This window comes from Geminicoccaceae bacterium, from assembly GCA_020638465.1.
In the GTDB taxonomy this organism is placed as follows: domain Bacteria; phylum Pseudomonadota; class Alphaproteobacteria; order Geminicoccales; family Geminicoccaceae; genus JAGREO01.
In genome coordinates this window covers 1,667,776-1,783,118 of sequence record JACKIM010000002.1, presented here as the reverse complement: position 1 = coordinate 1,783,118, position 115,343 = coordinate 1,667,776, and the positions used below count along the sequence as shown (strand labels likewise).

Annotated in this window: 101 protein-coding genes (2 of these 101 only partly in view); 59 read left to right on the top strand and 42 right to left on the bottom strand. The window is 62.9% G+C overall.

The annotated features are described in order from the left end of the window. Nucleotides 1–161, top strand: partial view of a hypothetical protein gene (locus H6851_18620; GenBank protein ID MCB9945622.1) — the end only. Its footprint begins 370 nt before the window's first position; 161 of the gene's 531 nt are visible here — the last part of the coding sequence; its start codon lies off the left edge, out of view; it ends in the stop codon at nt 159–161. 108 nt (nt 162–269) lie between these two features. Beyond that, nucleotides 270–1,376, top strand: a complete 1,107-nt coding sequence (locus H6851_18615) for a PQQ-dependent sugar dehydrogenase (protein ID MCB9945621.1) — start codon at nt 270–272, stop codon at nt 1,374–1,376. Nucleotides 1,377–1,407: 31 nt separating this feature from the next. On the opposite strand, the gene H6851_18610 is transcribed toward H6851_18615, so the two are convergent. After that, on the bottom strand, nt 1,408–2,385 hold the full coding sequence (locus H6851_18610; GenBank protein MCB9945620.1) for an ABC transporter ATP-binding protein: 978 nt from the start codon (nt 2,383–2,385) through the stop codon (nt 1,408–1,410). 71 nt (nt 2,386–2,456) lie between these two features. Here H6851_18610 and H6851_18605 point away from each other — a divergent pair, with 71 nt between their 5' ends. Then, entirely contained in the window at nt 2,457–2,678 is a 222-nt protein-coding gene (locus H6851_18605) for a zinc-finger domain-containing protein (protein MCB9945619.1), read from the top strand. A 35-nt stretch (nt 2,679–2,713) separates the two neighbouring features. On the opposite strand, the gene H6851_18600 is transcribed toward H6851_18605, so the two are convergent. From H6851_18600 to H6851_18585, 4 genes are all read right to left on the bottom strand, one after another. Continuing rightward, nucleotides 2,714–4,093 carry an MATE family efflux transporter gene (locus tag H6851_18600; GenBank protein MCB9945618.1) on the bottom strand — a complete coding sequence of 460 codons (1,380 nt, stop codon included), beginning with the start codon at nt 4,091–4,093 and terminating at the stop codon, nt 2,714–2,716. 47 nt (nt 4,094–4,140) lie between these two features. Then, on the bottom strand, nt 4,141–4,818 hold the full coding sequence (locus tag H6851_18595; GenBank protein MCB9945617.1) for an ROK family protein: 678 nt from the start codon (nt 4,816–4,818) through the stop codon (nt 4,141–4,143). A gap of 81 nt (nt 4,819–4,899) precedes the next feature. Further along, on the bottom strand, nt 4,900–5,223 hold the full coding sequence (locus H6851_18590) for a chorismate mutase (protein MCB9945616.1): 324 nt from the start codon (nt 5,221–5,223) through the stop codon (nt 4,900–4,902). A 63-nt stretch (nt 5,224–5,286) separates the two neighbouring features. Continuing rightward, nucleotides 5,287–6,261, bottom strand: a complete 975-nt coding sequence (locus H6851_18585) for an SDR family oxidoreductase (protein MCB9945615.1) — start codon at nt 6,259–6,261, stop codon at nt 5,287–5,289. Nucleotides 6,262–6,521: 260 nt separating this feature from the next. Here H6851_18585 and H6851_18580 point away from each other — a divergent pair, with 260 nt between their 5' ends. Genes H6851_18580 through H6851_18570 form a run of 3 tightly spaced genes read left to right on the top strand, consistent with a single transcriptional unit; the run spans nt 6,522 to nt 9,080 of the window. Beyond that, on the top strand, nt 6,522–7,151 hold the full coding sequence (locus H6851_18580) for a class I SAM-dependent methyltransferase (GenBank protein ID MCB9945614.1): 630 nt from the start codon (nt 6,522–6,524) through the stop codon (nt 7,149–7,151). Next, on the top strand, nt 7,144–8,631 hold the full coding sequence (locus H6851_18575) for a sulfatase-like hydrolase/transferase (GenBank protein ID MCB9945613.1): 1,488 nt from the start codon (nt 7,144–7,146) through the stop codon (nt 8,629–8,631). Before H6851_18580 ends, H6851_18575 begins: the two co-directional genes overlap by 8 nt. Then, nucleotides 8,628–9,080, top strand: coding sequence for a GNAT family N-acetyltransferase (locus tag H6851_18570; protein MCB9945612.1), 453 nt, complete (start codon nt 8,628–8,630; stop codon nt 9,078–9,080). The genes H6851_18575 and H6851_18570 overlap by 4 nt, the downstream gene beginning before the upstream one ends. A gap of 177 nt (nt 9,081–9,257) precedes the next feature. Here the strand turns inward: H6851_18570 and H6851_18565 are convergent, their stop codons facing one another. After that, nucleotides 9,258–9,725: a hypothetical protein gene (locus tag H6851_18565; protein ID MCB9945611.1), complete on the bottom strand. Its 468-nt coding sequence runs from the start codon at nt 9,723–9,725 to the stop codon at nt 9,258–9,260. A 319-nt stretch (nt 9,726–10,044) separates the two neighbouring features. Continuing rightward, complete coding sequence (gene recG / locus H6851_18560; protein MCB9945610.1) at nt 10,045–12,132, bottom strand: ATP-dependent DNA helicase RecG; 2,088 nt, start codon at nt 12,130–12,132, stop codon at nt 10,045–10,047. A 220-nt stretch (nt 12,133–12,352) separates the two neighbouring features. On the opposite strand from recG, the gene H6851_18555 reads away from it, so the two are divergent. The 8 genes from H6851_18555 (at nt 12,353) to H6851_18520 (ending at nt 21,932) form a co-directional block, all read left to right on the top strand. Further along, nucleotides 12,353–12,619 (top strand): succinate dehydrogenase assembly factor 2, encoded by a 267-nt coding sequence (locus H6851_18555; protein ID MCB9945609.1) that lies wholly within the window; start codon nt 12,353–12,355, stop codon nt 12,617–12,619. Continuing rightward, complete coding sequence (gene mfd, locus H6851_18550) at nt 12,616–16,098, top strand: transcription-repair coupling factor (GenBank protein MCB9945608.1); 3,483 nt, start codon at nt 12,616–12,618, stop codon at nt 16,096–16,098. Before H6851_18555 ends, mfd begins: the two co-directional genes overlap by 4 nt. A gap of 175 nt (nt 16,099–16,273) precedes the next feature. Further along, nucleotides 16,274–17,023, top strand: a complete 750-nt coding sequence (locus H6851_18545) for a FadR family transcriptional regulator (protein ID MCB9945607.1) — start codon at nt 16,274–16,276, stop codon at nt 17,021–17,023. Nucleotides 17,024–17,096: 73 nt separating this feature from the next. Further along, nucleotides 17,097–18,443, top strand: a complete 1,347-nt coding sequence (locus tag H6851_18540; GenBank protein ID MCB9945606.1) for an extracellular solute-binding protein — start codon at nt 17,097–17,099, stop codon at nt 18,441–18,443. Nucleotides 18,444–18,514: 71 nt separating this feature from the next. Continuing rightward, a complete protein-coding gene (locus H6851_18535; protein MCB9945605.1) occupies nt 18,515–19,405 on the top strand; it encodes a sugar ABC transporter permease in 891 nt (296 codons plus the stop codon). A gap of 23 nt (nt 19,406–19,428) precedes the next feature. Continuing rightward, a complete protein-coding gene (locus H6851_18530) occupies nt 19,429–20,232 on the top strand; it encodes a carbohydrate ABC transporter permease (GenBank protein MCB9945604.1) in 804 nt (267 codons plus the stop codon). Nucleotides 20,233–20,234: 2 nt separating this feature from the next. Then, on the top strand, nt 20,235–21,374 hold the full coding sequence (locus tag H6851_18525) for a cobalamin-independent methionine synthase II family protein (protein ID MCB9945603.1): 1,140 nt from the start codon (nt 20,235–20,237) through the stop codon (nt 21,372–21,374). A gap of 27 nt (nt 21,375–21,401) precedes the next feature. Continuing rightward, nucleotides 21,402–21,932, top strand: coding sequence for a cupin domain-containing protein (locus H6851_18520; GenBank protein ID MCB9945602.1), 531 nt, complete (start codon nt 21,402–21,404; stop codon nt 21,930–21,932). Between the two features lie 57 nt (nt 21,933–21,989). Here H6851_18520 and H6851_18515 read toward each other — a convergent pair whose 3' ends face one another. Next, on the bottom strand, nt 21,990–23,135 hold the full coding sequence (locus tag H6851_18515; GenBank protein MCB9945601.1) for a TauD/TfdA family dioxygenase: 1,146 nt from the start codon (nt 23,133–23,135) through the stop codon (nt 21,990–21,992). A gap of 131 nt (nt 23,136–23,266) precedes the next feature. Here H6851_18515 and H6851_18510 point away from each other — a divergent pair, with 131 nt between their 5' ends. Then, nucleotides 23,267–24,163 carry a LysR family transcriptional regulator gene (locus tag H6851_18510; GenBank protein MCB9945600.1) on the top strand — a complete coding sequence of 299 codons (897 nt, stop codon included), beginning with the start codon at nt 23,267–23,269 and terminating at the stop codon, nt 24,161–24,163. A gap of 81 nt (nt 24,164–24,244) precedes the next feature. Here H6851_18510 and H6851_18505 read toward each other — a convergent pair whose 3' ends face one another. Beyond that, the gene (locus tag H6851_18505) at nt 24,245–27,565 is read right to left on the bottom strand and encodes an autotransporter domain-containing protein (protein ID MCB9945599.1); all 3,321 of its coding nucleotides are present in this window, start codon (nt 27,563–27,565) and stop codon (nt 24,245–24,247) included. A gap of 157 nt (nt 27,566–27,722) precedes the next feature. Next, on the bottom strand, nt 27,723–28,661 hold the full coding sequence (locus H6851_18500; GenBank protein MCB9945598.1) for a LysR family transcriptional regulator: 939 nt from the start codon (nt 28,659–28,661) through the stop codon (nt 27,723–27,725). Between the two features lie 167 nt (nt 28,662–28,828). On the opposite strand from H6851_18500, the gene H6851_18495 reads away from it, so the two are divergent. From H6851_18495 to H6851_18450, 10 genes are all read left to right on the top strand, one after another. Continuing rightward, the gene (locus H6851_18495; GenBank protein MCB9945597.1) at nt 28,829–30,451 is read left to right on the top strand and encodes a twin-arginine translocation pathway signal protein; all 1,623 of its coding nucleotides are present in this window, start codon (nt 28,829–28,831) and stop codon (nt 30,449–30,451) included. A 198-nt stretch (nt 30,452–30,649) separates the two neighbouring features. Further along, nucleotides 30,650–31,624: an ABC transporter permease gene (locus H6851_18490; GenBank protein ID MCB9945596.1), complete on the top strand. Its 975-nt coding sequence runs from the start codon at nt 30,650–30,652 to the stop codon at nt 31,622–31,624. 1 nt (nt 31,625) lies between these two features. Beyond that, entirely contained in the window at nt 31,626–32,780 is a 1,155-nt protein-coding gene (locus tag H6851_18485; GenBank protein MCB9945595.1) for a mandelate racemase, read from the top strand. After that, nucleotides 32,777–33,658 carry an ABC transporter permease gene (locus tag H6851_18480; protein MCB9945594.1) on the top strand — a complete coding sequence of 294 codons (882 nt, stop codon included), beginning with the start codon at nt 32,777–32,779 and terminating at the stop codon, nt 33,656–33,658. The genes H6851_18485 and H6851_18480 overlap by 4 nt, the downstream gene beginning before the upstream one ends. An 8-nt stretch (nt 33,659–33,666) precedes the next feature. Next, the gene (locus H6851_18475) at nt 33,667–34,686 is read left to right on the top strand and encodes an ABC transporter ATP-binding protein (GenBank protein ID MCB9945593.1); all 1,020 of its coding nucleotides are present in this window, start codon (nt 33,667–33,669) and stop codon (nt 34,684–34,686) included. Beyond that, nucleotides 34,659–35,660: an ABC transporter ATP-binding protein gene (locus H6851_18470; GenBank protein MCB9945592.1), complete on the top strand. Its 1,002-nt coding sequence runs from the start codon at nt 34,659–34,661 to the stop codon at nt 35,658–35,660. The genes H6851_18475 and H6851_18470 overlap by 28 nt, the downstream gene beginning before the upstream one ends. Further along, the gene (locus H6851_18465; protein ID MCB9945591.1) at nt 35,647–36,762 is read left to right on the top strand and encodes an FAD-binding oxidoreductase; all 1,116 of its coding nucleotides are present in this window, start codon (nt 35,647–35,649) and stop codon (nt 36,760–36,762) included. Before H6851_18470 ends, H6851_18465 begins: the two co-directional genes overlap by 14 nt. Further along, the gene (locus H6851_18460) at nt 36,743–37,072 is read left to right on the top strand and encodes a (2Fe-2S)-binding protein (protein ID MCB9945590.1); all 330 of its coding nucleotides are present in this window, start codon (nt 36,743–36,745) and stop codon (nt 37,070–37,072) included. The genes H6851_18465 and H6851_18460 overlap by 20 nt, the downstream gene beginning before the upstream one ends. Then, nucleotides 37,069–38,559, top strand: a complete 1,491-nt coding sequence (locus H6851_18455) for an FAD-dependent oxidoreductase (protein ID MCB9945589.1) — start codon at nt 37,069–37,071, stop codon at nt 38,557–38,559. Before H6851_18460 ends, H6851_18455 begins: the two co-directional genes overlap by 4 nt. Nucleotides 38,560–38,569: 10 nt before the next feature. Then, the gene (locus tag H6851_18450; protein ID MCB9945588.1) at nt 38,570–39,688 is read left to right on the top strand and encodes an FAD-binding oxidoreductase; all 1,119 of its coding nucleotides are present in this window, start codon (nt 38,570–38,572) and stop codon (nt 39,686–39,688) included. A gap of 19 nt (nt 39,689–39,707) precedes the next feature. Here the strand turns inward: H6851_18450 and H6851_18445 are convergent, their stop codons facing one another. Next, nucleotides 39,708–41,666, bottom strand: coding sequence for an acyltransferase (locus tag H6851_18445; protein MCB9945587.1), 1,959 nt, complete (start codon nt 41,664–41,666; stop codon nt 39,708–39,710). A 419-nt stretch (nt 41,667–42,085) separates the two neighbouring features. Between H6851_18445 and H6851_18440 the strand changes: the two genes are divergently transcribed. Beyond that, nucleotides 42,086–42,862, top strand: a complete 777-nt coding sequence (locus H6851_18440) for a hypothetical protein (GenBank protein ID MCB9945586.1) — start codon at nt 42,086–42,088, stop codon at nt 42,860–42,862. 61 nt (nt 42,863–42,923) lie between these two features. Here H6851_18440 and H6851_18435 read toward each other — a convergent pair whose 3' ends face one another. Beyond that, on the bottom strand, nt 42,924–43,529 hold the full coding sequence (locus tag H6851_18435) for a YqgE/AlgH family protein (GenBank protein MCB9945585.1): 606 nt from the start codon (nt 43,527–43,529) through the stop codon (nt 42,924–42,926). 199 nt (nt 43,530–43,728) lie between these two features. On the opposite strand from H6851_18435, the gene H6851_18430 reads away from it, so the two are divergent. Beyond that, nucleotides 43,729–44,214, top strand: a complete 486-nt coding sequence (locus H6851_18430; protein MCB9945584.1) for a peroxiredoxin — start codon at nt 43,729–43,731, stop codon at nt 44,212–44,214. 207 nt (nt 44,215–44,421) lie between these two features. Continuing rightward, on the top strand, nt 44,422–45,960 hold the full coding sequence (locus H6851_18425; protein ID MCB9945583.1) for a hypothetical protein: 1,539 nt from the start codon (nt 44,422–44,424) through the stop codon (nt 45,958–45,960). Between the two features lie 45 nt (nt 45,961–46,005). Here the strand turns inward: H6851_18425 and H6851_18420 are convergent, their stop codons facing one another. The 6 genes from H6851_18420 to ccmI all read right to left on the bottom strand — a co-directional run bounded on the left by H6851_18420 (nt 46,006) and on the right by ccmI (nt 52,881). Continuing rightward, a complete protein-coding gene (locus H6851_18420) occupies nt 46,006–47,478 on the bottom strand; it encodes a 6-hydroxynicotinate reductase (protein ID MCB9945582.1) in 1,473 nt (490 codons plus the stop codon). 74 nt (nt 47,479–47,552) lie between these two features. Beyond that, nucleotides 47,553–48,188 carry a hypothetical protein gene (locus tag H6851_18415; protein ID MCB9945581.1) on the bottom strand — a complete coding sequence of 212 codons (636 nt, stop codon included), beginning with the start codon at nt 48,186–48,188 and terminating at the stop codon, nt 47,553–47,555. A 169-nt stretch (nt 48,189–48,357) separates the two neighbouring features. Then, entirely contained in the window at nt 48,358–49,791 is a 1,434-nt protein-coding gene (gene glnA / locus H6851_18410; GenBank protein ID MCB9945580.1) for a type I glutamate--ammonia ligase, read from the bottom strand. Between the two features lie 124 nt (nt 49,792–49,915). Next, nucleotides 49,916–50,254 carry a P-II family nitrogen regulator gene (locus H6851_18405; GenBank protein ID MCB9945579.1) on the bottom strand — a complete coding sequence of 113 codons (339 nt, stop codon included), beginning with the start codon at nt 50,252–50,254 and terminating at the stop codon, nt 49,916–49,918. A 175-nt stretch (nt 50,255–50,429) separates the two neighbouring features. Continuing rightward, nucleotides 50,430–51,194 carry an SDR family oxidoreductase gene (locus H6851_18400; protein MCB9945578.1) on the bottom strand — a complete coding sequence of 255 codons (765 nt, stop codon included), beginning with the start codon at nt 51,192–51,194 and terminating at the stop codon, nt 50,430–50,432. 262 nt (nt 51,195–51,456) lie between these two features. After that, on the bottom strand, nt 51,457–52,881 hold the full coding sequence (gene ccmI / locus H6851_18395; GenBank protein MCB9945577.1) for a c-type cytochrome biogenesis protein CcmI: 1,425 nt from the start codon (nt 52,879–52,881) through the stop codon (nt 51,457–51,459). A gap of 215 nt (nt 52,882–53,096) precedes the next feature. Here ccmI and H6851_18390 point away from each other — a divergent pair, with 215 nt between their 5' ends. Beyond that, the gene (locus H6851_18390; GenBank protein ID MCB9945576.1) at nt 53,097–53,747 is read left to right on the top strand and encodes a YjbE family putative metal transport protein; all 651 of its coding nucleotides are present in this window, start codon (nt 53,097–53,099) and stop codon (nt 53,745–53,747) included. A 125-nt stretch (nt 53,748–53,872) separates the two neighbouring features. On the opposite strand, the gene H6851_18385 is transcribed toward H6851_18390, so the two are convergent. Both H6851_18385 and H6851_18380 read right to left on the bottom strand, forming a co-directional pair. Further along, nucleotides 53,873–55,453: a phosphoenolpyruvate carboxykinase gene (locus tag H6851_18385; GenBank protein ID MCB9945575.1), complete on the bottom strand. Its 1,581-nt coding sequence runs from the start codon at nt 55,451–55,453 to the stop codon at nt 53,873–53,875. Nucleotides 55,454–55,516: 63 nt separating this feature from the next. Beyond that, a complete protein-coding gene (locus H6851_18380; GenBank protein MCB9945574.1) occupies nt 55,517–56,173 on the bottom strand; it encodes a pyridoxamine 5'-phosphate oxidase family protein in 657 nt (218 codons plus the stop codon). 265 nt (nt 56,174–56,438) lie between these two features. Here H6851_18380 and H6851_18375 point away from each other — a divergent pair, with 265 nt between their 5' ends. Next, on the top strand, nt 56,439–57,470 hold the full coding sequence (locus tag H6851_18375) for an MBL fold metallo-hydrolase (protein ID MCB9945573.1): 1,032 nt from the start codon (nt 56,439–56,441) through the stop codon (nt 57,468–57,470). A gap of 47 nt (nt 57,471–57,517) precedes the next feature. Here the strand turns inward: H6851_18375 and H6851_18370 are convergent, their stop codons facing one another. After that, nucleotides 57,518–58,225 carry an alanyl-tRNA editing protein gene (locus tag H6851_18370; protein ID MCB9945572.1) on the bottom strand — a complete coding sequence of 236 codons (708 nt, stop codon included), beginning with the start codon at nt 58,223–58,225 and terminating at the stop codon, nt 57,518–57,520. A gap of 14 nt (nt 58,226–58,239) precedes the next feature. Next, a complete protein-coding gene (gene ribA / locus H6851_18365) occupies nt 58,240–59,406 on the bottom strand; it encodes a GTP cyclohydrolase II (protein MCB9945571.1) in 1,167 nt (388 codons plus the stop codon). Nucleotides 59,407–59,655: 249 nt separating this feature from the next. Here ribA and H6851_18360 point away from each other — a divergent pair, with 249 nt between their 5' ends. The 13 genes from H6851_18360 (at nt 59,656) to H6851_18300 (ending at nt 74,456) form a co-directional block, all read left to right on the top strand. Then, a complete protein-coding gene (locus H6851_18360; GenBank protein ID MCB9945570.1) occupies nt 59,656–60,747 on the top strand; it encodes an ABC transporter ATP-binding protein in 1,092 nt (363 codons plus the stop codon). An 89-nt stretch (nt 60,748–60,836) separates the two neighbouring features. After that, the gene (locus H6851_18355) at nt 60,837–61,916 is read left to right on the top strand and encodes an extracellular solute-binding protein (GenBank protein ID MCB9945569.1); all 1,080 of its coding nucleotides are present in this window, start codon (nt 60,837–60,839) and stop codon (nt 61,914–61,916) included. 43 nt (nt 61,917–61,959) lie between these two features. Next, the gene (locus H6851_18350; GenBank protein ID MCB9945568.1) at nt 61,960–63,216 is read left to right on the top strand and encodes an ABC transporter permease; all 1,257 of its coding nucleotides are present in this window, start codon (nt 61,960–61,962) and stop codon (nt 63,214–63,216) included. 4 nt (nt 63,217–63,220) lie between these two features. Continuing rightward, on the top strand, nt 63,221–64,069 hold the full coding sequence (locus H6851_18345) for an ABC transporter permease (GenBank protein MCB9945567.1): 849 nt from the start codon (nt 63,221–63,223) through the stop codon (nt 64,067–64,069). Nucleotides 64,070–64,352: 283 nt separating this feature from the next. Then, nucleotides 64,353–64,718, top strand: coding sequence for a response regulator (locus H6851_18340; GenBank protein MCB9945566.1), 366 nt, complete (start codon nt 64,353–64,355; stop codon nt 64,716–64,718). A 19-nt stretch (nt 64,719–64,737) separates the two neighbouring features. Further along, a complete protein-coding gene (locus tag H6851_18335) occupies nt 64,738–66,714 on the top strand; it encodes a chemotaxis protein CheA (protein ID MCB9945565.1) in 1,977 nt (658 codons plus the stop codon). Continuing rightward, a complete protein-coding gene (locus H6851_18330) occupies nt 66,714–67,259 on the top strand; it encodes a purine-binding chemotaxis protein CheW (protein ID MCB9945564.1) in 546 nt (181 codons plus the stop codon). The genes H6851_18335 and H6851_18330 overlap by 1 nt, the downstream gene beginning before the upstream one ends. 60 nt (nt 67,260–67,319) lie before the next feature. Further along, complete coding sequence (locus H6851_18325) at nt 67,320–69,521, top strand: PAS domain-containing protein (protein MCB9945563.1); 2,202 nt, start codon at nt 67,320–67,322, stop codon at nt 69,519–69,521. 81 nt (nt 69,522–69,602) lie between these two features. Further along, nucleotides 69,603–70,448, top strand: a complete 846-nt coding sequence (locus H6851_18320) for a protein-glutamate O-methyltransferase CheR (protein ID MCB9945562.1) — start codon at nt 69,603–69,605, stop codon at nt 70,446–70,448. A gap of 113 nt (nt 70,449–70,561) precedes the next feature. After that, on the top strand, nt 70,562–71,104 hold the full coding sequence (locus tag H6851_18315) for a chemoreceptor glutamine deamidase CheD (protein MCB9945561.1): 543 nt from the start codon (nt 70,562–70,564) through the stop codon (nt 71,102–71,104). An 8-nt stretch (nt 71,105–71,112) separates the two neighbouring features. Beyond that, entirely contained in the window at nt 71,113–72,165 is a 1,053-nt protein-coding gene (locus tag H6851_18310) for a chemotaxis response regulator protein-glutamate methylesterase (GenBank protein MCB9945560.1), read from the top strand. 3 nt (nt 72,166–72,168) lie between these two features. Then, entirely contained in the window at nt 72,169–72,756 is a 588-nt protein-coding gene (locus H6851_18305; protein MCB9945559.1) for a hypothetical protein, read from the top strand. A 128-nt stretch (nt 72,757–72,884) separates the two neighbouring features. After that, nucleotides 72,885–74,456 (top strand): methyl-accepting chemotaxis protein, encoded by a 1,572-nt coding sequence (locus H6851_18300; GenBank protein ID MCB9945558.1) that lies wholly within the window; start codon nt 72,885–72,887, stop codon nt 74,454–74,456. 120 nt (nt 74,457–74,576) lie between these two features. On the opposite strand, the gene pcaF is transcribed toward H6851_18300, so the two are convergent. Then, entirely contained in the window at nt 74,577–75,782 is a 1,206-nt protein-coding gene (pcaF, locus tag H6851_18295; protein ID MCB9945557.1) for a 3-oxoadipyl-CoA thiolase, read from the bottom strand. A gap of 105 nt (nt 75,783–75,887) precedes the next feature. On the opposite strand from pcaF, the gene H6851_18290 reads away from it, so the two are divergent. Continuing rightward, a complete protein-coding gene (locus tag H6851_18290; GenBank protein MCB9945556.1) occupies nt 75,888–77,063 on the top strand; it encodes a Gfo/Idh/MocA family oxidoreductase in 1,176 nt (391 codons plus the stop codon). A gap of 96 nt (nt 77,064–77,159) precedes the next feature. Here H6851_18290 and H6851_18285 read toward each other — a convergent pair whose 3' ends face one another. The 4 genes from H6851_18285 to hflK form a co-directional block, all read right to left on the bottom strand. Next, complete coding sequence (locus H6851_18285) at nt 77,160–78,686, bottom strand: Do family serine endopeptidase (protein MCB9945555.1); 1,527 nt, start codon at nt 78,684–78,686, stop codon at nt 77,160–77,162. 125 nt (nt 78,687–78,811) lie between these two features. Next, entirely contained in the window at nt 78,812–78,997 is a 186-nt protein-coding gene (locus H6851_18280; protein MCB9945554.1) for a DUF2065 domain-containing protein, read from the bottom strand. A gap of 23 nt (nt 78,998–79,020) precedes the next feature. Continuing rightward, nucleotides 79,021–79,908: a protease modulator HflC gene (hflC, locus tag H6851_18275; protein MCB9945553.1), complete on the bottom strand. Its 888-nt coding sequence runs from the start codon at nt 79,906–79,908 to the stop codon at nt 79,021–79,023. Next, on the bottom strand, nt 79,905–81,077 hold the full coding sequence (gene hflK, locus H6851_18270; protein MCB9945552.1) for an FtsH protease activity modulator HflK: 1,173 nt from the start codon (nt 81,075–81,077) through the stop codon (nt 79,905–79,907). Before hflK ends, hflC begins: the two co-directional genes overlap by 4 nt. 113 nt (nt 81,078–81,190) lie before the next feature. Here hflK and apbC point away from each other — a divergent pair, with 113 nt between their 5' ends. Then, a complete protein-coding gene (gene apbC / locus H6851_18265) occupies nt 81,191–82,333 on the top strand; it encodes an iron-sulfur cluster carrier protein ApbC (GenBank protein ID MCB9945551.1) in 1,143 nt (380 codons plus the stop codon). 124 nt (nt 82,334–82,457) lie between these two features. Here apbC and H6851_18260 read toward each other — a convergent pair whose 3' ends face one another. Further along, nucleotides 82,458–83,150 carry a hypothetical protein gene (locus H6851_18260; GenBank protein MCB9945550.1) on the bottom strand — a complete coding sequence of 231 codons (693 nt, stop codon included), beginning with the start codon at nt 83,148–83,150 and terminating at the stop codon, nt 82,458–82,460. Next, a complete protein-coding gene (locus H6851_18255; protein ID MCB9945549.1) occupies nt 83,092–84,441 on the bottom strand; it encodes an adenylosuccinate lyase in 1,350 nt (449 codons plus the stop codon). Before H6851_18255 ends, H6851_18260 begins: the two co-directional genes overlap by 59 nt. 225 nt (nt 84,442–84,666) lie before the next feature. Between H6851_18255 and radC the strand changes: the two genes are divergently transcribed. Then, the gene (gene radC, locus H6851_18250; protein ID MCB9945548.1) at nt 84,667–85,557 is read left to right on the top strand and encodes a DNA repair protein RadC; all 891 of its coding nucleotides are present in this window, start codon (nt 84,667–84,669) and stop codon (nt 85,555–85,557) included. A 120-nt stretch (nt 85,558–85,677) separates the two neighbouring features. Next, nucleotides 85,678–86,250 carry a DUF924 domain-containing protein gene (locus H6851_18245; GenBank protein ID MCB9945547.1) on the top strand — a complete coding sequence of 191 codons (573 nt, stop codon included), beginning with the start codon at nt 85,678–85,680 and terminating at the stop codon, nt 86,248–86,250. Nucleotides 86,251–86,288: 38 nt separating this feature from the next. On the opposite strand, the gene H6851_18240 is transcribed toward H6851_18245, so the two are convergent. From H6851_18240 to H6851_18210, 7 genes are all read right to left on the bottom strand, one after another. Next, nucleotides 86,289–86,957, bottom strand: coding sequence for a hypothetical protein (locus H6851_18240; GenBank protein ID MCB9945546.1), 669 nt, complete (start codon nt 86,955–86,957; stop codon nt 86,289–86,291). A gap of 131 nt (nt 86,958–87,088) precedes the next feature. Further along, a complete protein-coding gene (gene glnA / locus H6851_18235; GenBank protein ID MCB9945545.1) occupies nt 87,089–88,498 on the bottom strand; it encodes a type I glutamate--ammonia ligase in 1,410 nt (469 codons plus the stop codon). A 56-nt stretch (nt 88,499–88,554) separates the two neighbouring features. Continuing rightward, nucleotides 88,555–89,682, bottom strand: a complete 1,128-nt coding sequence (locus H6851_18230) for an ATP-binding cassette domain-containing protein (protein ID MCB9945544.1) — start codon at nt 89,680–89,682, stop codon at nt 88,555–88,557. Next, on the bottom strand, nt 89,679–90,659 hold the full coding sequence (locus H6851_18225; GenBank protein ID MCB9945543.1) for an ABC transporter ATP-binding protein: 981 nt from the start codon (nt 90,657–90,659) through the stop codon (nt 89,679–89,681). Before H6851_18225 ends, H6851_18230 begins: the two co-directional genes overlap by 4 nt. Beyond that, nucleotides 90,656–91,507 (bottom strand): ABC transporter permease, encoded by an 852-nt coding sequence (locus H6851_18220; GenBank protein ID MCB9945542.1) that lies wholly within the window; start codon nt 91,505–91,507, stop codon nt 90,656–90,658. Before H6851_18220 ends, H6851_18225 begins: the two co-directional genes overlap by 4 nt. Nucleotides 91,508–91,599: 92 nt before the next feature. After that, complete coding sequence (locus tag H6851_18215) at nt 91,600–92,583, bottom strand: ABC transporter permease (protein ID MCB9945541.1); 984 nt, start codon at nt 92,581–92,583, stop codon at nt 91,600–91,602. 51 nt (nt 92,584–92,634) lie between these two features. Beyond that, entirely contained in the window at nt 92,635–94,218 is a 1,584-nt protein-coding gene (locus H6851_18210) for an ABC transporter substrate-binding protein (GenBank protein ID MCB9945540.1), read from the bottom strand. Nucleotides 94,219–94,676: 458 nt separating this feature from the next. On the opposite strand from H6851_18210, the gene H6851_18205 reads away from it, so the two are divergent. Then, complete coding sequence (locus H6851_18205) at nt 94,677–96,308, top strand: hypothetical protein (protein MCB9945539.1); 1,632 nt, start codon at nt 94,677–94,679, stop codon at nt 96,306–96,308. Between the two features lie 312 nt (nt 96,309–96,620). Beyond that, a complete protein-coding gene (locus tag H6851_18200) occupies nt 96,621–97,349 on the top strand; it encodes a TerC family protein (GenBank protein ID MCB9945538.1) in 729 nt (242 codons plus the stop codon). A gap of 48 nt (nt 97,350–97,397) precedes the next feature. Here H6851_18200 and H6851_18195 read toward each other — a convergent pair whose 3' ends face one another. Together H6851_18195 and H6851_18190 are read right to left on the bottom strand one after the other, a co-directional pair. Beyond that, complete coding sequence (locus H6851_18195) at nt 97,398–98,726, bottom strand: CZB domain-containing protein (protein ID MCB9945537.1); 1,329 nt, start codon at nt 98,724–98,726, stop codon at nt 97,398–97,400. 213 nt (nt 98,727–98,939) lie between these two features. Next, a complete protein-coding gene (locus H6851_18190; GenBank protein ID MCB9945536.1) occupies nt 98,940–99,941 on the bottom strand; it encodes a galactose mutarotase in 1,002 nt (333 codons plus the stop codon). A gap of 127 nt (nt 99,942–100,068) precedes the next feature. Here H6851_18190 and H6851_18185 point away from each other — a divergent pair, with 127 nt between their 5' ends. The 9 genes from H6851_18185 (at nt 100,069) to phoB (ending at nt 110,058) form a co-directional block, all read left to right on the top strand. Next, a complete protein-coding gene (locus tag H6851_18185) occupies nt 100,069–100,998 on the top strand; it encodes a sulfotransferase (GenBank protein MCB9945535.1) in 930 nt (309 codons plus the stop codon). 211 nt (nt 100,999–101,209) lie between these two features. Then, nucleotides 101,210–102,334 (top strand): nicotinate phosphoribosyltransferase, encoded by a 1,125-nt coding sequence (locus H6851_18180; protein MCB9945534.1) that lies wholly within the window; start codon nt 101,210–101,212, stop codon nt 102,332–102,334. Nucleotides 102,335–102,458: 124 nt separating this feature from the next. Continuing rightward, nucleotides 102,459–103,889 carry a two-component sensor histidine kinase gene (locus tag H6851_18175; protein ID MCB9945533.1) on the top strand — a complete coding sequence of 477 codons (1,431 nt, stop codon included), beginning with the start codon at nt 102,459–102,461 and terminating at the stop codon, nt 103,887–103,889. Nucleotides 103,890–104,020: 131 nt separating this feature from the next. Continuing rightward, on the top strand, nt 104,021–105,040 hold the full coding sequence (locus tag H6851_18170; GenBank protein MCB9945532.1) for a substrate-binding domain-containing protein: 1,020 nt from the start codon (nt 104,021–104,023) through the stop codon (nt 105,038–105,040). Nucleotides 105,041–105,113: 73 nt separating this feature from the next. After that, the gene (gene pstC, locus H6851_18165; protein MCB9945531.1) at nt 105,114–106,487 is read left to right on the top strand and encodes a phosphate ABC transporter permease subunit PstC; all 1,374 of its coding nucleotides are present in this window, start codon (nt 105,114–105,116) and stop codon (nt 106,485–106,487) included. Then, nucleotides 106,480–107,814 (top strand): phosphate ABC transporter permease PstA, encoded by a 1,335-nt coding sequence (pstA, locus tag H6851_18160; GenBank protein ID MCB9945530.1) that lies wholly within the window; start codon nt 106,480–106,482, stop codon nt 107,812–107,814. Before pstC ends, pstA begins: the two co-directional genes overlap by 8 nt. Continuing rightward, nucleotides 107,808–108,620 (top strand): phosphate ABC transporter ATP-binding protein, encoded by an 813-nt coding sequence (locus H6851_18155; protein MCB9945529.1) that lies wholly within the window; start codon nt 107,808–107,810, stop codon nt 108,618–108,620. Before pstA ends, H6851_18155 begins: the two co-directional genes overlap by 7 nt. Further along, entirely contained in the window at nt 108,620–109,360 is a 741-nt protein-coding gene (phoU, locus tag H6851_18150) for a phosphate signaling complex protein PhoU (protein ID MCB9945528.1), read from the top strand. Before H6851_18155 ends, phoU begins: the two co-directional genes overlap by 1 nt. Then, the gene (gene phoB, locus H6851_18145) at nt 109,357–110,058 is read left to right on the top strand and encodes a phosphate regulon transcriptional regulator PhoB (protein MCB9945527.1); all 702 of its coding nucleotides are present in this window, start codon (nt 109,357–109,359) and stop codon (nt 110,056–110,058) included. The genes phoU and phoB overlap by 4 nt, the downstream gene beginning before the upstream one ends. Nucleotides 110,059–110,122: 64 nt before the next feature. Here the strand turns inward: phoB and sppA are convergent, their stop codons facing one another. The 4 genes from sppA to H6851_18125 form a co-directional block, all read right to left on the bottom strand. Next, complete coding sequence (gene sppA, locus H6851_18140; GenBank protein MCB9945526.1) at nt 110,123–111,853, bottom strand: signal peptide peptidase SppA; 1,731 nt, start codon at nt 111,851–111,853, stop codon at nt 110,123–110,125. Between the two features lie 63 nt (nt 111,854–111,916). Next, nucleotides 111,917–113,065, bottom strand: coding sequence for a 23S rRNA (adenine(2503)-C(2))-methyltransferase RlmN (gene rlmN, locus H6851_18135; protein ID MCB9945525.1), 1,149 nt, complete (start codon nt 113,063–113,065; stop codon nt 111,917–111,919). After that, nucleotides 113,049–113,561 (bottom strand): hypothetical protein, encoded by a 513-nt coding sequence (locus tag H6851_18130; protein MCB9945524.1) that lies wholly within the window; start codon nt 113,559–113,561, stop codon nt 113,049–113,051. Before H6851_18130 ends, rlmN begins: the two co-directional genes overlap by 17 nt. 170 nt (nt 113,562–113,731) lie before the next feature. Beyond that, nucleotides 113,732–114,292: an RNA methyltransferase gene (locus tag H6851_18125; protein MCB9945523.1), complete on the bottom strand. Its 561-nt coding sequence runs from the start codon at nt 114,290–114,292 to the stop codon at nt 113,732–113,734. Between the two features lie 110 nt (nt 114,293–114,402). On the opposite strand from H6851_18125, the gene H6851_18120 reads away from it, so the two are divergent. Then, nucleotides 114,403–115,343: the 5' portion of an NADPH:quinone oxidoreductase family protein gene (locus H6851_18120; protein MCB9945522.1), read on the top strand. It continues 40 nt past the right edge of the window; 941 of the gene's 981 nt are visible here — the first part of the coding sequence; it begins with the start codon at nt 114,403–114,405; its stop codon lies beyond the right edge, outside the window.

The window sequence follows — 115,343 nt, the reverse complement described above, 5'->3', positions numbered from 1 at the left end:
AGCTCAGCGTCACGCACCACCAGTGGCTCTATTACCGCGACCGGATAAGGCTCGAACCGGCGCGCATCACCGCATCGTGGATCGTCGCCCAACTGATCACGATGGCCTTCATCGTCAAGCCGGTCATCGGTGCCTTTGCCGAATTCGAGAATGTCGCATGACGGTGCCGGGACGCTGGCGGGGAACGGCCCGTTCACGAGTCCGTGCTCGGGATTGGTTGTTGCGGCCCGGATGCTAAACTCCCTTCGGTGATATCGAGGGGATGTGGAATGAAATGCCTCGTTGCCTTTCTGGCGGCAATGTCTTCCTTCGCCAGCCTTGCCGTTGCGGAGGATTATGACACGTCGGCCGGGCCCGTCCGGGTCGAGCCGATGCTCGAAGGACTGGAGGAGCCATGGTCGCTGGCATTCCTGCCGGATGGCGACTGGCTGGTGACGGAACGCGACGGGCGGTTGCTGCTGGTCGGGGAAGGCCAGGCAAGGGAGGTGGCGGGCGTGCCGCAGGTGGTGGCCGTCGGCCAGGGCGGCCTGCTCGATGTTGTCGTCGCCCGCGATTTCGGCCAGTCGCGCCGGATCTTCCTCAGCTATGCCGAGCCTGCCGCCGATGGCGCGCGCACGGCCCTAGCCACGGGATTCCTCGATCCGGAGGAGCCGCGAATCGATCAACTTCAGGTGATCTTCCGCATGTCGGCGGCAAGTGCCAGCGGACACCATTTCGGCAGCCGCATCGTCGAGGCGCCGGATGGAACGCTGTTCCTGACGATCGGCGAGCGGGGACATGCGACACTGGCGCAGGATCTCGATGTCGACAATGGCAAGGTCGTGCGGATCAACCCGGATGGCTCCATTCCCGCCGACAATCCCTTTGCCGGCGGTGGCGGACGTCCGGAGATCTGGTCCTATGGCCATCGCAATCCACAAGGGGCGGCCCTCGACGAAGAGGGAAGGCTATGGACCGTGGAGCATGGCGCGCGGGGCGGCGACGAGATCAACCGGCCCGAGCCCGGCCGCAACTATGGCTGGCCGGTGATCAGCTATGGCCGGGACTATTCGGGAGCGAAGATCGGCATCGGGACCGAAGCGCCGGGCATGGAGCAGCCGCTGTTCTACTGGGACCCCTCCATCGCTCCATCCGGGATGATGATCTGCTCGTGTCGAATGTTCCCGCAATGGCAGGGCAACGTCTTTGTCGGCTCCCTCAAGTTCGACATGATCTCGCGGCTTGAGCGCGACGGCGACCGCATCCGGGAGGCGGAACGGCTGTTCGACGGCACCTTTGGCCGGATCCGTGACGTCCGCGAGGCGCCCGACGGTTCGATCTGGTTCCTGTCGGTGGTCGAGGGGGCGGCCTATCGCATCACCCCGGCCGGGGGGTGAAGGCAGGCACGCCGTGCGGGCGCGACAACGGTCAGTGCTTGCCGGTCAGGCGGACGAACAGCTCCTCAAGATCGGCCTCTTCCGTCTGCAGGTCGATGATCTGGAGGCCCTCGTTGCGCACCGCTTCGAGAAATTCCCCGACCTTGGCCCGGCTCGGGTGGTAGGATACCGCCATGCGCCCACCTTCCACCAGCCGCGCCCCCATGGCCTCCAGCGGCGCCGGCAGCGTTTCGAGGGGCTGCTGGAAGGTGAGCGTCATGCTTTTCTCGTCGAGACGGCGCAACAGCGTGGCGGTGGCGTCACAGGCGACCACGCTGCCCTTGTCGATGATGGCGATGGTGTCGCACATCGCCTCGGCCTCCTCCAGATAGTGCGTGGTGAGCACCACTGTCACCCCGCTCTCGTTGAGTGCGCGCATGTGCTTCCACAGCGAACGGCGCAATTCGACGTCCACTCCGGCGGTGGGCTCGTCGAGGACGATCACCGGTGGATTGTGCACCAGTGCCTTGGCGACCAGCAGTCTCCGGCGCATGCCGCCGGACAGGGACCGGGCATAGGCATCGGCCTTGTCTTCGAGACCGACGGCCTGGAGGATTTCCATTGTCCGCCGTTTGCGGGCCGGAACGCCGTAGAGGCCGGCCTGCAGTTCCAGCGCCTGGCGCGGCGTGAAGAAGGCATCGAGGTTGAGCTCCTGCGGCACGATGCCGATGGCACGCCGCGCGAGCCGGGGTCGTTTTTCGATATCGACGTCGAAGATCTTCACCATGCCCTCGGTCTTGTTGACCAGTCCGGCGAGAATGTTGATCGTTGTCGATTTTCCCGCACCGTTGGGGCCGAGAAGGCCGAAGATGGACCCGCGGGGGATCTTGAGGTCGATGCCCCCGAGAGCTTCCTTGCGCTCGCTGCCCTTGCCGCCATAGACCTTGCGCAATCCCTTGAGCTCGATCGCCAAAGCTGGCAATTGCTGGTCGGGAGAGCCGGCGGCGCGTATTCCGGTTTCGATGTTCATGGTCGGGCACAGCCCCTTGTATGGAGGTCTTGATGGCGAAGGTTCGCACGGGTGGCAGTATCGAGGTGTTCATGCTCGATGGCGAGGAGGTGGCGCTCACGGATGCCATGCATGTGAGTTGCACGGGCGCTCTCGGCACGCTTGGCCATCCGATCGAATACCTGACGCTCGAAAAGGGCGGGCAGGCCGTGTGCAATTACTGTGATCGCCGTTTTATCCATGTTTCCCATGCCGATGCCGCCCGTGTGCGCAAGGAGGGAGAGCGGGTCGCGGAACCGGGGCGTGTTGCCTGAACGGCAGCGCCTCCACCGCCGGGGCGGCCATGCCGTCACGTGCCGAGTTCGCGAAGCCGTCTGGTGACATAGACGAGCATGGCCGTCGCGCCAAGCCACGCCACGGCGGCAATTCCCCAATAGATGCCGGTGAGGCCATATCCCAATACCGGGTCGACCACGGCCAGGACACAGGCGGGACCGAGCACATGGCGGAAAATGCCGACCACCATGGCGAATACGGGCCGTTTCAGTCCCTGAAGGATCGACGCGCCGACAATGAGCAGGCAATAGGCGTTGAAATTCAGCACGGCGACGCCGAGATAGGCCGACCCGGTTGAAATGACGGCGGGATCATCGGTGAAGATCGACATCAGCGCGCTACGGCTGAAGAAGACGATGACGCCTCCCGCCGTCATCAGCGCGATGCCGGTGCCGAGCAGCCAGCGCGCCACCAGCCGCACCCGGTCAAAGCGCATGGCGCCATTGTTGTGCCCGACCAGCGTGATGGCGGCTGTCGTCAGTCCCACCATGGGCAGCATGGCCAGTTGTTCGATGCGCAGCGCCACGCCGTAGGCGGCGACGGCCTGCTGCCCGTGCCGGCCCATGAAATAGGTGATCGCGAAAAGCCCGATGCCGGTGGTGAGCATCTGCAATGTGGTCGGGGTCGCATGGGCCACCAGCGGTCGCATGGTCTCCATGTCGATACCCTCGGGCCACAGGCCGCAGGCCGTCGCCAGCGGGCTGTGCCGGACCTTGTGCATCAGGTAGGCGAGTTGCAGCGCCTGCACGAGGATGGTGGACAGGGCGATACCGAGGATGCCGAAGCCGGGCAGGGGACCGAGGCCGAACATGAACAGCGGGTTGAGGCCGACATTCAGCAGCGACCCGACGATCAGCGCGTTGCGGTTGGAACGGGCGTCGCCCTGGGCCGTGAGAAAGGCGTTGGCGACCGCGTTCATGAGGAACAGCGGTGCGGCGTAGAGGATCGGTTGCAGGTAGGCCAGTCCGAAACCGAGACTCTCGCCGGTCACGCCCATGAGGCGATAGAGGGCCGCTGTTCCGAAGTGACCGTAGGCGCCGACCGCCATTCCGCCGGCGATCGCGAGGATCACCGCCTGCCCGAAGAATCGCCCGGCCCGCTCCGGCTGGCCGGAGCCGGCGGCGTTGGCGATCTGCGAGGTGGTCGCCTGGCCGATCCCGACCATGAGCGCAATGACCAGGAAAAAGACGGGAAAGGAGGCGCCGAGCGCGGCGAGTGCGGTCGTCGAGATCAGCCCGGCAAAGAAGCTGTCCACCACATTGAACAGGGTCTGGAACATCATGCCGATCGCCGAGGGTACGGCAAGATGGACGATCAGTGCCAGGATGGGACCGTCGACCGGGTGGAGGCTGTCATCGCGCCGCGCCCCTCCACGTTGCTGGAGGTCAGGCACTTCGGTATATCTGGCAAGCTCCGGCGATCTTGCTCATGACAAGGTCGTCATGGCGAGCGGAAATGCTCGCGCCACATGCGGAAGCCGCCCTCGAACGCATTGAGATTGTCGCCAAGCCGCGACTCTTTCGGGAGAGTCTTCAATCGCTTGCCATTGCCGCCGCCGATCACGACATATTCGGCGACCAGTGCCAGGCGAAGGCGTTCCACGACATCGTGCACGGTTCCTTCCCATGCCTTGCGGCCCAGCCGGTCCAGCCCCCGGCGGCCGATGCAGTCCTCGTAGGTGTAGTCTCCGGCATAGGGCAGGTGGGCCACCTCGAGCGGCAGGGCCATGTCCTCGACCACGAGAGCCGCGCCCAGGCCGGTGCCGAGGCCGATGAACAGCATCTTGCCGCCGTCATAGGACCCGATGGCCTGCATGACGGCGTCGTTGACCAGCCGGACCTCGCAATCGAAGGCGGCGTCGAAATCGAAGTCCAGCCAGCCGGGACCGAGATTGAAGGGGTCGAGCAGCAGGCGATTGTGCTTGACCGGCCCGGGACAGCCGAGGCTGAGGCGGTCGTAGGACCAGTCGCCGGCGAGGTCGCGGATGGCCTTGACCGCCTCCTGCGGTGTGAACTTGGCCCCGCTGGCGGTCTTGCGCCTTTCGTCATGGTCGCTGTGGCGGATCTTGAGGTTCTTGCCGCCGATATCGGCGACCAGAATGCCGGTTTTTTTACTCATCGGATGTTCTCTGAATCGGGTTATTCAATGCTGGAATGAATAACCGGAAACCCGAACAAAGTCGGGCATGGTATTGCACCTTCAATCGCGATTCTTGATGGCGTTGTGATGGCAAATCACCTCATCAATGATGAAACGCAGCAGTTTTTCGGCGAAATCGGGGTCGAGGTTCGACTCCCTGGCGAGATTGCGCAACCGGGCGATCATCTTCTCCTCCCGGTTGGAATCACCCGGCGGCAGGTCGTGAGCGGCCTTGAGATGCCCCACGGCACGGGTGAGCTTGAAGCGCTCGGCCAGCAGGTGAATGAGGGCGGCATCGAGATTGTCGATGCTGTGACGCAGCTCGCCGAGCTGTTCGAGCGCTGAAGTGTTGCTCACATCCGTTCCTTTCAGCAGGGTCGCCATCGCCCGTCGTGAACGGGGGCCCGTCGTATCGGGCCGGGCACGACCGGAGCGCGCGACATGGGTTCAGGCGACATAGGTACCGCCAAGTTCGTCCTCGATATGCGCCTCGATGATGTCGCCGATATCGGCATCGGCCTCGAAGCCGAGACTTCGCGCATGCCGGGCGTTCACCCGCGGCGCCCATCCCTTGACGATGCGCTCGATCAGCTCGTCGCGCTCGTGGTGGATGCGTGCCGTCACGGCCGGGCCCGTGCGCTTTTCCAGCGCCTCGATCATCTGGCCGATCGACACGGTGATGCCGGGCAGCGCAAAGGCACGGGTCATGCCGACCCTGTCGCGTTCGAGACCGGCGGCATGGACGAAGGCATCGACCACCCGGCGCGGCGAGAGGACATACATCTCGGCATCGAGGCCGACAGGACAGACGGCGTCCTGGCCTGCCAGCGGCTCGCGCAGGATCGAGCTGGCGAATGTCGAGGCCGCCTTGTTGGGTTTGCCGGGGCGTACGACGATGGTCGGCAGCCGCAGCGACATGCCGTCCACGAGGCCCTTGCGCACGTAATCGGCGACCAGGAGCTCGCCGGCGGCCTTCTGCGCGCCGTAGCTGGTCTGCGGGGTCAGGTGGGTGTCGTCCTCGATGACCGGCGGCATGTCGCCGCCATAGACCGCGCACGAACTGGCGAACACGATCTTCGGGCAGGTGCCGAGCGTGCGCAGGGCCTCAAGCAGGTTGCGGGTTCCGTCGAGATTGACGCGATACCCCAGATCCATGTCGGTCTCGGCATTGGCGCTGACGATGGCTGCCAGGTGATAGACGAGGTCCACGCCGCCACCGACCAGTCTGTCGACCGCCGATCGGTCGGAGACGTCGAGGCTTCGGGTGACCAGACGCGGATCGTCGCCGAGCCCGCTCGCCTCGACCACATCGACCACGGTCAGCCTGGAAATCTCGCGGCCGTTCACCTGGCCGTCCCGCAGCAGGCGGGCTGCGAGCTTGCGGCCGATGAAACCGCCACCACCGGTGATGAGTACATGCATGAGACGATCTCCTCCCCATTGGCAATGATCCGCCTCGTCGAACGGATCGCTGGATCATTAGAGCCCTTTGCGTCCGGGGGGAACCACCTGAACGAGAAGAAAGCGGACCGGATCCGCTTCACCGAATGGGCAAGGCCCATCATGCCGGCGATTGCCCACTCGTGTCCGGACGTGCGACTGTGATCCTCGTCAGGCCGGAAATTGTCCCGTGTCAATGGCCTGTCAGGGAACCCAACAGCATTCAGGCGGGAAAATGGCGCATGAACGAGGCCATCCGGAACTGGAACGAACGCTACGGCAGCAGCGACTATCTTTTTGGCCGGGAGCCCAGCCGCTTCCTCGTTCGTCAGCAAGCGCGCCTGAAGTCTGGCATGCGTGCGCTCGCGGTTGCCGATGGCGAGGGACGCAACGGCGTGTGGATGGCCTCGCTCGGGCTCGATGTACTCAGCGTCGACGGCTCGGCGGCGGCACTGGCCAAGGCGCGCAGGCTGGCGGCCGGGGAAGGGCAGGATCTCGCCTTCGCGCAGGTCGATCTGCTCGACTGGGACTGGCCCATCGAGCGTTTCGACATCGTTGCCGCCATCTTCATCCAGTTTGCAAATCCACAGCAACGCACTGTATTGTTCGCGAAGATGAGGGGCGCGCTTCGTCCGGGCGGGCTGCTGCTGCTTCATGGCTACCGGCCCGAACAGGTGGCGCTGGGAACGGGTGGTCCCCCTCACGAAGAGAACATGTACACACCGGGAATGTTGCGCGAATCCTTTGCGGATTTCGACATTCTCGAACTTGCCGGCTATGACGCGGTAATCCACGAAGGGCGCGGACATGACGGACCGTCGGCGCTCATCGATCTGGTGGCACGGAAGCCCGGGGAGGGGCATGATGGGTAAGAGGAAGAACGTCCTTTTGGTGATGGCCGACCAGTGGCCGGCGCGTCTGATGGGGTGCAGCGGGCATCCGTTCATCCAGACGCCGACGCTCGACCAGCTGGCCCGCAATGGCGTGCGGTATCCCAATGCCTACAGCGAATGCCCCATCTGCATTCCCGCGCGCCGGACACTGATGACCGGCACGACCACCCGCCGCCATGGCGACAGGGTCTTCGGCACCACCAACCCGATGCCCGACCTGCCGACTCTCGCCGGAACCTTCCGCGATGCCGGCTATCAGGCGCATGCGGTGGGCAAGCTGCATGTCTATCCGCCCCGCGACCGCATCGGCTTCGACGACGTCCAGCTCAGCGAGGAGGGGCGCCCGCATCTGGGAGCCGTCGACGATTACGACATCTATCTTTCCGATCGCGGCCATACCGGCCGTCAATATGCCCACGGCATGAACAACAACAACTACATGCATCGACCGTGGCATCTTGAGGAAGACTGCCATGTGACGAACTGGGCCACAGAGCAGATGTGCCGGGTCATCAAGCGCCGCGACCCGACGCGCCCGTCCTTCTGGTACCTGTCCTACACGCCGCCCCATCCCCCGCTCGTGCCGCTGGCCTGCTACATGGAGTTGTACCGACAGCTCGACATGGACGAGCCGCTGACCGGGGACTGGTCGGCCGAAGGCGCGGAACTGCCGCGCGCGCTCGCGATGATCCGCAATTTCTATCCGGATTTCAGTTCGTTCGAGATCACCGAGATCCGACGTGCATTCTACGCGCTTTGCACTCATATCGACCATCAGTTGCGGCTGGTCGTGGGGACGTTGCGCGAGGAGGGCCTGCTGGACGACACCGTCATCCTCTTCACCTCCGATCACGGGGACATGCTCGGCGACCACGGCATCTACGCCAAGCGCACCTATTACGAGGGCTCGGCGAATGTGCCGATGATTCTCGCCGGAGCGTCGGGAGACGACCGGGTCGGCACCGACCGGGTGGATGAGCGGCTTGTCGGATTGCAGGATGTGATGCCCACCTTGCTCGCGCTGGCGGGTGTCGAGGTGCCCCCGACCTGCGAGGGGCTCGACATGACGGGCGATGTCCGGCGCGAGGTGCTCTACGGCGACTGCCTCGAAAGTGCCGGCGGCAGCCGCATGGTGCGCGACGATCGCTACAAGCTGATATGGTATCCCGCAGGCAACCGGTTCCAGTTGTTCGACATGCGCGAGGATCCCTGCGAAAGCCGCAACCTTGCCGACGATCCCGGCGCGCAGGATGTCCGGACCCGTCTGGAACGGGCCCTCGTCGACCATCTCTGGGGGGCGGATATCGACAAGGGGTGGGTACAGGAGGGACGGCTCGCCGGGTTCGATCCGGGGCCGCTGGCCGTCAGGCCGGATCGCAGTTTTTCAGGCCAGAGGGGTATTCACTTCCCGGAGCCGCCGCAGGCCGCACAGGACGCGATGGTCGGCTTTCCCCAATGATCATCGCCATGCGCGAGGCGGTACCCGCCGACCTTCCGCAGATCGTTGCGTTGCTGGTCGACGACGGTATCGGCCAGCTGCGCGAGGATGTGGCGGACCCGGTCTACCGGGAGGCTTTCGCCGCCATTCGCCATGACCCCAATCATTCGTTGATCGTCGCCATGGTGGGCGACCGCGTGGTCGGGTGCTTCCAGCTCTCCTTCATTCCGGGGCTGTCCCGCCGGGGGAGCTGGCGCGCCCAGATCGAGAGCGTTCGCGTCGAGCGCGAACTGCGCGGCCAGGGCGTGGGCGGGCAGATGATGCGCCATGCCATCGACCTCGCCCGCGACCGCGGATGCGGCCTCGTCCAGCTCACGACCGACAAGCGGCGGAAGGATGCCCACCGCTTCTATGAGGGCCTTGGATTCGTCGCCAGTCATGAGGGAATGAAGCTGCGGCTCGATCCGTGACGATTGGGGGAAAGGGCGGTCCTTCATGGCCAACGGGAAACACCCGCCCTTCATGGAAGGGCGGGTGTCCCGCTGAGGAAAACGGAGTCTGACAGGAAAGTGAAAGGAGGGGCCGGCCAAGCTTGGGGGAGAGAGGGGGAGGATGGAAGTCAGCCGGCCCCGGCAACGATCAGCGTGTCACACCGCCTCACGTTCGCCTTCTGAAAGGAGCGCCCGAAGGTCATCTGCGGAACGCTCAAGGAAACTCAGGACACGGGCATCGCCGTAATCATAGAAAACATCGCTCGGGTCGCTGCAGGTCTGGGAGCGGAAGCGGGCGATGGCGAGGTCGAGTACCGCCTGGACGCTGTCGAATGAGCGGGCCTTGGTGGTCAGCAGCGCATTCTCAAGCTCTTCGATCTGGCGTTCGAGATCCTCGATGTCCCTGTCCAGGTCGCCGATCCCGACATCGGTCTCGGCCCGGGTCAATTCGCTCATCGCGCTCTGGATCTCGGAAGTCGACATGCCGACCAGTTGCAGCGGAGCGAAGGTCCATTCAGGCAGCGTACGGCGCAGGGCATCCTGCCGTTCGACGAGGACTTCGTGGCGTCGCTGCAGATCCTTGATCCGGCGCACGAGGAGAATCACGTTGTTGATCACATTCATCTCTCGTCTCTCTAACGCAATGGTTGCTGCCAGTTCTGATGATTGTTGGAAGATTTCGTCACAATCAATCTTGTCTTCATTTGTTAATAAATAATGAAAATCAGGTCAACATCGATCGAATAAAGTAAAGGTTTTGATTTAGGTAAAAGCGGATAAAATTTTATGGAATTTTTCGAATGATGTACTCGAAAATGGCTGAACAAGGCATCCGCAATAGTGCGGATGTCGACGGAAGGCGGAGATTCCATTCATCATGCGATGCCGGTCCCGCCAGCGCGGAAATCCGGCATCGGGGACAGGTGTCATCGGGGAATATCGATCAGCCGGCAGCCAGTAGCGAGACGGCCTCGTTTCTCTCGAACAGTTGCAGGAGCAGCCGCAGCGCCCGGCCGCGCTCGCTCGTCAGTTCCGGGTCGCGCCGGCCGACCAGCCGCGCATCGTCGCGTGCGGTCTGCAGGGCGACGCCATCTTCGACGATGTCGGCAAAACTCATCGTCGGCAGCCCGCTCTGACGCACGCCCAGGACCTCGCCGGGTCCCCGCAGACGCAGGTCCTCCTCGGCAATGCGGAAACCGTCAGAGCTCTCCCGGATGATCTTCAGCCTCGAACGCGCATGGCGGCTCAGGGGCGGATTATACAGCAAAAGACAGGTTGAAGCCCGGTCGCCGCGGCCGACCCGCCCGCGCAGCTGGTGCAGCTGGGCGAGGCCGAAGCGCTCGGCTCCGTCGATGACGATGACCGTGGCCTCGGGCACGTCCACGCCGACCTCGACCACGGTGGTGGCGACGAGCAGCGGCGTCTCGCCATTGGCGAACGATGCCATGCGCGCATCCTTGTCGGCTGCCGGCAATCGTCCGTGCACGAGCCCCGCGAGTGCGCCGAAGCGCTCCGACAGCAGTTCGTGGCGGGCTTCCGCGGTGGCGGCCGTCTCATCCACCGAGGTGTCGATCACCGGGCAGATCCAGTAGACCCGCTCGTTGCGGTCGAGTGCCCGTCCTACGGCCGTCACAACCTCGCCGATGCGACCGGCGGGCAATGCGACCGTCGCGACCGGCTGACGGCCCGCCGGCATCTCGTCCAGCCGCGAGGTCTCGACATCGCCGTAGTGGCTGAGCACCAGGCTGCGCGGGATCGGTGTCGCCGTCATCAGCAGCAGGTCGACGGCTTCGCCCTTGTGCAGCAGATCGAGCCGCTGGTGGACGCCGAAACGATGCTGTTCGTCGATCACCGCCAGGGCGAGATCGTGGAAGCTGACGCCGTCCTGAAACAGGGCATGGGTGCCGACGACGATGGGAAGGTCGCCACTTGCAAGAGCGAGGCGCACGGCCTGCCGCTCGCCAGCCGGTCCCTGGCCCGTGAGCAGCCCGACGGCGACCCCGATGCGGTCGCCCAGTTGCCCGAGCGTGCGCGCATGCTGGCGCGCGAGCACCTCGGTCGGCGCCATCAGGGCCACCTGCCCGCCCGCCTCCACGACATGCAGCATGGCCATGAAGGCCACCAGCGTCTTGCCGCTGCCGACATCTCCCATCAGCAGGCGCATCATCGGCTGTGCGTGTTCGAGATCGCCCCGGATCTCGTCGATCGAGCGCAGCTGGGCATCCGTGAGCGAGAATGGCAGGGCCGAACGCAGCCGCCCGGCCAGAATGCCCTCGCAGCGGTGCGGGCGCCCGCGATCGCCCTGCCGGGACCTCCGGACCAGTCGCATGGCGATCTGCATGGCCAGCAGCTCGTCGAGGGCGAGGCGATGCCGGGCCTTGTCGATGTCGCCGTCCTCGGCCGTACCGTGGACGATTTCCAGCGCTGCCCTGAAGCCCGGCAATCCATCCCGCGCGACGAGATGCGGATCGAGCCATTCGGGGAGCTCGTCCACCATTTCCAGCGCCTGCGCCATGATCTTGCGCAGGCGGGTCTGGGTGAGCCCCTCGCTGGCCGGATAGATGCGCCCGGCCAGCGCCAGCGCCCGTGGATCGTCCGGCAGCAGTTCGGGGTGGACGATCTGCCAGCGTTCGCGAAAGCGCTGCAGCTTGCCGTGGACCATGACTTCCTGCCCCTCGGCAAAGGCGCTTTCGAGATAATTTCCACGTGCCTTGAAGAATACCAGATCGACAGGTGTGCCATCGGCCTCCGCTTCGATGCGATAGGGCGCCCGTCCCCCCCGGGGCGGTGGGCGGTGACGTCCGACCCGCAGCGCGATGGCACCTTCAAGCCCCTCTTCGAAGGCCATCGAACCGGCGAGCGGTTCAAGGTCGCGCTCGGCCCGTGGAAGGGTGAACAGCAGGTCGCGCAGCCGGGGCTCGTTTTGGCCGGTGACCTTGCGCAGGCTGGCAAGCAGCGTGGAGCCCACGCCCGGGAGCGAGGAGGCGGGCCTGAACCATGAAAAGAGTTCGGCGGCGCGTCCCTCGGTCATCTTGGCCGGGTTCTCCATCTGGTTTATCAACGCATGTCCGGGCGAACGGTTCGAACGGCCAAGGGTGTGCCGGTTCGCGATGGCCCTCGCAGGCAACGTCCTGTCATGTGCATCGCGCCTATCGTCCTTTCGTCCATGCGCTGTTACAACCCGGGCCGGCATGACGCCGTGTTGCCCCGGTTCACCGGCAATTGTCCATCCCTAGCGCAAAGGTGCAAGCGTGAGCGAAACACTGGAGATCCGTCGCCGCAGGTTGCTGCACCGCAGCCGTTATCGCGGTTTCCGCGAAGCCGACATCATTTTCGGCCGCTTCGCCGACCGTTATCTGGCCAGTCTCGACCTTGAAGAGCTGGACCAGTACGAGGCGCTGATCGAGGAGGCCGATCAGGATGTCTATGCCTGGGTCCAGGGCACGGCCGAACTGCCCGCGCGCCACGACAACGGCGTGTTCGCGCGCCTCAGGGCCGCAGAGACGGGTCCGGCATGAGCGACACCGGGATTGTCGAACGCCCGCAGGCGACCGCGGCACGGACACTGCTGACCCGTGCGCGGCCCGGCGTGGATGCTTGGTTCCTCGCCGATCGTGCCGCCGAGACGGGGCGTACGGTGGTATGCATAACGCGGGATGCCCAGCGCGCTGACACTCTTGCCGACCTGGCGAAGTTCTTCCGTCCGAAGCTCGAAACCCTCAGTCTTCCGGCGTGGGACTGCCTGCCCTATGACCGCGTGTCGCCGTCGAGCGAGGTGACGGCCACCCGCTTGCGCACCCTGATGAAACTCGCGGAGGGGCGCAGGAAGGGCGCGCGGTTGCTGCTGGTGACGGCCAATGCCATGATCCAGCGCCTGCCGGCGCCCGAAACGATCAAGGCGGCGCATTTCCCCTTGCGTGCAGGGGCGCGGGCCGACCGCGACGCGCTTTCCACCTATCTCGAACGTAATGGCTACCGCCGCGTGAGCACGGTGGTCGATGCCGGCGAATATGCCGTGCGCGGCGGGCTGGTCGATATCTATCCGCCCGGCGAACGCAAGCCGGTGCGACTCGATTTCTTCGGCACCACGATCGAGACGATCAAGACGTTCGACCCGGCCAGCCAGCGCACCGGAAACAAGCTCAAGGGGGTGGATCTGCGCCCGGTGAGCGAGGTGATGCTCGATGGCGAAGCCGTCGAGCGCTTCCGTGCAGGTTACCTGCGCGCCTTCGGTGCGGTGACCGACGACCCGCTGCTCGAAGCCGTTACCTCGGGGAGAAGTTTCCCGGGTATGGAGCATTGGCTGCCGCTGTTTCACGACAATCTCGTGACCATTCTCGACTATGTCGACGGCGAGGTGGAGATTGTCTTCGATCATCTGGCAGAAGAGGCGCTGACGGCGCGCGCCGCGCTCATCGGCGAGCATTACGAGGCCCGGGTGACGCCGGAGATCAGCACCAAGGGCTTTGGCGCCGCCCCCTATCACGCGCTCGAACCGCACAGCCTCTATCTCGACGAGCAGCAGTTGCGCAGCCTGTTCGAGGGGCATCGCCAATGGCAGATCAGTCCCTACGATGCTCCCGACAGTGCTGGCCGCGAGGTGCGTGATCTCGGGGGACGGCGGGGGCGCGACTTCGCGCCCGAGCGCAATGACCGGTCGGTCAACCTGTTCGACGCTGTCGTGGCCCATATCGGCAGCCTGCGCGAGGCCGGCCGCAGCCCGATCCTCACCGCCAGCAGCAGCGGTGCGGCCGACCGCATGGAGCAGGTGCTCCGGGATCATGGCCTCGACGCGCCGCGGCGGATCGCGAGCCTTGCCGAACATGTCGAAGGTACGGTGGCGATCGCCGTGCTGCCCGTCGAGGAAAGCCTCGACGCTCCGGGTCTGTGCGTGCTCGGCGAGAGCGACCTTCTCGGTGAACGGCTGACCCGTGCGGCGGCCCGCAGGCGCCGGGCCGACAAGTTCATTCAGGATGTCGGCACGCTCGGCGAGGGCGATCTGGTCGTCCATGCGGAACATGGCATCGGGCTGTTCGAGGGACTGGTCACGCTGGAGATCGGCGGCGCGCCGCATGACTGCCTCAAGCTCGTCTATGCCGGCGGCGACAAGCTGTTCGTGCCGGTCGAGAACATCGATATCCTCACCCGCTATGGTGCCTCGCAGGGCGAGGGACAGCTCGACAAGCTGGGCGGTGTCGGATGGCAGTCACGCAAGGCCAGGGTCAAGCAGCGCATCCGGGAGATTGCCGAGGAACTCATCAAGATCGCCGCGGAAAGGGCGTTGCGCGAGGGTGAGGCCCTGCAACTGCCCCCGGGCATGTACGAGGAATTCGCGGCCCGTTTCCCGTTCGAGGAAACCGAGGACCAGCTCAACGCCATCGAGGCCGTGCTGAACGACCTTTCCTCGGGCCGGCCCATGGACCGGCTGGTCTGCGGCGATGTCGGCTTCGGCAAGACCGAGGTGGCGATCCGCGCAGCGTTCGTGGCGGCCATGTCCGGCAAGCAGGTGGCCGTGCTGGCACCGACGACACTGCTGGCGCGGCAGCACTTTTCGGTGTTCGGCGAGAGGCTCAAGGGGCTGCCCATCCGTGTCGAGCACATCTCGCGCTTCGTGCCGGCCAAGCGGGCTGCCGAAGTCAGGAAGGAGATGGCCGAGGGGCGGGTCGATATCGTCATCGGCACGCATGCGCTCTTGTCCAAGAACGTGAAATTCTCCAATCTCGGATTGATCATCATCGACGAGGAGCAGCATTTCGGCGTGTCGCACAAGGAGCGCCTCAAGCAGATGCGCTCCGAGGTCCACGTCCTTACGCTGACCGCAACGCCGATCCCGCGAACCCTGCACATGGCCCTGGGCGGCATGAAGGACCTGTCGATCATCGCGACGCCGCCGGTGGATCGTCTTGCCGTCCGCACGTTCGTGACGCCGGTCGATCCTGTCATCCTGCGCGAGGCGCTGCTGCGGGAACACCACCGGGGCGGGCAGAGCTTCTACGTCTGTCCGCGGGTTTCCGATCAGGCGAAACTCAAGGAGGATCTGGCCCGGCTGGTGCCCGAGATCCGCGTGGCTGTCGCCAACGGGCGGATGCCGCCACGGGATCTCGAAGAGGTCATGGCGGCCTTCTACGACCGCAAGGTCGACCTGCTGCTGGCGACCAACATCATCGAGAGCGGCCTCGACATTCCCACCGCCAATACGCTCATCGTCCATCGTTCGGACATGTTCGGCCTGTCGCAGCTCTACCAGTTGCGCGGCCGCGTGGGCCGCTCGAAGGTGCGCGGCTATGCCTATTTCACCGTGCCGACCAGCAAGATCCTGCAGGATACCGCCGAACGCCGGCTGCAGGTCATCCAGTCCCTGGACGGCCTGGGTGCCGGCTTCCAGCTCGCCAGCCATGACCTCGACATCCGCGGTGCCGGCAATTTGCTGGGCGACGAGCAGTCCGGGCATATCCGCGAGGTCGGCTTCGAACTGTTCAACCACATGCTTGAGGAAGCCGTCGCGGCCATCAAGTCGCGTTCGCAGGGCGAGGGGGCGCCCGCTTCGGAATGGACGCCGCAGATTACCGTCGATGCGGCGGCGCTGATGCCCGACAGCTATATCGGCGATCTCGACCTGCGTCTGGCGATGTACCGCCGGCTGGCCGGACTGGAAAGTTCGCAGGAAATCGAGGATTTCGCAGCCGAACTGATCGACAGGTTCGGACCGCTTCCCGAAGAGACCGAGCACCTGTTGCAGATCATTGCCATCAAGCAATTGTGTCGCAAGGCCAATGTCCAGAAACTGGATGTGGGCCCCAAGGGTGTCGTTCTCGCCTTCCACGACAATACATTCCCCAGGCCGGAAAGGCTGGTCAGCCATATCGGCCAGTCCAGGGGGCTGATGCGGGTGCGGCCCGACCACCGTGTGGTGATCCTGCGCGAGACCAGCACCCCCAAGGATCGCCTGAAGATCGCCCGCAAGGTGGTGGACGAGCTGGCGCGCCTCGCGGCCTGACAGGCGGATTCCGGACGATGGCGGCGCCGGATTTTCCGCAGTCCGCCCGACGGTGCAGATGAGTGGTGAGGAATTTGCGTGAGGCGGAAATGTCGCCTGCGACAGATTGACATGGTTGGTTGAATCGATTACTGGTCTGGTCATTAGACCATTCAGGGAAGGCGTATTCAACAGCATGGGCGATGTGATTCGTGAACTCGGACGTGAGTTGCAGCAGCGGATCAGGCGGGTGCCCCTGCGCGAGCAGATCGCCGAGGGGTTGGCGCGACAGGTGGCCGTGGGACTGCTGAAAGCGGGCGATGTGCTGCCTTCCGAGCGTGAACTGTCGTCATCGCTGAGCGTCAGCCGGGAGAGCCTGCGCGGTGCGCTGCAGTTGCTTGCCGAGCGCGGTGTCGTGGAGATCGGGCATGGAACGAGGACCCGGATACGCGATCTGCCATCGGGTTATGTCCTCGACCAGCCGAGACTGCTGCCTTGTGTCGAAGGCATGGACGACCGGGCGGTGCTGGAGGCGCGGCAGCTTCTGGAGCCGGAACTGACCGCACGGGCGGCGACCCGGCTGAGCGCGAGGCAGCTCGACCGCCTGGCGCGGCTCGTGGACGACCAGCAGGAGATGGTCCGGGATCCCGTCGCCTTCCAGATCCTCGATCGCGAGTTTCACCGGTTGATCTTCGTGGCCGCCGCCAGCAGCGCGCTCGAACGATTTGCGGGCGAGGCCTACGATCACGCCTATGTCAACCGGCGCAAGATCATGGAAAACCATGACGGCATCCCGATCGCCATCGGCCATCACCGGGCCATCCTTGCCGCATTGCGGGAGCGGGATCCCGATCGGGCGCATCAGGCCATGGCCAGGCATGTCGAGAGTATCCTCGTTCTCCTGGCCGAAGTGCCGTCAAGTCGTGCGAGGCGACGGGGAGAGTGACGAAAGACCGTCGCGGCGCGGAACCTAACCTGTCCGCAGGCCGCGCCATCTCTACACAAAGGGAGACTGAACGATGATGAGGAATATCGTGGCCGCGACGGGCATATGGCTCGCCGCCATGGCTGTCACGGGGCGGCTCGAAGCCAATCCTTACGAGAAATATGCCGGCACGACGATTGTCGTCAGCTGGCCGGCACTTTCCCACTTCCAGGCGGCCGAGGAACTCGTCGACGAGTTCACCGAGGAAACCGGGATCGAGGTCGAGATCGACGCATTGCAATATCTCAAGCTGCGCGATCGCCAGCTGCTCGAACTGTCCAAGCCCGAAGGCGAATACGACGTCGTGTCGTGGGTCGTGATGTGGAAGGGCGAATATGTCTCCAAGGGGCTGCTCGCGCCCCTGTCGCAATTCTACACCGACGCGGCGCTGGTCGATCCCGACTATGACATCGACGATGTCGCGGACGCCTATTTGCAGAATGGTGGCATTGTCGGTGGCAAGAAGGGCTACATGCCGGGAAAGTCTGGCGCATTGTACGGTATCCCGTTCGGCGCGGAGACATCCATCCTCGCCTACCGCAAGGACATCTTCGAGGAATACGGTTTCAAGGTGCCGCAGACCTACGAGGAACTTGAGGCGCTGCTGCCCGAGATCAAGGAGAAGGCCGGTATCGGCGCCATGACCAGCCGCGGGCAGACCGGTCACCAGGTCACCGCCGCGTGGCTGTTGCACCTGGCACCGCTCGGCGGGAAGGTCTTCGACGACCAGTGGAACCCGGTATTCAACAATGAAGCCGGTGTGAAGGCGGCCGAAATCCTGCGCGAGATCGCCAGGACCGGACCTGCCGGCATATCGTCCTACGGCTTCTCCGAAGCCTCGGCGGCCTTCCTTCAGGGCGATGCGGCCATGTATCTGGATACGCTGAAGATCGCCGCCATGTCGCGCGACCCCAAGCTCTCCAAGGTCGACGGCAAGGTCGGTTTCGCCCTGCACCCCACCGGTGTCCGTTGCGGCTCGGAGACTGGCGGTTTCGCGATCGGCATCCCGGCCAATTCGCAACACAAGGAAGCGGCCTTCCTGTTCATCCAGTACATGACCTCCAGGGCCGGTGACCGCCGCATGGTCGAACTGGGTGGCGATCCCGTGCGCATTTCCACGTTGCAGGATCCCGAATTCGTCGAGAAGTTCCCCGAATACACGGTTGTCTCCGAGCAGCTGCCCTGTGCCGATCCGGACTGGCGCCCGCTGATCCCCGAGTGGAACGAGCTCAACATCGACGTGCTCGGTCAGGCACTGACGAAGGTCATCACCACCGACGACCCGATCCAGCCGATCATGGACGAGGCGGCCGACAAGGCGCGCGCCATCATGCAGCGGGCAGGGTACTACGACTGGGCCGAATATCGGGCTGGCAAGTAACCGCAGGTCGGGAACATGAACGGGGGTGGAGCGTCAGGACTCCGCCCCCGGTTGGGAAACGCTCGATGTCCATGAACCTTGCCGACTCCCGTCAGTGGGCTCCCTATGCCTTCATTCTCCCGGCCGTGATCGTCATGGCCGTGGGATTGCTCTACCCGGTTGGCGATGCCATCTATCTCAGCTTTCTGAACTGGCAGATCGGCCAACAATATTCAGATGCGGAATATGTCGGTTGGGGGAATTACGTGCGGATGCTCGCCGATCCGGACGTGTTCGAATCGCTGTGGGTGACCGTGCGCTTCGGTTTCTGGACGATCAGCATCGAGATGGCGCTGGGCGTGGCCCTGGCCCTGCTGCTCGAAAGGCCCATTCGCGGGGCTTCGGTGTTCCGCACCATCTTCATCCTGCCGCTCATGGTGTCGCCCGTGGTGGTGGGGCTCATCTGGCGCTACCTGTTCGATGCCCGTGCGGGCTGGGTCAACTACTATCTGGGCATGATCGGCATCGAGCCGCAGGTCTGGCTGGGCGAGGCCGATCTGGCCTTCTTCGCCATCGTCTTCACCGATATCTGGCAGTGGACGCCGTTCATCTTCATCATCGTCATTGCCGGGCTGCAGGCCCTCCCGTCGGACGTGCTTGAAGCCGCGCGCATCGACGGCGCCAATGGCTGGCAGCAGATCTTCCTCATCAAGCTGCCGATGATCCGCTCGATCCTCGTGATCGCCCTGCTCATGCGCCTCATCGACGTGTTCCGCGGCATGGAGGTCATGTACATCATGACCGGCGGTGGGCCGGGCCGGGCCACCGAGCTGCTGTCCCTGCACATCTACAACCGCGCGTTCAACGCCCAGCAACTGGGTTATGCATCGGCCATAGCCGTCCTGCTCATCGTCATCGTATCGCTGATGAGCCTGACGATCCTGACCGTGGGCAACCCCATGCGCGACAAGAGTGACGTCTGATGCCGAATTCATCCAGCCGGAAGATGCTGCACTACACGGTGCTGATCGTCCTCTCGCTGCTGTGCCTGACGCCGATCTGGATCATGGTCTCCACCGGCTTCAAGGATCAGGTGCTGATCTTCGACGGCAAGCCCGTGTGGTTCTTCTTCACGCCGACCATGGACAACTACGACTATCTCATGGGTCGGGGCAAATTCGATCGCTACCTGACCAATTCGGTCATCATCGGCGGCGTTTCGACGGTGCTGACCCTGCTGCTGGGCGGCTTTTGCGCCTATGCCCTGGCCCGTACCGAATTCAAGGGGCGCCGGCTGCTGGCCAACAGCACGCTGATGCTGCGGATGATGCCGCCGGCCGTTCTCGCCATTCCGGCCTTCGCCATGGTGTTGAATTTCGGCATCGACAATGATTATGCGGTGTTGATCTTCTTCTACACGGCTCTCAACCTGCCCTTCTGCATCTGGTTGCTGTTCGGCTTCTACAAGCAGATTCCCGTGGAACTGGAGGAGGCGGCCATTGTCGACGGCGCTTCCCCGTTGCAGGTGTTCTTCAGGATCCTCATGCCGCTGATGAAGTCGGGTTATGCGGTGGCAGCGATCTTCACCTTCAGGATTGCCTGGAACGAATTCGTTCTCGCCCTGTTGCTGACCGGGCGCAACTCGCGCACCCTGCCGGTGGCCGCCGCCGGATTCATCACCGACACGGGTGTGGAATGGGGGCGCATCATGGCCATGGGCACGCTCATCATCATTCCCCCCCTGCTCTTCACCTTCTTCGCCGCCCGCCAGATCATCGCCGGCCTCACCGCAGGTTCGGTGAAAGGATGACCATGACCGACCGTATCCGCATCACCCATGTCGGCTCGCTGCCGAGACCCGACAATGTCTGTGGCCTCCTGCGCCGCAAGATCGAGGGCAATCCCGTCGATGACGGGGCCTTCGACACCGTCCTGGCGCCAGCTGTCGATGCCGTGGTGGCGCGGCAGGTGGAATGCGGCATCGACCTCGTTTCCGATGGCGAGTTTGCCAAGCTGGGTTATGCCAACTACCTCTCGGACCGTCTCAGCGGCTTCGACGGGGACAGTCCGCGCATTCCCGGCGGCGATCTGGCCGAGTTCCCGGGCTATGTGAAGAAGCTCGCCGAACGGCGCAGGGATGCGCTGCCGCTGCCCAGACCGGCCTGTATCGGTCCGGTCGAGGTGGTGAATACGAAACCGCTGGAGGATGATCTGCGCCGGTTGCGTCACGCCGTCGATGCGGTCCGGCCGTCCGGTGCGTTCATGAATGCGCCTTCGCCCGGCGTCGTCGCGATCTTCCAGCCCAACCGCTACTACCCCTCACACGAGGATTATCTCGAAGCGGTTGCCGCTGCCATGCGTCATGAATATGCGGCCATCATCGAGGCGGGCTTCGATCTGCAGATCGACTGCCCGGATCTCGGCATGGGGCGCCACACGATCTTCAGGGACGATGACGAGAAGACCTTCCTCGACCATGCCCGGCGCCATGTCGAGATCCTGAACGCGGCGCTGGCCGGCCTGCCGCCGGAGCGCATGCGCATGCATCTGTGCTGGGGGAACTATGAAGGTCCGCATCACCATGACATTCCCCTGTCGAGGATCATCGACATCGTATTGATGGCGCGCCCGTCGACATTGTTGTTCGAGGCAGCCAACCCGCGTCATGCGCATGAGTGGAAGGTCTTCAAAGACGTAGCGATCCCTGATGACAAGATTCTCTGTCCGGGGGTGATCGACAGTTGTTCCAATTACATCGAACACCCGGAACTGGTCGCCGAGCGGCTGCTGCGCTTTGCCGGCATTGTCGGGCGCGAGCGGGTCATGGCCGGATCGGATTGCGGGTTTTCGACCTTCGCCGGCGATGGCCTTGTCGATCCCGACATCGTCTGGGCCAAGTTCAGGGCCATGCGCGAAGGGGCCGATATCGCGGGCAGACAACTTTGGCAGTAATCGCGCTGAAAAGGGGAGTACCTATCCATGCGTGAAGAAATCGACGTGCGGCTCGATGAGAGACTGGGAGCCCATATCGGCAAGTCCAGGCCGATTTCCACCGAGGAGATGGAGGCGCGGGTCTGGCGCTACGACCGTCTCGAAGGATCGCCCAACGCCTTCCTCGATGCGGCCATTCCCGGGCACAGGCGTGTGCTTTACGGGGCGCTGGGGGTCGGTACCTCGGATGAGAAGATCTTCAAGGCGGTCAAGGCTGCCGAGAACTTCCACATCGACTACATCCGGGCCGAGCCGGGGCAGGGGGCGGCGCTGCACAGCCATGACAGCGAGGAGGTCTTCATCGCCATGACCGGCCGCTGGAAGGTCCGTTGGGGCACGAATGGCGAACATTCCACCGAACTGGATACCTTCGATGGCATATCGGTGCCATCGGGCGTCATGCGCAGTTTCGAGAATATGGGTGACCGCGAAAATGTGCTGATGGCCATCATCGGCGGCCGCAATCCCGGTTATTGCGTCTGGTCGGAGAGCATCGCCGAGAAGCTCGCCGGCGGCTGAGCGGGCCCGAGGGGCGACCGGCGATCATGGGTATGAGCCGGCGCCCCGTTCGGGTCGCTATGCCGCACGTCCGGATGCAGGGGCAAGGCGGCCGGGGCTGGTGATGGTCCGGTAGGTCGAGCGCATTTCCGCACGATCGGCGTAAGTCCCGCGCAGGTAGCGTTCGCCGCTGGTGGCAGAATAGGCGGCCCGGCCATGGACGATGCGGTGGTTGTCGAAGGTGATGCATTCCCCGGCCTGCAAGCGGAACTGCATGACGTATTTCCTGTCCTGGAGCATTCTGCCGAACCGGCAGAAGGCAGGGTAGTAATCGTCCAGCTGCTTTTGTGACAGGTCGAAGACATCCGCCAGGTGTTGACTGATGGTGAGGCCGCTGACCTCGCCCTTCGCGTCGAGCTCGATCACCCGCTGGCGGGCGCGCATGTCATAGGTGTCATGTTCGCAATAGAACGGTATGTCGATTTCCGACAGGAGGCGGAAACCCTCGGGGTCGATGACCCGGAAGTCGTTGGCCACCGCCATTCCATCGGCGAACAGGCTGCCGCCGCCTTCCACGCTGTTGGCCCGGCAATGCAGGAACTGTACGCCCGGCGCGCTCTCTTCCGCCGGCACGTCCGTATGCAGCTCCAGGGCCTTTGCCGTGTAGGCGAGGTTCGTCGGCTTGATATGGACCCGGACATCGAAATAGTCGCCAAAGAAGGTCGGCCGCACCTGGCCGATCAATCGCACGGTCTCCGTCAGTCCCTCGTCACTGTCCGGCATGTCGGTGACGATGGCCACGCCCTCGACGATGAGCGCCTTGATCCAGTCTGCCACCAGTCCTCGATCGGTCATCAGTGCCGGTTGGGAAAATCTGGCTATGTCGGGATAGTGATCGCCATGCCACGGCCGTCGCGGCAGATCCGCCGGGTCGGGGCGAGGCCGGCCGTCGGCATGGGTTTCGAGAAGGGCCAGCGGCAGACGGGAGACATGGCCGTCACCCTGCCAGCGGATGACCAGCCGGTCGCCCTCGACCTGCGCTGACGCCGGTCGCGGAGGTTCCGCCTCGTGGAAGATGTCGAACACCCGTTCGCGCGTTTCGTCGTCGAATGACGAAGGGCAATTGTCGCGCAGCCAGTAATAGTTGAAATATCCCGTACGACCGCCGTTCAGGGGGAGCGTCAGTCCCTTTTCGCCAAGCTGTACCGTCGAACTGGTCTCCAACTGATGATGATCCACGATGCCTCCACGAATTCATGGCTCCGCGAGCCGGTTCGGTGATCGCATCTTGTGCTTGATTCCGGCCGTGCAACAGGCCGATAAATCTGACATCAAGTTAAGTTGCAGGTTAAGTTATGGATCGACTGCCTCCGCTGCGCCTGCTGGCGACCTTCGAGGCGGTGGCGCGCCTCGGGTCGATGCGTGCCGCGGCCGCCTGGCTCAACGTCACCCAGGCGGCCGTGACCCAGACGCTCAAGGCGCTGGAAGACCATGTGGGCGCTTCGCTGCTGGACCGGACGACCCGCCCGGCGCGGCTCACGGATGCCGGACAGATGCTGGCTCAGGCGACCTGCGAGGGGCTGGGGCTGATCGCCACGGTCATCGACGACATACGGGCCGTCGGGAAGGCGGATGCGCGGCAATTGACGGTCGGGTGCACGCTCGGCATGGCGACCTACTGGCTGATGCCCAGACTGCCGGAATTCTACGCTCTTCATCCGGATTTTCCGGTCAACGTGCAGGCGCCGCCGACGGATCTGCCCACGCTGTCGTCCGGCATCGACCTCGCCCTGCGCTACGGCACCGGCAAGTGGAACGATGGCAGGACCGTCCGGCTGTTCGATGAGCGCATCGGCCCCGTGGGCCATCCCGCACTGGTCGGGCGGCTGCTTGCCGCCGGCACGCTGCTCGAACGGGCCCCGCTCATCCATGTACGCAGTACGCACAATCCACACTGGGCAAGCTGGGAAGACTATCTGGGCCATCGCGGCCTGACCGGATCCGCCGGGGGAGGCCAGACCTTCGACAATTACGTCCATGCGGTCCAGTCGGCTCTTGATGGCCGCGGTCTCGTTCTGGGCTGGCGGTCGATCACCGGCGACCTCGTCGCACAGGGAGCGCTCGCGCCATGGCCCGATGCCGTCATCGACCTGGATACGGCCTATTTCGTCACTCTCTCGCCACGTGCACTGTCCAAGCCCGCGGCGGTGGCCTTTCTCGACTGGCTGCTGGAGCAGGCACGAAAAGGGTAGCCGCGAGACTGCAACAGCACCCGTAAATGCAAAAACCCCGGCCTTTCGAGCCGGGGTTTTCATCAATCCGTGTCAGGACCTTCAGAACTCGTACGCGACGCGAAGAAATCCCGAATGGGAGTCGTAATCGGACTTGAAGGTATAATCATAGTTGGCGGTCACATCCCAACCGTTCGTTTCGATCAGTTTCAGGCCGACCCCAGCCTGGAACGTCGAGTCTGCCGGATCGAGGGCCTTCGTGTCGAAGGTGGAACCGCCTGCGGTGAAGCTGGCCGACGTATCGGCGGAATCGCCGATGACATCGTACTTGTAGCTCGCATGGACATTGGGCTTGAGTATCGCCCCGTTCTCCAGTTCAAACGATTTCTCGGCCTGGAGGCTCACCCCGAGGTTGAGGATATCCTGGTCGGCTCCGTCGACCGACAGGTTGGCACCGGCTGCACCGTCCTCGTCATAGCTGTCCGAACTGAAATGGACATATTCGGCAAAGAGCTGCGGGGTAAGCTTCACGCGGTTGCCTTCGCCCGTCTGGAAGTTCTTCCCGACGGCCACGCGCGCGCCCGCTGTCCAGCTGTCATAGTCCGCCTTGGCATGCAGGCCCGGAATGCCGCCGACATCATGGCGAGTCTGGTCGTTCTTGCCCAGGCCCCCCAGCAGCATGCCATTCGCGAAGAAATCGTCGCCCATGTCGTGGTTGGCGTAAAGCATCAGCTGATAACCGTCGACATCCGTCTTGGTCCGGTTGGCATTCTTGGAATCGACGCTCGTGTTGGCGTATCCGAACGAAATTCCCAGGGTCGTGTCTTCCCGGAGATTGCGCGTATCCACGCCCGCGGCGAGACCCCACACATCGGCATCGTAGCCCTGGATACCGCCGCGCTCGTCCTGCGTGGAGTTGCTGCCGAAGCCCTGCAACCAGAAGTGCAGTCCACCCAGATCGTTGCTGTCGCCTGAAGCGACACCGGTGGCGCCGCCCGTGTTCATCATCGCGAGCTGCCCGTCGGCCAGGTCGAACATGGCCCCGGTCATGCCGACCGCCGCGACCGAGTTGCCCGTATCGACGGTCGGCACCGTCGATTCGATAATGTCGTTGAGCGCCTTGCGGGTCGGCGCGTTCACCATCCGGTTCTGGATTTCCTGGATGGTCGGATCCGTGGAGGGATTGAGCTCGTTCCAGAGCACGTCGCCGGCTTCCTTGTTGTTGTCCGTCGAGGCTCCCTCTTCGATGGGCACGATTTCCGTCAGGACCAGGTAGACATCGCTCGTCGGGGAAGGGGCCGCGGGCATGGCACCGGGAGCAGCGGCTTGCGTCATCAGGCCGAAATTGTACAGGTAGGAATTGTCGACCACCGTCGTGCCGGTGATGTTCGCCGCGCCCGTACCCGTCATGATCAGGGACTCGGTCGGCGCCGTCAGTTCCCCGCCGGTATAGTTCACGACAACCGTGTCATTGCTGATATCCACCGCATTGAGGCCGGTATCGATATGTCCGGTTTCCATCTGGCCGTTCTGGCCGGCGGTGTCGAACTTGAAGTGCCCCGCGGTCGCACTGATATTGTTGGCAAGCGTCAACCTGCGCCCGTTGGCGATCTGCACCGTGCCGGCATTGTTGAGATCGTTCGCCGTGACATCGCTCGACGAAACATAGAAGGTTCCGCCTGCACTCGTGATGATATTCCCGCCGGTGCCGAGGCCCAGCGCGTTGGTAACCGTGAACAGTCCGTTCTCGCTCACGAAGACGGTCGTATCTCCACCGGCGCCCGTGGTGATGGTCTGGGTGTTGGCGAAGGATCCGTCCACATACAGGGTATTGCTGCCGATCCCGAAGTCGAGCGTGCCGCCAAGGCTTCCGCCTGTATAGGCGAAGGTGTCGTCGCCATCGCCCATCGCGACATTGTTCGCCATCGTGCCGCCGTTGAGGTTCATCGTGTCGCCACCGGCGCCCATCGCGAGATCGTTCGCCACCGTGCCACCGTTGAGGTTCACCGTGTCGTTGGCGTCGCCCATGTCGATGGTGCCGTTGAGCGTGCCGGCATTGACGGTCAGGACGTCATCGTCCGTGGACATGTCGATATTGCCGTTGATGACGCCGCCATTGACGGTGATCTGGTCGTCGCCACTGTCCGAATAGTCGATATCCCCGTTGATGGTCGCCTTGGTGACCAGACGGCTGCTGCCGCCATACACGCTGACGATCTTGCCCCGTACTGTCGTGCTTTCGGTCAGGTTGAGAACGAGCTCCGGTTCGACTTCATAAAAGTAAACGGCAACGCCACCGCCGCTGTCGGCGACGGCACCATCGGAGATGATATCGACGTCATCGAACTTGATCTCGCTTTCATTGCCGTATCCGAGGAAGAGCGCGACGGCTGTGTCATCGGCCCACGTATTCCGGATCGTGCCGCCATGGAATGTCATCGGGGCGACCTGGTCGTCGAGATTGAACGTTCCGTCGCCACCATCCTCGTTCGCGGACGTGATCAGTCCGCCGCTGTTCTCGAAGATGCCAAGCACCGGTCCGTTTATTTCCAGCGCTGTAGCGTCCAGCGCGCTGATCTGGCCGTTGGTATTGTTGATGGTGGAGTTTTCGTTGAACTGTAACGCCGTGCCCGTTTCGGACGAGATCACACCATCCGTGTTGTTGAGAGTGATCGTGGTATTTGAACTGCTGTAGATGGCATGCGTCGCAAGTCCCGTTACCGAAATCGTTCCGGAACTATTGTCGACAGTCATTGTCCCCCTATTTTCGATTGCGTAGTTGTTGGTGGCGGTAATCGTGCCCGTGTTGCGCAGCAGGGTCACCGTGCCCAAGTTCTGTACGCCCGTTGTTCCGGGATTCACGGTGATGGTGCCCGTGTTGACGATCCTGTTGATGACACCGCCGACACCGTTGCTGATTGCGGCGTCGACAGGCAATCCGGTACTGCTGACCGTCAATGTTCCGTTATTGGTGATCGATGTGCCCGTCGACGTCCCGTTGTCGATGGAATGCGCATCGTTCGTCGTGATCGAACCGGTCGATTCGACCGTGATCCTGTCGTTGGCGGAAAGCGCGCACCCTGCCGTGTCGGCACCGGACAGCGAATAGCTGGTTCCCCCGCTGCCATTGGCCGTACCCGTGCCGCAGGCGGCATATCCTGCCGGGGCGCCCGCGAGCAGTGCCAGACTGGACACGCCCGCAACGATCAGCGCCTTGCGGCGGAAGGGGGTGATGGCCACGGTGCGGGACAATCCTGGCCCGCCATGATGGCGGAACAGCCCGGCCTGCCCGAAGGGGCGGCCATGGTCGGGGTGTGCAACATGCGATGGCATGGCGGCCCGACCGCCGATCCCGACCTCCTGCATCCTGTCGAGGATCTTCGCGTCCAGACGGTCCTGACCCGTCATCGACCGGCTCGTCATGATATACGCCTCCAGATAGGCAAAAAATGAAATACAAATCACACTACCTGGGCGTTCTTTTATATTGTTTATCTAACGTATTGGTAGAAAATAATATGAAGCTTGTCGAGAGGTTTTTGCCGCTTTCGGGGCGAGCCATGTTCCGTGCTGCCGGGGATCATGCCGGGCAGGTGAATGTCTCCAGGCGTTGTTGCAGCATGCTCGCGAACGCCATGGTCAGTCCGGTCGTCGAGGACTTGAGTTCGTCCGGGCGGATCACTGCGATGTCGAAGGTGATGGTCGGCTCGAAGCGGCGCATGACCACCTTGTCCGGCGTGAATTGTGCCGCAGAGAACGGGTCGACGACGGCCACACCGGCACCTTCGGCGACAAAGGCGCACGCCGAGGACGTTATCCCCGTGGTGATCGATACCTTCGGGTGAATGCCGGCATCATGCAGGCTCTGCCTGATGCGCGGGCCGAGCAGGTCGAGGATCGACAGCGAGATCAATTGTTCGTGTTCGAGGTCGCTCGCGTGGATGACGGACTGTCCGGCAAGCCGGTGGCCGGGCGGCAGGACGCAGACCATGGCGATGCGGTGCCGGGACTCGAAATGGACCATCGGGTTGCGTCCGATGTCGGCGATCACGGCGATATCGAGCTGACGCGACGCCACCAGCGACAGCAGTTGCGGCGATGTCCGGGTCTGCAGGTCGATCCGGATTTCCGGGCGATCGATGTGGAACCCTGTCACCAGGGCCTGGATGAATCCCAGCGACAGGGCGGGCACGGCGCCGATGGCGAGTCGCCCCCGGCGGCGGTCGCGAAGGTCCTGCGCCGTGTCGCCGAGCATGTCGATTCCGGTGAGCGCCCGTTCCACGTCCTCGTAGAAGATCAGTGCCTCGGCAGTGGGCGTCAGCCGCCGTGTCGTCCGAAGGAACAGGGCAAAGCCGATCCGCGCCTCCAGCAGACGCACGAGATTGCTGATGGCAGGCTGGGAAATGCCGAGCTGTTCCGCGGCGAGGGTCATCGAACCGCACTCGAACACGGCCTTGAACGCCTCGATCTGGCGGTAGTTCAGCCGGTCGGGCCCGTGCCCGGAACGGAGCGGATCCAATGGCGATCCATTCATCAATTCAGGTTATGAATGAGCTTGGAATTGACATTAGACAGACCATCCCGTTCAGGCAATAAATTCACTTCAAGGCGCATGACCTGCTCCGGTGAACGCGGGCGCGGGGCACGACATGACACGAATGGGAGATGGGAATGGGGCCCGGTCGTATCCAGCGACGTGATTTTCTTCTGTCCGGAGCCGCCATCGGCGGCATGTCCGCACTGGGGGTGCCCCGTTCGGCACGGGCTGCGGGCGGGCCGGTCGAGGCTCCGAGCCTGCTCACCGCCACCGCCCAGTTCGATCCCGTGCGTCCCGAGGCCGCGCGCCTCATTTCGCAGGCCGCCAAGTCCATCGGCTTCGACATCGAGGCCACGCCCGAGGACTACAACCAGGGCATCCAGAAGGTCATCAAGGAGCACGACTACGACCTGTTCCTCGTCCTCCTGGCCGGGCAGTCGGTGCGCATCGACCCCGATGTGTTCATCCATTCGGTCCACCATTCATCGAACTACCGCCCGGGCGGGTTCAACTGGACGGGCTACAGCAATCCGCGTGTGGATGAACTGGCCGCGGCCCAGCAGCAGGAAATGGACGCGGACAGGCGCCGGGAGAGCGTATTGGAGGCACAGGCGCTGATCGCGGCCGACCAGCCTGAGAACGTGGTCGTCTATCCGTCGATGACCAATGCCTATCGCTCCGACCGCATCGCCAACCTGACGCCGCAGATGGGCGAGGGCATCGGTTCGCTCTGGACCGACGTCAGCATGACCGTGGTCGAGGGCGACGGTTACGTGCGCACCGGTGCGACGGCCCCGCTGAAGAACCTGAATCCGATCGCCGCCAACGACTCCAACGAGTTCAAGGAACTGCGGATGATCTACGATTCGCTGTTCCAGGTCGATCCCGAGGGAAAGCCGGTGCCCTGGGCGGCGGAGGGCGCGCGGGTCGTCGATCCGACCACCATCGAGATCACCCTGCGCGACGGCATGAAGTGGCACGACGGCGAGCCGGTGACCGCCGAGGACGTCAAGTTCTCCTTCGATTACCAGAAGGAGTGGAAGGCGCCGTTCTTCGTGTCGTCGCTGGAGCGGGTCTCCTCCATCGAGATCACCGGCGCGCGCACCCTGACCTTCCGGCTGAGCGAGCCCTTCGCCCCGCTTTTCGCCAATCTTTTTTCGGCATTGATGCTGATCCCCATGCATATCTGGAAGGATATTCCGGGCAATGTCGATGTCGATGATCCGCTCAACTATCCCAACCTGACGCCGGTGGGGAGCGGCCCGTTCCGCTTCGACTACTGGGACCGCGGCAAGGAGCTCAAGGTTTCTGCCAATACCGGACACCACATGGCGCCCCAATGCGCCGGCATCATCCGCACGGTCTACGGCAGCCATGACGCCATGGCGGCGGCGATCGAGAAGGGCGAGTGCGACCGTACCCGCTACATCCTCAAGCCGAACCTGATGGAGCAGCTCGACAAGGTCGAGGGATGTGTCGGCAGGGCCTATCCGGCCCATGGTTTCTACTGCCTGAGCTACAATCTCACCAAGCCACCCTTCGACAATCCGGTCATTCGCAGGGCCATGCAATACATCATTCCCCGCGAGATGATCCGTGACATCGTGCTGGGCGGTCATGCCGAAAGCGGCGGGTCGGTCATCGCTCCGGTCAACGCCAACTGGCACAATCCGCAGGTGACGGCACCGGCGCAGGATCTCGACATGGCGAGGAAGATCCTCGGCGATGCCGGGTTCACGTGGCAGGGCGGCAAGCTCCATTATCCGGGTTGACCTCAGCCCTCTCTCCATGGCCGCGCATCCGTGCGGTCATGGAGAGACAGGAGGTCGGCGGGTGCGGGCAGGGGAGGTGTCGCAGGGGGTCGCTCTCCTTTTGGCCTGCGTCGCGGATGAAGGGTATCGGATCGTCGGGCAGGCGGGGCCGGTCTACCCCGAGCGGAAGCGTCGTTCGATGTATCGGAGAAGAATTCCGTGAAAGAGTACATTCTCAGGCGGCTTCTATATTCCGCCATGACGCTTCTTGCCATTGCCACCATTCTCTTCGTCATGTTCAGGCTGATGCCCGGCGACCCCACCGCCCAGGTCATATCGCCGGCCCTCGATGAAGTGGCGCAGCGGCGCATGCGCGAGGCGTTCGGGCTCGACCAGCCGATGATCGTGCAGTTCTTTCTCTACCTGAAGAATCTCGTCACCCTGGAATGGGGGCGGTCCTTCACCACCTCGGAAAAGGTCTTCGACATCCTCGTCTACCGCTTCTGGAACACCATGCTCCTGATGGCGGTGGGGTTGCTGCTGACGTTTGCGATCGGCATTTCCGTGGGCATGGTCATGGGCTGGCGGCGCGGCGGCAAGCTCGATCTCGGCGCGACCGTGGTCTCGCTGGTGATGCAGTCCGCACCTCCCTTCATCACCGGCATCCTGCTGCTGATCGTGCTCAGTTACCGCCTCGACCTCTTCCCCACAGGGGGGATGAGCAGTCCGGGCAACCGTCCCGGCGACCTGCTGGATTTCATCGTCTCGGCCGACTTCCTGCATCACCTCGTTTTGCCGACCATCACCATTACTGCCTACTATCTCGCGACACCGATGCTCATCATGCGGGATTCGATGCTCGAAGTGCTGGGCAGCGACTATGTCGAGTTCGCCCGTGCCAAGGGGCTGCCGCCCGGCAGGGTGATGATCCGCCACGCGGCGCGCAACGCGCTCCTGGCCGTCGTCACGATCTTCTCGATCCTGCTGGGCTTTGCCATCGGCGGGCAGGTGATCGTCGAGACCGTGTTCTCCTGGCCGGGCATGGGGCTTGCCATGGTCGAGGCCGCCGCCCGTCACGACTATCCGGTGGCACAGGCCTCCTTCCTCATGCTCGCCGTCATCGTCATCGTCATGAACCTCGTCGCGGACATCTCCTATTGCTGGCTCGATCCGCGTATCAGGCTGGGAAGCTGACATGTCCATCACATCGGTCGAGCTCTGGCAGGTCCGCAGTCCGCTCTCGACGCCCTACCATCTCTCGAAGGTCTACGGCACGCTGACCCATGCCGAGGCGGTGATGGTCAGGATCACCGACGGCGAGGGGAATGTCGGCTGGGGCGAGGCCGATCCCATGCGCCCCTTCACCGACGAAAGTTCCACGGGTGTCTTCGGGTTCCTCACCGAGATCGTCCCCTCGCGGCTGATAGGGCGCGATCCGCAGGATCATGCCGTCCTTCTGGGCGAACTCGATGCGTTGGCTGCGGGTCAGCCGCTGGCCCGGGGTGCGATCGACATGGCCTTGCACGACCTCGTCGCGCGCCGCTCCGGCCTGCGTGTCTGCGATCTTCTGGGAGGTCGGCTGCGGTCCTCCATACCCCTGCTCTGGCCGCTGGGCAGCGAGCCGCTCATGGCGAGCATGGCGGTGGTCGAGGCGAAGGTCGCGCAAGGTTATCGCTCGTTCATGATCAAGGCGGGGTCGCGCGATGTCGGCGAGGATGCGAAGCGGACCCGCGCACTGATCGAGCGCTTTCATCCCGATGTAAGCTTTATCGCTGACGCCAACCAGGGCTGGAGCGAAAGCGAGGCGCTGCGCTTTGTCTCGATGATCGGCACGGCACCGCTTGCGCTGCTCGAACAGCCCGTGGCCCGCACCAATGACGAAGGCATGAAGCGCGTTCGCGAAGCCGCACTCGTGCCGGTTTCTGCCGATGAGGCGGTCTTCTCGCTCGGGCAGGCTGCGCGACTTGCGGCCGATCGCGCCGTGGATGCATTCTCCATCAAGGTTTCGAAAAACGGCGGTCTCGTGCCGGCGCGCAAGATCGCCGCGCTGGCCGAGGGGCACGGCATCGCGATCCTGATGAACAGCATGATCGAATTCGGCGTCACCCAGGCAGCCTCGCTGCAACTGGGCGTGACCCTGCACAACCTTCTCGATGTGGGTCATGCCTACATGTCGGTATTGCGTCTTGAGGGAGACCCGACCGACTTCGCGACCTGTGTCGATGCGGCCGTGGCAACGCTGCCGGACGCCCCGGGACTGGGTGTGCGGGTCGATGCCGGGCAGCTGGGGCGCATCGCCGTCGCCCACGCCCGCATCACTGCCGACGGGACCTCGGGAGTGGCCGCATGACGCCGGTCCGGACGGCCGTGGCCGCGATCGTCAACCAGGTGTCGATCCTGCGCCAGAGCCGCATGGGAACGATCGGTGCGATCATCGTGCTGTTCTACGTGCTGGTGGCGATCTTCGCGCCCATGCTGGCCCCGCACGGTCCGTGGGACACGCTCAAGGATGCGGAGGGCAGGATCGCCTCGCTGCGTTCCCCGTCGCTGGAATTTCCCCTTGGCACCACCTTTCTCGCCCGCGATTTGTTGAGCCAGATGATTTGGTCCGCACGGACCACCATTCTCATCGGGTTGGTGTCAGGGCTGATGTCCATCGTCATCGGCGCCAATATCGGGCTGGTCGCCGGGTATTACGGCGGGCGGATCGACGAGGCGCTGATGCGGTTCACCGACATCGTCTACGGCATGCCGTTCCTGCCGTTCATCATCGTGCTGATCGCCCTGTTCGGAAGGTCCCAGTCCTTTGTCATTCTCGCCATCGTGCTCATCGTCTGGAGGACATCGGCACGTGTGGTGCGTGCCCAGACGCTGGCGCTCAAGCAGCGGCAGTTCGTGCTGGCGGCGCGGGCCCGGGGGTGCGGCGACTTCCGCATCATCTACCGCCATATCATGCCCAACATCCTGCCGCTGCTGCTGCTGTATACAGCCTTCAACATCGCCTGGTCGGTGATTGCCGAGGCTGGTGCGGCCTTTCTCGGTTTCGGCGATCCCGACCACCTGTCATGGGGCGGAATGCTCTACGAACTGTGGATTTCGGGGCAGGTCCGCACGGCCTGGTGGTGGTTTTCCTGGCCGTCGATCGCGATCATCACCCTGGTGAGCGCGCTGGTCTTCGTCTCGCGCGCCTATGAGGAAGTCGCCAATCCTCGCCTGCGCCAACGCTGAGGGGCGACATGCTGCTGGAAATTGAAAATCTCAAGGTGATCTATTCGACCCGCGCGGGACCCGTTCATGCCGTTGACGGTCTCACTTTGTCGATGGACGAGGATGAGGTCGTGGGGCTTGCCGGCGAGTCCGGCTGCGGCAAGACCACCTTCATCAAGGCCCTGCTGCGGTTGATGCCCAGGGGGGCGAGCGTGACCGCCGACAGGCTCCAATGGCGCGGGCGGGATCTGCTGGGCATGGGTGACCGCGAGTTCCGCCGCGAGATCGTCTGGAACGAACTGTCGCTCGTGCCGCAGAGCGCGCAGGCCTCGCTCAATCCTGTATACAGGGTCGGCGACCAGATCGTCGAGGCCATCCGCGAGCATTCGGACCAGTCGCGCAGGCAGGCGGCGGCGCGCGCCGAGGAGATGTTCGACCTTGTCGGTCTCGAACCGGGACTGGTTCGCTCCTTTCCGCACGAGTTTTCCGGCGGCATGCGCCAACGGGCGATGATCGCCATGTCCCTCGCGCTTGATCCGTCGCTGGTGGTGATGGATGAGCCGACAACGGGACTCGATGTGCTCGTTCAGGAGCGGATTATCCGCAAGGTGCGCGAATTGCGTGCCTCGCTGCACAATTCCATCCTGCTCATCACCCACGACATCTCGGTGATCGCCGAAATGAGCGACCGGATCGCCATCATGTATGCCGGTCAGATCATGGAACTGGCCTCGACGATCGACCTGTTCGAGCAGCCGGTGCATCCGTATACCCTTGGGTTGAAAAATGCCTTTCCCAGCATCAGGCAGCTGGGCAGGCCGCTCATTTCGATACCGGGTTCTCCGCCCAGCCTGCTGGGTGGCGTCAGGGGGTGTCCCTTTCGCGCACGCTGTCCCTTCGCCGTCGAGCCATGCGCTGTCGAGCGCCCGCCCTTGCGCGAAGTCGCGCCAGGGCATGCCGTGGCCTGTCACCGCTCGCAGGAAGCCGGGCTGTTCCGTCAACTGGCATCGGAGAAGGCGACATGGCAGTCCTCGAAGTCCGCGGCCTGACCCGTCATTTCGAAGTCCGCCCGGGTCTTCTCCAGCGTCTGGCCGGGTCGGGTCGGGTCAGCACGATCAAGGCGGTGGAGAATGTCAGCTTCTCCATCGACGAGGGGGAGATTCTGGGGCTTGCCGGCGAATCGGGCTGTGGCAAATCGACCACATGCCTGCTGGTCGGTCGTCTCCTCGAACCGACATCGGGCGAGATCCTGTTCAGGGGGCAGTCGGTCGGCAACCTGTCCGGCGACGCCCTGCGGCGGTTTCGCCGGAATGTGCAGATCATCTTTCAGGACCCTTATGAATCGCTGAACCCGCGCTTCACGGTCTTCGACCTGGTGGCCGAGGGACCGCGTGCGCTCGGGTTGTGGGATGAGCGGGAGATCGGCGAGCGGGTGATGCGGACGCTTGAGGACGTCGGCCTGCGTTCAGTGGAGTACAGGGACCGCTATCCGCACGAGATGAGCGGCGGCGAGCGCCAGCGCGTGGGGATTGCCTGCGCGCTGGTCATGGAACCGCGGCTGGTGATTGCCGACGAACCGCTGTCCATGCTCGACGTTTCGATCCGGGCCGACATTCTCGACCTGCTGCGGCGGCTGTCGGAGAGGCTGGGCTTTTCGTGCCTGTATGTCTCCCACGATCTTTCCATATTGTCGAATATCGCCGATCGCTTGATGGTCATGTATCTGGGAACGATTGCCGAGATCGGCCCGGTCCGGGATGTCGTCACGGATCCGCGTCATCCCTATGCCCGGGCGCTCGTGGAGGCCGTGCCGGCACCCGATCCGCGTTACCGGCGGCCGGTGCCCGGGATCGGCGGGGACATCGCGAGGCCCATCGACCCGCCGCCCGGCTGCCGCTTTGCCGGCCGGTGCCCGCATGTGGCCGACATCTGCCGGCGCGATCCCATGCCGCCGCCCCGCCCTGTCGGCGACCGGCATCTGGTGGCCTGTCATCGTCTGGAGACTTTCGATGCAGACAGCTGATGTCGTCGTCATTGGTGGCGGCATCGTCGGTGCGAGCGTGGCCTTCGGACTGGCGAACCTCGGGTTGAAGCCGTTGCTGCTCGATGAGGGCGACAACGCCTTTCGTGCCAGTCGCGGCAATTTCGGGCTCGTCTGGGTGCAGGGCAAGGGGCTGGACTGTCCCGAATACGCCCAATGGTCACGCCATTCTGCCGGTCTGTGGTCCGGTTTCGCGCGGGACCTGCATGAAAGGACGGGGGTCGACACGGGCTATGAGCGGCCCGGAGGCGTGTTGCTGCACATGAGTGCGGAGGAAGCGCATCGGAGCGAGGCGGCGCTTGCGGAGATCCGCCACCAATGCGGGGATCGTCCCTACGAGTACGAGATTCTCGATCGCATGCAGCTCGCGGAGATGCTGCCCGGTCTCGGGCCAACTGTATACAATGGCGCCTATTCGCCGCGCGAGGGGCATGTGAACCCGCTCTATCTGATGCGGGCGCTGCATACAGCCATGCTGGGGCTCGGAGGGACCTATCGGCCGGATCATCGGGTCGACCGGATCGCGCGGGAAGCCGGCGGATATGTCGTCCACAGTTCCGGCGGAATGTTCTCCACCGCGCGGGTGGTCATTTGCGCCGGGCTGGACACCCGGAGGCTGGCCGCGCAGGTGGGGCTCGACGCGCCGGTACGGGCCATCGCCGGTCAGGTTGCGGTGAGCGAACGGGCGGCCGTGACGCTGCCCATGCCGACCAATCTGGTGCGCCAGACCCGCGAGGGCAGCCTGATGGTCGGTTTCACGGTGGATGACCTGGGGCTCGATACCACCACGCGCGTGGACCGCACCCGCAACATCGCAGCACTGGCCGTCCGGGCGTTTCCCTGGCTTGGCGATCTTCGCCTCGTGCGGAGCTGGGCCTGTTTGCGTATCATGACAGGTGATGGTTTTCCCATCTATGATGAGGCTCCGGGCTTTCCGGGAGTGCATGTCGTCACCTGCCACAGTGGCATCACGCTGGCGGCGGCGCATGCGCTGGAGATCGCGCCGTGGATCGCGGGCCGTTCACCCGCCGCGGGACAGGAACGTTTTTCGACCGGGAGGTTCGATGTTCAAGCGCATCGCTGAGGCGGCGGCCACGGTGAATTTCGAGTTCGAGGGGGAAAATGTCGTCGCCGCCGACGGGGACAGCGTGGCGGCCGCGCTTCTGGCGCATGGCGTTCGCCATATGCGTGACAGTGCCGTCAGTGGATCGCCGCGTTCCGCCTATTGTCTCATCGGCGTGTGCTTCGAATGCCTGGTCGAGATCGATGGCAGGCCGAACCGGCAGGCGTGCATGACACCGGTGCGGGAGGGGATGAGGGTCAGGCGGCAGAGGCTGCCGCTGTCGGACGGTGTCGGCTCGCCGGCAATGGACAGCAGGGGAGATGCGCGGTGAGTGAACCTGTTGCCACCGAAGATGAAACCCGCCCCGAGCGTTTCGACGTCGCGGTGATCGGCGGCGGGCCGGCCGGCATGGCCGCGGCCATGGCTGCCGCCGGTACCGGCCTCTCGACGGTGCTGCTCGACGAACAGGCCGCTCCGGGCGGGCAGATCTATCGCTCGATCGAGAAGGTGGACGAGCAGGGGGATCGCATGCGGCAGCTGCTCGGTCCCGACTACGCCCGCGGTGCCGATCTGGTACGCCGCTTCCGCGGGTCGACGGCTGTATACAGGCCGCGCAGCGCCGTTTTCGACCTGTCGGCCGAAGGCGGGATAGGTCTGGTGGGAGAGGGGCGGGCGCAGTGGATCGAAGCCCGTCGCGTGATCATCGCCGCCGGTGCACAGGAACGGCCGGTGCCGGTGCCGGGCTGGACCCTGCCGGGAGTGATGGGGCTGGGGTCGGCCCAGACGGCGCTCAAGAGCTCGGCCATGGTCAGCGATGTTCCCACCGTGATCGCCGGCTCGGGACCGCTGCTCTATCTTGCCGCCGCACAGCTCGTCGATGCCGGCGCACGCATCGAGGCCATCCTCGATACGACGCCTCGTGCCCATTATCTGCATGCAGCTCCCCACCTGCCGCGCGCCTTTCTCGCCGGCCCCGAATTGCGCAAGGGGCTGCATTGGCAACGGCTGCTGAAGTCTTCCGGCATCGAATTCCACACCGCCGTTCATGATATTCGCATCGAGGGCGAACGGCAGGTGAGCGGTCTGCGCGCGCGCGCGGGAAGCTGGGAGCTCCACTATGACTGCGAACTGGTGCTGCTGCATGAAGGTGTGGTGCCGAACACGCAACTGGCCATGGTTGCCGGTGCGGAACACCGTTATTCACGGCTTCAGGCCAGCTGGCAGCCGGTGCTCGATCCCTTCGGCCGGAGCTCGCTCGCGGCGGTCCTCGTTGCCGGCGATGCCTGTGGCATACGCGGTGCGGACATCGCCCATGCGGCGGGCGAACTGGCCGGTCTCGCCGCGAGTGCCGATCTCGGCGCCCTTTCCGGCGATGAACTGGAGCGTCGCTCGGGGGCGTCGCGGCGTCTCATCGCCCGCAAGGCGCCGTTGCGGCGTTTCCTCGACATCCTTTTCCGGCCGCGTGACGAGGTTCTCGTACCGCCCGACGACGCCACGATGGTCTGCCGCTGCGAGGAAGTGACAGCAGGCGAACTTCGCCAGATCGCGAGCATCGGGTGCAGCGGTCCCAACCAGGCCAAGGCGTTCAGCCGGGCGGGGATGGGGCCCTGCCAGGGGCGGATGTGTTCGCTCACCGTCTCGCACCTGCTTGCCGCCGCCAACCGCCGCGACGTTGCCGGCACCGGCCACATGCGCATCCGTCCGCCGGTCAAGCCGGTCACGCTGGCGGAGCTCGCCTGTATGCAGGGGCTTCCGCCACCTCCCGACAGCGGGCCGATGCTGCCCACGGCTCCCGAGGACGAGGATGCCACCGCATGACCGGGGTCGCATGATCGAGGCCGATGTCGCAATCGTCGGCGGTGGCATCCACGGTTGCTCCACCGCCCTGCATCTGGCCCGGCGCGGTGTTCGCGTCGTGGTCATCGAGCGCGATCATGTGGGCCGCCACGCCTCCAGTGCCAATGCCGGTGGTGTGCGCACGCTGCTGCGGCACCCGGCGGAAATCCCGCTGTCGCTGGAGGCCGATGCGTTCTGGCATCGCATCGAGGCCGAACTCGGCCATGACTGCGGCTATCACGGCGCGGGGCAGCTCGCGGTTGCGCTCAACGATACAACGCTTGCCGAACTGGTCGGGCGCGAGCGGCAGGTGCGCAACCTGGGATATGAACACGAGGAACTGGTGGATGCCGACGAGGTAAGGCGACTCGTCCCGGACATCTGCATGCAGGTGAAGGGCGGGCTCATTGTCCGCAGGGACGGTGCCGCCAGCCCCTTTCACGCTACCCGCGCCTTCCACGATGCGGCCATCGCCGCCGGCGCCCGCATGCTCGAAGGGTGCGAGGTGACGGACATCGAACCCGCTCCCGCGAATGGCTGGATCGTCACCCATCGTCATGGACGCGTGAAGGCTGCATCGCTGGTCAACAATGCGGGAGCCTGGGGCGATCGCATCGCCGCAATGGTCGGAGACTCCATTCCGCTGTTGACCTATCTCCCGATGATGATGGTCACCACGCGTGTCGCACCATTTCTCGAACCGGTCATCATCAGCAGCGACCCGCGCCTCTCCTTCAAGCAGATGCCTAACGGCACCCTGCTGATCGGCGGCGGGCGACGGGCCAGCGGCGACCGCGGGGAACGCCGCTACAGTCTCGATCTGCCGGGCCTGAGCGCCAGCGCGTCCTCGGTGCTCACGCTGTTCCCCAAGCTGCGCGACGTCACCATCGCCCGTGCCTGGGCCGGATTCGAGGGCCTGTTCGCCGATCGCATCCCGGTCATCGGCCCGAGCCCGAACGCGCCGGGCGTGTTCCATGCCTTCGGCTTTTCCGGCCACGGCTTCCAGCTTTCGCCCATCGTCGGCCGCCTCGTCAGCGAACTGGTCCTCGACGGCAGGTCCAGCCTTCCCATCGACGCCTTCAGCCCGACCCGGTTCGACAATCGGGCCTGACCGGCGGCGAAGGCGACGGTCACGGGCGGTTCGTCGCCATGTACACGCCGGACGCGTTGCCGAGCAGCCGGGGGATGTTTCCCTCCCGGGAGAGGAATCTTTCCCCGCAGTTGGAATAATGGTCCTTGTCGCGATAGATCAGGCAGTCACCGACGATCGCCGATCTCGGTTGCGGGAATATGTCCGCGAACTTCACGTAGGAGAACGACGTCTCCGCCCCGATCTTCTTTTTCAGGAACTTTTCGAGATTGCGGAAGATGGTGACCGAGTTCGGATTGACGAATTCCCTGTCCGCGGACACGACGATGTCATCCGGGTCGAAGCGGTACTCCAGGAACGGCCCGAGCCAGACGACGCCGACATCGTGGTTGCGGGCAAGGCCGGACAGGTAGGACATGATCCTGTCGATATTGCGCGCGCTGAACTTGCGGAACTTCCCCTCGAAGGCCTTCTGGTTGTCTTCCCTGCCGCGGCTGTCGAGGACGAGATGCGAACCGGACTGATGGAAGATGACCTTCGAGATCATCGAGCCCTCGTTCCTCAGGAACTTCTCGAAGCTCCGGTACTGGCATTTCGGGTCGCGGTCGTAGGGGCGGCAGCCGCCCCGCGAGACGCCGATCAGGAACTTCGCATCCTTCGAATTCGCAAGAATGTTGTAGACGTTCCCGGCATGCGAATCGCCCAGGATCACGGTGGCCTTTCCATACCGTTCTCGACAGTCTTCCAGCTTCCGCCGATCGAGATATCTCGTGTCCCGAACCGACATCCGGCACGTCCCGGTGGTCATCGCCAGGCCGTTGCGGTTCCCGATCGACGCCTGCACGATCTTGTATTTCCGGAAATAATCGGCGTCGTACTTGTATTTGCGCATCAGGTTCTCGAACCCGGCCGTGCCATGGCCGAGAATGCCGACGGCCGCCAGAGCCAGTGCCCCGGCCGTTGCCGCGCGGAGCGCCACGCGCCGCGGGACGGCCGACATGTTGCGGAACGGCCTTTCCACGAAATACCAGGTCGCCGTCGCAAGGACGAGGGTGGTGGCGATCAGCGCGACCATCAGGGCCGTGCCCGGCTCGTCCATCGAGCGGATGCGGGCGAAGGCGAACAGGGGCTGGTGCCACAGATAGGCGCTGTAGCTGATCAGGCCCATGGTCACCATCGGCCGCGTGGAAAGAAACCGCGCGACGAGGGTGCCCCTGCCGCCGAACACGACGATCAGCACGCTGCCCAGGACGGGAGCGAGGGCGTAGAGACCCGGAAACGGCGTCTTGTCGTCATAGGTCAGGACGGAGACCACGATCGCCGCCAGACCTGCCAGCGACAGCAGGTCGCTGTTGCGAACCCCGTACCGCCTGACGGCGTATGCGGCAAGGGACCCCGCGAGAAGCTCCCAGGCGCGTGTCGGCATCAGGTAGAAACTGGCGGCGGCATCCTGACGCCATGCCCACTCGCTCAGGACCAGGCTGGAGGCCGCAAGGACGGCGATCGTCCAGAAGACCCACCGTCGTCCCAGCGGCCATGTCAGGATGAGCAGGAGCGGGAACACGATGTAGTACTGCTCCTCCACCGCCAGGCTCCAGGTGTGGAGGAGGGGGTTTTCATCGGTCAGCGACGAGAAATACCCGCTTTGTGTCCAGAACAGGATATTCGACGAGAACAGGACGACGGAAACGAGACCCCTGGAGAAATCGTCGAATTCATGCGGCTGCATCCAGAGGAGCGAAAGGGGTATGCAGCACAGCAGCACGAAGAACAGTGCCGGCAGGATCCGCCGCGCGCGCCGCTCGTAGAACCGGGCGATGCTGAATCCGTCATTCTCGAAATCGTCGAGCAGGATCGATGTTATCAGATATCCGCTGATGACGAAAAATACGTCGACACCGACAAAACCGCCTTCGAATGGCCTGAAACCGGCATGAAAGAACATGACCGCAGTGACGGCCAGTGCTCTCAGGCCGTCGATTTCAGCGCGATATCTCAACGGGAAGGACCTCTTGTGACGGGCGCGAGCGACCGTTTTGATGCCATTGCGGTTCGTTGTTGCATATGCGCCGCCGTCGTTTTCCCGTTGGTCTCGCCGGACCTGCATCGAAGGGAACGCAGTCGGCAATGATCAACCCCAAGGGGACAAGCCATTATGATTCGAAATTTTTTACGTTTCAAGAAAAAAAGATATCGATAATTTATAATAAAATTTAATATTTTTATTGATATTGACGGGAATGAAATATTTTGCATTACGAACGGGGGCTGTATTTTGATCTATGTTTATCGGTAGTTTTGCGTATTTTCGGCATGACTGTGCATGTGGTGCGGGCACATATCAGAAGTTGATACATTTCTTATAAATAGGATTTTTTTCTTGACTCTCGTACTGCCCTTCCATCATAACCTCCCCCCATGTCCCATACCCCCGCCACACCCCCCATATTGCCGCGCAAACTCGCCGGCCGGGTCTTTCGCTGGGGCGCGCCTCGTTTCCTGAAGGTGTGCTGGCTGGTGGCGACCGGGCGGCGGGGCGTGCTGTCGGGGCCGCAGGTCCGGCTCGATGTGGCGGAGGTTGACGGGCTGGAACATCTGCCGCATGTGGCGGGTGTCCTGTCGGCGATGCGGGCGGGACTGTCCCCACATGGCGGTCATGGCCTCCGGGCGATCCTCCACCGCCTGCTGCTGTTCCACTCCCGCGACTGGTTCCGCCGGTTGCAGGACAACTCCCTGGCGCAATCCGTCGCATCGGCGGATGGTGCCGAAAGGGCATGGCTGGATCGTGCCGGACGCAGGGGAATGGGGAATGTCATCACCTCGTTGCTGAAGTCGGTGGCCAGAGGGATCGATGTGCCGGATGTCTGCCCGGTGCCATGGTCGCTCACGGAGAACACTCCCGGGGCGGCGAAACCCGCAAGGGCGAGGAAATCCCGCAGCGAGGAGGAAAGGCTCCGCGCAAGGGGACGGTCCCGCCTGTTGAAAAGTCTCCACGAGCATATCCTCGACGCGATGATGACGACCCCGCAGGCGGGTGCCTTCGCGATCTTCGCGCCGGACGAGCTGCGCCTCATCCGCGCGCTCCCGCCCGGTGATTTCCCCGACCTGCCGCCACCGCCCGTGCCGGCGAGGCGGCCGCTACCGGTCTGCAAACCCCACCCCGTGTTCGGAAAATCGCTCTCCGGCATCCCCTGACGCCTTCGTTCGAGTCGATTCTACAGTGGAAATGGTGAGGTTGGAGGCTTCTCCGGGACGCTCACGCGTGACCGACATCGCCGCTGAGGAGCGACGGATCGACGCCGATCCGGGCGAGGGCCTTCTGCCATTTGTTGTCGTGGTCGCCGCCAAAGATGATCTCGTCGTCGGGAGGAGTGAGAAGCCAGCCGCTGGCCTGGATTTCCTGGTCGAGCTGGCCGGGTGCCCAGCCGGCATATCCGAGTGCGAAGACCCGCTGTCTGGGGCCGCTGCCATCGGCAATCGCCTTGAGCACGTCAATGGTGGCGCTCAGGGCGTGGTGTTCGTCGATGACGAGCGTGTCGGGGTGCGAATAGTCCGTCGAGTGAAGGACAAAGCCTCGACTGGTCTCGACGGGGCCGCCGACATGCACGTCGATGTCGCGGGCATCCGGATGGGTCTCGATGCCGAGATGGCCCACGACCTCGGCGAAGTCGAGCTGGTCGGCGACCTGGTTGACGATCAGGCCCATCGCACCCTCGGTCGAGTAGGTGCACAGATAGATGACCGAGTGGGCGAAGCGCGGATCGTTCATGGTCGGCATGGCGACCAGGAGCATGCCGTCGAGGCAGCTGCTGTCGGATGTGCCTCCGTCGGGCGGAGGGGCATGGTGTCGTGCCTTGTCCATGGCCAAGAAATAGTGTGTCGGGGAGACGTCCACAAGCGCTGTCGGTTTTCTCCAAGCAGGATCTTGTCGCAATGCATCGCTTGTTGCATGGTGGGGATGGAGCTGGTTGCTGCGGCTCGTGCCGGCTCCGTCATGGTGGATGTTCGGTGACCGCGGCGAACCGGGAATTGCCAGAAAAGCCGGTAAAAGGAAGCATTCGATGACGATCGAGGTTGGCCAGAAACTACCCGAGGCAACATTCAAGGTCCTCACTTCCGAGGGGCTTGCCGATGTCCGGCTTGCGGACATCACTTCGGGCCGCAAGGTCGTGATCTTCGCGCTTCCGGGAGCGTTCACCCCGACATGCCATGCCAAGCATGTGCCGAGCTATGTCAATCATCATGACGAGATCATCGCCAAGGGTGTCGACGAGATCGTCTGCATCGCCGTCAACGACCCGTTCGTGCTTGATGCCTGGGGCAAGACGCAGAACGTGCAGGGCAAGGTGAGGCTCCTCTCCGACGGCAATGCCACCTTCACCAAGGCGATCGGGCTTTCCTTCGATGGCTCGATGGCCGCCCTGGGGACACGCTCGCGCCGCTATGCGATGATCGTCGAGGACGGCACCGTCGAGTTCCTCGCCGTCGAGGATGCGCCGCCGATGATGGAAGTGACCGGTGCCGACAAGATTCTCGAGGCGCTTTGAGGCGGGCGGCGCCGACCGCCAGCCCTGACGGGACATCGATAGGTTCCAGTGCCGATCACTTTCCAGGCGACCGCGCCCGCATGGTCGGGCTGCGGTCGGGTTTGGAACATGTCGGCGGAGAGGGAAGCGGCGGACCGCGACATGTTCGCGGCCGGTTGCGATGTCCTGCCGCAATGGCTTGCCATTGTCAACCAATAGTTGTATATTATGGATGATTGCTCGCGCTCCGATCTTTATCGACGCGACATCGATCCACGACAGATGCGCGTGGCCCTGCTGGTCGGAGAGGCGGAGCCGCCCGCATGGATCGTCGATTGCTGTCGCCGGGCGCTGGGACTGCCGTTTGTCGACTGTGTTGCCGTCATCGATGCCAGCGGCGGTCGCCCGGTGTCGATCGGGCTTGACGATGCGAGGTCGGCGCGGCTGGTCGATGCGGGCGATCGGGATATCGTCGGTTCGCTCAAGCTCGATGTGGTGATCGACCTCACCCCGGAATCCGGCCCGTGTGCCGTTGCCGCCGCGTCGAGGCGGGGGCTTTTGCGTCTGGAGCGGAACTGGGCGGCTACGGGTCCCCGGGACATCTTTTCCCGGTTTCAGGAAGTGCGTGTCGACGTGCTCCTGCATCGCCCGAAAGGCGGTGATGCGATCGATCCGGACGGCGAGCTGGTCTATCGCAATCATGACGCGGTGCAGCTCTCCATTCATGCCGCGCGGCGTTTCGAGCAGCTTGACCGGGCGTCGGTGCTTTGCCTGGCCCGGGCGTTGCGGCTGTTGCGTCGCGGTGACCTGCCGCTTGCCGCAAGCAGCCGGTCCGGGGATCCGCGGTTCGATGGCGAACCATCCGGGCTGTGGCAGTCGCTGCGCCATGTAGGCGTGTGCGTGCTGGGCAATGTCGAGGCGCGGCGCAACCGTCTGGCATGGCAGCTTGCCTGGCGTCGGGCGGCGGCCGACGATCTGCCGGGTCTTCCCGGCAACGGCATCCGCGACAACCCGTTCCGTCTCGTCGAACTGCCCGATGAGGGGGAAGCTGCCGATCCGTTCATCGTCTCGCACGAGGGGCAGCCGCTGGTGTTCTTCGAGCGGGTTCCTCCGGGCAGCGGGCGCGGTGAACTCGCCTGCGCGCGGCTGGATGCCGATGGACACTTGTGGGAGATGCGCGAGGTCCTGCGCAGGCCCTACCATCTTTCCTATCCGCATGTCTTCGAGGTCGATGGGCAGTGGTGGATGATTCCCGAAACGGGTGAAGCGTCAAAGGTCGATCTTTACCGTGCGGAGCAATTCCCCGATCGGTGGGTCCATGAGCGGACCCTGCTCGAAGGCTTCGTGATGCTCGATTCGACCCTGCACCATCATGACGGCCGCTGGTATCTGTTCGTCACGGTGGATGAATCCGGGCTGGAGCGCGACCAGGCCCTGTTCGTTTTTTCCAGCACCCGGCACATCGGACCGTTCGAGCCCCATCCGCTCAACCCGGTCCGCACCGACATCCGCGTGACCCGGGGTGCCGGGGCCATCATCGAGCAGGCGGATGGCACCCTCCTGCGTCCGGCGCAGGACGGCAGCGGCGGCTATGGCAGCCGGCTCGCCTTCCAGAGGATCACCGAGCTTTCGGCCGATCGCTATGCCGAGGAGTCGGTGGGCGTTTTCCGGCCCGAAGGCATCGCCGGCCTGTGCGGCTGTCACACCTTCAATCAGGCCGGCGGTATCCAGCTGGTCGACGTCCGGCGCCGGCTGCCCAGGCGCTGAGCCCGCGGCTTGGCCGGGGGGCGATTCTCCGGCATGCCTGCCGTTTCAGCCGTCCTTGCGCGGTGCCGCGAGCGGCCATGCCCTGTCGCGGCCCCATTCCAGGATCTGGTGCCGTCCGATCTCCGGGGCGATGTCCTCAAGGGGCCGTACATGGTCCGCGTGGCCGCCCAGGGCGTGGTAATCCTCGCAGGTCAACGTGAATTCTATCGGCGCGACCAGGGCCGGCGTCGGCACGTGGCCGAAGCTGTTGGCCGGCATCTCCATGACATCGACCATGTAGGTGATGCCGCCGCCCGGCCAGACATGGACGGGTGCTCCGCCCGAGGTGACGCGGGTGCGTGCCTTGCGCACCGAGCGGGTGAGGCGGACGGGATTCTCGGTGACGCCCGCGCGCAGCGAGCCACCAGCACCGGCCATGAAGATCACCGAGCACAGGGCGGGCTCGCAGTTTTCGGCGATGCGTTCGGTGACGATGCGCACGGGCCCGGGCTGTTCGGCCTCACACGGTACGAGATCGTCATCAAGTGTGTACCAGGCCGAGTGCTCGCCGGTGGTGCTGACGAACAGCAGGCGCATGCCGGGCCAGGCGGTTGCGGGGTCGATCTTCTCGATGATGCCGAGCGGGTCGGTGATGTTGGTGCCGCCCCAGCCAAGCCCCGGTTCGGCAACCTGGAAATACCGGCCCGGGGTCGAGCGGCGCCCCCGCACGCGCACGCCGGACGGCTTCATGCCGAGGAAGCGGCCGGCCTGATGTTCGGTGAGCACGCCGGTTATGTGGTCATCGACCACGATCACCTCATCGACATGCCCGTGCCACTGGCGGGCGAAGATGCCGATGGTGGCGGACCCGCAGCCGACCCGCATGCGCTCCTCGCCCTTGCCATTGACGACGGGCGGCTTGCCCGCCTCGACGACGAGCTCCGCACCGCCGTCGACGGTCACGCTCACCGGCTCGCGGTTGAGGAGCGACAGCATCGAGGCGCAGGTGACGCGACCCTCCTTCTTCGAGCCGCCGGTGAGATGGCGCACGCCGCCCAGAGACAGCATCTGCGAGCCGTATTCGGCGGTGGTGACATGACCGATCTGCTCACCCTCGACCCTGACGGCGGCGGTCTCGGGGCCGACATAGCGATCGGTGTCGATCTTCACCTTTATTCCACAATAAGAGAATATCCCTTCTGTGACGACCGTGATGGTGTCGATGCCCTCGATCCGCGTCGAGACGATGAAGGGCGCGGGCTTGTAGTCGGGATAGGTGGTGCCGGCACCGATGCCGGTGAGGAAGGTCGAGCCGTCGCGCAGGAGACCGCCATCCCAGTCCTGCCCGCCGAGAAACGGCACCATGTCCCGACCCTCCTCGACGGCCCTGCGGGCAAGGACGATGGGATCGAGACGGGCCAGGCGTCCATCGACATTGCCATAGCGGTCGCAGGCGCCGCTGCGGCCGGGACGGATCCGGCACAGGACCGGACAGGCGTCACAGGTGACGAGATCGCCACCATCATCCGGATTGCTCATGCTACCTCCCGCACTTTGTCATCGACTATAGCGGGCAGCCGTGCGCCGTCCAGTTCCCGCGTCTTCGCGGAAAATCAGCCGTTGAAGTCGTCGTCGTCGCCCATGGTGACATTGACACCACCGACGCCGGCCTCGCGGCGGGTGTCGAAGTTCCAGCAGAGGCCGGCGGCAATGACAGCGCCGATGACCACGAGGACGAGCCAGAAGACGATCTCGAAGATCGTCCAGTAGGTGAAGGTGGTACCTGCCAGCCAGTTCATCGCGAGCATGACGATGGCGACCGGTGCACCGATCATCACCGCCTTCTTGAGAAAGGTGATGAACGCCCAGCCCCGGTTGAAAGCCGTCAGGCCCAGCCAGGCCTTGCGATAGACGGCATAGCCCAGGTAGATCGTCGCGGCACCGATGACGATGCCGAGGATCGCCTTGGCCTGCCATGGAAAATTCATGCCCAGAATGGTGTGATAGCCGGGCATCTGCGTGATCGCCCACCAGATCAGTTCGAGCCAGCTTCCACCGACCGGATTTTCGCGCCAGAGATCGGTGAAGTCGAAAAGGTTGTTCAAGAGCAGATAGTTCTTGATCGCCTCGAAGCGATAGAGAACGAGCGGATTGATGATGGCGAATGTCGCCAGAATGGATGAGACATAGCGCCAGCGACGCTCGCTGTCCGTCAATCCGTAAGAGCCCTGCCGCCGCGACGATGACATGAATTCACCTCGATGATGATGCTTGTCTGCCGACCGCGGTTATTCAACCTGCGGTTCACCCCTTGCTACGCTGCCCTTTGCCCCGCGTCAAATGCAAGGGCCGTCCCGAACGAATGAACCCCGCCCTTGCGGACGGGGTTCGTTCAGCGGATCCGGGTGGAAGCCGGAATCAGCAGTCGTAGTAGAGAACGAATTCGTAGGGGTGCGGACGCAGCCGGATCGGGTCGAGCTCGGCCTCGCGCTTGTAGGCGATGTAGCTCTCGATGAAGTCGAGGGTGAACACGTCGCCGTCGAGCAGGTACTCGTGGTCGTCCTCCAGGCACTTGATCGCGTCGGAAAGCTGGCCGGGAACCGTCGGGATCATGGCTGCTTCCTCGGGCGGCAGGTCGTAGATGTTCTTGTCGATCGGCTCGCCCGGGTCGATCTTGTTGCGGATGCCGTCGAGGCCGGCCATCAGCATCGCCGCGAAGGCGAGGTAGGGATTGGCCGACGGATCGGGGCAGCGGAACTCGACGCGCTTGGCCTTGGGGCTGTTGGAGTACATCGGGATGCGGCAGGCGGCGGACCGGTTGCGCAGCGACCAGGCAAGGTTCACCGGCGCTTCGTAGCCCGGCACGAGACGGCGGTAGGAATTGGTCGTCGGAGCGGCGAAGGCGAGGATCGAGCCCGCATGCTTGAGCAGGCCGCCGATGTACCAGCGGCACATCTGCGACAGGCCGGCATAGCCGTTGGCATCCGCGAACAGCGGGTTGCCGTCCTTCCAGATGGACTGGTGGCAGTGCATGCCGGAGCCGTTGTCGCCGAAGATCGGCTTGGGCATGAAGGTCGCCGTCATGTTGTGCTCGCGCGCGACGTTCTTGACGACGTATTTGTACTTCATCTGATGGTCGGCCATCGCCAGCAGCGAATCGAACTTCATGTCGATCTCGCACTGGCCGGCAGTCGCCACCTCATGGTGATGGCATTCGACGGTCAGCCCGATCGACTGCATCACCAGCGCCATCTCGGCCCGCAGGTCGTTGAGCGAGTCGGTTGGCGGGCAGGGGAAGTAGCCTTCCTTCGGGCGGATCTTGAAGCCCAGATTGGCGCTGTCCTCGTCGCGCATGGTGTTCCAGTGCGCCTCGACCGAGTCCACCTCGTAGTGGCCGTAATGGCCGGTCTGGCCGTAGCGGACATTGTCGAACACGAAGAACTCGGCTTCCGGGCCGAAGAAGGCGGTGTCGCCCAGGCCGGTCGATTTCAGATGCTGCTCGGCCTTGATCGCCATGCCGCGCGGGTCGCGGCTGTAGAGCTCGCCGGTCACCGGGTCGGCCACCGCGCAGATCATGACCAGCGTCTTGTGCTGGGCAAACGGGTCGATGAAGGCGGTCGTGGCATCCGGCAGCAGCAGCATGTCGGATTCCTGGATCTGCTTGAAACCCCGGATCGACGAGCCGTCGAAACCCATGCCGTCGGTGATGTTGTTCTCCTCGAACACGGCGGCGGGATAGGAGATGTGGTGCCAGGTGCCGGGAACATCGGTGATGCGGAGATCGACCATCTCCACATCCTCGTCCTTGATCGCCTTGATGACGTCGGCGGGGGATTTGCATCCCAGGGTCATGTTGACTTCCTCTCTGTTGAACGGGCGGCCTCGGCAGCCCGGTTGGCCCTGTGCGCGCGGTTCAGTCGAAACCTGTCCGCGCACGATTCTCGCTACTGAAAACGGTAATGGCCGGCTGGCGGGATCAGAGTGCGTCGGGTCCGCGTTCGCCGGTGCGAATCCGCACGGCATCGTCCACCGCGAGCACGAAGATCTTGCCGTCGCCGATCCTGTCGGTCTTGGCTGCCTGCTGGATCGCCTCGACGGCACGCTCGACGAGACCGTCGTCGACGACGATCTCGATCTTCACCTTGGGCAGGAAATCGACGACATATTCCGCACCACGATAGAGTTCGGTGTGCCCCTTCTGCCGGCCGAAACCCTTGACCTCGGTGACGGTCATGCCCTTGAGGCCGACTTCCTGCAGGGCTTCCTTGACCTCGTCCAGCTTGAACGGCTTGATGATCGCCTCGATCTTCTTCATGCCTGAGCGCTCTCCCGCATGCCGTGTTAACATCTGCCTTGACCAATGCACCAATCGTGCCAACTGCGATGATCCGCGGACGTGGCCGGACCATGGCAGGCTTTCCCGGCAGACTGCCCAGGAAACAGGCAGTTCTGTTGCCTGAAAAACAGGCAGAATGCCTAAAATAAAGGCGCTACAGCGTCACCGACATGCCGCCGTCGACGACAAGCGTATGACCGTTGACATAGGCCGCAGCATCGCTGGCGAGGAAGACGGCCGCTCCGCCCAGTTCCTCCGGCTTTGCCCAGCGGCCCGCCGGAGTGCGCCGCTCGACCCAGTTCGTGAAAGTCTGGTCATCGAGCAGGGCCGTGTTCATCTCGGTGCCGAAATAGCCCGGTGCGATGGCATTCACGGTGATCCCGTCCTTGGCCAGTTCCGCCGCGAGCGAGCGGGTGAGCCCGTGCAGGCCGGCCTTGGCGGCGATATAGGCGTGGACGGTGGGGCGGGCGGTGATCGCGGTGATCGATCCCGTCTGGATGATCCGGCCGTAGCGCCGGGGCAACATCACCCGGGCCGCCTCGCGCGCGAGGCTGAAGCAGGCCGAAAGATTGGTTGCGAGCACCCGCTCGAAATCCTCGTCCTGCCATTCGGTGACCGGGACCCGGTGCTGGATCCCGGCATTGCTCACGAGAATGTCGAGCTGGCCGTGTTCCGCGACGATGGACTCGATGCCCTTGCGCGGGGCTCCGCGCTCGGCGACGTCGAAGGCGCATGTGCCGGCACGGCCACCCTTGTCGCGGATACGGGCGGCTGCTTCCTCAAGACTGGAGGAGGTGCGGCCATTGAGAACGACATGCGCACCCTGGGCCGCGAGCGCGGCGGCCATGGCAAAACCGAGCCCGCGCGACGCTCCGGTGACGAGCGCGACGCGGCCGTCGAGCGAAAACATGTTCGACATGATCGAAGATCCTCCCCGGTACTGGATGAGTGCCGGTTGGCGCGGTATCGGGCCGACGGGCATGCTGGTGTGTTGCGATATGTCGACCGACTTGTAGCGTCGTCCATCGGGAGAGGGAAAGGGTGAAGCTCGATGGTGTCGACCGCAACGGGCCCGTTGTCGCCCCGTTCGGCCGGCCCGTCGCGTTCTTGCGCGGCTGTCCCGGCTTCGGACTGCCGTCGCGTGCGCCGCGCGACAACCTCCGGATGCGGGGGCCGCAGGTTCAGCGTATGAGGCCGCCGGCCCGGGCCTGCTCGTCGAGCCTCGCCTGCGCCTGCTCGTCATCCCTGAAATGGCTTCGGGCCCTTTCGTAGGCTGCCATCGCCGCGTCGCGCTCGTCGAGAACGCCATAGGAGCGCATGAGCATGATCCAGCCCTGCAGGTCGCCGGGCTCCGAATCGAGCCGGTCCGCCAGCCCGCTGACCATGCCGCGGATCATGTCCTTCTGTTCGTCGGGCGTCATCTGCTGCGCTGCCGCCACCTGTTCGGCGGTCGGTCCCCGCGGCACTGCGCCCCCGGCATCGAAGAGCTGCTGTTCGGCCCGGGCTATCTGCTGCTGAACGAAGGGTGCGCCCTTGTAAACCTCCTTGACCCGCGTGATCGCCTGCCTTGCCGCATCATCGTTGCCGCGGGCCATTTCCAGCCGCGCGAGCTGGAGCCATCCCTGGAAGTCCTTCGGCGAGGCTTCGAGCTTGCGGCGCAGCGCATCGGGATCGCTGCCGGCAGGATCGGCCTGCGGTGCGGCGGCCACCTGCGCGGGGCGCGGTTCGGGGATGACTACGGCGGGATCCCGCCCCAGCGAGTTGGCCAGATTGACCAGGCCATCGTGCACTGTCGGCATCCACGGAGCATCGGCCGGGCTGTCGCGGTAGAGCTCCTGCCAGATCGTCAGCGCATCCTCGAATTCGCTGTTCTGGGCCGCTGCGAGGCCGGTATAGTACCGGGCGCGCGGGTCGTCCGGTTGCAGGTCGAGGACGTGCCGGAAGGCATTTCCGGCATCGGGATTGACGGTGCCGCCCGCAGCGTGGACGAGCGCCTCGCCATAGGCTCCCCATGGAGCCGGGTTCCCCGGATCGAGCTCGGCCGCCTTCCTGTAGGCCTCCGCCGCCTTGTCGAAGCGTTCGAGGATCTGCTGGGACTGGCCCAGAACCCACCATTCCTGTGCGGTGCCGCCACCGGATTCCAGCCTCTCCTGCAGTTCCTCGGTGCGCTGGAGCATGGCATCGGCATCCGCAGCCTGCATGTGCGGGTTCGCGGTCTCGCGCGACGCAAAGGGCATGTCGCGGTAGCCGATGTCGCCGAGCGACAGGTAGATGAGCAATGCGACGGCGGGGACCAGGGCTGCCGTGACCGCCACGAGAGCCGCCGACAACGGGCTCGCGGTGGCCCGGATGCGCTTGCGTTCGTCGATCGCCAGCATTCGCCGCTCGATTTCGATGCGCGCCGCACGGGCCTCTTCGGCATTGATCCGCCGCTCGTCCCGCTCGCGGTCAAGTTCATGCAGCTGGTCGCGGCATACGGCCAATGCTGCCGCAACTTCCTCGTTGCTGTCGAAACCGGTGCGGTTCTTGCGCGAGAGCAGCGGGGCGAGCAGCAGGAGCATGGCAAGAGCGGCGAAACCGGCAGCGGTCCACCAGAAGAAATTCATGACCTCGACGTCTCCAGAGTCCTGAGAGTCCTGATGCGGCGCAGGCAGGTGCGCGGTCCTTCACGGGAAGGCACTATGCCCGCAGGACGGGGCAGCCGACAGCTTCATGACGTCACACCCGCGACAATGTGATTTTTCAATGCGGAATTCCTGCGGTTCGTATCGTCGCGGGCTATCGGCAACGCCGTCGCGCGCTGCTATAGCCGTGGTCCATGATGGATGCACAGCTCATGGCCGAGTTTTCGGCCCTTCTTAAGGTCGTTCTGATCGACATCGTCCTGGCCGGCGACAATGCCGTCGTGGTCGGCCTGGCGGCTGCCGGTCTTGCCCGGGACGAAAAGCGCAAGGTGATTTTCTGGGGAATCCTGATCGCCTTCGTCATGCGCGTCCTGTTTGCGATCGTCGCCCTCGAACTGCTGGCGATCATCGGTCTGTTGCTGGCTGGCGGCATTCTCCTTCTGTGGGTCGCCTGGAAGATGTGGCGCGAGTTGCGCGGCGGCGCGCTCGATGCCGGCGATATTGCGGATCAGGCGAAGGGGGACCATGCCGGCGGCAAGACGATGAGGTCGGCGATCATGCAGGTGGCCCTTGCCGACATATCGATGTCGCTGGACAATGTCCTGGCGGTAGCAGGCGCCGCGCGCGACCACATGACCGTGCTGGTCGTCGGCCTGGCACTGTCGATCGCGCTGATGGGCATCGCCGCCAATTTCATCGCCCGTTTCATGGAAAAACATCGCTGGATTGCCTATGTCGGCCTGGCAGTCGTGCTGTGGGTCGCGATGAGCATGATCTATGAAGGCGGCATGGAAGTGTTCCACGCCGTTTCCGAAACGCCGGCGGCGACATCATCGGCAACACAGTAGACATTCCAGCTCTGGCAGAAGTCTCCGGTTCGCAGAAGTCCGTTCGGCAGGATTTTCAGGTCTTTGCAACGAAAGAAGCGGGGCCGGAGCCCCGCTTCCGCGATTGTTCAGGATGATTCCCGGACTCAGGCGGCGACCCTGATCCCGGCCGCGCCGACGCCTTCTTCCACATGGCCTTCGTACTGGGCGAAGTTTGCGGCGAAGCGGGCGGCGACGTCACGTGCCGAGGCATCGTAGGCGCTGGTGTCGGCCCAGCTGTCGCGCGGCCGCAGCAAACGCGAATCGACGCCCTGGCAGGCCTTCGGCACCGTGAGGCCGAAGACAGGGTCCCTGTCCATCTCGGCGTGGGCCAGGTCGCCCGAAAGGGCAGCGGTGAGCAGGGCACGGGTCGCCTTGATCGGCATGCGCGAGCCGACGCCGTATTTCCCACCTGTCCAGCCGGTATTCACGAGCCAGCAGTCGACATCATGCGCGGTCATCATCTGCCGCAGCAGCTCGGCATAGGCGCTGGGATGCCGAGGCATGAACGGCGCGCCGAAGCAGGCCGAGAAGGTGGCCTCGGGCTCGGTGAGGCCCCGCTCGGTTCCCGCGACCTTGGCGGTATATCCCGAGAGAAAGTGGTACATTGCCTGCTCGGGGCTCAGCCTGGCGATCGGCGGCAGCACACCGAAGGCGTCGGCGGTCAGCATGATGATGTTGCGCGGGTGGCCGGCAGTGCCCGTGGCACTGGCATTGGGGATGAAGTCGAGCGGATAGCAGCTTCGGGTATTCTCGGTAAGACTGCCGTCGTTCCAGTCGGCGGCACGCGTCCGCGGGTCGAGCACGACGTTTTCGAGAATGGTGCCAAAACGGGAGGATGCCGCGAAGATCTCGGGTTCGGCGCCGGCGTCGAGCCGGATCACCTTGGCATAGCAGCCACCCTCGAAGTTGAAGATGCCATTCGGCCCCCACCCGTGCTCGTCATCGCCGATCAGCGTGCGCATCGGGTCCGCCGAGAGCGTCGTCTTGCCGGTGCCGGACAGGCCGAAGAACACGGCCGGGGAACCGTCGGCTCCGACATTGGCTGAGCAGTGCATCGGCATGACACCGCGCTCGGGAAGGATGTAGTTCATCACCGTGAAGATCGACTTCTTGATCTCCCCGGCATAGGCGCTGCCACCGATGAGAACGAGCCTCTGCTCGAAATCGATGGCGATCACGGTCGAGGAATGAGTGCCGTCGACGGACGGATCGGATAGGAACCCGGGAAGTTGCAGCACCGTCCAGTCGGGCGTGAAGCGCTCCAGCTCGTCGCGTTCGGGGCGGATGAACATGTTGCGGGCGAAGAGGTTGTGCCATGCCTGTTCGGTAATCACCCTGACCTTGAGGCGATGCTGCCTGTCGGCCCCGGCGTGGAGGTCCTGGACGAACAGTTCGCGACCCTTGATATGGGCCATGGCACGCTCGACCATGCCGCGCATGCGTGCGGGGTCGAGGGCGCGATTGGCCTTCCAGTCGATGGAATCCTCGATCGAGGGGTAGCGGACGATGTGCTTGTCCCGGGGCGACCGACCGGTGAACTGGCCGGTCCGGGCCGTCAGTGCACCGTCAGCACTGAGTTCGGCTTCGCCGCGGCACACCGCCATGCTGACCAGCACGGCCGGTGCGAGGTTCCTGTGAACGGTACCTGGCGTCGCTGTGGCAAGGATGTCGACGCTATCACTCATCCTGATGATCCTTCTTCACGCAATTGTTGGGGGTGAGTATTTCGTCCCGGGGGGTGGACGATCTCAGTGGGGTCGTGCTCCCGTGTTCAGGAGTTGTTCAAAGGACTCCGGTTGATGGCTCGGGGTGTCCAGCCAGAGTCTTCCGATTGAACCTTCATGACGCAGGTCGATGCCGTCGGGGTCGATCCCGCTGACCGTGAATTTGCCGCACTCCATGCCGTGAAAGCCGGCCTCGATCGCTTCAAGGCGGGCCATATCGACATCGGCCAGCAGGATGTCCGCCGTCCTGAGCCACCGCGCCTTGCCGAAGCCCTCGACCAGATGGGCATGGCGGCCGTCGACGGCATAGATGTTGAAATCGGCGAATTCGGCGTAGATGGAAGCCGAGGGGTGGCGGGCGATGAAGCGCCTCTCGTGGCGTCCTTCCCCACTTCGGGCAAGGCTCCCCTGCACGGTCAAACGGGCCCCGTCCGCGGGAATGTCCCGTTCGCGCGTGGCATCGAACAGGAGCGAAATCCGGGGATCGGCCCTGACGTTCAGGGTATGTTCGGAGAGGTCCGAAAGCAGGAGGACCGGTGTGGCATCAAAGTCGAGCGCCACCGGCACGAAAGACACATAGGGCTCGCCGGTACGCCTGTCGATGGTCCCAAGCGCCGCGATAGGCGTACGGCGCATGATCCACCGGGCTGTCCGGGTCTTCTCATCCGATTGCGGGCTCACGTCGCAGGCTCACCTCGAAAATCATGTCGCAGCATCGCACGACACGGTGTCTTGGCGTCCATACCCCACTCCCTTCATGCGTAACCGGATATCCGCATTTGGCAAGGGTTGTTTACCCTCGCGGCAGCCTTGCGTGATCGCAGCTTATTGTCACATGCGGGTCTCCACCCTATGAGCATGGCATCTCCCGCTGTCCGCCGGTCCCGGCCGGCTCGCTGCCCGACGCGCCGGACCCGGACCGTGCCACCCTTGCCCTGGATCGACGATGAAGCCACTCAAGCCTCCCCTGCGCTACCTTGCCGAACGAGCGAAAAACGGTGTCCCGGTGCCGCTTGCGGACGATATCTACTGGGTACGGGCCGCACTTCCCTTCGCCCTCGACCATGTCAACATCTGGCTGCTGCGCGATGCCGAAGGCTGGACCGTCATCGACTGCGGCTATGCCGACGACTGGACGCGCTCGATGTGGGACGGGCTGCTTTCGGGCCTGCTTGCCGGCCATCCGGTGCGCAGTGTGGTGGCGACGCACTTTCATCCCGACCATGCCGGTCTCGCCGGCTGGCTCGTCGAGCGCACCGGTGCCGAACTGGTCATGTCGCGAAGCGAGTGGCTCACCACGCGCATGCTCAAGCTCGACGACACCGAGGACTTCAACGAGGCCGGGGTGATCTACGACCGTCAGGCCGGCCTCGACGAGGAGATGGTGGAAAAGCGCCGGCAGCGTGGCAACCGCTACCGTCTGGGCGTCAGTCTTGCGACATCCCGTTACCGGCGCCTGCGCCATGGCGACACGCTGCCGATGGCGGGCTCGTCATGGAAGGTAATCGTCGGCGAGGGGCATGCGCCCGAAATGCTCACGTTTCACAGCGCCGAGCGCGGCATGCTGATCACCGCCGACCAGATCCTGCCGCGGATCACGCCGATCGTCGGGGTGTGGCCATCTGCGGCCGAAGACGATCCCCTTGGCGATTTCCTCGCCTGCATCGACAATTATCGCGATATCGATCCGGACATCGCCGTGTTGCCGTCGCATGACGGCCCGTTTCACGGGCTGCATCCGCGCCTCGACCAGCTGGCGGCGCACCATGAGGAACGATGCGAGACGACGCTGCGGGCCTGTCGCGAACCGGCAACCGCCAGGGCAGTCATGGGCGCGCTGTTCCGGCGCGAGGTCGACATGCATCAGCTGGGTTTCGCCGTGGCCGAGACGCTGGCCCATCTCAACTACCTGTGCCGGAACGGGCGGGTGCGGCGGCATCGTGAAGAAGGGCAGGCCGACCTCTACGAGTCGGCCTGAGCCGTCTCGTCAACGTGTTGACGAGACATTTTTAATCATTCGCCTGATCATTCGTCGAAGACAACCTGAACCCGCCGGTTCTGCCGGCCCTTCTTCTCGATCTTGGCGACACGCACCCGGCCGATTTCTCCGGTCGAACGGACATGGGTTCCGCCGCAGGCCTGCAGGTCGAGGCCATCGATCTCGACGAGACGCACCATGCCGGAACCGCGCGGCGGCTTCACCGACATGGTCTTGACAAGTTCCGGCCGGGTATCGAACTCGTCGTCGTCGATCCAGTAGGCGCGAACGTCGTGGTCCTCCGCGATCCAGCGGTTGAGCTGCCCGGTGAGGTCGTCCTTGTCCAGTGTCGGATCGGGGATATCGAAATCGAGCCGGCCCTTGCCATCGCCGATGCTTCCGCCGGTGACGCTGCCGTCGACGGCGCGGCACAGCAGGTGGAGGCAGGTATGCATCCGCATCAGCCGGTGCCGGTGGGGCCAGTCGAGCCGGACCTCGACCATGCTTCCGGGTTCCGGCAGATCGCTCCCGTCCCCGAGAACGTGGTCGATGCTGCCGGGGTCGGTGCCCTTGCGCGTGTCGAGGACGGCCATCGCGGCGCCATTGACGAGGAGTTGTCCCCGATCCCCCGGCTGGCCGCCTCCCATCGGATAGAAGACGGTCCGGTCGAGACGGACAGAACTGCCGTCGACAGCGGTAACCGTCGCCATGCAGTTCTGGAGGTAGGCATCCTCGCGGAACAACTCCTCAGTCATGTCCATTCCCCGGTCTATCCTCTCGCGGCGCGCGGCAGGCAGGTGATGTCGTGATCGAGGTAATGGCCGCCGCGCTCCGCCTTGGTGGCGAGATAGGCCTGATTGTGCGGGTTGGCCGCAAAGGCGTGCGGCACCCGTTCCGCCACCTCGATGCCGTGACGCTGGATCATCGATACCTTGGTCGGGTTGTTGGTCAGCAGGCGAATGCGGTGAATGCCCATCTGTTGCAGCATGATGGCGGGCATCAGCCAGTCGCGCTCGTCGGCGAGAAAACCAAGATGCTCGTTGGCCTCGATGGTATCCAGCCCCTCGTCCTGCATGCGGTAGGCCCGCAGCTTGTTGACCAGCCCGATTCCGCGGCCCTCCTGCGCGAGGTAGAGGACAATCCCCGAACCTTCCTCGGCGATGCGGCGGATCGCTCCCTGGAGCTGATCTCCGCAATCACAGCGAAGGGACCCGAGCAGGTCGCCCGTGAAACAGGATGAGTGAAGCCGGCAAAGCGGCGGCTTGCCGTCGTTTTCCGGGTCGATCTCGCCAATGCGGATGGCCACATGCTCGATGCCGCCATAGCTGGCGCGAAAGGCAATGAGGCTGGCATTCTCGGCGCCGTGCATGGGGAGCCGCGCCTCGACGACCGGCCGCACGCTGCGCGCCTGCGCCTCACGGAATCCGAGGACGTCGTCGATCGATACGCTTGTGGCAATATTCCCGTTATCGGCGACATCTTCGATCAATGCGGCCGGCAGCAGACCGGCGAGCTTGCACAGTTCGATGGCGGCCGCGTCCACCGCATCGCCGCGACTTGCGTGACGCATCAGTTCGGGCAGCCCGTCACGGCCGGAGGTGCTGGCAATCCACGTCGCCACGCTGGCGGGGCGAATTGTCGCATCGACCGTCACCCGGCGCATTGTCCAGCCGCGACGGGATTCGGCGCGGTCGAGTGCCTCGACAGTCTCGCCGGGCGCAGCGACCACGCCGGCCGGAAGCGTGGCCTGCCACGGCTGCGAGAGCTCGAGGCCGTCACAGAGTTCGAGCGCCCTCACGGCGATAGCATCGTTGAGGGCTATCGAACGCCCGGCCCGAAGCAGGCATGTCGCGACCTCGACCCGCTCCAGGATCGGTTGCCGTCGCGCAGGGACCGAAGCGATATGGGCCGGTGGTTCGTGGATGGCGCCGTTCATGCGTTCATCGCCGAACAGCGTATTTGTTCCCGAAAGTTTTGCCGACAAGCGTTTGTTTTCCCTCGTCAAGAGTTGTGCGTTCCCATCGCCGGACGGCGAAATCGGGCTATCGGGTTTACATCTGGCGTGTCATTCATTAGCCCTAGGAAGCGAAAATGCAGCAACATCGTTCCGCAGCCTAACCCATGATCCTTTTCCGGCTGCGGGCGGAATGCCGCGACAAGAACCAGCAAGTTGGATGTTTCCGGCATGGCAACAGACGTGAACTCCTTCGTTCGTTTCGTCGACGTCCAGAAAAGCTACGACGGCGAGACGCTGGTCGTTAAGAATCTCAACCTTGATATAGCGCAAGGTGAGTTCGTTACCATGCTTGGACCATCGGGTTCGGGCAAGACAACGTGCCTCATGATGCTCGCCGGCTTCGAAACTGCCACGCATGGCGAGATCTTCCTCGATGGCGAGCCGATCAACAACGTTCCGCCGCACAAGCGCAACATCGGCATGGTATTCCAGAACTATGCGCTGTTTCCGCATATGACGGTGGCCGAAAATCTCGCTTTCCCGTTGCAGGTTCGCAAGCTGTCGCGCGGTGAAACCGGGGAGCGGGTCAAAAGGGCGCTCGACATGGTCCAGCTCAGTGCATTCGGTGCACGCCGGCCGGCCCAGTTGTCCGGCGGTCAGCAGCAGCGCGTGGCGCTGGCCCGTGCTCTCGTGTTCGAGCCCAAGCTGGTTCTCATGGACGAGCCCCTTGGCGCGCTTGACAAGCAGCTGCGCGAAACGATGCAGTACGAGATCAAGCATATCCACGAAAACCTTGACGTCACCGTCGTCTACGTCACCCACGACCAGTCCGAGGCACTGACCATGTCGGACAGGGTTGCGGTGTTCAATGACGGCGTCATCCAGCAACTCGCCCCGCCGGACCAGCTCTACGAACAGCCCGAAAACTCCTTCGTGGCCCAGTTCATCGGCGAGAACAACAAGCTGGTGGGGCGGATCACCGAGATCGGTGACAATGTCTGCAGTGCCGAAGTGGCCGGTTCCATCGTTCGCGCGCGTCCGGTCAATGTCGGAGGGGCGGGCAGCCGCACGACCCTGTCCCTGAGGCCGGAGCGGGTGTTCATCAACCCGCAGGACGGCTCGATGCCCAACATCTTCGATGCCCAGGTCGAGGAGCTGATATTCCTTGGCGATCATATCCGTACGCGGCTGAGCGTGTGCGGCAACGATGAATTCATCGTCAAGGTTCCCAATGCCAGCGGCCATCTGCACCTCAAGCCCGGGGAGCATGCGAGGGTCGGCTGGCAGATAGAGGATTGCCGCGCCCTGGATGCGGCGTAATCCGCGTGACCGGATCGATTCCCTTCCGGTCCGGCTGATGTACCCCAAGCCTGATAGGAGGCATGATGACTTCCCCCAAATCCCTCAAGATGGCTCTTGCGACGAGTATCCTCGCCCTGTCCGCTGCCAGTGCGTCGGCAGCCGACGTCGAACTGAATGTCGTCTCCTGGGGCGGTGCCTACACCCGAAGCCAGATCAATGCCTACGAGAAACCGTACATGGCCGAGCATCCCGAGGTGCAGCTTAACTCGGTCGACTACAGCGGCGGCCTGGCCGAGGTGCGGGCCCAGACCGAAGCCGGCAATGTGACATGGGATCTCGTCGATGTCGTGGTCGCCGATGGCATCACCGGCTGTGACGAGGGGCTTTTCCTGCCGGTCAACTTCGATACCGATCTCGATCCTGCTCCTGATGGAACACCTCCGACCGAAGATTTTCTCGAAGGAACACTGGTCTCCGACTGTTTCATTCCGCAGATCATCTACTCGACGGCTTTTGCCTATCGTACCGATGCGTTCCAGAACGGCGAGCAGCCGAAGACCATGGCTGATGTTTTTGATCTGGAGAAATTCCCCGGCAAGCGCACGTTGCAGAAATCGCCGGTCAACAATCTCGAATGGGCGCTGATTGCCGACGGTGTACCGGTAGGGGAGGTCTATGATGTCCTCGACACTCCCGAAGGCGTGGATCGCGCGTTTGCCAAGCTCGATACCATCAAGAGCGAGGTCATCTGGTGGACCGAGGGAGCGGTTCCCGCCCAGTTGCTCGCCGATGGCGAGGTCGTCTTCGGTACCGGCTTCAACGGGCGCCTCTTCTCGGCGATCGAGGAGGAAGGCCAGCCGCTGGCGATGATCTGGGACGGGCAGGCGATGGACATCGACGGTTGGGCCATTCCCGCGGACGGTGCGCATATCGAGGACGTCAAGAAGTTCCTCCGCTTCGCGACGGACACCCAGCGCCTTGCCGATCAGGCCAAGTGGATCTCCTACGGCCCGGCACGCAAGAGCTCGCTGCCGCTGGTCGACAAGCATGCCGAACTCGGCATCGACATGGCACCGCACATGCCGACCAAATATGCCGACCAGGGTTTCCTGACCAATTTCGAGTGGTGGGCTGATCACAAGGACTCGCTGAACGAACGCTTCAATTCCTGGCTCGCGCGGGGCTGATCATCCGTTTTTACCGGTCACTGTTCGATACGGGATGAAGAAAATGGCGGCAGCACCTGCAGACGATGTGATGCGTACGGTCGACGGTACGCCCCTCAGGGTCAGCCTTGCACGGGCGATGCGCCGGCGCCGAATGATGGCATTGGCCCTTGTGCTGCCGCTGTTTCTCTTCATTCTCTTTTCCTTCGTACTGCCGATCGCCGACATGTTGTTCCGCAGTGTCGAAAATCCGCAGGTGATGGAGATCATGCCGAATACCACGGCGGCGCTGAAGGACTGGAATGGCGATGCGCTGCCGGATGAGGAGGTGTTCGCGGCACTGGCTGGTGATCTCAAGACAGGGGCGGAAAGCCGCGAGATCGGAAAGGTGGCGACGCGGCTGAATTACGAGATCAGTGGTTCGCGCGGCCTGATCATGAAGTCCGCGAGGCGGGCCCGTAACCTGGAGCCGCCCTACAAGGAGGCCCTGATCGCGATCGACAAGGACTGGGGTGATCTCTCGGTCTGGAAATTGATCAAGCGCGAAAGTTCCCCCTATACGGCCTCCTATTATCTCGCCGCGATCGACATGCGCACGGAGGATGATGGCGAGATCGTGTCCCAGCCGCCGGATCAGCGAATCTATGTGACACTGTTCCTTCGAACGTTGTGGATCAGCCTGCTGATCACGGGGCTGACGTTGCTGCTCGGCTTTCCGGTGGCCTACCTGCTGGCGACGTTGCCGCTCAAATATTCGAATCTCCTGATGATCATGGTCCTGCTGCCGTTCTGGACGTCGCTTCTGGTGCGAACGACGGCATGGATCGCCATGCTTCAGCAAAAGGGCGTGCTGAACGACCTTCTCGTGTGGGCGAACATCATCAGCGACGACAATCGCCTGGCGCTCATGTACAATCAGCTCGGCACGACCGTCGCCATGACCCACATCCTGCTACCGTTCATGGTCTTGCCGCTCTACAGCGTCATGCGCACCATCTCTCCCTCGTACATGCGGGCCGCCCAGTCGCTGGGGGCACCGCGTTTCCTCGCCTTCTGGCGCGTCTATGCCCCCTTGACCCTGCCGGGCGTGGGGGCGGGGGCGATCCTCGTGTTCATCCTGGCCATCGGCTACTACATCACGCCGGCGCTGGTGGGGGGAACCTCGGGGCAGCTCATCTCGAACTTCATCGCGTATCACATGCAAAGTTCGTTGAACTGGGGGCTCGCCGCCGCCCTCGGGTCCATCCTGCTCTTCTGTGTGCTGCTGCTCTATTACGTCTACAACCGAATCGTCGGCATCGAGAACATGAAACTGGGGTAAGACCATGGCATTGCCGACTTATGCAAGCCCTCTCGAACGTATCTGGCACTACTCCTTTCACATCATCTGCGGGTTGATCTTCCTGTTCCTGATCGCTCCCATCCTGGTGATCATACCACTCAGCTTCAACGTCGAACCCTATTTCACCTTTACACCGGGAATGCTGTCCTTTGATCCCGAAGCCTATTCGTTGCGGTGGTATCGGGATTTCATCAACAATCCGCAATGGATCCACTCGATCGAGAACAGCGTATTCATCGGTATTTCCGCGACCATTCTCGCGACCGTGCTGGGAACTGTTGCCGCGCTCGGACTGTCGCGGCCCGAGATGCCGTTCCGCAACCTGATGATGGGCATCCTGCTCTCGCCGATGATCGTGCCGCTGATCATTTCCGCAGCGGGCATGTATTTCTTCTATTCGAAGATCCACCTGGCGCAGACGCATCTCGGGATCATTCTGGCGCATACGGCGCTGGGAACGCCGTTCGTGGTGATCACGGTGACCGCGACGATGGTGGGATTCGATCACAGTCTCACCCGGGCCGCGGCTTCGCTGGGTGCCGACCCGACGACGACGTTCTTCAAGATCATCATGCCCCTGATCCTGCCGGGGGTGATTTCCGGTGCTTTGTTCGCCTTCATCACCAGTTTCGACGAAGTGGTGGTCGTGCTGTTCCTGGCGGGGTTCGACCAGCGGACCATTCCCCGGCAGATGTGGGCGGGCATTCGCGAGCAGATCAGCCCCACCATTCTGGCGGTTGCGACATTGCTGGTCGTGATCTCGATCGCCCTTTTGACGACTGTGGAATTGTTGCGCCGCCGTAGCGTCAAGATCCGCGGCATCGTCGAGTAACGACGAGCAATCGGACCGACGGTCCCGTCAGCAAAAGCCCCCGTTCACCATGACCGGGGGCTTTTTTCGTCAGTCCGATTTTATTCCGGCAATCGGTCAGCCGGAATTTGAAGATCGAACCCGTTGTGGCAACTGACAATTTTTCATCTGTTCCAGTCCGCGGGAATACCGGGCGCCCTCGAAGCCGTGCTGATTTGTTAACCGCTTGATAACGAATGACGTGCATAACCGTTCGTCATGTCACGATTCATGCTGGTGCAGACAAACGTCGAGGCGGACGCATATGGCTAAGCGAATTCTCGCAGTTGATGACAGCAAGACGATGCGGGATATGGTATCCTTCACCCTGAAGGGCGGCGGATACGACGTCGTGCTGGCTGAAGACGGACAACAGGCGCTGGAAATGTCGGACGGGCAGAGGGTCGATCTCGTCATCACCGACGTCAACATGCCCCGCATGGACGGTATTGCGCTGACGCAGAATCTGCGGGCAAAGGCCAGCTACAAGTCTACCCCCATCCTCATTCTGACGACGGAAAGCGACCAGTCCATGAAGGACAAGGGCCGCGCTGCCGGCGCGACCGGCTGGATCGTCAAGCCGTTCACCCCGGACAAGCTCATTCAGGTGGTGAAGAAAGTCTGCGGCTGAGCGACGGACGGGTACGCGGATGAACGCTGAAGACCAGTTTCGCCGGGCCTATCTGGATGAATGCTTGGAGCTTCTCGAGGAGCTCGAGACCGGCCTTTCCGCCCTCGACGATGGGGAGCGCGACAGGGACACCATCGATGCCGTGTTCCGTGCCGTGCATTCCATCAAGGGTGGAGCGGGCATGTTCGCTCTCGATGATCTGGTCCGTTTCGCGCACGGTTTCGAGACCACTCTCGACATGGTTCGAAACGGCGATCTGGGCCTGGATCAGGGCACGATCCACACGTTCCTGCGATCGGCCGACGTTCTTTCCTCATTCGTCGATGCGATCCGCAATGAGTTGCCTCTGCCGCTCGAACAGGCTGCCGGCATGAGTGAATTGCTCGTGGCTCTGGGCGCACGCCGTCGGGCTCATCCGGCCGATGGCGAAACCGGAGAAGACGCGGGCTTCGGCTTTTTTGATGACCCTGCCGACCTCCCGGATGCCGACGACGATGACGAGGGGTTCGGGTTCTTTGACGATCTGCCTGAAGAAAGGCGGACTGAGCGCGAGGCGGAGGAAGATCGGGGGTTCGGTTTCTTCGACGATCCGCCTCAAGATACCCCCGGAGATGATCCGGACGGCGAGACGGGCCATCCTGCTGAAGCCGTCATGTCGATCGAGGGCGATCCGGCAAATGATTCGGCGCTGCAGCCCTGCGGGAACGGAGTTTCTTCCTCCGCTCCGCAGGCGGGATCGAGACGGGGTGGCGGCAAGACCGCCAAGGCACCATCGGCAAGTCACTCGATCCGCGTGGAGCTCGACAGGATCGACAGCCTCGTCAACCAGGTCGGGGAGCTTGTCATTACCCAGGCCGTGCTGAAGCAGCAATCGTCCGACCTGTCGGTGGAGCGACATGCGGGGCTCATCCAGGGACTCGAAGAACTGGCTCTGCAAACGCGGGAATTGCAGGAAAGCGTGATGTCGGTCCGTGCCCAGCCCGTGAAGTCGGTGTTCTCGCGCATGCCCCGACTGGTTCGCGAACTGGCGGCGAGCCTGGGCAAGGAGGCTCGCCTGATACTCAGTGGCGAACATACCGAAGTCGACAAGACCGTCATCGAGGAACTGGCTGACCCGCTCACCCACATGCTGCGCAATTCGATGGACCATGGCCTCGAAAGGCCGGAGGAGCGGATTGCCGCGGGCAAGCCTGCCGTCGGCACCATCCATCTGAGTGCCGAGCACCGCAGCGGCCGCATCCTGATCACCATCAGTGATGACGGCCGTGGCATCGATCGTGATCGGGTTCTGGAGAAGGCCCGCTTGAAGGGACTGGTGCCACCTGATGGGGTTCTTTCAAACGACGAGATCGACCACATGATATTTGCGCCCGGCTTTTCCACAGCCGCTGCCGTGTCCGATGTATCGGGACGGGGAGTCGGCATGGATGTGGTCAAGCGCAAGATCCAGGACCTTGGCGGGCGCATCACCATCAACTCGATGCCGGGGAAGGGGACGCGCTTCACCCTGATGCTGCCACTGACCCTGGCCGTGCTCGACGGCATGATCGTGCGCGTGGGGCATGAGCGCTACATCGTGCCCATCACGGCCATCGTCGAAAGCCTTCGTCCCCGGGCCGGCGACGTCCATGTGCTGCCCAGCGGAACCACCATCATGCAGATGCGGGGCACCTACCTGCCGCTGGTTTTCCTCTACCGGGTTTTCGGCATCGCCGATGCGGAACCCGATCCGAGCCAGGCGCTCGTCGTGGTGGTCGAGACGGAGGATGGCAGTCCGATCGGCGTCGTTGTCGATGACCTGCTCGGTCAGCAGCAGGTGGTGATCAAGAGTCTCGAAACCAACTACCAGCGGGTCGGTGGTGTCGCCGGAGCGACCATCCTGGGGAATGGCCTCGTCGCGCTGATCCTTGATGTCGATGCGCTGCGCGGGTTGTCCGATGACACGGTGAATATGGCCCGGCCGTCCCTCGTTCTCGAGTCCAGTGAGGTTCATTGATGAGTGATGCAGCCGTGATGGCACAGCCGAAAACCGGCGACATCCCGCCACCCAAGGGCGGTGCGGAGGATCAGCCGGGCAGCCTCGATCACCAGTTCATCAGCTTTCAGGTCGCCTCGCAGGAATATGGCGTCGACATCATGACCGTCCGCGAGATCAAGGGCTGGTCGGAAACCACCATGCTGCCCCATTCACCGCACTACATGCGCGGCGTGCTCAACCTGCGCGGCGCGATCGTGCCGATCTTCGATCTGCGGGCCCGCTTTGGCGGGGGATCCACCGAGACCAGCAAGACCCACGTCGTCATCATCGTCGCGGTCAACGATCGTACCATCGGCATGCTGGTGGATGCCGTGTCGGACATCCTCAGTGTCAACGACGATGATATTCGGGCTGTCCCCCAGACCAATGATGAAGTGGGGCAGGACTACATCAAGGGACTGGCCACGGTTGGCGAACGCATGGTCGCCCTGCTCGATGTGGGTCGGCTGTTCGAGCTCGGCGAGATCAACGACACCGTTTCCGGCGTCATCGACGGCCACTGATCCATGCAGATGATACCCCGCTGCAACATGCACCCAGCGTTAGCGAAAGGCTCCAAATTCATGACGGGTACCGCCAATTCCATCGATCGCGCATCCGTCGCCACCGATGCCGGAGAGGGCGCGATGATGGCGAGGGTCGTCACTATTGCCGGCCTTGCCGGTTTCGCTGTCGGCCTTGTGGCCTGGAACAGCGCTGCCGGCGGCATGACATTGAGCTTGTGGGTCCTGGCGGCTCTCGCCGCAGGCGGTTCCGTATTTACCGGCTGGCGGACGGTACAATCTTCGAATCGGCGGCCGCCCGTCGATACCAGACCCGACGAAGGGCTCATTCGCCTGCGTTCGGCGCTTGATCGCTGTCAGACCAATATCATGGTCGCCGACACGGATTTCAACATCACCTACATGAATGAGACGTTGGCTGAAATGCTTCAGAAGGCGGAATCCGACCTTCGTCAGGAACTGCCTCATTTCGATGCCCGCAATCTGATCGGAAAGAACATCGACATCTTCCACAAGAATCCTACCCATCAGCGCAACATTCTCGAACGGTTGAATGACGTTCACAGGGCGCAGATCGTCGTGGGTGGTCGCACGTTCGGACTGATCGCAAGCCCCATCTTTGATGGCGAGAGGCGACGGCTGGGCACCGTGGTGGAATGGTCCGACCGCACGAGGGAAATCGCCCGCGAAGCGGAAGAAAAGCGGTTGCAGGTCGAGATGGTGCGCGTCACCAGTGCTCTCGATAACTGCCAGACCAACGTCATGGTTGCCGATCCGAACTGCGATATCGTTTATCTGAACGCCACCCTGCAGGACATGCTGCAACGGGCGGAGAGTGATATCCGACGCGAACTGCCGCATTTCGACGCACGCAAGCTGGCTGGCCGCAGCATCGACGTGTTTCACAAGAATCCGTCGCACCAGCGGCGCCTGCTTGAAAACCTGTCCACAACCTACAAGACGCAAATCGCCGTCGGTGGACGGACGTTCGGCCTTGCGGCCAGTCCGATCCATGACAAGGACGGCAATCGTCTGGGTACTGTGGTGGAGTGGAGTGACCGGACGGCTGAACTTGCAGTCGAGCGCGAGATCGACGGTGTTGTCGAGCGTGCGGTGAACGGTGACTTCAGTGCCCGGATCGGTACCGAGGACAAGTCGGGCTTCCACAAGAACCTTGCTATCAGCATGAACGCGCTCTCCGAACGCATCGCGCAGGTCACCGACGATCTTGCCATGGTGCTTGAAGCGCTTTCGCGGGGCGATCTCGGCAAGCGCATCGAAACCGAGTACGAGGGCCGCTTCCGCGAGATCAAGGAACATGCCAACACCTCCATCGACCAGCTTGCGGGCATCGTTCAGGCGATCAAGGATGCGACCGGCGAGATCGACAACTCGGTAAACGAGATTGCCGCCGGCACGGAGGATCTTGCCGGACGGACCGAACAGCAGGCTTCCAACCTCGAAGAGACGGCCGCATCGATGGAGGAGATGGCCGCGACAGTGAAGCAGAATGCCGAGAATGCCCAGCAGGCCAATCAACTGACCGGGAACACCAACAGTCTGGCGGCCAAGGGTGGACAAGTGGTCGAGGACGCCGTGAATGCCATGGCCAACATCGAGGAAAGTTCCCAGAAGATCTCCGACATCATCGGCGTGATCGACGAGATAGCCTTCCAGACCAATCTTCTGGCGCTGAACGCGGCCGTCGAGGCTGCAAGGGCTGGCGAGGCAGGCAAGGGATTTGCGGTGGTGGCCTCCGAAGTCCGTACTCTGGCCCAGCGTTCAAGCCAGGCTGCGAAGGACATCAAGGCGCTCATTTCCGATAGTTCGGGACAGGTGCGCCGAGGTGTGAAACTCGTGAACGACACCGGCGACTCCCTGCGCGAGATCGTGACATCAGTCGCCCGTGTCGCCGATATCGTCGGCGAGATCACGGCCGCGAGCAGCGAGCAGGCCAACGGTATCGATGAAATCAACGGTGCCGTCTCGCAAATGGATGAAATGACCCAGCAGAACTCGGCTCTGGTGGAGGAGAACACGGCCTCGGCCCGGGCCCTTGCCGATCTTGCCGGCCGGCTGAACGAGATGATGGGTTTCTTCAAGGTGAACGATGCGGAACCGGCCAGGCCCGTCGGCCGGCCATCGAACCGCAAGCCGGTCCGGGCTGCCCTGCCGGCGGCCGGACGCCGGCCCGCACCGGTGGCAAAGGCGAAACCGGCCGTATCGGCGGCGGCCGGTGACAATGACTGGCAGGAGTTCTGATCCGGTCGTTATTGCGTGAACCGGGTCCGTCGCCGGGTTTCGGCGGATCCGCAACGGCCTCGACGGGAGCCACGTGACGCCATGGCCATTGCCGCACCACCTCGCGAATTCATCCTGACGGACAGGGATTTTACCGACATCGCGAAGCTGGTTCACGATATTGCCGGCATTTTCCTTGCGCCGTCGAAACGCCAGCTCGTGTACACGCGGCTGTCGAAAAGGCTGCGCATTCTGGGGCTTTACTCCTTTCGAGACTATATTGACCGGTTGGAAGGACCCGATGGCGATGACGAACTGAGCTTCCTGCTCAATGCCATCACGACGAACCTGACTTCCTTCTTCCGCGAGGTCCATCACTTCGATCACATGCGCGGGGAACTCGGGAGCCGTCTCAAGGGCGGTTCCGTCCGGCGGCTGAGAATCTGGTCATCGGCATGCTCGACCGGCGAAGAGCCTTATTCGATCGCCATCACGCTGGCTCGCACCGGTATCCACAAGCGCGCCATCGATGCAAAGATTCTGGCCACCGACATCGATACCAACGTGCTGGCCAGGGCGCGGGCGGCGACTTATCCGCTGGAAGCCTTCAAGACGATGACGTCCAGCGAGATCAGGGATTTCACCGTCGAGACCGGCAGGGGCGATGCCGGCGGCGAACGACGGATAGCTCCGGACGTCGCCCGTCTGGTACACTGCAAGCAACTGAATCTCATGCACGACTGGCCGATGACCGGTCCATTCGATTTCATTTTCTGCCGCAATGTCCTGATCTATTTCGATGCACCGACCAAGGCGATGCTGATCGGGAAATTTACAGATCTGCTGGCGGAGGGAGGGTATCTCTATCTCGGTCATTCGGAATCGCTGGTGCAGCAGCATCCGGGACTCCGTCTCATCGGGCGCACGACCTATCGGAGGATGAATTGAGCGTTCGCAAGACCGATATCCCTCTTCTCAAGACCCGCACGGGTATCGATCAGGTGCAGCGCGACGACGGGCAGAAGCGGTTCTTCGACCCGCGCTTCAATGCCATTTCGGTCATGGTCCTGCCGGGGCGGCATTACGTCAGCGCGCATCCGGGCGAGATGATCGTCACGTTGCTTGGATCGTGTGTCGCCGCCTGCATCCGGGACCCGGAAGCGGGGGTGGGCGGGCTCAATCACTTCCTGTTGCCGGCGAGCGATACCGGTACGTGGGGAGGGACCGACGCGGCGATGCGCTACGGCAATTACGCCATGGAGGTCCTGATCAACGATCTCATCAAGCGCGGTGCGTCGAAGGCTCGCCTGGAGGTCAAGATCTTCGGCGGTTCGAACCTGATCGACAGCGAGGCCGGTGCGCCGGTAGGGCAACGCAACGTCGAGTTTGTCGACCGATATCTCGACGAGGAAGGACTGCGGCCCGTCGCCCGTCATGTCGGCGGCAATATTCCCCGCCGTATCCACTACTACCCGGTGAGCGGTCGCGTTCGCATGCTCCTGCTGCGACGCAAGACCGATCCTGAACTGTTTCGGCAGGAGGCCGATCTGGCGCGTTCTGCCAGGCAGCGCCCGATCGAGGGCGATATCGAGCTTTACGATTGAGGTGTTCCATGCCCGTTCGAGTGCTGGTTGTCGATGACTCTTCGATGATGAGACAGATGCTTACCAAGTTGCTTGGGGATGATCCGGGCATCGAGGTGGTCGGCGCCGCCAGAGATCCGTTTCAGGCTCGTGACATGATCAAGACCCTTTCCCCCGACGTCATGACGCTCGACATCGAGATGCCGCGCATGGATGGGCTCGATTTCCTCGAAAAGGTCATGCGGCTGCGGCCGATGCCGGTGGTGATGATTTCATCCCTCACCGAGCAGGGTGCCGATGCCACGCTGCGGGCGCTGGAACTCGGTGCGATGGACTTCGTCACCAAGCCGGCGCTCGGGCTGTCGAAGGGCATCGAGGAACTCGCTGAAGAAATTCGCACCAAGGTGAAGGTCGCCGTTCACCAGAAGACGCGACAATTGTTCCAACGTCGGCCTGCACCGGCAGCATCCATGTCCCATCGGGACATTTCCACTGAAAAGATCATCGCCATAGGTGCATCAACCGGTGGGGTACAGGTTCTGGGCGAGATCATTGAAGCCATGCCGGCCTCCGCCGCGGCGATCATGATCACCCAGCACATGCCGGTCGAGTTCACCAAGCGCTTTGCGGAGCGGCTCAACAGGTCGGCCGCGATGACCGTGACCGAGGCCACCCACGGCGAGCGCGTGCTGCCCGGGCATGTCTATGTGGCACCGGGCGGTCAACACCTCGAACTGGCGCGCTCGGGTGCCAACTACCTGTGCCATCTGAACCGCGGCGACCTCGTCTCCGGGCACAGGCCGTCCGTCGACGTGCTGTTCCACTCCGTTGCGCGATGTGCCTCCGGCAACGCCGTAGGCGTCATCCTGACCGGCATGGGGGGGGACGGAGCCAAAGGGCTGCTTGCCATGCGTCAGGCGGGTGCGCGGACAATAGGCCAGTGCGAGGCGAGCTGCACGGTCTATGGCATGCCACGCGTCGCCCGTGAAATCGGAGCGGTCATGGAAGAACTTCCATGTGAGGATATCGCCGGAAAGATCCTTTCGCTGACGGGCGGTGGTCTGCAGGCGGTTCGGGTCTGAGGCATGACGGATCGCAGGCAGGGGCGCGACCGCAAAGGGGACGATCAAACGATCCCGGCAGCCACGGTCCATGGCGATTGCCATGGCCGGCGGGCGACCGACGATCCCTGCCGACCGGGGCTGAACTCGGTCGTGCTCGGCTGGTTCGATGAAGAACTGGCGGAACTGGCCGGGCTGATCGAGGACAAGGCCAGCGGACTGGCCTCGCAGGTCGAACTGATCGCGACTCTTGCAGGACATGGTGGACGGGCCAACCTCGTTACCGGCGATCCGACCGGCTATGCCCCCGATACGGGGGGACTGGCGCGGCTGGTGCGCGACATGCAGTATCATGACGAAGCCTGCCAGCGGATCGCCTGCCTGCGGGATGTCGCTGGCACGTTGCGCTCGCTGATTGATCGCGAGGGACGGATCGCTGCCGGCGATGAGGCCGATGCTGCCCTGGCGATGGTTGACAGCTGCCACCTGGGAGCGCTGCGCCGGCGATTGCAGGCCGTGATGGCCCGATCCTATCCGGACGAGCGCCTCATGCAGCCGGATGCAGACGCCTTGCCGGATGACGACGACAACGATTCGGTGACCATCTTCTGACAGTCCGGGAATATCTACAGTTAGTGAAAAGATATGAGAGAAATTCAACCTTGAGGTTTTTGACAACCCGTTGTTAGGGTTTTCAGGATATACTCAAGGCGGTCACCTTGGCGACGGGATACCAGCATTTGTCTCTTCGAGTACAGATAGAGAGTCCCGGTACGGTCATCAGTGGGTTGATGGCCCTTGCAGGGGGCATCCAGATTGCGGCGTGGAATGACACGACGCATGTTTCCCCTGTCGGAATGCTCGGCATCGTCGTGGCCTGGATGCAGGTGGCCCTGGGAATGGCCTACCTACTGCGATCATCCCGTGTCGGGGAATGGTACTCGAGATCGTTCCTTTCGGTCATTCCGATCCTCCGGGATCCTCATGATCGCGGGCAGATGCCGGGTCATCCATCGCCCGGCACTGGCGATGAGGTTGCGGACGAGGAAATCAATGCCAGTTCGCTCTCCGGCCTTGCGGATATCCTGCCGGAGGCGCAGCGCAAGCTGCTCAATGTCCTCACGGACAATGTCGATACGGAGATGAGCCGCTCGGTCAAGAGCGTGATCCTGTGCGCAGACGAAATGAGCCAGTCGGCATTCGCCATGCTCATGCAATTCGGCGATATGCGCGAGCGCAGCAATGGTCTCGTCGAATCGAGCCATGTGGGCCGGACGAGCATCGAGGGGTTGTCGAGCGAGACCGGCCAACTGGTCTCGGCCATGGCCCGCATCGACCGCGAAACGGAAGACACTCGCGAGGCCCTGAGGACAGCGATCGAGGTTCTCACCCGGGTCGCCCGCGAGCGTGACCGTTTGCTTGCCAGTGCCACCGAGATCTCGACGATCGTGGAACTGATCGGCTCGATAGCCCATCGTACTAACATGCTGGCGATCAATGCCACGATCGAGGCAGCAAGGGCCGGTGAGGCGGGCAAGGGCTTCATTGTGGTGGCCGATGAAGTCAAGAACCTGGCTCGGCGGGCGGCTGCCGCGTCGAGCGAGGTATCACAGAAAATCGATGCCGTCCGTCGTTCCACGGGGTCGATCTCAGAGGTGTTGCACGAACTCGAGGGGACGGTCGGTACGGTCGACCGACAAACGCTCGGTATTGCGGAGGTCGTTGACGAGCAGCGCGGTGTCGTCGACAGGATTGGCGACGAAACGCGCAATCTTTCCGATCTTATCAATGCTGTGGTCGACAGCGCTTCCCTGGCGTGCGACGCCCTTTCCGTATCGGAGGAATCGGCGCAGGCCATCCAGAAGGACTGTCTGGCCATGACGGAATCCGTTCATGACCTGCGCAACAACCTGACCCAGATCCTTCGTGGTTCGGCCGTTGGCAACCGGCGGGTATATGAGCGCATCGACGTGCTCCTGCCGGTCGAGGTTCGCCGTGGCATGGATCGCTACGAGACGGATGCCGTCGATCTGTCGCTGTTCGGCGCGGCATTGGCGAGGCCTTCGGGGCGAAACGACTTTGACCTTGCCGTCGGTGACCGGATCATCGTGAAGCTCCCCCTTGACCAGACGATGGAAGCCACGGTGCGCCGGTCGAGTTTCGAAAAGACGGGGGTGGAGTTCGACGGGCAGATCGGGAAATTCGATGAACTGATCGCCATGGGGCGAAAAAATGCCGATGCCAACACTGTCCGGCCGGAAGTGACCGCGGCGCAGGACACCGAGGAGGATGACGCATTGCTCTGGGGGTGAACGGCTGTCGGAAAATATCGCCCTGCCGGCGGGCGGGAAATCCGTTTATCACGCATCTCGACCGGGTGGGGGCCGGTACGCCGCTCATTGTCAGCCCGTGTCTCGAGGTCAGCCCGTGTCTCAAGCCGCTTCGAGGGCAATCGCAACACCCTGTCCGACGCCGACACACATGGTTGCGAGCGCACGTCCGGCATTGCGGAGCTGAAGTTCGAGGGCGGCTGTCCCGGTGATGCGGGCACCTGACATGCCCAGAGGATGACCCAGTGCGATGGCGCCGCCATTGGGATTGACCCGGGCCGAGTCGTCGGGGAGCCCGAGTTGGCGCATGACAGCCAGCGACTGGCTGGCGAAGGCCTCATTCAGTTCGATGACATCGAGGCTGTCGAGCGACCAGCCGAGGCGGTCGAGGAGGCGGGATGTGGCCGGCACGGGGCCGATACCCATGACGCGTGGCTGTACCCCTGCGGCAGCAGTGCCGACAATGCGGGCAATGGGGGAAAGGTCGTGGTGCTTCACGCCGGCCTCGCTGGCTATGATCAGGGCGGCGGCACCGTCATTGACACCCGATGAGTTGCCCGCGGTAACGGTGCCGCCATCGCGGAAGGGCGTGCGGAGTCCGGCCAGCGATTCCCGTGTGGTTTCGGGACGGGGATGCTCGTCCCGATCGACTGTCAGGGGATCGCCCCTGCGGCGGGGAATGATGACGGGACTGATCTCCCTGTCGAGGCGGCCTGTCATTCGCGCTTCTTCGGCGCGGGCCTGGGAACGGACGGCGAAGGCGTCCTGATCGTTCCGGGAGATGGCGAAATCCTCGGCAATGTTCTCGGCCGTCCCGGGCATCGAGTCGATGCCGTACTGTTCCTTCATCAGCGGATTGACGAAGCGCCAGCCGATGGTGCTGTCGAAGATCTCGGCGTTGCGGGAAAAGGCCGCATCGGCCTTGCCCATGACGAACGGGGCGCGACTCATGCTTTCGACGCCACCGGCCATCATGAGATCGGCCTCGCCGGCGCGAATGGCGCGGGCGGCGACGGCGATGGCGTCCATGCCCGATCCGCACAAGCGATTGACCGTGAGGCCGGGGACCTGTGCTGGAAGGCCGGCCAGCAGCAGGGCCATGCGCGCGACGTTGCGGTTGTCCTCGCCGGCCTGGTTGGCACATCCAAGGACGACATCGTCGACCGCCTGCCAGTCGATGCCCGGATGGTTCCGCATCAAGGTACGCAGCGGCACGGCGGCGAGATCGTCGGCACGCACACCGGCAAGGGCACCGCCGTAGCGTCCAATTGGCGTACGAGTGTATGCGCAAATGAAGGCTTCAGCCATCATGTCGATCCTCCCTCGAATTTCCCCAATCGCCGTCGTGGGGCTTATCGTGGCCTCGGCTCGTGGGTAGAGTAGAACGGCAACGACCCAACGGGGAGGGACAAGATGTCGAAGGACAAATTGCGAGTCGGTCTGGTTGGCTATGGCTTCATGGGGAAGGCACATTCCAATGCCTATCGCCAAGTGGGGAGATTCTTCGATCTACCCTATGATATCGAGCTCAAGGCACTTGCGGCGCGCAATATCGAACAGGCCGAGGCCTTCGCGGGGAGGTGGGGCTATGGTTCGGTCGAAAGTGACTGGCGCCGTCTGGTTGAACGTGACGATATCGACATGATCGATATCTGCGCGCCCAACCATCTGCACAAGGACATCGCGATTGCCGCGGCGCAGGCGGGCAAGTGGGTCCTGACGGAAAAGCCGCTGGCGATGAATGTCGCCGAAGGCGAGGCGATGGTGGCGGCCGTCGAGTCGGCCGGTGTGCCGAACATGGTCTGGTACAATTACCGCCGGCTGCCATCGGTCTCACTGGCGCACCTGCTGGTGGAAGAGGGATTCTGCGGGCGCCCGTTCCACTATCGTGCACAATTCCTGCAAGACTGGACGATGTCGGAGGACGTGCCGCAGGGTGGCGCGGCGCTCTGGCGGCTCGATGCCTCCGTTGCGGGTTCGGGCGTGACCGGGGACCTGCTGGCGCACAACATCGACACGGCCATGTGGCTCAACGGTCCGGTCACTTCCGTCTCGGCCACCACCGAAACCTTCATCAAGGAGCGCGTCCATCAGGAAACCGGTAAAAAGGAGCCCGTCGAGATCGATGATGCGGCCATGGTCATGGCACGTTTCGCCAACGGTTCGCTGGGCCTGTTCGAGAGCACGCGCTACGCCCGCGGGCACAAGGCGCTCAAGACCTTCGAACTGAACGGCATGAACGGATCGCTGGCCTTCGATCTGCATGAACCCGAATATCTCGAATTGTTTGAATATGTCTCGCAGGCAACCGGGACGAAGGTCGATGATCGGCTGACCGGATGGCGCAAGGTGCATGTGACCAATTTCGAACATCCCTATATGGATCACTGGTGGGTGCCGGGGCTGATCATAGGCTACGAGCACAGTTTCACCCACGCGTTGGCCGATTTTCTCGATGCAAGCGGCCGTGGCGAAGCCTGTCACCCGACATTCCGGGATGCGCTGGAAACGCAAAGGGTTTGCGACGCAATTCTCGCATCGGCGAAGAGCGGAACCTGGCATGAAACCGGTGTGTCAACCTTCGCCTGAGTGAGGCAATAACGAGTTCAGACAACAACGCCCGCCGGGAGAATGCCGGCGGGCGTTGGATGATGCCATGCGGGAACCGTCGCTCCCCCAATCATGTCATTCGGCGATCTTGATCGCGATAAAGCGAAGATCTCCCTGCCGGTTAATCAGCAGCAGCACCGACTTCTTGCCTTCACTCTGGGCCTGATTGACCCGTGCCAGAACTTCCGGAGGCGAGGATACCTCCTCCTGATTGACTTCGGTGATGAGGTCGCCGGGCTGAAGGGTTTCCTCCTCCGCATAGCTGCCGGGCTCGACCGAGACGATGACCACGCCCCTGACGTCGGCCTCGATGCCGTACTGGGTGCGGAGTTCATCATCCAGACCACTGATGGTGATGCCCAGGGCGGTGACTTCGGCGGTGTTGCGTGACGGCACCGGGTCGTCACCTCCACTGCCCTGATCGGCCTGCGCCATGTCCTCATCGTCCGGCAGCTCGCCAAGTGTGACCGTGACGGACATGCGCGATCCGCGGCGCCAGACATCGACATTCACTTCCTTGCCGATCTCCGTCTCGGCAACGATGCGCGGCAGGGAACGCATCTGATCGATGGCCTTGTCATCGAACGTGAGGATGACATCGCCCGCTTCGATACCTGCGACTGCAGCCGGACCATCCGCGGTGACGCTGGCCACAAGGGCTCCCGCCACCGTCTCCAGGCCGAGACCTTCGGCGAGGTCGGGGGTCACATTCTGGATCCGCACGCCCAGCCAGCCACGAGCCACCCGGCCGTCGTTCTTCAGGTTGGTGACGATGTTGCGGGCAAGGTTCGAGGGAATGGCGAAGCCGATGCCGACATTTCCGCCCGATGGGGAGAATATCGCCGTATTGACGCCGAATACCCTGCCTTCAAGCGTGAAGCTCGGACCACCGGAATTGCCGCGATTGATCGCCGCATCCACCTGGAAGAAGTCGTCATAGGGACCGGCGCGGATGTCCCTGCCGCGCGCCGAAACGATGCCGGCCGTGACCGAAAAGCCCAGACCGAACGGATTGCCGATGGCTACCATCCAGTCGCCGACACGAACCCTGTCGCTGTCGGCCCATTCGACGAAGGGGAAGGGCGATCCGTCATCGCTTTCGATCTTGAGCAAGGCGAGATCGGTCTTGGGGTCTCGACCGATCAGCTCGGCGATGTACTCCTTCTCGTCCTGAAAGATGACGGTGATGTCGTCGGCATCGGCCACGACATGATTGTTCGTGACGACATAACCCTCGGCATCAATGACAAAGCCGGAACCCTGCGACATTGCCCGGCGGGGACGTTGCGGCTGGTTCTGTTGATCGCGTTCGAAAAAGTCCTTGAAGAACTCCTCGAAAGGCGAACCCGGTGGGAACTGCGGCATCGGTACTTCCTCGTTGCCGCCGTTCTGTTTACCTGCAGATATCCGTACAACCGCGGGACCGACCTTGTCGACAAGGTCACCAAAGCCCGCCACCGGGGGCAGTTGCTGCGCCTCGGCCGGACCTGAGACCCCGTTGGCAATGAACGCGAGTTGTACCGCCACGACCAGTACCAGGCGCCCGAGTCCCCGCCCGAGCTGACGATGCTGGATGAGCGTCTCAAACACGCGAGACCGCATTCAAAGCTCCTTTCAGGATTCGAACTGGCCGCGCCCCCGCGACACGACCGTTGCCTGCATGATGAAGGTTCTGGCTCTACCGTAGCGAGAACGAGAGGCACGATGCGCGAAGGCGCATGCGTCCGTCAACTGCGAATGAGCCAAACCAACATTACACCGACGGTTGCAAAGACGAGACCACCCCATCGGAGCAACTGGCTATCCAGCTGCAACGCGGTGGCCATCGCCCGTTTCATCCCATCAGGGAACAATGCCCACAACAGACCTTCTACCACTAGCAAAAGTGCCAGCGCAGTCCCCAGATCATGCACAGCCGTGCCCGCCCCTTGCAGGATCAGCGACCAGTCGCGTCAGATTCCCCCGGCAATCCCTTGATGTAACGAAAGAACTCACTATCCGGCGACATGACGAGACTGGTGGCGTCTCCGGCCAGAGCCTTGCGATAGGCCTGCATCGACCGGTAGAAGTCGAAGAAGCTCAGGTCCTGACCGAAGGACTCGGCGAAGATACGGACGGCTTCGGCATCTCCCTTGCCGCGTGTGACATCTGCGTCACGTTTGGCCTCGGCGATCAGCACGCGTCGCTCGCGATCCGCGCGAGCACGGATGCGCTGTGCAAGCTCGGCACCCTGCGCCCGCAACTCCTTGGCCTCACGCTCGCGTTCGGTCTGCATCCGCCGGAAGATCGCCTCGCTGTTCTCCTTGGGAAGATCGGCACGCTTGATCCGGATGTCGACGACCTCGACGCCGAACTGTTTCAGCGCACGATTGGCTTCGTCGCGAATCCGCCCCATGAGCGCATTGCGGTCTTCGGAAAGTACCTGGAACAGCGAGACCTCGCCGAGGACGCTGCGCAATGCGGAAAAGACGATCGGCTCAAGCTGGGAGCGGAACTGGGTCTCATTGCCGGCAGACTGGCGAAAGAGCAGGGCATTGTTGATGCGATATCGCGTGAAGGCATCAACAACCAGTCGCTTCTGATCACCGAGAATGAGTTCCACGGGATCGGCGTCATAGTCGAGCACGCGCTTTTCGAAGAACTCGACCTGCTGAATGAGCGGAACCTTCCAGTTCAGCCCGGCCTCCGTGATCTGGCGTACCGGATTGCCAAACCGGACAACCAGAGCCTGCTGGGTCTGGTGGACGACGAAGACGCCATTGAGAATGATCAGGATAATGGCGGCGGCGGCGATGGCGAGGCCGATCTTGACGGGCTTGCTCATTGCGCTGCTCCTTCGGGCCGGGGGGTAGCCTGATCGGACTGACCAGCGCGATTCCTGAGTTCCGGCAACGGCAAGTAGGGAACGACGCCATTGTCGCCGGCGTCCTTGTCGATGATCACCTTGTTCATCCCGGCGAGGATTTCTTCCATGGTCTCAAGATAAATTCTTCGAACGGTGACATCCTTGGCCTTGGTGTACTCATCGAGCACCGCCTTGAACCGTTGTGCCTCACCGCTGGCACGGGCGACGACTTCCTGCTCGTAGGCCTGAGCCTCCTGCAGCAACCGCTCGGCTTCGCCCCGGGCGCGCGGGATGATGTCGTTGGAGAAGGCTTCGGCCTCGTTCTGGGCACGTTCGCGGTCCGCCTGTGCCCTCTGCACATCGCGGAACGCATCGATGACTTCCTGCGGCGGGTCGGCCTTCTGCAGCTGCACCTCGTCGATGAGAATGCCGGCACCGTACTCGTTCATCAGCACCTGCATCTGTTCGCGGGCCTTCTGCTCGATTGCACGGCGACCTTCGGTGGTGGCCTCGGCGATGGGCGTCTGGCCGATGATCTCGCGCATCACGCTTTCCGCAGCGGCGAATACCGTCGACTCGGGATCACGGATGTTGAAGAGATAATCGGCTGCGTTGGAAATCTTCCAAAGGACGACGAAATTGACATCGATGATGTTCTCGTCGCCGGTAAGCATCAGCGCTTCATTGGTCACTTCGCGGGAATTCCCGCCCGTACGTCCGTTGTTGCGAAAGCCCACCTCGATACGGTTGACGCGCGTCACCTGGGGCGTCTCGACCGAACCGATCGGTGCCGGCCAGTTCCAGTTCAGGCCGGGCGTGGTGGTATCGGAAAGCTTGCCGAAGACGAGCTCCACGCCCTGCTCCTCGGGCAGCACGCGGTAGAATCCCGTAAGCCCCCAGAATGCGACGACCAGCAACGCAATGAGGATGGCGGCCTTCTTGCTTATGCCGCTGCCCCCGCTACCCGTTCCCTTCGGGAAGAGCTGCCTGACCTTCTCCTGGCTGCGCTTGATCAGTTCCTCGAGATCGGGCGGCTGCCCGGGTCCCTGGCCACTGCCACCACCATTGCCGCCGGGACGGCCGCCCCATGGCCCCTGGCCACCTCCGCCGCCTTGCCAGCCTCCACCGCCTTGATTGTTCCAGGGCATTCCAATACCACCTCGTTGCAGGATAGACGGGTGACGGGCCGCTTGCGGCATCAAACCCGACCAAAAAAGCGAACTCGCCTTCGTATATCGGGCTCTTACCACAGGCTTCAACCATGACCCAGCCGACAAACGACCAGATTTTGAACGTGTTGCGCGCAATTCGACATCCGGTGCGTCAATCCGACATCGTCACTCTCGGACTTGTGAGTGGAATCGTCGTCAAGAACGGCAATGTCGGATTCGCCATCGATGTCGACCCCAGGGAGGCCGAACGTCTCGAACAGATGCGCAAGTCGGCCGAAGATGCGGTGCGCGCCATGGAGGGGGTCCTGTCGTGTTCGGTCGTGCTCACGGCCGAGCGCGCGCCGGGAGGCCGCGAGAATGCCGGACCTCCGCCGACGCTGGGCGGAGCCCGTCCGCAACAGCAGCGGCCGCAGGAGCAGGCGCCGCTGGTGCCGGATTGCAAGGCGATCGTCGCGGTCGCATCGGGCAAGGGGGGAGTCGGCAAGTCCACAACGGCCATCAATCTCGCCATGGGGCTTGCTGCCAACGGTTTGAAAGTCGGCCTCCTCGATGCCGACATCTACGGACCCTCCATGCCCCGCATGGCCGGCGTGAGCGGCAGGCCCGCCAGCTCGGACGGAAGCCGCCTGCAACCGCTCGTCTCCCACGGCGTCAAGATCATGTCGATGGGCTTCCTCGTCGATGAGGACGCGCCGATGATCTGGCGCGGTCCGATGGTCCAGAGCGCGCTGCAGCAGATGCTCGGCGACGTTGCGTGGGGGGAGCTCGACGTCATGATCGTCGACATGCCGCCGGGTACGGGCGATGCGCAGCTCACCATGGCCCAGCGAGTTCCGCTCGCCGGCGCGGTCATCGTCTCCACGCCGCAGGACATCGCCCTCCTCGATGCGAAGAAGGCCATCAACATGTTCCGGCGCGTCGATGTTCCCATCCTGGGAATTGTCGAGAACATGTCCTACTATTGCTGTCCGCAATGCGGTCACCGCGCGGAGATTTTTGCGCATGGTGGAGCGGAAGCCTGCGCCGAACAGTTCGAAGTTGATTTCCTGGCAGGAATCCCGCTGGACATCGCCATTCGCGAGACATCCGATGGCGGCACGCCGATCGTCGTCAGCGATCCGCAGAGCCCGCTGGCGCAGGCCTATCTGCAACTGGCCATGAAGGTCGGCGAGAAATTGCGCGCAGGCAACGGGAACGGTGGCAGGCCGTCGCCGAAGATCGTCTACCAGTAAAGCGCCCGGAGAGGATCTTGCCGTTCGGGATAAATCGCCTGAACGGCAAGGATTTATGGGAAATCAGGCGACTGCCGTGGTCCGACCCCGTCGCGGATGAGCTTCGCCGGCATCGGCTCGTTCGTCATTCGTCCCGGTAGCGCTGGGGCAGGTCGAATTCGTGGGCGTCTGCCTTGTAGTCGAAGCGCACGGTGTCGGTGAGGACGACCGTCGCGTCCTTCCAGCCGGCCATGAGCGGCCATCCGTTGCGGGCATACGCCTCGAACGGGATCGCGCCGCATTCGCCGCGCGGCCGCGGCCGGATACTGCGTGCCAGCCGCTGCATGATTTCCACGGAGCGAATGACCGGCTTGAGGAAATCCAGCATCCAGCGGCTCGACAACACTTCCCCGCAGACGAGTTCATCGAGTTGCAGCACGTTGTACTTGCTGCCATGGCCGCCGACCGGCGGTCCGGCACTCCATTCCGTGAGGCGATAGGGGGCGGAGGAGGCACCGTCGTCATGCAGTCCCGCGCGAATGCGCTTCGGCACCGCCATGTCGAGTTCGTAGACATGGTCGTGGGCGAGATCGACCAGATGACGCTTGCCATCGATCCTGGCCATCACCCGGGTCCGGTCCGCCCCCATCTCGAAACGCACCGGCACTCCCTCGATCACACCCTCGACGAGGATGCCTGCATGGACGGGCGTGGCCATGGACATGGCCAGCGCAACCAGTGCGGTCAGCCGGCCGGCGCAGCGTGCGCGATGGCGCGGTTCAGCCGTCTTCACCTTCGCTGTCAGGATCTTCTCCTTCGGGTCCAAGAACTCGGTCAAGGATTGTCTTCACATGGCGGACATGATACCCGTCGTCGAATGCCTCAAGCAGTTCATCCTCGCCAATCCGCTCGACCACATCCTCGCGGTCGAGCAGCAGGTCGAGCAGTGGCCGTTCCTCCTGCCAGGCCTGCATGGCGGCCTGCTGGACAATGGCATAGGCCGCCTGGCGTGGCAGGCCGGAGCGGGTGAGGGCGAGCAATACACGCTGGGAATTGTGCAATCCGAAGGTGCTCTCCAGATTGCGCAACATGCGCTCCGGGTAAATGGTCAACTTGTCCATCATGCCTGTCAGGCGTGAAAGCGCAAAATCTGTCAGAATACAGCTATCGGGGATCATTACCCGTTCGACCGAGCTGTGCGAAATATCCCGCTCGTGCCATAGGGCGACATTCTCCAGTGCGGGGATGGCTGCCGCACGTATCATCCTGGCCAATCCGGTAAGGTTCTCGGAAAGCACAGGGTTCCGCTTGTGGGGCATCGCCGAGCTGCCCTTCTGTCCCGCATGGAAGAATTCCTCGGCCTCGCGCAGTTCGGTGCGCTGCAAGTGTCGAACTTCGACAGAGAGCCTCTCGATCGATCCGGCGATCTGTGCCAGCGCGCACGCAAAGGCGGCGTGCCTGTCCCGCGGGATGACCTGGGTCGAGACCGGCTCCGGCCGAAGACCGAGCTTCTCGGCAACCATCGCCTCGACGCGGGGATCGATATTGGCGAATGTTCCCACTGCGCCGGATATTGCGCAGGTGGCGACATCGTCCATGGCGGTCTCAAGGCGGGCCTTCTGCCGGTCGAACTCGGCGAAGAACGTGGCGAGCTTCAGGCCGAAGGTGATCGGTTCGGCATGGATGCCATGGCTGCGACCGATGGTCAGTGTCATCGCATGTTCGCGCGCGCGCCGCTCAAGGACGGCCAGCAGAGCTTCGAGATCGGCCAGCAGCAGGGCCCCGGCGCGCCGAAGCTGAATGGCCAGCGTCGTGTCGAGCAGGTCCGACGAGGTCATGCCCAGATGCAGGTGCCGTGCTTCCGCGCCGCAGATTTCCTCGACATGAGTAAGAAAGGCGATGACGTCGTGGCGGGTGACGGATTCGATCTCGTCGATACGCTTGGAGTCGATGATCCTGTCGCGCCCGGCCTCGGCCTTTTCGCGCAGGCGTGCAACCTCGTCCGCGGGCAGGTCGCCTGCCGCCGCCATGGCCTCCGCGACGAGCAGTTCCACGTCCAGCCAGATGGCGAGCTTGCTATCGGCCGAGAAAATCGCGGCCATCTCCGGCCGGCTGTAGCGATCGATCAACGTGAAATCCTCGGATTCGGGGAAGGGCGATGCAGCGAAACGCGCTCTCTCCTACCAAGCCGGCATGACCTTTGACAATTGCGCAGAACGATTCCCGCACCCGCTTTATAGTCTACAAAAGTTGAATAAACCGTGAATGAAAGAAATCATAAATTGAAATTCAGCAAAGTTCCATGGTAATCTCTCTTGTTCTCTGTCGAAAGTGATCAGCCTTGGGAGTCGTAAATGGAGCTCCATCGCGAGCCAGGACCCGTCATGAAGGCCATGCTGGCGGCCGACCGCCGGGATATCGCCGGCATGTGCTACGAGAGCTGGCATGGCCTTGCGGCGCCCCCGACGGGTTCTGCCTTATGCTACTCTTCGGGCGAGGCCGGATACTGGCCGCAGGACGCTGGCGGCCTGGCCGAGGATGCCGCAACCTATCTGATGCCTCCGGCGGCGCTGGCGAGCGACGTGATGAAGATCGACACGAAATACCTCACGGCGCTGGGACAGGAGGACGTGCTGCCGCCGGCGCTCGATTTCCTCGAATCATACCTGTATATTGCGACGGGACTCGTCGACGAGAGCCGGGCGGTGGCCCGCAGGGCCCTTGACCGCTTCCAGTCGCTGGGCGCCGTGCTCGCCGCGAGTCTCGGCGACCTTCTGCGGGTCGACGGAATGACAAGCCAGATGGCGCTGGCCCTCAAGGCCATCCACAAGGGCATGCGCTGCGTTCTCAAGGAGCCGCTGCAGGAGCGCATCAACATTTCCAGCTTCGATGCGGTGATCGACTATCTCGGTGCGGCAATGCGCTTCGAAATGGTGGAGGTCCTGCGCGTCCTGTTCCTCGATCGCAAGAACGGCCTCATCCGCGACGAGGTCATGCATACGGGCACGGTCGACCATGTGCCGCTCTATCCGCGCGAGATCGTCCGCCGCGCGCTGGAAACGGGCGCGTCCGCGCTCATCATCGCCCACAACCATCCCAGCGGCGATCCGACACCGTCCAAGCAGGACATCTCGATGACCCGCGACATCATGGAAGCGCTGAGGGTGTTCCACATCGCCATGCACGAGCATTTCGTCATCGGCAAGCACGGCACGATCGGGTTGCGCCAGGCCGGCTACGTCTGAATGCCGGCACGATGATGCGAGGATGGATATCGCCGCGACCGGAAGCCGGTTGCAGAATGTCGATTATCGCTCGTCGGCAAACGTTCTATTAATGAGCCTTTATCGATGATGGAGGCGGTCATGGTCGACGCGGCAGCGCAGGCGTTTCTCGATTTCTGGTTCGACAAGGAGAGCAAGGCACGGTGGTTCAACTCGACGAAGGCGTTCGATGCGACCTGCCGCGAACAGGCCCTTCACCTGCTCGACAGGGCATGGGACGGCGAGCTGGACGGTTGGGCAACCACCGCGAGGGGAGCCCTTGCCCTCGTGATCCTGCTGGACCAGATGCCGCGCAACATCTTTCGCGGGACGGCCAGGGCCTTCGCCTTCGATGGGAAGGCGCGGATGGCGAGCGCGAAGGCCCTTGGGGCGGGTCAGGACGGGGAACTGGACAAGGTCCAGCGCTCCTTCCTCTACATGCCGTTCGAACATAGCGAGGACCCCGCCGACCAGCGCCGCTCGGTCGAGCTGTTCGCAGCCCTGGGCGATCCGGTGAAGCTGGATTACGCGTTGCAGCATCAGGCGATCATCGAACGCTTCGGTCGTTTTCCGCATCGCAACAAGGCCCTGGGACGCGAGAGTACGCCCGGTGAACTGGCTTACCTCGCGGCCGGCAGCAACAAGGGCTTCCAGCGGTCGCAGGACCCCGCCTGATACCGGGACGATCGGCTGCCGGCATGGTGGCCGCGGGGTCAGTCCAGTTCCTGCAGCCTTTCGGTCATGTGCTCGCGATAGCCGTCGTCCTCGACGATCCTGGCGATGAACGTCTCGAACGGGTGCTCGGGCGCCAGACGGCTATGGACATGGCGCAGCGCGGCGCGCTGGGTCAGCTGCGGCAGCGGCGCCCCGATGCTGGCGACCTCCGCCATGCGTACAGGGTTCGAACGCAGGAGCAGCGGGCCACGACGGCTCCGGTAGAAGCCCATGGCGCAGGGGAGGCTCCCGGATTCGGTCTCCACTTCAATATCGTCCCGGGCGGAATAATCGTAGTTCTTGCCGACATTCTCCGTCTCGTGCATGCGCGCCAGCTGGTTTTCATCGAGCCATGTGATGAAGGCGTAGGTACGCGCGCCGGGCACTTCATGGAGGGTCGCCGGCAGCGAACCGTAGCGGCTGAAGTGGGCGGAAAACACGACCGTGTGGTCCTTGACGATGACCCGTGTCACCGGTATGGGCCGGCTTTCGGTACCGAACTTGCGGGCAAGCTGTTCGGGAGCCGCGTTCGATCCGATCGCCAGGACAGGTTGTCGTTCGACCAGATCGAAGGGACCGGCAATGCTGCGACCCCGGTCGAAGACGAAACTGTCAAGAGGCATGTCGTAAGGATATGCCGACGCACGACCGACCAGATCCCGATTCATGGCGACTCCCGAATGGTTAAATCGGCTTCGGGACCAGTATAGCGATAATTTGTTTAAAATGTGCGATTTTTCTTCAAAGTCCCGTTCCCGGGTCGGAAATCGCATCTTCAAGCTACCGAAATCGCGGAAAGCTACAAGCCGTAATAAAGCTCCAGCTCTGCCGGAGTGGGAAGGCGTGCAAGCCGATCGATTTCCTGTCGTTTCACTTCGACATACCCCTCGATCAGTTCGAAGGTGAAAACTCCGTTTTTCGTCAGAAACTCCTGGTCCTGTTCGAGCGCCAGCAATGCTTCGCTCAATGAACGGCAGGCCACGGGGATACCTTCGAGTTCTTCCGGTCTCAGGTCGTAGAGATTGCGGTCCATCGCGTCGCCCGGTTCGAGCTTGCGGGCGACGCCGTCGAGGCCGGCCAGCAGGATGGCGCTCAGGGCGAGATAGGAATTGGCCGTCGGATCGGCAAAGCGGCATTCGACCCGCTTGCGGGCGGGTTGGTCGGCATAGGGAATGCGTACGGCGGCAGAACGGTTGTGGGCGGCATAGGCGAGCAGGGTGGGTTCGTCATTGCCCGATTGCAGCCGCTTGTAGCTGTTGGCGGTAGGGTTGGTGAACGCGTTCAGGGCACGCGCGTGATGAAGGATGCCGGCGATGAAGGCGAGGGAGGTCTGGGAAAGGTCGGCATAGCCCTGGCCGGCGAACACCGGACGGTCGTTCTGCCACAATGACAGCGCGAGGCTCAGCGGCGCACCCGGTTCGCCAGCGATCGGCTTGGCCATGAAGGTCGCCGACTTGCCGTAGGAAGCTGCGACCTGGTGGACCACATATTTGAGCAGTTGCAGCCTGTCGCAGGTTTCGAGCAGGCCGCCGCGGCCGATGGCGATCTTGTGCATGCAGGCGGCCGGGCCATGCTCGTGGCGCAGCTCCGCCATGCCGAGCGAGCGGAGGATGGTGGTGATCTCCGCGCGAATGTCGCCATGATGGTCGGCTGGCGACAGGCTCAGGCTGGCCGTGCCCGGTGCCGGCCGGTGCCCCGTGTGGCCACTCAGCTGCGGCAGGGAGCCGGCGGTGCGGCTTTCACTGGATTCGAGGCTGTAGGAACTGCGCATCGGACCCTGTTCGACCCGCACGTCGTCGAACATGAAGAACCCGATCTCGGCACTGGCCAGCAGCCTGTCGCAGAAGCCGAGATCCTTGAGGGCCCTTTCGGCCCGTCTTGCCGTACAGCGCGGATCGCGCTCGTAATCCATGGCCGCCGCCGGTTCGAGACCATCGCAGTAGAGCACCAGCGTCGGCTGGGCCGAGAAGGGATCGGCCCATGCGGTGGCGAGATCGGGGTGCAGCAGAAGATCGCTGTCGGCGACATCGCGCCAGCCCGGCACCGAGGCTCCATCAATGAGGATGCCGCGGGCAAGAGCCTCCTCGGTGACGCTCTGGGCTTCAATGGAGGTATGGCACCAGCGGCCGGATAGATCGGTGAAGCGCAGGTCGAGGGTCCTGAATCCCTCTTCCTGCAGACGCGTCAACACGCTGGCGGCTTCACTCATTGCCTGCTCCCTGAACGTTCCATGCAGCGTGCGGACTTTTATGCCAGTGCGCCCGCCTAGCCAAGCTGCATGGACGGCCTCGTGGCAGGGCGGTCGGTCGCACCGCCGGCGGGAAAGTCACCGGGCGGTTCAGCCCGTGCGGCGTGACAGCGAACCCATCCGGCGGCAGTCGGCGTGATTTCGGGAATCTCGCGCCGGCAGCGATCATGGGCCAGCGGGCAGCGCGGATGAAAGTGGCAGCCGGCGGGGGGACGGATCGGGCTGGGTACTTCGCCCGTAACCGGAAGCCGCAGCCGGTCCGTCATCCCGATGTCGGGGATCGCATCGAGCAACATGCGTGTATAGGGGTGGCGCGGTTCGCGGAATATCTCGCGCGCGGCGCCCTGCTCGACCAGCCTGCCGAGATACATGACGCCGAGATCGTCGCTGACGTGATGGACCACGGCAAGATCATGGCTGATGAACAGACAGGTGAGGCGAAGGTCGCGCTGGAGGTCCTTTATCAGATTGAGGATTTGAGCCTGCACGGAAACATCGAGGGCGGAAGTCGGTTCGTCGCAGACGAGGAATTCGGGCCGGCTCGCAAGCGCACGGGCGATGCAGACACGCTGCCGCTGCCCACCGGAGAATTCGTGCGGATACCGGCGACCGTCCTGCGGGCTCAGCCTGACCTGTTCGAGCAGCTCGTCGACACGGTGCGCAATCTCGCGTCGACCCGCCGCGAGGCCATGTTCGATCAGCGGTTCCGCGATGATGTCCGCAATCCTCCATCGCGGATTGAGGCTGGCATAAGGATCCTGGAAGATCATCTGCATGCGCTTGCGCAAGGATCGGAGATCTGCCCGGTTCCGCAAGGCGACGAGGTCGGTTCCCTCGAAGCGGATCGAGCCGGCACCGGGCTTCAGGAGTCCGACCAGCATCTTTGCAACGGTTGACTTGCCGCAGCCCGATTCGCCGACGAGGCTGAACGTCCTGCCCCTGCCGATCGAGAAGCTGACATGGTCGACGGCGCGCAATATCGTGCGTCCGGTACCTTCGATCAGCCGGCTGAGTAGGGGGCGCGAGACATCGAAATCGCGGGTCAGACCTCGTACGTCGATGAAAGCGCCGTCTGAATCGCGCCGCCCGTCTGGCCTACCGGCACTGCCGGAGCGTCGCCCGTCCGGCTCGTTGCGCGGGCTCATGCTCTTGCGACCCCCGTAGCCGTGATTCGCCAACAGGCGACCTCGCCCTGTTCGTGTTTCACCGTGTCCGGGCGCTCCTGCCGGCAGCGGTCGATCGCATTACGGCAACGTGGGTGGAAGGCACAGCCCGACGGGATATCGCCGGGCCGCGGCATCGTGCCGTCGATCTGCGGCAGCCGGTCGAGCACCTGCCCGATCCTCGGGATCGAATCCATCAAGCCTCTGGTGTAGGGATGGCGGGCATGGTGAACTATCTGGCGTACCGGTCCTGTCTCGGCGATACGGCCGGCATACATGACCGCCACGCGATCGGCCATTTCCGCAATCACACCCATGTCATGGGTGATCAGCATCATCGCGGTGCCCTGCTCGCGGCACAGATCCTTGAGCAATGCGATGACCTGGGCCTGGGTCGAGACGTCGAGCGCGGTCGTGGGCTCGTCCGCAATGACCAGTCGCGGACCGGCGCAAAGGGCGAGGGCGATCACGGCGCGCTGGCGCATTCCCCCGGAAAATTCGTGTGGAAACTGTCGTGCACGCAGTTTCGGTTCGGGAACGCCAACGGCGGCCAGCAAGTCGATGGCGTGGGCGCAGGCTTGACGGTTGCCAAGCGGCGTGTGGGTCACGATCGTCTCGACGAGCTGCCCGCCGATGGTCTGGAGCGGGTCGAGACTGGTCAGCGGGTCCTGGAAGATCGTGCCGATGATCCCGCCGCGGATCCTGCGCATCTCCTCGCGGGCCAGGTTGTCGATGCGTCGGCCGTCGAGGATGATATGCCCGGCCGAAATGTGTCCGGGCGGATCGAGCAAGCCGATGACGGCCGAACCCGTCAGCGACTTTCCGGCCCCCGATTCGCCTACCAGCCCGAGAACCTCGCCCTCGCCGACATGCAACGACACATCGTCCACGGCGATGAGTGCGCCATGACGGGTGGGGAAGCGAACCTGCAGGTTTCGGACTTCAAGGACCTTTCTCATCGCCGTCGCAACTTCGGGTTGAGGGCATCGCGCAGCCAGTCACCGAGCAGATTGACCGCCAGCACGAGGAGAACGAGGACAGCACTTGGGAAGACAATCATCCACCATTCGCCCGAGAGCAGGAAATTGTTGCCGATGCGGATCATGGTGCCAAGTGACGGATTTGTTGCCGGCATGCCGACACCGAGAAAGGAGAGGGTGGCTTCGGTCAGAATGGCAATGGCCAGCGACAGTGTACCGATCACCAGGACGGGATTGATGACATTGGGCAGGACATGACGCAGCAGGATCTTCATCGGGTGCAGGCCGATGAGTTGCGCGGCCTGCACGTAGTCCCTGTTCCGTTCCACCAGTGTCGAACTGCGCACCGTGCGGGCGAAATTGACCCACTGGGAGGCGGCGATGGCAAGGGTCAGCACCACGATCCTGAATTCACGGGCGGTTGCCGCGGTCAGGATCGCCCTGACGATACCATCGAACAGCAGTGCGACGAGGATCGAGGGGAAGGTCAGCTGGATGTCGGCGATGCGCATGATGAGGCTGTCAAGCCAGCCATTGAAATAACCGGCAACGAGCCCCAGCAGCGTGCCCGCCACCGCCGCGATGGCGACGGCCGAAACCCCGACGATCAGCGAGATGCGCAGGCCGAACATGATCGATGAAAGAATGCACCGACCCTGGCCATCCGTGCCGAGAGGGAACGTCTCATTTCCGCCATCGCTCCATGCGGGCGGGAGAAATGCATCCATAAGGTCGATGGTGGCGATGTCGGTGGTGTCGTGCGGTGCCAGCCAGGGGGCGAACATGGCGACTGCAAGCAACACCAGGGCGACGACGACTGCGGCCATGGCTGACGGAGACCGGCGGAATTGAAAATACAAGTCGTCGCCGTGAAGGCGACGGCGCCTGCCGCCGGAGGGGCCGTGGCGCCGCGGGGAACTCAAGGGTCACTCACCGGCCGTTCGATTCTCAAGCGGGGATCAATCATGTAGCATAGAATATCAACGGTGAGATTGATGATGACGAAGAAGATGGCCACCATCACGAGATAGGCTGACATCAGCGGAATGTCGGCAAACGAAATGGCATTCAGGATGAGAAGTCCCAGGCCCGGCCATTGGAACACCGTTTCGGTGATGATCGAAAAGGCGACAAGCGAGCCGACCTGTACGCCCATGATGGTAACGACAGGCACCAGCGTATTCTTCAGGGCATGCCCGAAATGCACGCTGCGCGAACGCAGGCCGCGCGCATGGGCGAACCTGATGAAGTCCGTGCGCAGCACTTCGAGCATCTCCGCACGCACCAGTCGCATGATCATGGTGAGCTGGAACAGCGCCAGCGTCACGGCCGGCATGATGATGTGGCTCCATCCTTCCAGTGTGAGGAAACTGGTCCGCCATGGACCGATGTCGACCAGCCCGCTCCGGCCGAAGGTCGGCAGCCAGCCGAGCCATACACCGAAGAGCAGGATGAGAAGGATGCCGATGAGGAAGCTGGGGACGGAGATGCCGATCAGGGAGACGGCGAGAAGGACCCGCGACAGCCAGTGGTCCCGGTACAATGCTGTATAGACCCCCATCGGCAGACCTGTCGCCAGGGCGATGATCGCCGAGAGGAACACGAGTTCGAAGGTTGCGGGAATCCTTGAGGCGATCAGTTCCTCGACGGGCCTGCCCATGCGGTAGGACAGGCCAAACTCGCCGTGCAGGACCTGTTCGACCCATCTGGCGAACTGTACCGGTACGGAAGCGTCCAGTCCCAGCCGCTCGCGCATGGCAACCCGCTGCTCCAGGGTGGCATTCTGACCGAGCATGTTGTTCACCGGATCGCCGACGAACTGGAAAAGCGAGAACGCGATCAGCGCCACGGTCAGCAGGACCGGGACGGATTGCACAAGGCGGTGGAGGATGAAGGCGGGCATCGGGATCAACGTTCCCGGATGGAGGAAAGGCCACCGACCTTTCCAGTGGTGCTATCGAAGGACGACCGTGCGCAGATCGACATCGTCGAACGGCCTTTGCTGCACGCTTTCCACCGTGTCCGTACGCACGCCCCATGACAACGCCTGCTGATGCAGCGGAAGATGACCGACATCGTCCTTGTGCAGTGCGAAGAGCCGATGAATCAGTTCGACGCGTTCGTCGGCATCAATTGTCACCGCGATCCTGTCCGCCAGACGTTCGATTTGCGGGTTGGTGTAACGGCCGCAGTTCCATGTGCCGCGAGCCTCTCCGTCGAGTGTCATGATATTCTGGATGACGTCGTAGGAATCGAACGTGCCGGGGGTCCAGCCGAGCAGGAAGAAACTGGTATCGTAGCCCTGCGAGGCGCCGACCTTGTTGAAAATCAGCGATTTGCTCTGGGCGTTCAGGGCCACGTCGATGCCGACGCGACGCAGCATCGGGACAATGGCGGTACAGATCGCCTCGTCGTTGACATACCGATCGTTGGGGCAGTCGAGAGTGACCGGAAAGCCCTGGGCATAACCGGCTTCAGCCAGCAGTTCCTTGGCGCGTGCCGGGTCGTAGGCATAGGGCGTGTTCAGGTCCTCGCTGAAACCGTTGACCCCCGGAGCGACCATCAGGCCCGTCGGTGTCGAGGCGCCGCGCATGACCACGCGATGAATGGCCTCGATGTCGATGGCATGGGCCACCGCCCTGCGTACCCGCACATCCTTGAACGGATTCCGGCCCGTGCCGGGCATGTCGAGCAGCTCGTCGCGATGCTGGTCGAAGCCAAGAAAGATGGTGCGAAGTTCGGGACCCTGCATCGACTGCACGTTCGGCTCCGCACCGATCCTGTCGATGTCCTGTAACGGGATCGGATAGGCAAGGTCGATCTCGCCCGACAGCAGCGCTGCCATGCGGGTTGTGTCATTGCCGATCGGCCGGTAGATCGCCCGGTCGACATTGTCGGTCCGCCGGTTCTGGTTCCACCAGTTCTCGAAGGGTTCCAGAACCACGCGATCGTCCGGAACCCACTCGACCAGCCTGAACGGGCCCGTGCCATTGGCATGCTGGTTGATGAAATTGCCACGGCCCGCGCCCCCGACGATCTCGAAGGCATCGTGGTCCTCGGTGAACTCCCGATCGACGATGTAGAAATTGGGCATGTTGAGCAACAGGACGGGGTCGGGTCCCCTGGTCTCGATTTCGACGGTGAAGTCGTCGATCTTGCGGACATCGGCGACCGTCGAGAGCGCGAAGGCCATTTGGGCTTCGGGCTGGGTCTGCCGCTTGAAGGAATAGACCACGTCGTCGGCATTGAACGGGCTGCCGTTGTGGAATGTCACGCCCTCGCGCAGCTTGAATTCCCACAGGGTATCGGACCTGTTCGTCCAGCTTACGGCAAGATCGGGTTCGAGCGAGAGATCGGGCGCGCGATGGATGAGACGACCATAGACATTGGCCTTGATCGCGTTCGTCGGGCCTTCATTGTTGCTATGCGGATCGAGCCCGAGAATATCTCCGGTGGTTGCGTATCGGAACACCTTCTCCTGAGCGCTGGCCTCACCGGTCGCACCGACAAGGGCCAGTACCGTTGCAACGGCGATCATCCAGCGACAGGGCATTGTCCGGGCCTCCTGGTTCTTCGTCTGTCAATCGTGATGACCCGTTCATGGCTATCGCGATTGCAACAGGCTAGCAAGAACTGCTGATTATTTTGCGGATAGGGATTTTCCATTCTGAAGTTCAAGGAGAGTCCGGATGAATTTGCCGTTGCGAGAATGTCATGACAAGGCAGGAGCAGGCATGCGCGATTACAACAGGGACGGGGGCAATGGTGCCTTTCCCCCGGAATCAATGTGAAGTTGTCATGCGGTCCATGTAGAAAATTACGGTGAGTTGATGTGATGCATTCATTCGTCAACTTTGCGGTGAACGAAACAAGTTCAGATCACCCCTTTCGCAACTCTGGAAACCATCGGACGGGTGCTGCGTGATGACTGGGAAGATATTGAAATTCACTCCCTCTTTCAGGGAAGTATTGCCAATCGCAATGGGAATGTTCCTTTTGGCATCGGAAACCGGAAATGCCCTGCCGCCGTCGAACGACCTGCAGGCATTCACTGCCCACCGGAACATCATCCATGTGGCTTCCTCGTGCAGTATCATCGCCAGCAAGATCGGCAAGCTCATGCAGCACGAGGATTTCGACAAGGATCCGCAGCCGGGATGGATCGTGAGGACCATGGCGCTCTACCAGAGCGAGAAGAAGGCGGCTGGATGCTCTTCGGGCGGCACGCCCGTTACCGGTTCATCCTCGCCCGAGACCCCGAGTCCGGTCGTGCTGGTGACGAGTGGCAATCCGGGCTCCTGCGACGCCGGGCAGGCGGCCCGGATTACGAACAAGATCGACAAGCTCAAGCAGCACAGGAATTTTGGCGACAATCCCCAGCCCGGGTGGATCGTGAGGACCATGGCGCTCTATCAGAGCGAGATGAAGGCCGCCGGATGCTCGTCTTCCGGAAAGACCACGCCCACCAACGGCAGCACACCGAATCCCCCGACTGTGACGCCGGTGGCCAGCGGCGATGCGGGCTCGTGCAACAGTGCGAAGGCGGCCCTTGTCACGACCAAGATCGACAAGCTCAAGCAGCACAGGAATTTTGGCGACAATCCCCAGCCCGGGTGGATCGTGAGGACCATGGCGCTCTATCAGAGCGAGATGAAGGCCGCCGGATGTTCGTCTTCCGGAAAGACCACGCCCACCAACGGATCTCCCGGCGGCGAGATCGGCCCCGTTCCGACGGGCACGCTTCCCTGGCGCTCCGGCATGTCGTGCACGCGGCTGAAGGATGCGGGAATATGGCGGGGCACGCCGATGACCGCCGCCATCGGCTGGGCACCGCACAAGAAAGGCTGGGAAGAAATGCTTGCCTACTTTTCCGGCTCGAACATGGAGAAATTCATCAATGCTAGGAAAAGCAAGGCACTGCCCTCCATCGGCCTGCCGATGATGCCGGCGTCGCACAGTGGTCAACTGGACAATTGCGCTGCCGGAAAATTCGACAATTACTTCACGAAGTTTGCCACCATCCTGAAGAATCGCGGCCTGGGCGACATCGCCCTGCGCGTCGGCTGGGAAGCCAACCTGCAGAGTTATCCATGGATCGCCGAACACAACATCGCCGGCTACAAGGCGTGCTACCGGCGCATCGTGAAGACATTGCGGGCGGTGTCGCCGGACTTCATCTTCGACTGGCACAACGGCAAGCGAACCCGGTTCGCCAATACGCCCGCCGACCTCTATCCCGGTGACGATGTCGTCGATATCGTCGGCCTCAGCTACTATGACCGCGACCTCAACAACAGGACCCAGGCCGACTGGGACCGGAGTGCCAGCGACGGGTCGGTGACCAATCCGCACGGCATCGAGACATGGCTGGCCTTTGCAAAGTCGCACGGCAAGAAACTGGGTGTTGCCGAATGGGGAATCACCAATCGCGGCGACACTCCCTACTACCAGGGCAGCGGCGACAACGCACTCTACATCAAGAACATGTATAATTTCTTCAAGAAGAATGCCAAGGACATCGCCTACGAATCGTACTTCAACTGCGTTCAGGGCAACCCGCAAGTCTACATTCTCTATCCGTCGAACTACAACCCGCTGTCGAGCGCGATGTATCGTTCGTTGTTTTAGAACCCACGGTCTGCGGTGGCCTGGTCGTTGGTCTATCCCGCGACATTCTCCTTTCGGGAAAGGTTGCCATGTTCTGAGTTTCCACCGCCATTCCACCGGCGGTGTGGCGGGAAGTGCAGCCTGTTTCAGTGTGATGACGCAGTTGTGATGGCGGGCGGGGCGCCGGATTTTTCCGGCGATTGCCTGTGAATATGGCCGTAACGCTCGCCGACGGGGCGGAAAAATCAATCTCGGGCAGCGGGGGTACCACTGGCATCGCGTGCCGGTGCATCCTATCTGATCGGGGTCCGCAACATGGAAGGGGATGTCTGGATGCTCGCGCTTGTCAACGATCCTGCGGTATGGGCCAGCTTCGGGACGCTTGTCCTGCTCGAGATCATCCTGGGCGTCGATAACATCATCTTCATCTCGATCATTGCCGGCCGCCTGCCGGAAGAGCAGCGGCCGCGCGCGCGCTACCTCGGCCTGTCGGGTGCGCTGGTGATGCGGATCATCCTCCTCGCCTCGATCACCTGGATCATGGGGCTGACCGCAACCGTCTTTTCGGCATTCGGAATCGATTTCTCCTGGCGGGATCTCATCCTGCTCGGCGGCGGTCTGTTCCTGATCTACAAGGCCACCGGTGAAATTTATGCGGAAGTTGAAGGTAACCATATCGAGAGCAATGCCGGCGGGCAGGCCAGCTTCTCGACCGTCATTCTCCAGATCATCGTCGTCGATCTGGTCTTTTCCATCGATTCGGTCATTACCGCGGTGGGGATCGCCGACCATCTCGAAGTCATGATCGCTGCGGTGATCATCTCGGTTCTGGTCATGATGGTCGCGGCTACGCCCATTGCGGCATTCATCGAAAAACATCCCTCGACGAAGATGCTGGCGCTGGCATTCCTTGTCATGGTCGGCATGGCGCTGATGGCCGATGGCGCCCATTTCCATGTCGAGCGAGGGTTCATCTACGCGGCCATGGTCTTCTCGCTGTTCGTCGAGGCAATGAACCTGTTGCGCGGCAAGCGGGCGAGAAAGCGTTTCATGGAGCCCTGAGGACGGGCACGGGCTGAACCAGCCGATTCCCGACCGGGACCGGCTGGTTCAGCCCAGCATCTTGTGGTCGAGAATATCGAGGCAACGCAGGACTTCCGCCGACTCCTCCTCCACCTGGGCGATATAGTCGAGAGCTGTCGAAAGGTCGCCTTCGGCGAAGGACCTGGCTGCGCGCTTGCCGCTGTCATGGATCTTTTCGTGATGGCTCTCCATCTGGCGAAATTCCGGCAGGCTTCGCCAATCGGCGGATTCATCGCTGTAGTACCATTTGCCCAGCCGGCAAGAGCGATGATCAGCCAGTTCGTCGCTCCGCAAACGGGTCCGGCCGACAGCCATGTCGATCAGCTGCTTCTTCCACGCCACATGGTCGGCCTTCGCCAGCTTGATCACCTTGCCGGGCAGGTTCACGGCACCGAAACGCTGCATGGTTTCGGACAGATTGTCCTGCAACGTGTCCATGTCGTCGACGAGACCGGTCACGCCCAGGGTATTGTCGCTCGTGCGCCGGGCGATCTGGCCGATTGCGGCTGCCACCTCGGCGGCGGCCTGATTCTGTTCGTCAAGGATTTCAGCGATACTGTTCATCCGCTCGTCGATGATCTGGACCTGCTGATCGACGATCGTCATGGAGTGGGAGAGGGCATTGATCGACTGTTCGCCAAGGCTGACCTCCTCGCAACTGGTCTCCATCATCGCCGCGGTCGTCAACATCTCGTCCTGCAGTTCGGTGATGCTGGAACGGATGCTCGATGTGGCCTGTGCCGTCTGATCGCTCAGGGCCTTGACCTCGCCCGCCACGACTGCGAATCCCCTTCCGGCCTCGCCGGCGCGGGCGGCCTCGATGGTGGCATTCAGGGCCAGGAGATTGGTCTTCTTGGCGATGTCGGCTATGGTGTCGACGATCGTGCCGATCTCCCTTGAGCTTCGTGCCAATTGCGATATGCGCTCGCTGGTATCGCGGATGGAGCGGGTCATGCCGCTGATCGTTTCCTTCACCGCATGGCCGTTCGACATGCCCTGTGTGACCCCGATCCGGGCTTCCCTTGCCTCGCCTGCGGCACTTCTCGCCTGATCGGAAATCTGTTCGACCGAAGCCAGCATTTCATTGCTCGCGGCGGCGATGCCCTGGGCGTGTTCATCGGTCTCGCGGACATTGTCGAAAATCCGGGCGGCACGGATGGTCGAATTCATGTTGCTGGTGCTGTATTCGACGATGTCGTCGAGCCGCTCGCGGGCTTCATCGCGGCGTATCTCGACAAGTCGGGCAAGCTTGCGGCCAAGCTCGGTGCCCGGGTCGAATTCGACCGTAAGGTCGCCGGCGATCAGCCTGTCCAGCTGGTCGAGTACCTGTCGCGATGCATGGATTCCAAAACGCACCTGGATCGTCCTCCGGGGTTCGAATACATGCTGTTTAGATAATGACAGTTAATTTTGTGCGAATTTTGCGGGATCGACGGAGTACTATCCGAAGGCTGTCGGAAAAAATCTTCGCTGTCGCTTGCGGCGAGGGTCCAAGTCCCACGCCTGCGGACCAGGCGAAGCGCTGGCCCGTCGCGGGCGAGGTGACGGTTCGCTGGTAACGGCGATCCGTCAGTCCCAGTCGAAAATGTGCCGCATGAGGTGCCTGTAGGTCTCGCCGGGGCGCAGTATGATCCCCGGAAAGTTGGGATGGTTGGGGGCATCGGGATACCCCTCAGTTTCGAGACAGATGCCGGAACGGGAGGGAAATCTCGTTCCGTCGCTGGCGGTTATGTCCATCTTGTATCCTGTATAAACCTGCACTGCGGGCTGGTTCGCCATGAGCTCCATCCGGCAGCGACCGTCGCCTGAGGTCAGGTCCGCCACCCGGCGCATGCCGGAGCCCTCCGTCAGGATGAAGGCATGGTCGACGCGGCCTCCGGGAGCCTCGTCCACCCGTCTGGGCGAACGGAAATCCAGCACCGTTCCGGCCAGATCGGCGATCTCTCCAGTGGGGATCTGCGCCTCGTCGGTCGGCAGGTAGGCATCGGCATCAACCTGGAGCACGTGCGCGTCGATCGTGCCCCCGCCATCCAGATTCCAGTAGGTGTGGTGGATGAGGTTGAGCGGGGTGGGACGATCGCAGCGCCCGACCATTTCGATGTCGAGATGGTTGTCGTCCGTCAGGCTGTAGCGACAGGTGACGTCCAGATTGCCGGGATAACCCTGGTCGCCATCGGCCGAATGGATCGAGAGCATGACCGACCGGTCGCTGGCATCCTCGACCTTCCACACGCGCTTGGTCAGGCCCACGGGGCCGCCGTGGAGATGGGCGTTCCCGATCTCGTTGACGGGCAGTTCATACGTCCTGCCGTCGAGTACGAAGCGGCCCTGGGCGATGCGGTTGCCGACACGGCCGCACGTGGCGCCGAAATAGGGCGAACGTGCGGGATAGTCCTCGAATCGGGAAAATCCCAGCACTAGGCTCCGGTCGGTACCGCCCACCGGCGCAGTCAGGTCCTGCAGGACGGCACCCCAGTCCATGATCCGCGTTTTCATGCCGTTGGCATTGGAGAGTTCATAAAGGTGGACGGGCTGGCCGTCGAAGCTGCCGAATTCGATGCGTTCCGCCATTTTCCCTTGCTCCCCCTGTCGAATGTCCTGCGCAGGAATCCGCTATGCCTTAACCGAACGTTAAGGACAAGACGCGTATCGTTCGACGGCCTTGTGGAAAAGACGCCAACGAGACCGGACAAGCACGATGCTGGCGAGTGACGCCTTTCTGGACTTCATCTATGTCGGCACGCCCCGCGCCGGATCGACCTGGTTGCGCACGGTGCTCAACGAGCATCCGGAGATCCGCCTGCGCGATCAGCGCACCCTGCCGCCGAGCCTCGATTGCGACCCTTATATAAGCGCTCTCGACAGCCCATCGGGCCTGGATCGCTATCGCCGGCTTTTCGAGGGGGCGATGCCCTACACGGTGATCGGTGACGTGATACCCGGTTGCATCACCGATCCTTTCGCCGCCGGTCGGCTGGCCCGTCATTTCCCGAAGAGCAAGGTACTGGTATTCATCCGCGATCCGATCGATCTCATCCACTCGCTTCATCGACACGAGGTGCAGCGCACCGGCCGCAATATCGCCTTCGCCGAGCACCTGGCCGAGCGGCCGGACTGGCTGCAGTTCGGCCTCTATCACCGTCAGCTGCTACCCTATTTCGATTCCTTCGACGCCGACCAGATCTGCGTGGTCGTCTATGAGCGCTTCTTCGAGGACGAAGCGGCCCACCTGCCGCAATTGTTGCGCTTCCTCGACGTCGACGAGCGTTTCCGGCCTTCGGTCATGGGTTGCCACGTGTCCGAAAGACGGAAGGGATCGGTCAGTCTCAAGAGGCGCCTGTCGGATCTGATCGCGCCTCAGGCAGGCGGCTCCATGGGACATCTGGAAATCAGCTACAAGCCATGGCCACTCCCGCCGAAGGAACCGGTGGATGCCGGCATCCGCACCCGTCTTGCCGCCGCTCTGGATGCCGACATTGCCCGTCTGGAACGCGATCTGGGGCTTGACCTTTCGAGCTGGAGGGCCGGTCCGCAGCCCCGCGAGGAGGTCGCCAGCAATGTCATCCACCTGCCTGAGGCCCGTGCGGCCCTGCAGCGGATGCGCATGCGTGCATCGGCAGACGGCTGAGCCCGTACCCGGACGGGGCCATGCTGCGACCTTGCCGCGAGCGGTTGGCCTTGCCTTCCCGAACATCGCCTGACCTGCCGCGTCCCGCGTGAGCCCGAAACGGATCGGCGGGGCGTATTTCCATGTCCGTTCATGTTTTTGATGCGGCAGCACCGATTGACATCCGTCCCGCCCGGCTCTTAGCTCACTGGCGACAATGGGAGAGCGCTGTATGAACGGGCCGGCCAGCAACGACGTCGCCAGCTATACCGACAAGTATTTCGTCAAGACCCGTGCCGTCGTCGAGCGCTTCGGCGACGTGCGGGTCACCTATGCCGTATTCATGCGCCGTCCGGTGTTGTTCACGCCCCGCATCGCGGTGGGCTGGCTCACGAGCATTGCCGAAGAGCGCGGTGTGACGTTCGACATCCACATGCTGCACAATGAAGGCGGGTGGGTCGGTGCCGGCGAACCGCTGATGTACATTCATGGCTCGTTCCGCGAACTGAGCGACCTTGAGACGATTTTCCTGCAGAAGCTGGGCCCGCCCTGTGTCGCGGCCTTCAATGCCTATACCATGTGCACCGATCTGCCGTATGTGGGCTTCCTCGGCATGGATGCGCGCCATTGCGCCGGTGCCGAGATGGCCGAGATGATGGCCTATGCCGCCAGCATCGGTTCGGCACGGGCGCGGCGGGAGCGCAATGCGAAGGGCTTCATCGGCAACGCCAACGATGCCACCGCCCATTTCTTCGGCCAGAAGAAGGGGCTTGGGACCATGCCGCATGCGCTCATCGGCTATGCCGGTAGCACGCTGCGCGCAGCCGAGATGTTTCACGAGACATTCCCCGATGACAGTCTTTATGTCCTTGTCGACTATTTCGGTCACGAGGTGACCGACGCGCTCGCGGTCTGTCAGCGGTTTCCGGAGCTGGCGGCGCAGGGACGGCTGGGCGTTCGCCTCGATACCCATGGCGGACGCTTCATGGAGGAGCTCGACACAGCCCAGTCCTATGCCGTCCTCGACCGGGACGCCCCCGATGCGATCCGCACCTATCGCACCGAGGAGGAATTGCGCTGGCTGACCGGTACCGGTGTAACCGCCGCGGCACTGTTCCACATGCGCCAGCGTCTTGACTCCGCCGGTTTCGACAAGGTCAAGATCATCGCCAGTTCGGGATTCAATCCTTCCAAATGCAAGCTCATGGCCAGTGTTCGTGCACCGGTCGATATTATCGGCACCGGTAGTTATCTGCCGGAACGATGGACGGAAACCTACGCGACAGCCGATGTCATCGCCTATGGCGATATACGGCGGGTGAAGGTTGGCCGTGAATTCCTGTTCCCGGCAGACTGATATCCCGCACGGGAGATCGTGTCGGAAAGCTGCCATGGTTTTCGTGGAGCGGGCTTGGTCATGACGCGTGTTCCGGGTTTAGTGCACCACTGCGGAATATCCTTGGCGGGGTCCTGTGCAGGTTGTGAAATCACAGCAGTTCTGGCGGAGTGTCCTGATTGCCTGTCTCACCGCGGCCATTCCGCTGTTCATCCTGGAATTGATCGGCCGGCTGGACATGCTTGTCTGTCTCGCGATCGCAGGAAGCTCGGGAATTGCCGTCGCCGTGGCGACGCTGGTGAACATGCGCGAATTAGAAGGCGGGCGCCGCTGGCTGGAAAGTCTGAGCACCGGCGATGAGCGGGGCATGTCCGGCGAACTGGGCGAGGCGGTGGCGACACGGATCGCGCCCGCGGCACTGGGCATCCAGCGGGCGCGCCTGCGGGCCGAACGGCAGGCCGGTCGGGAGCAGCAGAACTTTCGCGAGCTTCTGGGGATCATCGCCGATCCGGTCCTTTTGATCGGCAGCGACGATACCATCATGGATGCCAATGATGCGGCGCGGCGATCCTTCAGCCAGCTCGGTCATTCCACACCGATCAGCCGTCTTTTCCGGGATCCCGGCCTCCTGCAGGCGCTGACTGCCGCCCGGGACATGCGGCAGACCAGCCAACTGGCCTTCACGCCGGCGGCATCGCCCGAACGCCGTTTCGGTGCCCGGCTGGCATCCGTGGCGCTTCCCGACGGTGGCCAGGGCGTATTGCTGCTGTTGCGCGAGGAGGGCGAACAGGTGATGATCGAGCGGATGCGCTCCGATTTCATCGCCAATGTCAGCCATGAGTTGCGTACGCCGCTCGCATCCATTTCGGGTTTCATCGAAACCCTGCAGGGACCGGCGCGCAACGATACCGACGCCCGCATCAACTTTCTCGAGATCATGGCCGGCGAGGCCGCGCGCATGCGTCGCCTGGTCGACGACCTGCTGTCATTGTCGCGCATAGAGGTGGCGTCGAGCCAGCCTCCCGACGAGCCATGCGATGTGGATGAGCTGATTGGCGAGGTGATTGCGCGCCTCCGACCGGTTGCCGATGCCGCCCGGGTGCAGCTCGTCCGGGAGGGGGGAAGGGACCTGCCGGTGATCCTTGCCGACCATGACCAGCTGTATCAGGCTCTTGTCAATCTCATCGAGAATGCGATCAAATACGGTGGGCAACAGAAGGCGGTTCGTATCCATGCGCGTGCCCATACCCGGGCACCCGCGCAGGCGGGCCCGCTCGCGGGCTCGCGGGCGCTGGAGATCTCGGTCATCGATGAGGGGCCGGGGATCGCCAGCGAGCATCTGGCCCGGCTCACCGAACGCTTCTACCGTGTCGACAAGGCACGTTCGCGCAGTGTCGGCGGCACGGGCCTCGGGCTCGCCATCGTCAAGCATATCGTGCGCCGGCATCAGGGGCACCTGGCCATTGCCAGCGTCATCGGCGAGGGAAGCTGCTTTTCCATCTATCTGCCCGACCGCGATATTCCCGTTGCCGATGACCCGCCGCCCGGCAGGGAGAGGCTTCAGGCGCGCACCTGATCTGCCACCGCGTGCCGGGCGCACCGGAGTACATGTCATTATATTGTCATATTCCATGCGTATCAGGACCTCGCCCTCGGACCAGCAGGGGGCTCCGAAACAGGACGTCTCGACCTTTGGAGGTCCCAGTCATGCGCAAGATCCTTCTTTCCGCGGTTGCCTTGAGCGCCATCCTCGCGACCGGCGAGGCTCAGGCCCGCGACCAGATCCGCATCGTCGGATCCTCGACCGTGTTCCCGTTCTCCACCGCCGTTGCCGAGCATTTCGGCAACAAGACCAGCTTTCCCACGCCCGTGGTCGAGAGCACCGGGTCCGGCGGAGGGCTCAAGCTGTTCTGCGAGGGGGTTGGCGAAGGCACGCCCGACATCACCAACTCCTCGCGACGGATCAAGGCTTCCGAGGTCGAGACCTGCGCCAAGAACGGCGTGAAGGATGTCACCGAGGTCAAGGTCGGCTTTGACGGCATCGTGCTGGCCAACAGCAAGAACGGCCCCTTGTTCGATGTCACTCGCGAACAGATCTTCCTGGCGCTGGCCAAGCAGGTTCCGGTCGACGGCAAGCTGGTGGATAACCCCTACAGCAACTGGCACGAGATCGACGATTCGCTTCCCGACGAGAAGATCGAGGTTCTGGGTCCGCCGCCCACCTCCGGCACGCGCGACGCCTTTGTCGAGCTGGTGATGGACCACGCCTGCGAGACCTTTCCCGAGATCGAGGCGCTCGACGATGACGCCAGGAAGGCCGCCTGCGGCAGCATGCGCGAGGATGGTGCTTTCATCGAGGCCGGTGAGAACGACAACCTCATCGTCAACAAGCTTGAGGAAAACCCGGTCGCCCTGGGCATTTTCGGTTTTAGTTTCCTCGACCAGAATACCGACAACATCCAGGGCAGCCGGGTCGACGGCATCGAGCCCACCTTCGAGAACATTGCCGATGGTGAATATCCAGTATCGCGTTCACTCTACTTCTACGTCAAGAATGCGCATGTCGACGTGGTTCCCGGAATTCGCGAGTATATCGCCGAGTTCACCAGCGATGCCGCGTCGGGTGAGGATGGCTATCTCGCGGACAAGGGATTGATCCCGCTTCCCGAAGAGGAGCGTGAGAAGGTCCGTTCGGAGGCCAACAACCTGCAGCCGCTCAGCCTCTGATCGGTTGAACGCTGGAACCGCGCACCGGGATGTTTGCGGTGCGCGGTTCCGTTGCCACGGAAGCGGTAGTGCCATGAGTTTGATCGCGATCGTCCTCGTCCTTGCCCTTGCCGGTTATGTGCTGGGGCGGCGACGCGCCATTACCGTGGCCGATGGCAATCCCGTATCGCTTCACTCCCGCCCGGGGCACTATGGCTGGCACGTCTTCCTGCTCGGAGCCGGACCCGCGGTCGCCCTGACGACCTTCTGGCTGATCGGCGATCAGGTCGTGCTGCGCCGGATCGTGGAAAGCCGTTTGCCGCCCGCCATTCTCGACCAGCCGCCGGAAATGCTGAACTTCTTTATCCAGGACGTTGCCCGCGTTGCCCTGGGCGGAAAGGCGCATGGCGAACTCACGCCGGTCATGCAGGACGCCGCCAGCTATTATGGCTGGCTTCTTTCGGTCTCGACATGGCTGCGCACGATCATCGTTTTGCTGCTGGCGATTTTCGGCATTCATCTCGCCCTGAGGCATGTCGCTGCGGATTTTCGCGCCCGCAACCACGTTGAACGCTGGGTCCGCGGCGCACTGCTGGCCGCGGCGGGGATTTCCATCCTTACGACGGCCGGGATCGTCTTTTCCGTCCTGTTCGAGTCGGTGCGCTTCTTTGACAAGGTTCCCGTCACCGATTTCCTGTTCGGCCTGAGCTGGAGTCCGCAGACGGCCCTGCGTGCCGATCAGGTCGGCTCGTCGGGAAGTTTCGGTGCCGTGCCGCTGTTTGCGGGAACGCTGCTGATCACGGCCATCGCCATGGCCGTGGCAGGTCCGATCGGCATGCTGTCGGCAATGTACCTTTCCGAATATGCTTCGCCGACATTTCGCGGATTTGCCAAGCCGGCGCTGGAAATCCTCGCCGGTGTGCCAACGGTGGTCTACGGCTTCTTCGCCGCCCTCACGGTAGCACCGTTCATCCGCGGTCTGGGGGAATCCCTGGGGCTCAGCGTGTCTTCGGAAAGCGCTCTGGCAGCAGGGCTTGTCATGGGCATCATGATCATTCCGTTCGTCTCCTCGCTGGCTGACGATGCGATATCGGCGGTTCCCCGCGCCCTGCGTGACGCTTCGCTCGGGCTGGGTGCCACGCGTGCGGAAACCATTGTCCAGGTCATCATGCCAGCGGCGTTGCCGGGGATCATTGCCGGCTTCCTGCTCGCCATCAGCCGGGCCATCGGCGAAACCATGATCGTGGTGATGGCTGCCGGCCTTGCGGCCAACCTGACGGGCAATCCCCTGCAGGCGGTCACGACGGTCACGGTCCAGATGGTGACATTGCTCGTGGGCGATCAGGAATTCGACAGCGCCAAGACGCTGGCGGCCTTCGCGCTGGGGCTGGTGCTGTTCCTTTCAACCTTGTTGCTCAATATCATCGCCCTTCGTGTGATGCATACCTACCGGGAACAATATGACTGAAGCATTGCGCGAGACCGACCTGCGGCCGCTTGAGAGGCTTGTCTCGGGGCCGCGACCGACTTTTGCCGAGGGCAACGAACTGGTGCGCCGGCGCTATGCCCGGGAGCGGCGGTTCAGGCTCATGGGGCTGGGTGCCATCGGCCTCGCGCTTGGCCTGCTGGCGGTCCTGCTCCTGTCGGTCGGGACGCAGGGATACAAGGCATTCTGGCAGACCTATGTGACCCTCGATATCGATTTTGCCAGGGACAGGATCGATCCGGAGGGGACTGGCGATCCGGCCGTGATCGGCAAGGCGAACTTCCAGGAACTGATCAACGGCGCCCTCTACCGGATGTTTCCCGATGTCGAAGGTCGACGCGACAGGAAAGCGTTGCGCGGACTGGTGAGTTCGGCTGCGGCGCTGGATCTGCGCGAACAGGTCAAGGCTGATCCATCGCTGATCGGGCAGACGGTTCCCGTCGAGATGCTGGCATCGGATGACATCGATCAATTGATGAAGGGCGAGATCGACCGCAATCTGAAAGAGTCCAACCGGCGGGTGAAGGACCGGGAGCTCATCTGGGTCGATGCACTTGCAGAACAGGGGCGGATCGAGACACGCTTCAACACGGTTCTATTCACGCACGGCGATAGTCGCGAACCCGAGCAGGCCGGCATATGGGGAGCTGTTGTCGGATCATTCTACATGATGATCGTGACATTGCTGCTGGCCGCTCCGATAGGCATCGCGGCTGCGACCTATCTGGAAGAATTCGCCCCCAAGAGCCGCATGACCGATTTCATCGAGGTCAATATCAACAATCTTGCCGCCGTTCCGTCGATTGTTTTCGGTCTGCTCGGTCTTGCCGTCTTCCTGCAGGTATTCCATCTTCCGAGATCGGCTCCGCTTGTCGGTGGTCTCACGCTGACACTCATGACCTTGCCGACCATTGTCGTCGCGACCCGCGCCTCGCTCCGCTCCGTGCCGCCCTCGATCCGCGAGGCGGCGCTGGGCATGGGAGCATCGAAGGTGCAGACCGTGGCCCATCACGTATTGCCACTGGCCTTGCCCGGTATTCTCACGGGGGCGATCATTGGCATGGCTCAGGCCCTTGGCGAGACCGCACCGCTGTTGATGATCGGCATGGTGGCGTTCATCGTCGACATTCCGGCAACTCCCCTCGATCCGGCCACGGCTTTGCCCGTCCAGATCTATCTTTGGGCCGATAGCCCCGAGCGGGCGTTCACCGAGCGGACGGCGGCAGCGATCATGGTGCTGCTCGCCTTCCTCGTGATCATGAATGCCCTGGCGGTCATTCTGCGACGAAAGTTCGAAAGAAAATGGTAGCGCGCGCACTCAAGTTCGAGGAGAGGTCGGCATTGGTCGAAAGTCAGGCGAAGCCGAAAATGTCGACCCGTGGGGTCAATCTCTGGTATGGCGATAAACAGGCCCTGTTCGACGTGTCGCTGGACATCCCGGATCACGAGGTCACGGCGCTGATCGGCCCGTCAGGTTGCGGCAAGTCCACATTCCTCAGATGTCTCAACCGCATGAATGACACGATCGACATATGTCGCGTCGAAGGTGATATTCGCCTCGACGATCAGGACATCTATGCGCGCGAGATCGATGTCGTGCAGTTGCGCTCCCGCGTCGGCATGGTGTTCCAGAAACCCAATCCGTTTCCAAAATCGATCTATGACAACGTCGCCTATGGTCCCCGCATTCACGGGCTGGCCGCGAACAAGGCCGATCTCGACCAGATCGTCGAGACCGCGCTCAAGGGAGCAGGGTTGTGGAAGGAGGTATCCGATCGTCTCGGCTCTCCGGGCAACGGCCTTTCCGGCGGTCAGCAGCAGCGCTTGTGCATTGCCCGGGCGATTGCGGTCAGTCCCGAGGTGATCTTGATGGACGAACCCTGTTCGGCCCTTGACCCAATTGCCACGGCCCACATCGAGGAACTGATCGACGAGCTGCGCGAGAGTTTCACGATTGCCATCGTCACCCATAACATGCAGCAGGCCGCGCGCGTTTCGCAGACGACGGCCTTCTTCCATCTGGGCAAGCTGATCGAGCACAGCTCGACCGACGAAATCTTCACGACTCCTCGCGAGCAGATGACCCAGGATTACATAACGGGGAGGTTCGGTTGATGGCTGGTTCCGAAACCAGAGGCAAGGAACAAGGGAATGCCGGCGAGAGTGGCGATGATGCGTCGCGCCGACATGTCGTGCGGTCGTTCGACCAGGATCTCAATCAGCTCAACAGCATGATCGTGCGCATGGGCGGTCTGGTCGAACAGCAGGTCGCTCATACCGCGAAGGCGCTCATCGACCGCGATGACGAACTGGCGGCCCGCGTGCGCGAGCGCGACAAGGAAGTGGACGAGCTGGAAGAGGGCATCGACCAGTTGGCGATCCGGCTGCTGGCGACCCGGCAGCCGATGGCCATAGACCTGCGCATCGTCGCGATGTCGCTCAAATTGTCGAACGATCTCGAACGGATAGGCGATTATGCCAAGAGCATCGCCAAGAGGGCGATCCGGCTTTCGTCGCAGCCGCCGCTGAAACCTCTGGTCATCATCCCGAGCATGTCCGAGATGGTCCAGGGCATGGTCAAGGATGTGCTCGACGCGTTTGTCGAGCGCAACACCGAAAAGGCGATGTCGGTCTGGCGCAGGGACAGTCAGGTCGACGAGTTCTACGATAGCCTGTTCCGCGAGTTGATTACCTTCATTCTTGAGGATCCGCGTCACACCAGCACCTGCATCGACCTGATGTTCATTGCCAAGAATCTCGAACGTATCGGTGACCACGCCACCAACATCGCGGAAAAGATCCATTACATGGTTCATGGAACGCAGATCAACTGGACCAGGGCGGATGAGTCATGAATCCGCAGGTCCTGATTGTCGAGGACGAGGTGCCGTTGCAAAAGATGCTGGCCTACAACCTCAAGGCGGCCGGTTTTGACACGATCCAGGCCTACGATGGCGAGGAGGCGTTGCTGCTCAGCGAGGAGCGGGTGCCCGACATGGTCCTGCTCGACTGGATGCTGCCCCAACTGTCAGGTCTGGAAGTGTGTCGCAGGCTGCGACGGCGGGCTGCTACGGCGCAGGTGCCCATCATCATGATCACTGCACGTGGCGAGGAAATCGACCGTGTGCGGGGATTGGAAACCGGTGCGGACGACTACATCACCAAACCCTTCTCGCCGGCGGAGGTCGTGGCGCGGGTCAGGGCGGTGCTGCGCCGATCGCGACCATCCTTGCTCGAAGAGATTCTCACGTTTCACGACATTCGTCTCGACCTGGTGGCACACCGGGCGTTTCGCGGTGAGCGCGAGGTGCATCTGTCACCTACCGAGTTCCGCTTGCTGCGCTACTTCATGGAGAATGTCGGAAGGGTCTTCGGCCGTTCGCATCTGCTCGATCGTGTTTGGGGTGATGAGATGGAGATCGAACTCCGTACCGTCGACGCCACGATCCGTCGTCTGCGGCGCTCGCTCAACGAAGGTGGCGAAGAGGATCTCATCCGCACGGTGCGATCCGAGGGGTATGCCATGGACTCCAGCAAGACTGTCGTGGGCTGATCCTCGCATGTCCGCATCGTTGACGGTTGGCGAAAGGGGACGTTCGGCAAGTGCCGGAATTTCCTCAATGGATCTGAAAGTAGGGTATCCTCGCCAGGCCGGTGGCGGATGACAGGCGATTCCATATCAGCGCTGCTTCGGCAAACTGGCCGAACTGCCTGTCCAGTATTTCCTCCAGTCGTTCGATCGAGCTTTTCGGACGCGGCCATGGAATGATCCGCACGTCGCGGCCGTCGTCGAGGGCCAGCAGGCTGCGGGCTTCGTCGATGGCTTCGGGAATACCGCCAAGACGGTCGACAAGGCCGATGTCGAGAGCATCCGCTCCGGTCCATACACGTCCCTGCGCTATCCTCTCGACGGCGTCGACATCAAGCTTGCGCCCTTCGGCGACCCCCTTGACGAACCGTCCGTAGATGTCATCGAGTGCCGCGTTCATGGCGGCCTTGCCGTGAACATCGAAATTCCTGGCGATCGACCACATGTCGGCATTTTCGCCACGCTGGATCGTTTCCCAATTGATACCCAGCTTCGCCGACAGCCCGGCGATGACCGGTTTGCCCGCAATGACGCCGATCGAGCCTGTCAATGTCCCCGGCTGGGCAACGATGCGGCTCGCGCCCATGGCAATCCAGTAGCCTCCCGAGGCTGCCAGATTGCCCATCGAAATGATGACCGGTTTGCCTTCATCGACGGCCGTCCGGATTTCGTGGGCAATGGTTTCCGACGCAATGGCGGAACCGCCGCCGGTATCGAGACGCAGGATGATGGCCTCGATGTGGCGATCTTCGACAGCTTCGCGGATGGTCTCGGCCAGTGTATCTCCGGCAATGTTCTCCGAAAGGTCCTGATCACCACGTACCACATTTCCCGCGCTCCGGATCAGGGCAACTCCAACACTGTCTTTCCCCGGCTTATTCCCATCATCGTTACCTTGACCGATGTGGAAATATTCAGCGATGTCCATGATCTCCGGATCGCCAAGTTCTTCGGTGAAGTCGTCAAGGGCGGTCTGCCGATATTCGATGCCGTCGATCAGCCCGGCCTCGGCCGCCTGTTCGACGGAAAGCGGCCCCTTGTCGACCAGTGTTCGTACAACTGCGGGTGCAAGCAAACGGTTTTCGGCAATGGACGCCACAAGCTGGTCATAGAGCGAGTCCAGCAGGGCCTCCATCATCTCGCGATGTTCCGGGCTGAATCCCGTATGGGTGGCGTTGTCCATCATGGTCTTGTAGCCCCCCCGCCGGAATACGGCGGGTTCGACGCCAATCTTGTCGAAGAACTCGCGTGCGAAAGGCATCTCGATGGCGATGCCGGTGAGGCCGATCATTCCCCCCGGCTGAACATAGAGCCGCTCCAGAGCCGAAGCGATCATGTAGCCCTCATTGCCGCTGCCGATCTCGCCGATCGTGTCCGCCCACCCCACGGTCGGTTTGCCGCCGGCGCCAAAGTGCCGCAATGCCTCCAGCATCTCCTGGGCCTTGGCAAAGCCGTGTTCGGTCTCGGCAATGCGCACGAACAATCCGGCGACATGATCGTCAGTCGCGGCTTTCCCGAGGGCCAGGACAAGCTCGCTGATACTCAGGGGAGCATTATCGGAAAAATAGTCAAAGGGAGAAAAATCGCTTGTCTCGGAATAGGATGACCGAAGATCGACGGTCAGCATCACCTTGTCGGGGATGTCGCGGGTTTCCTGCGTTCGCGTGGAATACCAGTAGCCGGCACCGACAAGTCCCGCAATGGCGAGAACGGCGAGAAATCCGATGACGGCCAACGTGCCGACGAGAAACCGTCTCAAACGTGGTCTCCTGATGCAAAAGGCGCCAGTTTTTGAAAGACGTCCAGGGGAGAACGGTTCAGGTCAGGCAGCGCGTCGGCGGGCGCGTTCGCTGGCTGTCTTGAGCTGACCGCACGCAGCCAGGATATCACGTCCGCGCGGCGTTCGCACGGGTGAAGCATAACCTGCGGTCTCAACAATATTCGCAAATGCACGTATTCGGTTATTCGAGGAACACTCGTAGATGCTTCCCGGCCAGGGATTGAACGGGATGAGGTTGACCTTTGCCGGAATGTCCTTCAGCAGGCGGACAAGCTCGCGGGCATCGGAGTCACTGTCGTTCACTCCCTTGAGCATGACATATTCGAAGGTGATGGGCCGTCGGGCGGGATAGCGGCGGCAGGCATCCAGCAGCTTGGCAATATTCCACTTGCGATTGACGGGGACGAGTTCGTCTCGCAAATCGTCGCGCACCGCATGCAGGGAGATGGCGAGTCCGACGCCGAGTTCTTCGCCGCATTGCTCGATTCGCGGTACCACGCCGGAAGTCGACAGGGTGATCCGCCGTCTCGAAAGGTTCAGCCCTTCCTCGTCCATGGCCAGCCGCAGGGCCTGCGCCGTGTTGTCATAATTGAACAGGGGCTCGCCCATTCCCATGACGACGATATTCGTGAAAAGACGCTTGTCTCCGCCCGTTGGCCACTCGCCCAATGAATCACGGCAGACCATCATCTGTGCCAGAATCTCGGCGGGACCGAGATTGCGTACCAGCGGCATCGTACCGGTATGGCAGAACTTGCAGGTGAGCGTGCACCCGACCTGGGTCGAAACACACAGCGCCCCGCGGTCTTCTTCGGGGATGAAAACGCATTCGACCTCCTGGCCGTCGTCGAAGCGCAACAACCATTTCCGGGTACCGTCCCGTGAATGCTGTGCCGCGACGATCTCCGGGCGAGCCACCGACCACGATGCGGCAAGGGCCTCCCGGGTCGCTTTGGGCAGGGTCGACATGGCATCGAACTCGGCAGCACCACGGAAATAGATCCAGTGGAACAGCTGCCGTGCCCGCATTCCTGCCCGCTTCCCGTCACCATCGATGGCGCCGATGATTCCCGCCAGTTCCTCGACGGGCCGTCCGAGAAGGCTGGGGAGACGGACCGGCGCTCCCGCATCGACCGCCGGTATCGCCGAAGGGTTCTTCGTAGCGTCGTGAATATCAGCGCTTGCAGGCATTCTGCAGGGCCTGATATGCGGCGGTAAAGCCAAGCAGCGAATAGGTATCGATGGAGTAGGTATCCTTCACCGATGTACCGCGCACACTCATTTCCGAGCCCGACTTCATGGCCGAGATCAGCTTCTGGTCGTCATCCGAGGTGACCGCCCAGGCATGCTCGCCACGGGTGAACATCACGAAGGTCTGGTCGGAGATCGTCACCTCGACATTGCTGCCTTCCAGATAGGAATATCCCGGTTGAACACTGACCTGCTCGTTGGGTGCATCCATGGGCAGCTTGGCGACCAGCACCGCCGCCGGACCGCGGCGGGTGTAATTGCCCTCTTCCTTGGTCGGCTCGCTGGCGATGTAGCAGACCTGACCCTGACCGTTGTCGTAGGAGTAAAGGTTCCAGTCGCGGAACGTCTCGACAAACTGAGGAGTGCCACTTTGGGCAGAGGCCAGCGATGGCAACAGCGCAAGGACCGCTGCAAGGATCATCGGCGTGATACGCATGATCTCCCTTCGAACAAAGCAGTGTGTCATACGGCGGACCTCGATGGGGACAGCGAACGGACCACGCCGAGGCTCAACTTCAAGGCATTCCGTGTAGCTTGGAGACGACGATACGTCACCATCCGTTCTCCCGAAAGTTGCACAATCTTATGGCTTCATGTCAACGCGTGTCATCCGGGCAAAAGTGTCCGCCGCGTTCCGGCCGCCGGCCGGGGCGCTTTTCCCCCTACCGCCAAAAGCTCCAACGGTCCACCCGGTGCGACGGGACGATCAGGGTAGCAACCGAGGCTCCGTACACGATCGTACATCACGATGGCACCGGCAACCGCGAGGTTGATGCAAAACCGGGTGGGAATGCGGATCACATGATCGCAGCGCCCGAGCATGTCCTGCGACAGCGATCCGCGTTCGGGGCCAAAGACATAGGCCGCCTGGCGGGGATGGCGAAAGCTCGGCAGGTCAACCGCATCGTCAAGCAGTTCGACACCGACGACCGAACATGCGCGCGGCAGCTGCATCGACGCGACATCCGGATAGTCGTAGACCGGCAGCTGATGGTGCGAATGCGAGGTATCCGACTTGCTTGCCTTGACGGAATAATGGGCATGGATAAGGAACACGAAACTGGCGCCGAAGGCATGGGCCGACCGGACGAGATTGCCCATGTTCATGGGTTTGCTGATACCTTCCGCGCCTATGGCGAAGAAGCCGCGTTGTATCGGGTCTGTCATGCCGACGGGTTTAGCGTCTCGCCGCCGCACTTTCCAGAGGCGTTCGTTGCTGCCAACCTGCGGCCTGGTCATTGGACATGGTCGGGGCGTCGAGACGGGGAATTGCGGTTATGAAAGCGGTAGTCTGCAGGCAGCTGGGCGATATCGGCGGGCTCGCGATCGAAGATGTCGACACGCCGCGTCCGGGCGAGGGGGAAATCCTCATCGACGTCGCCGCGGCGGGGCTCAACTTCGCCGATCTTCTCATGATCTCCGGTCGCTATCAGGAGCGGCGCGAGCCGCCGTTCGTGCCGGGTCTCGAACTGGCGGGGCGAGTCGGTGCCGTTGGTGCCGGGGTAAACGAACTGAGCGTGGGACAGCGGGTGCTGGCTCCCGTCGACAGTGGTGCATTCGCCGAAAAGGTGATTGCCCGCGCCAATGACGTGGTGCCGTTGCCCGACACCATCGATGATGTCACAGCCGCCGGCTTTGCCATCGCCTACGGGACATCACACGGAGCGCTGGAGTGGCGGGCGCATCTGCAGCCGGGCGAACGCCTGCTGGTCCACGGGGCGGCGGGCGGTGTCGGGCTCACTGCCGTCGAGATCGGCAAGCGCATGGGAGCGCATGTCACGGCCACCGCAAGGGGAGATGACAAGCTCGCTGTCGCCAGAAGCCATGGCGCCGATGAGGTGATCGACAGCGGCAGCGATGATCTCGTCGGTTTGCTGAAGGCCGCTCACGACGGTGCCGGATTTGACGTCGTCTACGATCCCGTTGGCGGTGCCATGTTCGATGCCTCGCTGCGCGCCATGGCCTGGGAAGGGCGCCTGTTGTGTATCGGTTTCGCATCCGGTGAGGTGCCGAAGATTCCGGCCAATATCCTGCTTGTGAAGAATTTGGCGGCCCTGGGACTTTATTGGGGTAGCTACCGGCGCAAGGATCCGGTCCGGTTGCGCAGGAGTCTCGGCACACTGCTCGCCTGGCATGGCGAAGGGACCCTCAAGCCGCTTGTCTCGGCCACATTCCCGATGGAACGGGTCGTCGAGGCGCTTGAACAGCTTCGCTCGCG

Bases quoted from the DNA above. Each gene is read 5' to 3' on its own strand.
- H6851_18475 (MCB9945593.1), top strand. From the start codon at position 33,667: ATGCTGCTGGAAATTGAAAATCTCAAGGTGATCTATTCGACCCGCGCG.
- H6851_18305 (MCB9945559.1), top strand. From the start codon at position 72,169: ATGACGGATCGCAGGCAGGGGCGCGACCGCAAAGGGGACGATCAAACG.
- glnA (MCB9945580.1), bottom strand. From the start codon at position 49,791: ATGACCCTGGGATGCAAATCCCCCGCCGACGTCATCAAGGCGATCAAG.
- H6851_18220 (MCB9945542.1), bottom strand. From the start codon at position 91,507: ATGGCCGCAGTCGTCGTCGCCCTGGTGTTGCTTGCAGTCGCCATGTTC.
- H6851_18415 (MCB9945581.1), bottom strand. From the start codon at position 48,188: ATGTCATCGTCGCGGCGGCAGGGCTCTTACGGATTGACGGACAGCGAG.
- H6851_18200 (MCB9945538.1), top strand. From the start codon at position 96,621: ATGCTCGCGCTTGTCAACGATCCTGCGGTATGGGCCAGCTTCGGGACG.
- H6851_18510 (MCB9945600.1), top strand. From the start codon at position 23,267: ATGGATCGACTGCCTCCGCTGCGCCTGCTGGCGACCTTCGAGGCGGTG.
- mfd (MCB9945608.1), top strand. From the start codon at position 12,616: ATGAGCGACACCGGGATTGTCGAACGCCCGCAGGCGACCGCGGCACGG.
- H6851_18190 (MCB9945536.1), bottom strand. From the start codon at position 99,941: ATGGCGGAACGCATCGAATTCGGCAGCTTCGACGGCCAGCCCGTCCAC.
- H6851_18535 (MCB9945605.1), top strand. From the start codon at position 18,515: ATGAACCTTGCCGACTCCCGTCAGTGGGCTCCCTATGCCTTCATTCTC.
- H6851_18310 (MCB9945560.1), top strand. From the start codon at position 71,113: ATGCCCGTTCGAGTGCTGGTTGTCGATGACTCTTCGATGATGAGACAG.
- H6851_18335 (MCB9945565.1), top strand. From the start codon at position 64,738: ATGAACGCTGAAGACCAGTTTCGCCGGGCCTATCTGGATGAATGCTTG.
- H6851_18290 (MCB9945556.1), top strand. From the start codon at position 75,888: ATGTCGAAGGACAAATTGCGAGTCGGTCTGGTTGGCTATGGCTTCATG.
- H6851_18240 (MCB9945546.1), bottom strand. From the start codon at position 86,957: ATGAATCGGGATCTGGTCGGTCGTGCGTCGGCATATCCTTACGACATG.
- H6851_18480 (MCB9945594.1), top strand. From the start codon at position 32,777: ATGACGCCGGTCCGGACGGCCGTGGCCGCGATCGTCAACCAGGTGTCG.
- glnA (MCB9945545.1), bottom strand. From the start codon at position 88,498: ATGAGTGAAGCCGCCAGCGTGTTGACGCGTCTGCAGGAAGAGGGATTC.
- H6851_18430 (MCB9945584.1), top strand. From the start codon at position 43,729: ATGACGATCGAGGTTGGCCAGAAACTACCCGAGGCAACATTCAAGGTC.
- H6851_18565 (MCB9945611.1), bottom strand. From the start codon at position 9,725: ATGAATGTGATCAACAACGTGATTCTCCTCGTGCGCCGGATCAAGGAT.
- H6851_18405 (MCB9945579.1), bottom strand. From the start codon at position 50,254: ATGAAGAAGATCGAGGCGATCATCAAGCCGTTCAAGCTGGACGAGGTC.
- H6851_18325 (MCB9945563.1), top strand. From the start codon at position 67,320: ATGACGGGTACCGCCAATTCCATCGATCGCGCATCCGTCGCCACCGAT.
- H6851_18370 (MCB9945572.1), bottom strand. From the start codon at position 58,225: ATGACTGAGGAGTTGTTCCGCGAGGATGCCTACCTCCAGAACTGCATG.
- rlmN (MCB9945525.1), bottom strand. From the start codon at position 113,065: ATGCCTGCAAGCGCTGATATTCACGACGCTACGAAGAACCCTTCGGCG.
- H6851_18570 (MCB9945612.1), top strand. From the start codon at position 8,628: ATGATCATCGCCATGCGCGAGGCGGTACCCGCCGACCTTCCGCAGATC.
- phoU (MCB9945528.1), top strand. From the start codon at position 108,620: ATGGCTGGTTCCGAAACCAGAGGCAAGGAACAAGGGAATGCCGGCGAG.
- H6851_18460 (MCB9945590.1), top strand. From the start codon at position 36,743: ATGTTCAAGCGCATCGCTGAGGCGGCGGCCACGGTGAATTTCGAGTTC.
- H6851_18245 (MCB9945547.1), top strand. From the start codon at position 85,678: ATGGTCGACGCGGCAGCGCAGGCGTTTCTCGATTTCTGGTTCGACAAG.
- H6851_18530 (MCB9945604.1), top strand. From the start codon at position 19,429: ATGCTGCACTACACGGTGCTGATCGTCCTCTCGCTGCTGTGCCTGACG.
- hflK (MCB9945552.1), bottom strand. From the start codon at position 81,077: ATGCCCTGGAACAATCAAGGCGGTGGAGGCTGGCAAGGCGGCGGAGGT.
- H6851_18590 (MCB9945616.1), bottom strand. From the start codon at position 5,223: ATGGCGACCCTGCTGAAAGGAACGGATGTGAGCAACACTTCAGCGCTC.
- H6851_18315 (MCB9945561.1), top strand. From the start codon at position 70,562: ATGGTCCTGCCGGGGCGGCATTACGTCAGCGCGCATCCGGGCGAGATG.
- H6851_18385 (MCB9945575.1), bottom strand. From the start codon at position 55,453: ATGAGTGATAGCGTCGACATCCTTGCCACAGCGACGCCAGGTACCGTT.
- H6851_18390 (MCB9945576.1), top strand. From the start codon at position 53,097: ATGGATGCACAGCTCATGGCCGAGTTTTCGGCCCTTCTTAAGGTCGTT.
- recG (MCB9945610.1), bottom strand. From the start codon at position 12,132: ATGACCGAGGGACGCGCCGCCGAACTCTTTTCATGGTTCAGGCCCGCC.
- H6851_18400 (MCB9945578.1), bottom strand. From the start codon at position 51,194: ATGTCGAACATGTTTTCGCTCGACGGCCGCGTCGCGCTCGTCACCGGA.
- pstC (MCB9945531.1), top strand. From the start codon at position 105,114: ATGAGTTTGATCGCGATCGTCCTCGTCCTTGCCCTTGCCGGTTATGTG.
- H6851_18505 (MCB9945599.1), bottom strand. From the start codon at position 27,565: ATGACGAGCCGGTCGATGACGGGTCAGGACCGTCTGGACGCGAAGATC.
- H6851_18420 (MCB9945582.1), bottom strand. From the start codon at position 47,478: ATGAGCAATCCGGATGATGGTGGCGATCTCGTCACCTGTGACGCCTGT.
- H6851_18545 (MCB9945607.1), top strand. From the start codon at position 16,274: ATGGGCGATGTGATTCGTGAACTCGGACGTGAGTTGCAGCAGCGGATC.
- H6851_18330 (MCB9945564.1), top strand. From the start codon at position 66,714: ATGAGTGATGCAGCCGTGATGGCACAGCCGAAAACCGGCGACATCCCG.
- H6851_18605 (MCB9945619.1), top strand. From the start codon at position 2,457: ATGCTCGATGGCGAGGAGGTGGCGCTCACGGATGCCATGCATGTGAGT.
- phoB (MCB9945527.1), top strand. From the start codon at position 109,357: ATGAATCCGCAGGTCCTGATTGTCGAGGACGAGGTGCCGTTGCAAAAG.
- H6851_18540 (MCB9945606.1), top strand. From the start codon at position 17,097: ATGATGAGGAATATCGTGGCCGCGACGGGCATATGGCTCGCCGCCATG.
- H6851_18575 (MCB9945613.1), top strand. From the start codon at position 7,144: ATGGGTAAGAGGAAGAACGTCCTTTTGGTGATGGCCGACCAGTGGCCG.
- H6851_18485 (MCB9945595.1), top strand. From the start codon at position 31,626: ATGTCCATCACATCGGTCGAGCTCTGGCAGGTCCGCAGTCCGCTCTCG.
- pstA (MCB9945530.1), top strand. From the start codon at position 106,480: ATGACTGAAGCATTGCGCGAGACCGACCTGCGGCCGCTTGAGAGGCTT.
- H6851_18435 (MCB9945585.1), bottom strand. From the start codon at position 43,529: ATGGACAAGGCACGACACCATGCCCCTCCGCCCGACGGAGGCACATCC.
- H6851_18525 (MCB9945603.1), top strand. From the start codon at position 20,235: ATGACCGACCGTATCCGCATCACCCATGTCGGCTCGCTGCCGAGACCC.
- H6851_18125 (MCB9945523.1), bottom strand. From the start codon at position 114,292: ATGACAGACCCGATACAACGCGGCTTCTTCGCCATAGGCGCGGAAGGT.
- hflC (MCB9945553.1), bottom strand. From the start codon at position 79,908: ATGAGCAAGCCCGTCAAGATCGGCCTCGCCATCGCCGCCGCCGCCATT.
- H6851_18440 (MCB9945586.1), top strand. From the start codon at position 42,086: ATGTCCCATACCCCCGCCACACCCCCCATATTGCCGCGCAAACTCGCC.
- H6851_18465 (MCB9945591.1), top strand. From the start codon at position 35,647: ATGCAGACAGCTGATGTCGTCGTCATTGGTGGCGGCATCGTCGGTGCG.
- H6851_18340 (MCB9945566.1), top strand. From the start codon at position 64,353: ATGGCTAAGCGAATTCTCGCAGTTGATGACAGCAAGACGATGCGGGAT.
- H6851_18185 (MCB9945535.1), top strand. From the start codon at position 100,069: ATGCTGGCGAGTGACGCCTTTCTGGACTTCATCTATGTCGGCACGCCC.
- H6851_18615 (MCB9945621.1), top strand. From the start codon at position 270: ATGAAATGCCTCGTTGCCTTTCTGGCGGCAATGTCTTCCTTCGCCAGC.
- H6851_18180 (MCB9945534.1), top strand. From the start codon at position 101,210: ATGAACGGGCCGGCCAGCAACGACGTCGCCAGCTATACCGACAAGTAT.
- H6851_18210 (MCB9945540.1), bottom strand. From the start codon at position 94,218: ATGATCGCCGTTGCAACGGTACTGGCCCTTGTCGGTGCGACCGGTGAG.
- H6851_18320 (MCB9945562.1), top strand. From the start codon at position 69,603: ATGGCCATTGCCGCACCACCTCGCGAATTCATCCTGACGGACAGGGAT.
- H6851_18580 (MCB9945614.1), top strand. From the start codon at position 6,522: ATGAACGAGGCCATCCGGAACTGGAACGAACGCTACGGCAGCAGCGAC.
- H6851_18595 (MCB9945617.1), bottom strand. From the start codon at position 4,818: ATGAGTAAAAAAACCGGCATTCTGGTCGCCGATATCGGCGGCAAGAAC.
- H6851_18350 (MCB9945568.1), top strand. From the start codon at position 61,960: ATGGCGGCAGCACCTGCAGACGATGTGATGCGTACGGTCGACGGTACG.
- ccmI (MCB9945577.1), bottom strand. From the start codon at position 52,881: ATGAATTTCTTCTGGTGGACCGCTGCCGGTTTCGCCGCTCTTGCCATG.
- H6851_18585 (MCB9945615.1), bottom strand. From the start codon at position 6,261: ATGCATGTACTCATCACCGGTGGTGGCGGTTTCATCGGCCGCAAGCTC.
- H6851_18285 (MCB9945555.1), bottom strand. From the start codon at position 78,686: ATGCGGTCTCGCGTGTTTGAGACGCTCATCCAGCATCGTCAGCTCGGG.
- H6851_18215 (MCB9945541.1), bottom strand. From the start codon at position 92,583: ATGCCCGCCTTCATCCTCCACCGCCTTGTGCAATCCGTCCCGGTCCTG.
- H6851_18470 (MCB9945592.1), top strand. From the start codon at position 34,659: ATGGCAGTCCTCGAAGTCCGCGGCCTGACCCGTCATTTCGAAGTCCGC.
- H6851_18345 (MCB9945567.1), top strand. From the start codon at position 63,221: ATGGCATTGCCGACTTATGCAAGCCCTCTCGAACGTATCTGGCACTAC.
- H6851_18355 (MCB9945569.1), top strand. From the start codon at position 60,837: ATGGCTCTTGCGACGAGTATCCTCGCCCTGTCCGCTGCCAGTGCGTCG.
- H6851_18520 (MCB9945602.1), top strand. From the start codon at position 21,402: ATGCGTGAAGAAATCGACGTGCGGCTCGATGAGAGACTGGGAGCCCAT.
- H6851_18170 (MCB9945532.1), top strand. From the start codon at position 104,021: ATGCGCAAGATCCTTCTTTCCGCGGTTGCCTTGAGCGCCATCCTCGCG.
- apbC (MCB9945551.1), top strand. From the start codon at position 81,191: ATGACCCAGCCGACAAACGACCAGATTTTGAACGTGTTGCGCGCAATT.
- H6851_18155 (MCB9945529.1), top strand. From the start codon at position 107,808: ATGGTAGCGCGCGCACTCAAGTTCGAGGAGAGGTCGGCATTGGTCGAA.
- H6851_18610 (MCB9945620.1), bottom strand. From the start codon at position 2,385: ATGAACATCGAAACCGGAATACGCGCCGCCGGCTCTCCCGACCAGCAA.
- ribA (MCB9945571.1), bottom strand. From the start codon at position 59,406: ATGAACGGCGCCATCCACGAACCACCGGCCCATATCGCTTCGGTCCCT.
- H6851_18360 (MCB9945570.1), top strand. From the start codon at position 59,656: ATGGCAACAGACGTGAACTCCTTCGTTCGTTTCGTCGACGTCCAGAAA.
- H6851_18130 (MCB9945524.1), bottom strand. From the start codon at position 113,561: ATGCGTATCACGCCGATGATCCTTGCAGCGGTCCTTGCGCTGTTGCCA.
- H6851_18425 (MCB9945583.1), top strand. From the start codon at position 44,422: ATGGATGATTGCTCGCGCTCCGATCTTTATCGACGCGACATCGATCCA.
- H6851_18230 (MCB9945544.1), bottom strand. From the start codon at position 89,682: ATGAGCCCGCGCAACGAGCCGGACGGGCGACGCTCCGGCAGTGCCGGT.
- radC (MCB9945548.1), top strand. From the start codon at position 84,667: ATGGAGCTCCATCGCGAGCCAGGACCCGTCATGAAGGCCATGCTGGCG.
- H6851_18450 (MCB9945588.1), top strand. From the start codon at position 38,570: ATGATCGAGGCCGATGTCGCAATCGTCGGCGGTGGCATCCACGGTTGC.
- pcaF (MCB9945557.1), bottom strand. From the start codon at position 75,782: ATGGCTGAAGCCTTCATTTGCGCATACACTCGTACGCCAATTGGACGC.
- H6851_18375 (MCB9945573.1), top strand. From the start codon at position 56,439: ATGAAGCCACTCAAGCCTCCCCTGCGCTACCTTGCCGAACGAGCGAAA.
- H6851_18225 (MCB9945543.1), bottom strand. From the start codon at position 90,659: ATGAGAAAGGTCCTTGAAGTCCGAAACCTGCAGGTTCGCTTCCCCACC.